We start from the raw sequence: 115,343 nt of genomic DNA, 5'->3' as shown, positions 1-115,343 counted from the left end.
GATCTGCTCTTCACCAACCACGACGAAGCCAACACCATCCTCGGCATCACCGAGCCGGAAAAACGGCTGAAGCCCAAGGATGCCGCCGCAGCACTGCGCGCCGCCGGTGCCGGCGAGGTCATCGTCACCATGGGCGCGCACGGCTATGCCGTCGCGACCGAGGAGGGCGTCGTCACCATGCGCTCGGTGCCGGCGCGGCCGGTCGACATCACCGGCGCGGGCGATGCCATGATTGCCGGCACCATGTATCGTGTGCTTTCGGGTGAGCCGACGCAAAACGCGGCGCGCACCGGCGCGCTGCTCGCCACGCTGACCACCGAAAGCGAATCCAGCGTTCATCCAGATCTGTCGGCGCGTTTCCTTTCCGCCGGTATGTATCGCATCCCCGCCTGACAGGGAGACCAGAATGACCAGAGAACTCATCCATCTCAGCGACGAAGTCGCCGCCGCCCTCAAGGAGGGCAGGCCGGTCGTAGCACTTGAATCGACCATCATCACCCACGGCATGCCCTATCCCGCCAATCTGGAAACGGCCCGCGACGTTGAAGCGGTCGTGCGCGACAGTGGCGCGGTGCCGGCGACCATCGCCGTCATCGACGGCGAACTCCGCGTCGGCCTGACCGACGCCGAACTGGAGAGCCTTGCGCAGGCCAAGGGCGTCGTGAAGGCATCTGGCCGCGACCTCGCCGCCGTCATGGTGCGCAAGGGTTCGGCCGGCACGACGGTTTCGGCCACGATGCGGTTGGCTGACCTTGCCGGCATCTCGATCTTCGCTACTGGCGGCGTCGGCGGCGTGCATCGCGGCGCGGAAGCCACCTTCGACATTTCCGCCGATCTCACCGAACTCGGCCACACCGGTACCACGGTGGTCTGCGCCGGCGTCAAGTCGATCCTCGATATTCCCAAGACGCTGGAGTTCCTCGAGACCCAACGCGTGCCGGTGATCGCCTACGGCACCGACGATTTCCCCGCCTTCTTCACCCGCTCCAGTGGCGAGAAGGCCGACCACCGCCTCGACACGCCCGGCGAGATCGCCGAGGCGATGGTCCTGCATGAGGAAATGGCGTCCGGCACCGGCATCCTCATCGCCAACCCCATTCCGGAAGCCGATGCGCTCGACCCCGCCTTCATCGACGGCACGATCTCTGCTGCCGTCAAGGAAGCCGACGAGAAGGGCATTTCGCGTAAAGAACTGACACCCTTCCTGCTCGCCCGCATCAACGAGCTTTCGCAGGGCCGCAGCCTCAAGGCCAATATCGCGCTGGTGCGCAACAACGCAGCTCTCGCGGCAAGGATCGCCGTCGAGCATGCGCGGCTGAAAAAGTCGGCAAAGTAATTCCGTTCAATCCCGCCGGCGCCGTCCCTGCGGGCGGTCCTGCGAACCGCCTGCCCAGGAGACAGCATGAGCGACCAGACCTTCGAAACCATCCTTTACGAAAAGGATGCCACCGACAAATTCGCGACCATCACCATCAATCGCCCCGACAAGCTCAACGCGATGAACAAGACGGTGATCCGCGAGATCGACAAGGCACTCGCCGCCGCCGTCGCCGACCCGGACGTCAACGCGCTAGTCATCACCGGCGCCGGCCGCGCCTTCTCGTCCGGCTATGACCTGCAGGGCGGCGATTTCGATGTCGATATCGATTTCTGGCGCTCCGACATGGGCGAGAATGCCGAGGCGCTGCTCAACATCTGGAAGGCGCCCATCCCCGTCATCGCCTCCGTCAACGGCTACGCGCTGGCCGGCGCGCTCGAACTGATGATGTGCTGCGATCTGGCGATCGCCGCCGACAACGCCAAGTTCGGTGAGCCGGAAGTGCGCCACAATTCCGGCCCGCCCGCACTGATGATGCCCTGGCTGCTCGCCACCCGCGACGTGCGCTGGTTGATGTATACCGGCGATCTCGTCGACGCCGAGGAAGCGCTGCGCATGCACCTCATCAACAAGATCGTGCCCGCCGACCAGCTCAAGCTGAAGACCGAAAACCTCGCCCGCAAGCTGGCGCGCATGCCTGTGCCGGCGCTGAAATTCACCAAGGCCTCGATCAACAACCAGCAGATGGTGGCCGGGCTTCTGCCGTCCTTCCAGTACAACATCGAGGCGATCGCCGCCCTTCACGTCACCAATCAGGGACGCGAATGGATGGCCAACCTCGCCAAGATGAGCCTGAAGGAATATCTCGCCTTCCGCGACGGGCCGTTCAAGGATCTGGACTGAGTTTGAGCGGGGGTGGTGGGGTCCGGCGCAAGTACCCCCACCCCTAACCCCTTCCCACAAGGGGGAGGGGAATACTGTCGAGCGTTCTTGACCCAGCCTGTCGGAATTTGGCGCAAGCGACACCGAAGTTCCCCTCCCCCTTGTGGGGAGGGGCTAGGGGTGGGGGTGCTTCATATGCGATCGGCGTGCCCTTGTGGGCGCTGAGGTTGGGGGAACCGAAATACGATGGCGATGAAATCACCTGACATGACCGCCGCAATGCAGGCCATGATGAACCCGCGCTCGGTTGCCGTTATCGGCGCGACGGAACGTCCGGACGCTTCTTCGAGCTATGTCATGCGCAACCTGATGGCGTTCGGCTTTTCCGGCACCATCATCCCGGTGCATCCGAAGGCCGATCAGGTCTTCGGCATCCCGGCCATTCCCGCGCTCGACCGGCTCGACACGCCCGCCGATGTCGCCGTCATCGGCATCGGCGCAACGCATGTTCTGGGCGCACTCGAAGCGGCAGGCAAAGCCGGCACGAAGGCCGCCGTCGTGCTGGCCAGTGGCTTTGCCGAGACTGACGACGAAGGCAAGGCGCGCCAGCAGGCGCTGATCGAAATCGCCGAGAAATACGGCATGGCGATCTGCGGGCCGAACTGCCTCGGCCTGTTCAATCTCTCAAGCGGTGCGGCACTCTATTCGTCGACCCTGTCGCCCAATCTTCGCAAGGGCGGCCTCGCGCTGCTTTCCCATTCCGGGGCCAGCGCCATCGCGCTCGCCAATACAGGCCGTTTCGGCCTCAGCCACATCGTCTCGTCCGGCAACAGTGCTGCGACCGACATTCCCGATTATCTCGCCTATCTCGCCTCCGACGAAGCGACCCGCGTCGCAGGCGTCGTGCTCGAAGCGATCCGCGATCCAAAAGCCTTCTCAGCGGCGATGCAGGCCATGCATGCCGCAGGCAAGCCAGTGATCGCGCTGCGCGCCGGGCGCTCGGCTAAAGGCTCGGCTGCGACCGCCGCTCATACCGGCGCGCTCGCTGCCGCCAACGAGGCCTATGAAGCCTTCTTCCGCCGCAGCGGCGTGATCGAAGTTTCCGACATGGACGCCTTCGTCGAGACGGCCTCGCTCTGCCTGTCGCTGAAGGCAAAACCGCGCGCCAGGGGCGTTGCGGTGGTCGGCGTCAGCGGCGGCGGCGTGGCGCATGTCTCCGACATCGCCTCCGAGATCGGCCTGGAACTGCCCGAACTTGCCACTGAGACGAAAGCCGGGTTGAAGGTTTTGCTGCCGGCCTTCGCCACGCCGCAGAACCCGGTCGACACCACCGGCATCGTCTTCGCCGACGGATCGATTTACGCCCGCGTTCTGGAGACATTGGCCAATGACCCGTCGATAGGCCTGATCGTTGCGTCCCAGGACGCGCCTGTCGGCCTCGACGCGGGCGGTGCCGCCGAATATGTCGGCATCGCCGAGGCCGTTGCGGGCTATGCGCGCAACGCCACGGTGCCGGCCGTCTTCATGAGCAATCTGTCGTCTGGTCATCATCCTGCGGTGCGCGCCGTGCTCGACGGCGTCCCCGTGCTCAACGGGACACGCGCGGCCCTGACGGCGATCCGCAACATGGTCGAGCCGCCGGTTCTTCGCGCTGCCATATCGCCCGCCGTCGAACTGGCTCCTGCAGGCGATCCATGGGCGAAGCGTCTCGCTGCCGGCGATAAACTCACCGAGCGCGAGGCCAAGGAATTGCTCGCCTCCTGCGGCCTGCGGGTCACGAAGGAACGGCTTGCAACCACGGCGGACGAAGCTGCCGCCGCCGCGCTGGAAATCGGCTTTCCCGTCGTGCTGAAAATTGAATCGCCGGATATTTTGCACAAGACCGAGGCCGGCGGCGTGCGGCTGAACATCGCTTCTGAAGCCGAAGCAAGGCAGGCGTTCGACGCCATCATGGCGTCTGCACGCGCCTATGCGCCCGCCGCCGAACTGCGCGGCGTCGTCGTGCAGGAAATGGCCGGTCGCGGCGTCGAGGCGCTGATCGGCCTGGTTCGGCATGAGCCGTTCGGGCTCGGCATCGTCGTCGGTGTCGGCGGCGTGCTGGTCGAACTGGTCAAGGACGCCGCCTTCGACCTGCTGCCCATCGATCGGGCTGCCGCCGAAGCGCTGATCGACCGAACCCGCCTCGGCCATATTCTCGCCGGCCATCGCGGCGCGCCGGCAGCCGACCGCGAAGCGCTGGTGGAAGCGATGCTCGCGCTATCACGCTTCGCCGACCACTACGGCCATCTGGTCGAGGCGGTGGATCTCAATCCTGTCGTGGTGTTTGAAAACGGCAAGGGCGCCTGCGCGCTCGATGCGCTGGTGATCGCGGTAGGCAGCGACCTTGGATTTCTGTAGGAAAGAATTTTATCCGATTTCCACCCAACCTATTGATTTTACTTACACCGAATATTTTTTCACGCCCGATTTATCCCCACCCCAAACACCTCCCGCATAATCTCCGCGTCGCCCTCACGGGAACACGGGTCATGAACCGGATGAGCGTGGAGGGGACAGCGTCCGGGCGGTGGCACTGCGGTGGTGCTGCTGGGTGATGAACCCCTAAGCCCGGGTCTTAGCGGCGGCTGGCCACGCGAATGTGGAGGCGACTGAGCGGGACAAGAGCGTCGGCGGGCGCATGGCAAGCGTCACATAAACATAAAAAGACAGGCGCAAGCCATGCGTCCGCTTTCCCACCCTCTCAGAGGGAGTTCTTTGACAATGGCCGGATGCGAAAGCAGGCGCGGCGATGATGAAGTGCGAGCGCAGCGAGCCTCGAAGGGCGCCCCTAAGCGGCAACCTCTCCAACGGAAGGCGAAGCTGAAGCAGCGTCGACTTTCACCATCAGCGCCGCGCGCCTCTTCTCATAACGCTCCACCGCCGCAAGCTTGACATGGCCGAAGCCGCGAACCTCTTCCGGCAGCTTCGCCAGCTCGATCGCAGTCGCGTGATTGTCCGCCGACAGCCGCGCCGACAAATCTTCCATCATGGCAAAATAGTCGGCGATCAGTTGCCGCTCCATGCGGCGTTCCTCGGTGCGGCCGAACGGGTCGAAGCGTGTGCCGCGCAGGCGCTTGAACCGCACCAGAATACCGAAGACCGGCCCCATCCACGCCCCGAAGGCAATCTTGCCGGGATGGCCGGTGCGCGGATCGATGCGCGAGATCATCGGCGGGGCGAGGTGGTATTTCAGCGTAAAATCGCCCTCGAACTGTTCGGCCAGTTTTTGCGCGAAGGAGTGATCGCGGTGGAGGCGGGCGACCTCGTATTCGTCCTTGTAGGCCATCAGCTTGAACGCACCATGCGCGACGGCCAGGCCGAAATCGGCATCAGCCTTGCGGGCCTTTTCGACCAGCGCCCGGTAGCGCCCGGCATAGGCGGCGTCCTGATAGGCGGTCAGGAATTCAGCGCGCCGCGCCACGATTTCATTGAGCGTCTCCGGCTTTGCCGCTTCCGGCCCGACATGAGCCGCCTTGGACACGGTACCCGGATCGACCGCCGCGCGCCGGCCCCAGCCGAAGGCGGCGCGGTTCATGGCGACGCCTGCGCCGTTCATCTCGATCGCCTTGTCGAGCGCATCCAGGCTGATCGGCACTACCCCGCGCTGCCAGGCATTGCCGAGCAGGAACATGTTGGCGGCGATTGCGTCGCCCAGAAGCGCCGTGCCCAGCTTCGTGGCAGAGACCAGCGACAGCGCGTTCTCACCGGCCGCCTGCCGAAGCTGCTTCAGCGTCGCTTCCTGCCGAAAATCGATGGCGGTGTTTTTGACGAAGGAGGCGGTCGGCGCGAAATGGTCGTCCAGCACCAGTTTCGTGCGGCCATTGGCGACGGTGGCGAGCGAACCGGCCGACGCCGCCACGACGATGTCGAAGCCAAGTATCAGGTCGGCTTCGCCGGGGCCGATGCGGATGGTGTTAAGCGACGCGGGGTCGCGCGCCAGCCTTATATGCGAGGTCACCGCGCCGTTCTTCTGCGCTAGCCCGGTTTGATCGAGGGTCAGCAGGCCGAGCCCGTCGAGATGCGCTGCCTGCGAGAGAATGGCGCTGACGGTGATGACACCGGTGCCGCCGATGCCGGCCAGCAACATGTTGTAGGGCCGGTCGATAGCCGGCAAAACAGGCATCAGCAGGTCGGAGAAATCGGCTTCTCTCGCCTTGCCCTTCGGCTTGCGCACCTGCCCGCCCTCGACCGTCACGAAGCTCGGGCAAAAGCCCTTGATGCAGGAGAGGTCGGTGTTGCAGCTCGACTGGTTGATGGCGCGCTTGCGGCCGAATTCGGTTTCTTTCGGCTCGATGGAGATGCAGTTGGAAACGGCGGAACAATCGCCGCAGCCCTCGCAGACCAGTTCGTTGATGAAGGCGCGCTTCGGCGAAACGGGAAACGCGCCGTGCTTGCGCCGGCGGCGCTTTTCCGCCGCGCAAACCTGATCGAAGACCAGCACGGTGACGCCCTCGATCTCGCGCAATTCGCGCTGTGCCGCATCGAGTTCGTCGCGGTGATAGATTGTGACGCCACGCGGCAGCACGCCTTCCCAGGCTTCCGGCTTTTCGGAAACGACGACGACGCGCTTGGCGCCCTCCGCCAGCACCTGATCGACGATGCCGGGCACGGTCACCTCGCCGTCGTGGCGCTGGCCGCCGGTCATGGCGACGGCATCGTTGTAGAGGATCTTGTAGGTGGCATTGACCTTGGCCGCGATCGCCGCGCGGATCGCCAGCAGGCCGGAATGGAAATAGGTGCCGTCGCCCATGTTGACGAAAATGTGCTTCTCGTCGGTGAAGGGCGACAGGCCGATCCAGGCGCCGCCTTCGCCGCCCATCTGGGTGAAAGTGGAGGTGTTTCGATCCTCGACGCCGATTACCATCATGTGGCAGCCGATGCCGGTCGAGGCGCGGCTGCCCTTGGGCACGACGGTGGAGATCGAATGCGGGCAGCCGGAGCAGAAATAAGCCTCGCGCTTCAGCGCGATCGCCTCGGCGGGAACGGCTGCCGCGATCTCTTCGACGCGGCTGGCATTGGCGGCCAGCGCCTTGTCCGGCTTGCCGAGGCGCGACATCACTGCACGGGCGACCACGACGGAATTGATCTCGCCGATCGACGGCAGCAGCGGTGCGCCTTTCTCGTCGGCCTTGCCGGTGACGCGCGGGCGGCGGTCCGCAGGCATGTTGAACAGCAGCGACTTGATCTGCTCTTCGATCACCGGCCGCTTTTCCTCGACCACGAGAATCTCGTCCAGGCCGTTGGCAAAGGCGCGAAGACCTTCCGGCTCCAGCGGCCAGACCAGCCCGACCTTGTAGAGGCGTATGCCGAGCGCGGCGGCTCGCTTTTCGTCGATGCCGAGTGCGGATAGTGCGCCGAGCAGGTCGAGCCACGACTTGCCGGTCGAGACGATGCCTAGCCGCGCCTTGCCGTTGCCTCGGACGCGGTCGATGGCGTTGGCGCGCGCGAAGGCATGAACCGCTTCCAGCTTGTGCTCCAGCCGCCGCTCCATCGCATGCGGGCCGTCGGGCCAGCGCAGCGACAACCCGTCGCCGGGAAGCACGAGATCAGGCATGGCGATCGAAAGCCCATCGGGCGAGACATCGACGGTTGCTGTGCATTCGACGATCTCGGTCTGGCATTTGAAGCCGACCCAGGCGCCGGAATAGCGGCTCATCGCCCAGCCCAGAAGGCCGTAGTCGATATATTCGCCGACGCCGCCCGGCGACAGCATCGGCACCATAGCCGAGATGAGGTTGTGCTCGCTCTGATGCGCCAGTGTCGAGGAAACCGCGCCATGGTCGTCGCCGGCCAGCAGCAGCACGCCGCCATGGCGGTCGGTGCCGACGGCATTGGCGTGGCGGATGACGTCTATCGAGCGGTCGACGCCCGGTCCCTTGCCGTACCACATGGAAAAAACGCCGTCGTAGCGGGAGCCGGGAAACATGCCGGTCTGCTGCGTGCCCCAAACGGCGGTTGCAGCCATGTCCTCGTTCAGGCCGGGATGGAAGACGACGTGATTGGCCTTCAGATATTTGCCGGCACGCGCCATCTCCCGGTCGAAGCCGGCCAGCGGCGAGCCGCGATAGCCGGAGACATAACCGGCGGTGTTGAGGCCGGCGGCAAGGTCGCGCAGGCGCTGCATCATCGGCAGGCGAACCAGCGCCTGCGTGCCCGAAACGAGGATGCGCCCGCGCTCCAGCGCGTAGCGGTCGTCGAGGCTTACCCCGTCCCGCATTGGCGAGGGCGCTTTGTCATGTTGCGTGGCTGAAACGGTGGCTACGGACATGATTTGCTCCGTCAGGCGGAAGGATCGGGTGGCGCGATGTCGAAGACGCGCCCGCGATTGAGGATGTTGTTCGGGTCGAACGCGGTCTTCAGCCGCCGCATCGCTGCAAGCTCGGCGTCGCTGCGAACAAGCGGCAGCCAGCGCTTCTTGTCGAGGCCGATGCCATGCTCGGCCGACACGCCGCCGCCAGCAGCGGCGACGCCGCGATAGATGATGTCGTACGCGGCGGACGGTTCGACCGTGCGCACCTGATAGTGCAGATTGCCGTCGCCCAGATGGCCGAAGACATAGATGTTCGCGCCGGCATCAATAGCGCGGATCGCGGTTTCGGTTTGCGCGAGAAACGCCTGCATCCGCGCCAGCGGCAGGCTGACATCGACGCCGATCAGTCCCTTCATTGCGAACAGGAAGGGATTGACGCTTTCGCGTACGGCCCAAAGCGCATGGAACTCGCGCGGCGATTGCGAAACGACGACGTCGCTGACGATGCCGTCTTCCACGGCCTGCATCAGCACTTCGGCGAAGCGCTCGCCGTCACGATCCGGCTCGTTGCCCTGGATCTCGGTCAGCACATAGACCGGCGAGCCTGCAGGCAATGGCGCGGGTGCTGCCATGCTGGGTATCATGTCGTCATAGAGCGGCGCGAAATTCACCTCATAGGCCGAAAGCAACGGCCCGAGTTTTTGCCGCAGCAGCCCGAGCAGCGCGATTGCGGCTTCGAATGAAGGCAGTGCGCAAAAGGCATTGACCTCCGAAAGCGGCTTGGGATGCAGCCTGAGCGCGGCGCGCGTGACGACGCCGAGTGTGCCTTCGGTGCCGATGAAAAGCTGGTTGAGATCGTAGCCGGAATTGTCTTTCGGCAGGCCTTTCAGCGAGGTCAGCACGCTGCCATCGGCCAGCACTGCCTCCAGCCCCAGAACCTGCGCGCGATACATGCCGTAGCGCAGCACGCGGATGCCGCCGGCATTGGTGGCGATGTTGCCGCCGACGGTAGCCGAGCCGCGCGCGCCGATGTCGACGCCGAACATCAGGCCGGCATTGTCAGCGGCCTCTTGGACGGCCTGCATCGTAGCACCCGCCTGCACGGTGATGGTCGCTGCCTCTCGATCAGGAATGCCAAGCCCTGTCATCCGCTCAAGCGACAGCACAATTTCACCGGGCTGCACGCGTGCCGAACCAGCAAGCCCGGTGCGCCCGCCTTGCACCACGACAGGCTGGCCGAGGCGGTTGCAGGCGGCCATCGCTATCGCTACGCCTTCGGTATCGCGCGGGCGCAGCACAATTTCAGGCAATGCGCCGAGCTTGCCGTCAGGATCGTCGCGGTAACGTTCGTCGACGGCGGGGCCGGCAAGAATGTCGCCCGCGTCGAGCTTGCCGTTGAGTTCGGACAGAAGCCGATCGCCTTCGAGACTCATGAACGTCAGGAACCGCGCTGAAGAGAGAAGGTTTCGGCTCGCGGGCTGGCTCTTTGCGAGCGTCCGTAACCACGCGCCAAAAAGACCCGACGAAATGCCTGACTGGACACGCTTGCCACCTGTTGAAGCCGTTATCGATCAACCATATTCTCGAGCGGCTATTTGTCAAACCTATATTCATTAAAAAGATATGGCTTTCCGCGTCGCTTCGTGGCATCCATCACAAAGCCAAGGGACGGAGCATATGATCCTCAAATACGATGAAGTCGTGCGGTCGGGCGTGGCCAAGCAGGTCGCCGACAACATCCGCTCGGCCATTATGGACGGCAGGCTCAAGATCGACGAGCGCCTGCCGACAGAGGAAGAACTGGCAAAAAGCTTCGGCATTTCCCGGCCGACGGTGCGCGAAGCGCTGAAGCGCCTTGCCGCGGAAAATCTCATTCGCTCAAGGCGTGGCCCGACCGGCGGCAACTTCGTCACGCGGCCCGATCCCGAGGGGCTTTCCGCGGCCATCACCGGGGCTGCCACATTGCTGGTTGGCATCGGCGCCTTCGACATCGACGAGATCATCACCGCGCGCCTCGAAACCGAGACGATCTGCTGCCGGTTGGCTGCGGCCAATCGCACGGATGCCGATATCGAGGCGCTGGAAGCGGAAATCCGCGTCCAGCTCGATGAGACCATTTCGGACGAAGCCTTCTGCGCTTCCGACGTGCGCTTCCATCGCGCGCTGGTGAATTCGGCCGGCAACGGCCCGCTCAATCTGATGATGTACACGGTGGTTGAGGCCTTCATGCCCATCACCAACATGATCGTTTCGCGGGTGCGCGATCGCCGCGCCGTCGCCGGCTTCCACAAGCAGCTGGCATCAGCCATTAAAAACCGCGATGCGGCCAGGGCAACGGAAGCGCTCGCCGCCATGCTCGCCTATCTGCGCGACAACTATTCCACCAGTCTCGAACGGCGCGAGCGCGCACTGGCCGCCCGCGCCTGAGGGCGTCACTGCCCTCGAAACAACCACCGGATAATTTGGAGGTACCATGTCCGATACGTTCACCGCACTCATGATCGAAGACGAAGGCGGCAAGCCCAAGGCTGCGTTCAAGCAGATCACCATTGCCGATCTTCCCGACCATGACGTGCTGGTCGAGGTCGCCTTCTCGACGCTCAACTACAAGGATGGTCTCGCCGTTTCCGGCAAGGGCCGCATCGCCCGCAAACTGCCGATGGTTGCCGGCATCGATATCGCCGGCACGGTGGTCGAATCGCGCTCCGACAAATGGAAGGCGGGCGACAAGGTCGTACTCAATGGCTGGGGCCTGTCGGAGACCGAATGGGGTGGCTACACGCGCTTCCAGCGCGTCAAGCCGGAATGGCTGATCCGCCTGCCCGACGCCTTCAGTCTGCAGGACGCAATGGCCATCGGAACCGCCGGCTATACGGCGGCCCTTTGCGTCGATGCGCTCGAAGCCTGGGGCACGATCGCCGCCGACCAGCGCGAGGTGCTGGTGACGGGTGCTGCCGGCGGCGTCGGCTCGACGGCGATCGCGCTGCTCGCCAAGCGCGGCTACAAGGTGACCGCCGCGACCGGCCGGCCGGAAACGCATGATTATCTGACAAAGCTTGGCGCGACGGCTTTTGTCGATCGCGCCACGCTGTCCGAAAAGGGCGGCCCCTTGCAGAAGGAGCGCTGGGCCGGTGCCGTCGATTCCGTCGGCTCAACCACGCTGGCGAATGTTCTCTCGCAGACCGTCTATGGCGGCGCGGTTGCGGCCTGCGGCCTTGCCGGCGGCGCCGATCTGCCGGCAACCGTGCTGCCGCATATCCTGCGCAGTGTTGCCCTTCTCGGCGTCGATTCCGTCATGGCGCCGATTGCCAAGCGCGAAAAGGCGTGGGAGCGGCTGGCCCGCGATCTCGACCGTGAAGCGCTTTCCAGCATCACCCGTGTCGAGCCAATGTCCAGGCTGCCGGAACTTGCCAACGAGATTCTGGCCGGCCAGGTGCGCGGCCGCGTGGTCATTGAGATCGGCAAGTAAGCTTTTTGCATGCCCACGACCCTTCCGGAGTCGCGGGATTCATTTTCGCTGGTCGCAACGCTGGCGACCCCCTCTCCCCGTTTTTCACGGGGAGAGGGTAAGGGTGAGGGGCAGCGCCAAACCCACGATTAGACGATGCCGCCGCTTCCGCCCGCAACCGCCGGCCGTTCCGCCGCGACTTTCGCGCGGTAGCCGGCTGCCCGGTAGGCGGCAACCGGGTCGATTGCCCCACCTGAATCGAGGCGCGCCATGGCAAGGATCGGCTCGACGTCGGTGCGATAGGCCGTCTTCAGCGTCTGCGTCGCCATCAGCGCATCGTTCGCATCCTGAAAGCCTTCCAGCGCCTTGCGGTCCACCAGCAATGCGGCGGCGTACGCGCGCTGGACCTCGATCGCCGACAGCATCAGGCTTTCGATCGGGTCAGTCACATTGTGGCTCTGGTCGAGCATATGGGCGGGGTCGAATCCCTTGGTGTTGTTCAGCTCGGCATCGACCAGTTCGTTGAAAATCAGGAACAGCCGGTAGGGATCGATCGAGCCGGCATCGAGATCGTCGTCGCCATATTTCGAATCGTTGAAATGAAAACCGCCGAGTTTGCCGAACTGGATCAGGCGGGCGACGATCATCTCGATATTGACGTTGGGCGCATGATGGCCGAGGTCGACGAGGCAGTGGGCCTTCGGCCCGAGTTCCTGCGCGATCAGGTAGTTGGTGCCCCAGTCCTGCACGACGGTGGAATAGAAGGCCGGCTCATACATCTTGTGCTCGGTGAACAGCCGCCAGTCGTCCGGCAGCTCGGCATAGACCGCCTTCATCGCATCGAGATAGCGCTCGAACTGCCTGGTGAAATTCACCTGGCCGGGAAAGTTGGAGCCGTCGCCGATCCACACCGTCAGCGCCTTCGAGCCGATCGTCTTGCCGATCTCGATGCATTCCAGATTATGCTCCACCGCCTGCTGCCGCGTGGCGGCATCGGCATGCGACAGCGAGCCGAATTTGTAGCTGAGCTTTTGGTCCCGCGCGTCCGAAAACGTGTTGGAGTTCATCGCGTCGAAGCCGAGCCCGAAGCGGCTTGCCGCCTGCTTCAGCCGGTTGGCGTCGGCCTTGTCCCACGGAATATGCAGCGAGAACTTTGGGGTCGCCTGCGTCAACTGCTGGATGACGGCGCAATCCTCGATCTTGTCAAAAATGTCGCGCGGCTCGCCGGCGCCCGGAAAGCGCGCAAACCGCGTGCCGCCGGTGCCGACACCCCAGGACGGCACGGCGACCTTGAACGCCGCCACCTTGTCGCGGATCGCGTCGATGGCAATGCCACGCCGGTCCAGCCGCTCGCCGAGTGAGGCGTAGTCGCGGGTCAACTCGGCGCGCCGCTTCTCGTTTTCGCTTTCGACGATATCGGCGGAGATGATAGTTTCCGTCACTTATGCCTCCCAAGTCTTGTCATGCCGGCGCTGCCCCTCACCTGCCTGCCGGCATCCTCTCCCCGTATAGTGACGGGGAGAGGAAGAAGCTCCAGCGCTGACGCCCCCTCTCCCCGTTTTTCACGGGGAGAGGGTAAGGGTGAGGGGCGGCGCAAAGGTCGAAGTCTACCGCAGTTTACCGCGTAAAACTCTGCGCATTCCCAGCATCGACATTGACGATGTTGCCCGTAGACTTCGCCGACATATCCGACACGAAGAAGAACACGGCCTCCGCAATGTCTTCGGGGTAGACGCTGAGCTTCAACATCGAGCGCTTGCGGTAATGCTCCTCCAGTTCGTCCGGGCTCATATTGTAGGCGGCGGCGCGCTGCTCGCGCCACTCGCCGGTCCAGATTTTCGAGCCGCGCAGCACTGCGTCGGGGTTGACCGTGTTGACCCTTATGCCGAACTCCGCACCCTCCAGCGCCAGGCAGCGGGCGAGATGGATTTCGGCGGCCTTGGCGGTGCAATAGGCCGACGCGTTGGGCGAGGCGGCGAGGCCGTTCTTGGAGGCGATGAAGACGATGGCGCCGCCGGTCTTCTGCTTTTTCATCAGGCGGAAGGCCTCGCGGGCAACGAGGAAATAGCCGGTCGACAGGATATCCATGTTGCGGTTCCACATCGACAGTTCCGTCTCATCGATGGGCGCGGAGGATGAGATTCCGGCGTTGGAGATCAGGATATCGATGCCGCCGAACTCTTGCGCGGCGGCGGTGAAGGCGTCGATGACGTCCTGTTCGCGGGTCACATCGAGTCGCACGCTGCGCACGACATCGGCCGTATGCCGGCTGGCGAGATCGTCATTGGCAGCAGTCAGCGCGCTTTCGTCGATATCGGCCAGCACCACGCAGGCGCCGTCACGAAGCAGGCGCTCGGCGGTGGCTTTGCCGATGCCGCCGGCGCCGCCCGTCACAAGTGCGACCTTGCCGGCCAGCGGCTTCGGCCTGGGCAGGCGCTGGAGCTTGGCTTCCTCCAGCACCCAGTATTCGATGTCGAAGGCCTCCTGCTCGGGCAGGCCCATATAGAATGAAACGCTCGACGCGCCGCGCATGACATTGATGGCGTTGACGTAGAATTCCGCCGAAATGCGTGCCGTCGCCTTGTCCTTGGCGAAGGTGATCATGCCGACACCGGGCACTAGGTAGACGACCGCATTCGGGTCGCGCATCGGCGGACTTTCGGGCCGCTTGCAGCGCTCGTAATAGGCTGCATGACCCTTGCGATATTCCTCGATCGCCGTGCCGAGGCCGGCTAGCGTCTTGTCGAGATCGGGCCTTGCCGGGTCGAAATCGACCACCAGCGGGCTGATCTTGGTGCGCAGGAAATGGTCGGGGCAGCTCGTGCCGAGGGCGGCCAGCGGCTGCATGTCGCGCGCGGCGACGAATTCCAAGACAGTGGGCGAATCGTCGAAATGCCCGACCTTGCGCTCGGCAGCCGAGATCATGCCGCGTATCGCCGGCATAAGCTTCGCGGCAATCGCCTTGCGCTCAGCCGCTGGGAGCGTCGGGCGCACTTCACCACCGAAGGCCGCCTTGCCGACGCTCTTCTCCTCGAACCATTCGATCGCCCGGTTGATGATGCGGATCGTCGTCTCGTAGCATTCCTTTGCCGTGTCGCCCCAGGTGAACAGGCCATGGCTCTCCAGCACGACGCCGGTGGCCTTCGGGTTTTCGCGGCAGAATTTTTCCAGCCATAGCCCGAGTTCGAAGCCGGGCCGCTTCCAGGGCAGCCAGCCGATTTCGCCGCCGAAAATCTGCTGCGTCAATTCCTTGCTGTTCTTCGCGGCGGCAATGGCGATCACCGCGTCCGGGTGCATGTGGTCGACATGTTTTTGCGGCACATAGGCATGCAGCGGCGTGTCGATGGAGGCGGCGCGCGGATTGAGATTGAAGGTGCAGTGGGGCAGGTAGCCCACCATCTCGTCCTCGAACGCGACGCCGCGATAGAGGCCTTTCAGCGCCTCGAGCTTGTCCATGTAGAGCGTGGCGAAGCCGTCGAGCTTGATGGTGCCGACATCGCCGCCCGAGCCCTTCACCCACAGGACCTCGACCTCTCCGCCGGTCAGCGGGTCCTTCTCCATCGCCTTGGCCGAAGTGTTGCCGCCGCCGTAATTGGTGATGCGCTTGTCGGAGCCGAGCAAGTTGGAGCGGTAGAGCAGGCGCTGCGCTTCCGACATGGATGCCGCCTTGGCCTCGTCCCAAAGGTTGGCGAGGCGCTTGGCTGTGCGCGTTTCGAGCATTTTCCATCCTCCCAGAGCCGCGCGGCGGCAGCGCGTAATTTGCCCAAGGCTTTCATGATCGGGCCATTACTGTCAATCAAAAACGATCATGTTCGATCATATTGCGCTGCACAATGAAATAAAATGACTGAAGTTGATTGACAGTGACCGGTATGAATGACCTAATGACCAGCAACGGGAGGAACCATGCACGAAAAGGAACGCCATCGGATCATTCTGTCGGCCATCCAGGAAAAGCCTGTGGTGACGGTGCAGGAAATGGTCGATCTGACGGAATCGTCGGAGGCGACGATCCGGCGCGATATTGCGGCACTCCATGTGCAGAAGCGGCTGCGCCGCGTTCGTGGCGGCGCCGAGGCGATCAATCCGCCGCAGTTCATCGGTCTTGCCGGCCGGCCCTTTTCCGTCAATGAAACGCTCAATGCTTCCAAGAAGCGGGCGATCGCCCGCGAGGCGGTCGAGCTTTGCGCCGATGGCGAGCCGATCATCATCAATGGCGGCACCACCACTTTCCAGATGGTGCATTTTCTCACCAACCGGCGCATGCCGATCTTCACCAATTCGTTTCCGATCGCCGAGCACCTGCTCAAGCATTCCAAGAACACGGTGATGCTGTCGGGCGGCACGATCTACCGCGAGCAGAACATCATCCTGTCGCCCTTCGACAATGACGTGACGCGCAATTTCTATGCGCGGCGCATGTTCATGGGCGCGCAGGGGCTGGGGCCGCTCGGTCTGATGGAAGGCGATCCGCTGCTGATCCAGGCCGAGCAGAAGCTGATCGACCAGGCCGACGAACTGGTCGTGCTGGTCGATTCGTCGAAATTCCGGCAACGCTCGAGCCTGATCCTGTGCGGCCTGGCGCGCATCACCACCGTCATCACCGACGACGGCATTGAGGACCGCGAAGCCAAGATGCTGGAGGACGCAGGCGTCAATCTGATCGTGGCGAAAAACACGGCATCGAAAATGGAGGAATCTTCGCTGCAGGCGTGAGGGATTTCCCGGTCGCAGCGCTGATGGAATACAACGTCAAAGGGAGGAACTCGATGAACATCTTGAAGAAACTGATGGTGACCGCAGCACTTTCGGCCGCCATGTTCGCCTCAGCCGCGCATGCCGAAAGCATCAAGATCGCGCTGGTCGTCAAGTCGCTCGGCAACGGCTTCTTCGACGCCGCCCACACCGGCGCGCAGGAAGCCGCCAAGGAACTCGGCGATGTCGAGATCATCTATACCGGTCCGACCAAGGCGACCGCCGAAGCCCAGATCGAGGTGATCAATTCGCTGATCGCCCAGAAGGTCAACGCCATTGCCATCTCGGCCAATGACCCGGACGCGCTCGTGCCGGTGCTGAAGAAGGCGATGGAACGCGGCATCACGGTCATTTCGTGGGATTCGGGCGTCGCCAAGGAAGGCCGGCAGCTTCACCTCAACCCGTCGGCCACCGACCTGATCGGCAAGACGATCATCAAGCTCGCCGCCGACTATCTGCCTGAAGGCGGCGATGTCGCGATCCTGTCGGCATCTTCGACGGCCACCAACCAGAACGCCTGGATCGAAGCGGCCAAGAAGGCGCTGCCGACCGACTTCCCGAAGATCAATCTCGTCGCCACCGTCTATGGCGATGACGACTCGGCCAAGAGCACCGACGAAGCCAAGGGCCTGCTGAAAAGCTATCCCGGCCTGAAGGCGATCATCGCGCCGACGACGGTGGGCGTGGTTGCCGCCGCGCAGGTGGTGACCGACGAGAACCTGATCGGCAAGGTCAATGTCACCGGCCTGGCGCTGCCGTCGGAGTTCAAGAAGTTCATCGACAACGGTGCTTCGCAGGCCGTCGCCTTGTGGAACCCGATCGACCTTGGTTATTCGGCTACCTATCTCGCCTATGACCTCGCGGTGAAGAAGGATGAGGCCAAGCCGGGTGCCGAACTCTCGATCGGCCGCGTCGGCAAGATCACGCTCGACGATGACAATTCCGCGCCGATGGCTGATCCCTTCACCTTCGACAAGTCGAACATCGAGAAGTTCTCGAAGATCTATTGATCTTCGGCACTCCGCTTTACCCTCCCCGCCGTGGGGAGGGTCTGCGAGCTGCTTCGCAAGGCGAAGAAGGCGAGACGGGGTGTATCGAGACCGCATAGCAGGATACCGTAATGCTTGCCGACCCCCACCCCGCTCGCATCGTTCGCGACCCGCCCCGTGAGGGGGAGGGTAAGACGCCGCTTCTGACGCTCTCGGGCATCAGCAAAAGCTTTCCCGGCGTGCGGGCGCTGCACGATGTCGCCCTGTCGCTCTATCCGGGACAGGTGACGGCGCTGATCGGCGAAAACGGTGCCGGCAAATCGACGCTGGTGAAAATCCTCACCGGCATCTATCAGCCCGACGCCGGCGAAATCAACGTTGCCGGCGCGGCAGTAAACTTGCCGACCGCCCACGCCGCCTTTGAGCGCGGCATCACCGCGATCCATCAGGAAACGGTGCTGTTCGACGAACTGTCCGTCGCCGAAAACATCTTTCTCGGCCACGCGCCAAAGACGCGTTTCGGCACCATCGACTGGGGCACAATGCGCAGCCAGGCGCGGGAAGTGCTGGACGCCATGGGTGCTGCCCATATCGATCCCGATACGCGGCTGAAGGATCTCGGCATCGCCAACAAGCATCTGGTCGCCGTCGGGCGCGCAATGTCGATCGACGCGCGCATCGTCATCATGGACGAGCCGACCGCCGCCCTCTCGGCCAAGGAGATCGAAGAGCTTTTCCTGCTCATCGAATTCCTGAAAGGCGACGGCAAGGCGGTGCTGTTCATCAGCCACAAATTCGATGAGATCTACCGCATCGCCGACCGCTACACCGTGTTCCGCGACGGCGAAATGGTGGGCGAGGGGCTGCTGAAAGACACCAGCCAGGGCGACATCGTCAAGCTGATGGTCGGCCGCTCCGTCGACCACATCTTCCCGCAGCGCGAGGCCCATATCGGCGCGCCGGTGCTGAAAATTTCCGGCCTGTCGCACCCGACCGAATTCGACGACATCGGCTTCGAATTGCGCAAGGGCGAAATCCTCGGCTTCTACGGGCTGGTCGGCGCCGGGCGCAGCGAAGTCATGCAGGCAATCGCCGGCATCACCCGCACAAGCCGCGGTTCGATCACGCTGGAAGGCGAAGCGATTGCGCCGAGATCGGCCGCGGATTCCATCGAAAAGGGCATCGTTTACGTGCCGGAAGAGCGCGGCAAGCAGGGTGTGGTCATCGGTATGCCGATCTTCCAGAACGTGTCGCTACCCTCGCTGAAGCGCACCTCCAAATCCGGCCTCCTGCGTCTTGCCGAGGAATTCGCGCTGGCGCGCAAATACACCGAGCGGCTCGACCTGCGCGCCGCCTCGCTCAGCCAGGATGTCGGCACGCTGTCCGGCGGCAACCAGCAGAAGGTGGTCATCGCCAAATGGCTCGCCACAGCGCCCAAGGTCATCATCCTCGACGAGCCGACCAAGGGCATCGACATCGGCTCCAAGGCGGCGGTTCATGGCTTCATGGCCGAGCTCGTCGCGCAAGGGTTGTCGGTCATCATGGTCTCCTCCGAACTGCCGGAAATCCTCGGCATGTCTGACCGCGTCGTCGTCATGCGCGAGGGACGCATCGTGGCGGTTCACGAAAACAAGGGGCTCGACGCCGAGACGCTGGTGCGCACGGCGGCGGGGATTGTCGCCCAATGAACGCCCTTCTGAAAAATCGCGAAATCTGGCTGCTGGCTGCGATCCTGTTGCTCATCGGCCTGATCTCGACCCGCTACGGCGCTTTCGCCAGCCCGCGCAATCTCGCCAATGTCTTCAACGACACGTCGATCCTGATGATCCTCGCACTCGGCCAGATGGTGGTTATCCTCACGCGCTCGATCGATCTTTCCATGGCCTCCAACCTCGCTTTCACCGGCATGGTGGTGGCGATGATCAACGCGGCGTACCCCGCGGTACCGGTGCCGCTGCTCATGCTGATAGCCGCCGGCGTCGGCCTCGCGCTCGGCGTCTTCAACGGGGCGCTCGTCTGGAAGCTCGGCATCCCGTCCATCGTCGTGACGCTCGGCACACTCACGATCTATCGCGGCGCGACCTTCGTGATCTCCGGCGGTGCCTGGGTCAATGCTGACAAGATGAGCCCGGCCTTCATCGGCCTCCAGCGAATGCAGATGCTCGGCATTCCGCTGCTGTCGTGGATCGCGCTCGCCGTCATCGCTTCGTTCTTCGTGCTTCTGACGCGCACCCCGCTCGGTCGCTCGTTCTACGCTATCGGCGTCAACCCGACGGCTTCGGTCTATGCCGGCATCGATGTCGGCCGCACCAAATTCGTCGCCTTCTGCATCTCGGGTCTGGTCGCCGGCATTTGCGGTTATCTCTGGGTGTCGCGTTACGTCATCGCCTCCGTCGAGATCGCCAATGGCTACGAGCTCAACATCATCGCCGCCTGCGTCATCGGCGGCATATCGATTGCCGGCGGCATCGGCTCGGTCGGCGGTGCCGTCCTTGGCGCGTTGTTCCTCGGCATCATCAGCTCGGCCTTGCCGCTGATCAACATATCGCCCTTCTGGCAGATGGCGATTTCCGGCAGCGCCATCATCCTGGCTGTCGTGCTTAACGCGCGCGGCGAGCGCCGTCAGGGCCGCATCATTCTCAAGAAGGCGGAAGCAATATGAGTGCGACCGAAACCCCGCACGGACGCCATATCCCCGACCGGCTCGACAGGCCGCTGCGTTCGGCGGTGTTCAGTTGGGAGGCGCTGCTGATCGCGGTCGCCATTTCAATCTTCGCCGTCAACAGCTTTGCCTCGCCTTATTTTCTCGACGCCTGGTCGCTGTCCGACCTGACCTTCAACTTCACCGAAAAGGCGCTGATCGCGCTGGCAATGGCATTGCTGATCATCTCGGGCGAGATCGACCTGTCGGTCGCCGCCATTATCGCGCTCGCCTCGACCATGATGGGCATGGCCGTGCAATTCGGTGTCGGCACATCGGGTCTCGTCGCCATCGGCATCGGCGTCGGGCTTGCCTGCGGCGCATTCAACGGCCTGCTTGTCACCCGGCTCGGCCTGCCGTCCATCGTCGTCACCATCGGCACGATGAGCCTGTTTCGCGGCGTCGCCTTCATCATTCTCGGCGACCAAGCCTACAAGGGTTATCCCGAAAGCTTTGCTTTTTTCGGCCAGGGCTATGTCTGGTGGGTGGTGTCGTTCGAGCTGGTGCTGTTTCTGGGCGCGGCGGTCATCTATTACGTCATCCTCCATCGAACCAGCTTCGGGCGGCGCGTCTTCGCCATCGGCAACAACCCGGTCGCGGCGCAGTTTTCCGGCGTCAGGGTCGAGCGCATAAAGTTCATCCTGTTCTGCCTCACCGGACTGATGTCAGGCATCGCTGCCGTGCTGATCACCTCGCGGCTTGGCTCCACGCGCCCGTCGATTGCGCAGGGCTACGAACTCGAAGTCATCACCATGGTCGTGCTCGGCGGCGTCAGCATTCTTGGCGGCGCCGGCAGCATTCCGGGCGTGGTTTTGGCCGCCCTCATCATGGGGCTGGTCACCTTCGGCCTCGGCCTGCTCAACGTTCCCGGCATCGTCATGTCGATCTTCATCGGCCTGCTGCTCATTCTGGTCATCGCGCTGCCGATCGTCTGGCGGCGTCTCATGAAGGAGCGCCCTGCCTGATGGCCGAAAAATACGCGTTTCGCATGAAGCTCAATCCCGGTATGAAGGCCGAATACAAAAGGCGGCACGACGTGATCTGGCCAGAACTGACGGCGCTTTTGAAGGACGCCGGCGTTTCCGATTATTCGATCCATCTGGACGAGGAGACCAACATTTTGTTCGGCGTGCTGTGGCGCAGGCAGGATCACGGCATGGCCGACCTGCCGAACCACCCGGTGATGAAACGCTGGTGGGCGCACATGGCCGACATCATGGAAACGAAGCCGGATAACGAACCGGTCGCGGTGCCGCTCGAAACCGTTTTTCGCATGGATTGAGCGATGGCCGAACCGCGCCACGTCGCCGTCATCGATATAGGCAAGACCAACGCCAAGGTGGTGGTTGTTGATCTCGACGCCATGGCCGAGATCGACGTTCGCAAGATGCCAAATCGCGTGTCGAATGACGGACTCTATCCGCATCATGACACGGAGCGGCTCTGGGATTTCATCATAGCCAGCCTCTCCGAGCTTGCGCGCAGGCACGCGATAGACGCCATTTCGGTGACCACGCATGGCGCGACGGCTGCATTGCTCGACGAGCGCGGCGAACTCGCTTTGCCAATCCTCGATTACGAGCATGATGGTCCTGATGACCTCGCCGACGACTACGCCGCCGTCCGCCCGCCTTTTGCGGAAAGCGGCACGCCTCGCCTTCCCGGCGGTCTCAATCTCGGCGCTCAGATTTTTTGGCAGTCGAAGACCTTCCCGAAGCAGTTTTCCGCCGTCCGCGCGATCCTTCCCTATCCGCAATATTGGGCTTTCCGTCTGACAGGTGTTCTTGCGACCGAGGTCACCTCACTGGGTTGCCACACCGATCTCTGGAATCCGGCCAGGCGCGATTTCTCGACAATGGTGGACCGCCTGGGCTGGCGCGACCTCATGCCACCGCTGCGATCCGCAAGCGACCGGCTTGGGTCAATCCTTCCCGAGATCGCGGCGCGAACCGGGCTTTCGCCGCGAACGTCGGTCCATTGCGGCATCCACGATTCCAACGCCTCGCTGCTGCCGCATGTTCTCCACCGCAAGCCACCTTTCGCAGTCGTTTCGACCGGCACATGGGTCGTGGCAATGGCGGTCGGCGGAGCGGTGCGCGACCTTGACCCGGCGCGCGATACGCTGGTCAACGTCAACGCACTTGGCGACCCAGTTCCGTCGGCGCGCTTCATGGGCGGACGCGAATATGAGCTGCTTATCGGAAACGATGTTGCGCCGGTGTCCGACGAGGACATCGCTCGCGTCCTCGCCGAAAAACTCATGCTCCTGCCTTCGGTCCAGCAGGGCTCCGGTCCGTTCCCGCAGCGAGCAGCTGAATGGATCGTGCCGAGCGACCTCAAGGCCGGCGAGCGCTCCGCCATCGTTTCGTTCTATCTTGCCCTGATGACCGCGACCTGCCTCGACCTGATCGGCGCTCTCGGCGAGACGATCGTCGAAGGCGGCTTCGCCGACAATCGGCTTTTTCTCGACATGCTCGGTGCCGCGACCGGACGGCCGGTATTCGTCAGCGCCACCAACGCCACCGGCACCAGCCTTGGTGCCGCCGAGCTGGCCTTTTCAGGACGCGCGTGCAGCAATATCGCTCAACGCCGACCGTCAAATGGCGATCTCTTGGCATCCTATGCCGAGGCTTGGCGCTCACGCATTGCGTGAGAACGCATTCCTTCTCGATTCTTCCATCCCGACATCTCGTCCAGCGAAGGGCCTGCAGTATTTTGTGATTTTCGGTATTGAAATATTTTTCATTGAGAAATAGAAATGTTCAAACGCTTTGACACCTGAATACCAATGCACGGGAGGACCGGACAATGTCTAATCCGCAGTTCGCTGCAGAGCTTCTTGATCGCGCCGAGCGGCAGGGGCCTATCACCATCGGTCTTGCCGGGGCCGGGCAGATGGGCACGGACATCGTCGTGCAGGTAGCGCTCATGCCGGGTCTACGCATTGGCGCGATCTCCGAAGTCAGGCCTCAGTCGGCCATCGATGCCGCACTTCTGGCCGGCCACGACCGCTCCGATATCGTGCAGGCCAGTTCCGCCTCGGATATCGACCGCGTCATCGAGGCCGGTAAGGTGGCGATTACCGAAGATCTCCATGCGCTGGCCGCGGCAGGCCGCATCGACGTCATCATCGACGCCACCGGCAATCCCAACATCGGCACGCTGTTTGCGCTCGAAGTGATGAAGAACGGCAAGCACATCGTCATGCTCAATGTCGAGGCCGACATCACCATCGGCCGCTTCCTCAAGGAAGAGGCCCGCAAGGCCGGCGTCGTTTATACGGGTGCCGCCGGCGACGAGCCTGCCTGCACGCTGGAAATCATCGGCTTCGCCAAGAGCCTCGGCTTCGGCATCGTCGCTGCCGGCAAGGGCAAGAACAACCCCCTCAAGATCGACGCCATGCCGGCCGATTACGAAAAGGAAGCAGCTGAGCGCAAGATGAATGCGCGCATGCTGGTCGAGTTCGTCGATGGTTCCAAGACCGCCATCGAAATGGTCGCCATCGCCAATGCCACCGGCCTCGTGCCCGACGTTCCCGGCATGCATGGCCCGACGGCGACGCTGGAGCAGCTTGCCGACGTGCTCTGCCCGAAGGAAGACGGCGGTTTGCTGAACCGCAAGGGCGTCGTCGATTACTCCATCGGCAAGGGCGTCGCGCCCGGCGTGTTCTGCGTCATCGAGACCAAGCATCCCCGCGTGCTGGAGCGCATGATCGACCTGAAGGTCGGCAAGGGTCCGTATTTCACCATTTTCCGGCCCTATCACCTCACCAGCCTTGAAGTGCCGCTGTCGGCAGCCCGCGCCGTTATCTACAAGCGGGCCGACATGGAGCCGCTGGATCATCCGGTGGCGGAAGCCGTTGCCGTCGCCAAGCGCGACCTCGGCGTCGGCCAGTCGCTCGGCATGATCGGCGAGACGGACTACCGCGGTTTTGCCATGACCTGGGAAGACGCGCGCAAGAAGGGCGCGCTGCCGCTCGGCCTTGCCGAACGCGCCAAGGTGGTCAAGCCGCTCAAGGTCGGCGAGTTCCTGACCTACGACAACTGTGTACCTGACGACTCGATGGTGGTAACCCAGATTCGCCGCCGTCTCGATCAGTCGGACGGTCGGTTTGTGACCAGCGCCGTCGCCTGAGAACCTTATGTCCGATGTCGTAATCGGTATCGATGCGTCGACCACCGCGGTGAAGGCGATTGCCTTCACTCGCGACGGTCGCGAATTGGCGCAGTCGCGCGTTGCCTACCCGCTTTCCAATCCGCTGCCCGGTCATTTCGAGCAGGATCCTGAAGACTGGTGGTCAGCCCTCGTGCAGGCTCTCAAAGAGCTTGCAGGTCGCATCGATCCTTCGCGCTTTGCCGCGTTGTCGATCGCCCATCAGCGTGAAACCTTCACGCTCATCGATGGTGCGGGCAAGGCGCTCAACCCTGCCATTCTCTGGCTGGACGAGCGCGCCCGCCCGCAGGTAGCGCGGCTGTCGAAAGAACTCGGACGCGACACCATCACGGCATGGAGCGGCAAGCCGCCGGATCCGACGCCGGCGTTCTACGCCATCGCATGGCTTTCCGAACACAGGCCGGAAGCGGTGCGCAAGGCGCGTGCGGTCGTCGATGTGAACGGCTTCCTGATGCACCGTCTGACCGGCAGGCTCGCCACCAGCACGCCAAGCGCCGATCCGCTGGGCCTGCTCTCGCTCGAAACATCGACCTGGCACCCGACCTTGGTCGAGGCCGCGGGCTTAAGGCTCGATCAGCTTCCCGAAATCATTGCGCCGGGCGAAGTATGTGGCGGTCTGACAGCCGAAGTCGCCAAACTCACCGGCCTGAAGGCGGGATTGCCAATAGTCGCCGGAGCCGGCGACGGCCAGGCCATGGGCCTCGGCATGGGCGTGGTCGAGGCGGGAAAGACCTACCTTTCGCTGGGTTCCGGCGTCGTCAGCGGCGCCTATTCGCGAGATTATCGGACGTCGGAAGGCTTCCGCACGCTGGCATCGCCAACCGGCTCCGGCTTCATGCTCGAAACTGTGTTGCGCTCTGGAATGCAACTCGTCGACTGGATCGTCAGGACGACCGGCGCGGATTCAGCTCCGGCGCTGGAAGTGCTGGCAAAGGACATTTTGCCTGGCAGCGACGGCCTGCTCGTCATGCCCTATTGGGCGGGCGTCATGAGCCCCTATTGGGATGGCGCGGCGCGCGGTTCCATCGTCGGCCTGTCACTTGATCATAAGCCGGCGCATCTGTTTCGGGCGGTTCTGGAAGGCATCGGCTTCGAGCAGGCGATCGCCACCGAAGCCATGGAAACCAGCATCGGCCACAAGTCGCAATCGATGATCGCGGCCGGCGGCGGCACCAATTCGCGCCTGCTGATGCAGATCATGGCGAGCGTGCTCGAGCGGCCGCTGTCGGTTTCACCGGTCAACGAGGCCGCAGCCCTCGGTGCCGGCATGCTTGCGGCCTATGCGGCGGGCTGGTTTCCCTCTGTTGAGGACGCAAGCAGGGCAATGACTGCCCAACCGGACAATCGCGTCGATCCGGTCGCGGAACTATCGGTGAATTATGCGGTCCGCAAGGAGATCTACCGAGATCTCTATCACGCGACGCGTGACATCCATGCCAGGCTGGATGCCTTAAAGCCCCAGTAGCCCCTTGGCCGCCTCTTCGTCGGTGATCAGCACCGAAACTTTGGTGCGCGCCAGCATCGCATTCATCACCGCGACCTTTTCGCGACCGCCCGAAACCAGGATGGTGTTCGGGATGTCCGCCAGTTCGTCCATCGGGAAGGCGCAGACACGGTGGTTTACGTCGTGGTCGATGGTCTTGCCTGTCGCGTCGACGAAATGGCACAAAATGTCGCCGACTGCTCCCAGCGCCTTCAGCTCTTCCAGTTCGCTCGGCTTGATGAAGCCGTAATTGGCGATCGGGCTGTCCAGCGAGAATGAACCGACGCTGAGCAGCGCGATATTGGCCCGCCGCGCCCGGAAAACCACGTCCTGAACGCTGCGCTGGCTCATGAACGCGTCGCGCTGCTCCGGCTTGTCGGCATAGACGGGAACCGGCAGCAGATAGCATTCCGCGCCGATCTTCTCGGCGAAATCCCAGGCACTTTCGGTCGGGTTCAAAGGCTGCGCATGCGTCAGCCCGCCAAGCATGGAGACGACCGTCGTCCGGCTGATCTGGCGATGCGGCAGCTGGTTGATGGCGAATTTCAGCGTTCGCCCCCAGCCGAGCGCGATGACATCGCCGGCATTCACATTGTCGCCGATATAGGCGGCTGCGGCATGGCCGATCATCATCGGGCTGTTGCGGCTGTCGGCTGCCGCCGGCACCACGATCGCCTGGCCAAGGCCGAAACGCTCTTTCAGCTTCTGCTCCAGAACCACGCAATCGACCACGGTGTCGCTGATGCGGAACTGGACCACGCCTTCCTCACGGGCGGCGGCAAGGATGCGGTGCACCTTGATCCGGCCTATTCCCAGCAGTTCGGATATCTTCTCCTGGGTCAGGCCCTCGACATAGTAATGCCAGGCCGCGCGCGCCTTGAGTTCGGCGTCGGGAAAGCGCGCGGTGCTGTCATTGTCTGCATTGGCCATCGTGCTTCTATTCCTTCCCTGTCGGATACGTCCGAACCCGATACCATTCATAATGCCAGTTTTCGCGTGTCACGAAACCCCATTATCGGAAGCGCTCTGTAAGCCATGTCTTTCATTCGCCGCTTTCCAAGCTACCTCTTGACAATCCGTTCAGTCGGAAGTTACTTTGAACAAAATTACAAAGCAAAGTTAAAATGTTCATCCTAGGGAGGTGTAACTTGGCTTTTGAACGCACGTCGTTGCGGCTGGCGTCCGCGCATTGCGCAGGGACGGTGTGCCGATGAGTTCCAAACCCGGCAGCGCCGATCTTTCCGTCTCGGCTGGAGAGCCGCGTGCAGGTGGCCTGAAGCCGCTGTTTGCTGCGCTTTTCGCCGGTGCCAAGGGTCCGCTTATCGGCCTTATTCTACTGTGCCTGGTGCTGTCGGTTTCCACCGATACCTTCCTGACCGTCCGCAACATCCTGAACGTGCTCGACCAGATCACCGTTCTCGGCATCATGGCGATCGGCATGACGCTGGTGATCCTGATCGGCGGCATTGACCTGTCGGTCGGCTCCATTCTGGCGCTTGGCGCGATGGTCCTCGGCTACGTCGTAAACCCCGACTATCTCGGTCTGCCGATCCCGGCCGGCATCGCCGCGGCCTTGCTCGTCGGCGGCCTCTGCGGGCTGGTGTCCGGCCTGCTGGTGACGGTAGCCAAGCTGCCGCCATTTATCGCCACGCTCGCCATGATGTCGGTGGCGCGCGGCCTCGCCAACATCATCACCGACGGCTCGCAGATCGTCGGGTTCCCTGACTGGTTCACCAACCTGTCCATCGTCCGTCATTTCGGCTTCATCTCGGTGACGGTCGGCGTCATGATCGTGCTTGGCGTGATCTTCGCGATCTTCCTCAATTACCGCGCCACCGGCCGCAATCTCTACGCCATCGGCGGCAGCCCGGAAGTGGCGCGGCTGTCCGGCATTCCGGTCAACCGGCTGACCAACTGGGTCTATGCCGTCTGCGGCGTGCTGGCGGCTCTTGCCGGTGTGGTGCTTGCCGCTCGGCTCGATTCGGTTCAGCCGAGTTCCGGCTTCGGCTATGAACTCGACACCATCGCCGCCGTTGTCATCGGCGGCGCCAGCCTCAGCGGCGGCGTCGGCTCGATCGGCGGAACGGCCATCGGCGTCCTCATCATCGGCGTGCTGCGCAACGGGCTCAACCTGCTCGGCGTGTCGCCCTTCATCCAGCAGATCGTTATCGGCGTCGTCATCGCGCTGGCCGTCGCAGCCGATACGTGGAGGCGCCGGGCCAAATAATTCCAGCCGGGCTCGCCCGTCGGAATCGGACTTTACTGACACTCGAAATCTATCAAGTTCAACGGAGGAGAAATACATGCTGACGAAACGTTCATTCCTGCTCGCTGCCGCGGCCATCGTTCCGCTGCTCGGTCTTGCCCACGGGGCCTCGGCCGCCGAAGCCAAGAAGCTCGGCCTCGCCGTCGCCAACCTGCAGGCCGACTTCTTCAACCAGATCAAGCAGTCGGTCGAAGCCTACGCCAAGGAGAAGGGCCTGGAGGTCGTCACCGTCGACGCCAAGGGCGATTCCGCGACCCAGGTCAGCCAGGTGCAGGACCTGATCACGCAGAACATCGACGCACTGATCTACATCCCCGCCGGCGCCACCGCCGCGACCGTCCCGACCAAGACGGCCAAGGCTGCCGGCATTCCCGTCATCAATGTCGACCGCAACGCCGCAGGCGCGCCGGGCGACACCTTCATCGCCACCAACAGCGTCGCTTCGGCCAAGAACGTGTGCGACTACATCGCCAAGCAGGCCGGCGGCAAGGGCGAGCTGATCATTATCCATGGCCAGAAAGGCACGACGCCTGAAGTCGACCGCTCCAAGGGCTGCGGCGAAGCGCTCGCAGGCTATCCGGATATCAAGGTCGTCGGCGAACTCTGGAGCGAAGGCTGGCATCAGGACGAAGGCTTCAAGCTGACGCAGGACCTGTTGCAGTCCCATCCGAACGTCTCGATCGTCGTCGGCCAGGCCGATGCGCTTGCGCTCGGCGCGGCACAGGCGGTCAAGGTCGCCAATCTCGGTCACAAGGTCTGGATTGCAGGCTTCGACGGCGACGTGGCAGCACTCAAGGCGCTGAAGGACGGCGTGTTCGACGTCACCGCCACGCAGCAGACACAAGGCATGGGCCGCTTGGCTGTCGACTCGGCGATCAAGCTGGTCGCCGGCGAGAAGGTCGAGCCGGAGCAGCTTCAGGACGCGACGTTGACCACCAAGGACAATGTCGCGCAGTTCATCGAGAAGCATCCGTAAGCTGTGACGGACGAAACGATGTCGATGACAACCTTGCCTCAGGAAGGCTCCCATCAGGGGCTTTCCGTGCGCGGCCTGTGCAAGAGTTTCGGGCCGATCCAGGTGCTGACCGAAGCGAGCTTCGATGTCAGGCCGGGCGAGGTCGTGGCGCTGCTCGGTGAGAATGGCGCCGGCAAATCGACCGTTTCCAACATCATCGCCGGATCGCTGCACGCAGACCGCGGCGCGATCACCTGGCAGGGGAAGCCCTATTCCCCTGCCAGCCCGGCACAGGCGATCGATGCCGGCATCGGCATGATCCATCAGGAACTCAAGCTTCTTCCCGATCTTTCGGTTGCCGAAAATGTCTTCGTCGGCCGCATGCTGACGCGCGGCGGCGCCATCGACCGCGCCAGGATGAACGAACGCGCATCTGCTCAGCTCAGGCGGCTCGGCCTCAACGTCTCGCCTGACACCAAGGTTGGTGATCTGCGCGTCGCTGCCCAGCAGCAGGTCGAGATCGCCAAGGCGCTGACGCTGGATGCCAAGCTCCTGATCTTCGATGAGCCGACGGCTGCCCTTGGCGGCGACGAAACGGCGCTTCTGTTCGAACAGATACGCAAGCTCAAGGCCGAAGGCATGGGCTTCATCTATATCAGCCACCGCCTTGAGGAGATCGTGCAGATCGCCGACCGCATCGTCGTGATGCGCGATGGTCGCGTGGTCGCTCGTCATGAGCAGGGCGATATTCCTGTCCGCACGGTCGTCGAGCAGATGGTCGGCCGCAGCGTCGACCGCATGTTCCCCACACTCGACGAGCCGCGTCCCGAAGTGCTGCTCGAGGTCGAGAATCTTTCCTCGCCCGCCCGGACTTTCAACGATGTCAGCTTCTCCGTGCGCGCCGGTGAAATCCTCGGCATTGCCGGCCTGATCGGCGCTGGCCGCACAGAACTCGTTCGCGCCATTGCCGGCGCCGACCCGATCTCCAGCGGCAAGGTGACCGTTGCCGGCAAGCCGGTGCATCTCGATGGCCCGGCAGCCGCGATCAAGGCCGGCGTCGTGCTGGTGCCGGAAGACCGCAAGGGGCAGGGCGTCGTGCTCGACCAGACCATCGGCGAGAACCTGGCGCTCGGCAATTTCGACCATGTCGCACCGGGCGGTTGGGTGTTCCCGAAGGCGGTGCAGAAATTCGCCGAAACCGGCATCCGCAAGCTCGGCGTCAAGGGCCAGCCGAACCAGGCCGTGCGCAAGCTTTCCGGCGGCAACCAGCAGAAGGTGGTGATTGCCAAATGGATCGCGCGGCCGCCGAAGATCTTCATCCTCGACGAGCCGACGCGCGGCATCGACGTCGGCGCGCGCGCTGCCATCTATGACGTCATAGCCGACCTTGCGCGCTCCGGCATGGCAGTTGTGGTGGTCAGCTCGGATCTTGAGGAAGTGCTCGGCCTCTCGCACCGCGTCATGGTGCTGAGCAGGGGCCGCCAGCGTGGTATCCTGCCGAGGGCGGAAGCGAACAATGTCGCGGTGATGGAACTGGCGACGAGCTAACGCATGTCGCCCAAAAGTGTAAAGCGGTTTTGGGATAACGACATGCGTAATCCAAAGACCGAGGCCACACAGACATAGCGCAACAGGGTAAGCCTCCCAAGCACCCGACCGCGCCGGGCGCCAGTTCCGAGAAACTGGCGCCCGCTCATTCGGGCAGGCAGTCTTTCGAGGGATGGAGACATAACCGTGGAACTCTTCGATCTGACCGGCGAAATCGCTTTCGTCACAGGTGCCGGCAGCGGCATCGGCCAGCGCATCGCCATCGGGCTTGCCGAGGCGGGCGCCGATGTCGCCTGTTTCGGCCATGCTTCCAAAGGCGGGCTTGATGAGACGGCGAACAGCATTACGGCACTCGGCCGCAAGGCGCTGGTGCTCAACGGAACCGTGACGTCCGAAGCCGATCTGGCCTCGGCAGTCAGCCAAGTCGAAAAAGAACTCGGAGCACTCACGATCGCCGTCAACAATGCCGGCATCGCCAATGCCGCACCTGCCGAGACGCTGCCGCTCGAGCAGTGGCAGAAGCTCTATGAGGTCAATGTCAACGGCGTGTTCCTGTCCTGCCAGGCGCAGGCGCGCGTGATGCTGCCGCGTCGCAAGGGGTCGATCATCAATATCGCCTCGATGTCGGGCTCCATCGTCAATCGCGGCCTCACCCAGGCGCATTACAACTCGTCCAAGGCCGCCGTCATCCACATGTCGAAGAGCCTTGCCATGGAGTGGTCCGATCGTGGCCTGCGCGTCAATGTCATCAGCCCCGGCTATACGCTGACGCCGATGAACCGTCGGCCGGAAGTGGCCGATCAGGTGAAGATTTTCGAGCGCGACACGCCGATGGGGCGCATGGCCAGCGTCGACGAGATGGTCGGCCCGGCGGTGTTCCTGGCGAGCCGTGCATCCTCGTTTGTCACCGGCATCGACCTCATCGTCGATGGCGGATTCGTATGCTGGTAAGGGAGAAATAAGTGCAGAAACGCTTTGAAGGAAAGACCGTCGTCGTAACAGGCGCGAGCGGCGGCATCGGCGCTGCCATGGCGAAGCGATTCGCCGACGAGGGTGCGGCCATCGTCGTCAGCGCCATCGACGCGCGCGTCGAGCAAGTCGCCGACGCATTGCGCAAGGATGGCGCCAAGGTGGTCTCCCAAATCATGGACGTGACCGACAGCAAGGCGGTTGCAGCACTCTATGATCTCGCCGAGCGCGAATTCGGCCGCGTCGACATCTCGATCCAGAATGCCGGCGTGATCACCATCGCCAAGATCGAGGACATGACCGAAGCCGAGTGGGACAAGGTGCTGGCCGTCAACACCAAGGGCGTGTTCCTGTGCTGCCAGGAAGCCATCGCCCGCATCCGCAAGCATGGCGAAGGCGGTCGGCTGATCAATACGGCCTCCGGCCAGGCGCGCCAGGGTTTTATCTATACGCCGCATTATGCCGCCTCGAAATTCGGCGTCGTCGGCATCACCCAGAGCCTCGCCAAGGAAGTCGCCAAGGAAAACATCACCGTCAATGCGATCTGCCCCGGCATTATCGACACCGACATGTGGGCCTATAACGACAACGCTTGGGGCAAGCTGCTCGGCGACTACAAGCCCGGCGAACTGATGGCCGAGTGGGTGAAAGGCATTCCCATGGGCCGCGCCGGCAGCGGCGCCGATGTTTCGGGGCTTGTCGCCTTCCTCGCCAGCGAGGACGCAGCCTACATCACCGGCCAGACCATCAACGTTGACGGCGGGCTCATCATGTCGTGAGCCAAGTAGCGCCGGCGCTCACTGCGTCAGCGCTATGGCATCTTCCGGGCGCACGATGTCCGACGGGCAGGCCGGTGCGACGGTCACGGCAAACAAGCGCAGGGCTGGCTCGTCAAAGCCGATATAGCGGGCTAGCCGGCGGCGATAGTTCTCGATCCACGTGTTCGTCACCGGCTGCTGATCGTAGAAGCGGCCATCGAAGGCGTAAAGCAGCCGCTCGTTGGTTGCCTGCTGGGCGACGATGGCGCGCGACCAGCCCTCCGGCGCGACCTCGGCGATGCGCACGCGGCAATCGTCGAGGGTTCCCACGATCCAGGCAGGGGCGCCGACAGGATTGAAGGGTTGAACGGCAAGGCCGCGCATGTTCATCAGCGCAACGGCCGCCGCGCCCTCATCGGAAGCGACATCCGGCGTCCGCGCCAGGCTCACCACCTTGCCCGCGACGGTGACGCAGAGCAGCAATCCCAGTGCGAGGCTAGCGACGGACAGGCGCATCGAAACCGATCCTGTTGTAGCCGATGAGTGCGATGACCGCGAATGTGAGCCAGCCTGCCACGCTGGCGCCGATCGGCCCGTGGAGAAGCTCATATTCCCAGGGGTAAAGCCCGATCAGGCTGATGCGCGTGATGTTGATCGCGACGACCGCGACAGCACTCGCAGCCGTCCAGCCGATTGCAGACAATGTCCAGCGTCCGCTGCGCAGATTGACGAAGGCCGCCGCACTGACGAAGACGAGCGAAAGGTTCGCCAGCGAGGAGCAGGCCGGCGCGATGAATAGCGACCCGGAACCGTCGGCAAGCGGCACGACATTGGCGACCGGCACGGTTCCGATCATCCAGCCGACAAGCCTGGCGTCGATATGCAGGATCGTCCCACTGAATGCCGCAAAGGCAAGGCGCGTCCAGAACAGGGGAATGGTCAGCGCAAAGACGATCGCCGCGGCGCGCCTGGTTGTATCGTCGCTGGCCGTGCGTCGAAGATGAACGGCGATCAGGCCGATGCCGAGCCAGCTCAGGGCAGGCACCGGTGCCATGAACGCGAGGCCGGCGAGCAAACTCACCAGCACATCGCCGCGCCGAAAAGCCTGCTCGGCGGATGGCCGCAGAAGCATCGCCAGGGCGGCGAAACAGGCGCCCCAGAGAATGATGCTGATTTCGAATGTGTTGAATATGGCGGCGGCAAACCCGCTGTCGGTCACCGACCGATAGACTTTTTCACTGATGCCGTTCGCGAAGCCGACAACCACCATGCCGGCGAAGAAGGATTGCCGTGTCAGGGTAACGGTCCCGAGCCACGGAAGAGCGGCCGGCCGAAGCAGAGGCGTGGCATGGCCACCTTCGCCTGCTGCCATGCCGGAATCGGATCTTGCCACCTGCCCACCCCGCGTCGACGGCTCGGATTATGCTATTCTTTGTTCTTCTTGCGATTGCGCATTCTCAGCCAGACAAGACAGCCGACAGCCGCAACGATCGGCAATCCTACGCCGGCCAACGGTCCCGGCACCGCATACCCTTTCGAGCCTCCCGGTCCCCAGCCCAGGCCGGGCGTGGGGCCACGATCCGGTGGTTGCTCGGCAAGCGCCGGTGCCACTGTCATAAGGCCGAGTACGGCCGCGAAAAGCACTGATCGGAAGCCTGACATGGCTACCCCCCGTCAAAAAGGAACTGACCAGAAGATTATGCCTTTGCCGGCGGGTAGGTGAGGCATCCGTTCGATGTAACTCGGCCTCACCGGAGTGCCTTGGCGTATCACAAAGACAAGACGGCACCGTGGAAGGTGCACAAGGCCTGAGTGTCGGCCACCGCAGCGATGCTCCCGGATGAAAGCCGAATTATTCCTGGCCCTTGCCGTCTTTGCCGCGACGGTTGCGCTTCCTCAGCCAGATATAGCCGCCATATGCAGCCAAAACCGGGAGGCCGACGCCGGCAAGCGGGCCGGGAACACCATAGCTCGTTCCACCACCGCCGCCGCCACCGCCATAGCCACCACCGCCCAGATCGATCTTGATGATGCCGAGGTCGATCGTCAGAGCGGATGCCGGAGATATTGCCATAAGGCAGAGTGCTGCCGCGCAGACGGTTGATCGAATGCTATGCATGATAAACCCCCATGATGTTCAAGCCACACGGGAAGAATATTCCTTTGCCGGCGGGTAGGTGACGCATCTCTTTGGTGTAGGGGGCTCGTCCGACAATCAGCAGCTTTATCTAGCTCGGTTGAGCGGGAACATTATCGATCAGGCGTACCTCACGGAGAAAGACGGCAGCGAGCAGCCGCGCCGGACGGTCGAGCCTGTCTATCGGCTGCAGATTGTCCTCGGCCCGAAGTTCGAGATACTCGACCTCCCGGAAGCCGGCGTCTTCGAGCGCCTTGACGGCCTCGTCCAGCACGGGCTTGGCAAGCCTGCCGTCACGAAGCTTTTCCGCCGCTGCGAATAGTGCCTGAGCCAGTTTCGGAGCGATTGCGCGATCCTGCGACGACAGCCGCACATTGCGCGAGGAGAGCGCCAGCCCGTCGGCCTCGCGCACGGTCGGGCAAGGCACGATCGTGATCGGAATGTCGAGATCGCGCGCCATGCGCTTCACGACATGCAATTGCTGGAAATCCTTTTCGCCGAAGAAAGCCATGTCCGCCCCGGTCTGCAGGAACAGCTTGGCGACGATGGTGGCGACACCGTCGAAATGTCCGGGCCGATGCGCCCCGCACAATCCCTCGCTGACACCGCTCACCGAGACGGTGGTCGAAAAACCTTCCGGATAGATTTCTTCCGCATCCGGCACGTAGAGCATATGCGCACCGACCGGCGAAAGTTTCTCCGCGTCTTCTTTCTCGGTGCGCGGATAGGCGGCGAGGTCGGCGGGATTGTTGAACTGTTTTGGATTGACGAACAGCGTGACGACAACGCGGTCGGCCTGTTCAAGCGCCGCGCGTACCAGGCTCAGATGCCCCTCATGCAGCGCCCCCATGGTTGGCACTACGCCGACCTTCAAACCTTCGCGCCGCCAACCGGCAACGGTGGAACGGAGTTCGGCAAGCGTTCTGACGATCGGCACGCTCATGCTGCGGCCCCACCCTTGATAGCTTTCGGATTGTCGCCGAAAACATGTTCGCTTGCCGGAAAGCGGTGCTCGCGCACATCGGCGGCATAGGCTGCGATCGCGGTCTCGGCATCGCGGCCAAGTTCGGCATAGCGCTTGACGAATTTCGGCCGGAAATCCGCGAACTGCCCGAGCACGTCGTCCACGACAAGGATCTGCCCGTCGCAGGCGGCGGAAGCGCCGATGCCGATGGTGGGAATGGCGATCGTCTGCGTGATCTTGCGGGCGAGCGGCTCGACGACCTTTTCGAGCACCACCGAAAACGCACCCGCCTCGGCAACGGCAACCGCATCGCGAAGGATGCGCTCGCCGGCTTCGCCCCGGCCTTGCACCTTGTAGCCACCGAATGTGTTGACGGCCTGCGGTGTTAGTCCGACATGGGCCATGACCGGAATGCCGCGGCCGGTGAGGAAGCGGATCGTCTCGGCCATGCTCTCGCCGCCTTCCAGCTTCACCGCCGCGCACCCGGTTTCCGTCATCAGGCGCGCCGCGTTGCGGAACGCCTGCGCCGGGCCTTCCTCGTAGGAGCCGAAGGGCATGTCGACCACCAGAAGCGCGCGCTCGACACCGCGTCGCACGGCCTGTCCGTGCAGGATCATCATTTCCAGCGTCACGCCGAGCGTCGAAGGCAGGCCATGTAGGACCATGCCGACGCTGTCGCCGACGAGAACCACGTCGCAGTGACGGTCGACGATGCGCGCGACCGGTGTCGTATAGGCGGTGAGGCAGACGATGGGCGTCCGGCCTTTCCTGTCCGCGATATCCGGTGGTGTCAGCGCTTTTGTCTCTGCCGTTGCACTCATCGGCCTCTCCTTCCCTAGGGGTACTCTCTCCCACCCCGCGCGCGGTTTTACATGGTTTTGTGCAAATGCGAAGAAAATTGTTGCGATGCGGCGGAACGCTGCCCGTAAGGGAACCGCCTGCCGGAATCTTTTTGCTGGCTAGGAATTTCGATTGTAGCGCCTTGATCCCGCACAGTTTTCGTCGTTGCACTGATCCGACAATGATGGCACCTTGAGTCATCGCTTGGCATCTTCGGATGGAATAGCGTGCACGGCGACAGCATTTGCGAGGGACACTTGCATGGCGCTTCGAGGGGACGATAGCAGCCGCCTCTTTCCGACGGTCGCCTTTGCCGTTGCCCTGATGCTGCTGCAAGGCTGCAGCGAGCAGAAGCAGAGCATTCCTGAAACCATACTCAATGTGAAGGCGATCAAGGCCGAGACGGTCGACTACCGGCCACGCTTTGCGCTGGCGGGCCAGGTCACCGCCCGCAACGAGGCAAGGCTTTCCTTCGAGGTCGGCGGGCAGGTTACGGAAGTCCTTGCCGATGTCGGCGTCCATGTCGAGGCCGGCGCGCTTCTCGCCCGGCTGGATCCCAAGCAGCAGAATTCCGACGTGGCTTCAGCAGAGGCCAGCGTCGACGCCGCGCAGGCACAGCTTGCGCAATCCACTGCCGCCTTCCAGCGGCAGAAATCACTGCTTGCCGGCGGCTTCACCACCAAGAGCACCTATGACAACGCGGCCGAAGCCGTCGATGTTGCAAAGGGCACGCTGGAAACAGCCAACGCGCAGCTCTCGATCGCCCGCAAAAGCGTCGCCGACACGGAGCTGAAAGCCCAGCAAGCCGGCATCGTCAGCACCCGCAATATCGAGGTCGGGCAGGTGGTGCAGGCGACGCAGACCGTTTTCATCGTTGCCATCGATGGTCCGCGCGATGCCGTCTTCCAGGTTCAGGAACAGGTCGTAGCCCATATGCCGGAAGACCCGCTGATCCAGATCGGGCTGCTTTCCGACCCCGAGGTCAAGACGACCGGCCATGTCAGGGAGGTCGCGCCCTCGATCGATCCGACCACCGGCACCGTTCAGGTCAAGGTCGCGCTCGACCAAACCCCGGCGCGCATGACGCTCGGGGAAGTGGTGCTGGGAACCGCCCCGGTGCCGGGCATACGGGCTTTCGTCATCCCCTGGTCGGCCATGATGATCGACAACGGAAAGCCTGCTGTGTGGACCGTCGACGCCGCGTCGAACACCGCCGGCCTCACGCCGATCACCGTCGACCGCTACGAGACCGGCCGGATCATCGTCCGCGATGGATTGAAGGACGGCGATCTCGTCGTGACCGAGGGTGCGCAGCTTCTGCGGGCCGGCGCGAAGGTCAGCATGTCTCTGGAGGACGCCCAATGAGACGGGCCGGCGTCGTTTCCATCCTGCTGCTCGCTGTCCTGTCCGCTGGATGCAAGCCGGCTGAGGAAAAATCCTCCGAGCCTGTGCCAAGAACGGTGCGCTCGGTGCTGGCGGCGGTGCCAGACATAAAGTCGACCGGCTTCACCGGCCTGGTGGAACCGCGCTACGAGGCCGCCCTCGGTTTCCAGACCACCGGCCGCATCGTATCGCGCGATGTCGAGCTCGGCAGCCTCGTTACCAAGGGCGAGCTTCTGGCCACCATCGATGGCGAGCAGATCATGCTTGCTGCGCGTTCCGCCGAATCGCAGGCGACGGTGGCCGCCGCGCAGCTTGCCAATGCGCAGGCAAGCGAAGGGCGGCTGCGAACGCTGCTTGCCGAGAAGAGTATTTCGCAGGCCGATTTCGATTCAGCCACACTGGCGACCGCAACGGCGCAGGCGCAGGTCAGGCAGGCACAAGCGGAGCTCGACAAGGCAAAGGACCGGGTGAGCTATCTCGAGCTTCGCGCCGAAACCGACGGCGTTGTCACCGCGGTCGATTCCGATGTCGGGCAGGTCGTGTCGGCGGGAACGGCGGTCATCACTGTTGCGCGAACCGACGTGCGTGAAGCGGTCGTGGATATTCCCAACGAGATCATGGCTGGCATGCGCCCGGACGCCGAGTTCGATGTCGTGCTGGCCGTCGATCCGCGTACCCGCGCCAATGGCCGCATCCGCGAGATCGCGCCGCAGGCCGATGCCGCCACCCGCACGCGGCACGTCAAGATTCTCCTCGACAATCCGCCGGAAGCCTTCCGCCTCGGCTCGCTCGTTACCGCCTTTCCGAAAGAGGCGCCCTTCACCCGGATCGTGCTGCCGGTTTCGGCAGTGTTCGAAAAGGACGGCAAAGCCTCCGTCTGGGTGGTCGACGCGACAGCGAAAACCGTGTCCGAAAAACCCGTCGAAACGGGCAAGACGCTGTCCGGCTATGGCATCGAGATCAACAGCGGTCTTGCCGTTGGTGACCGCGTGGTGACAGCCGGCGTGCATGAGCTCAACGACGGCCAGCGCGTGAACATCGATGGCGGTATCGAAGAATGAACGGTTTCAACCTGTCCGACTGGGCGCTGCGTCACCGATCGCTGATCTGGTACCTGATGGTCATCGCGCTGGTGGCCGGCGTGCTTTCCTATCTCAATCTCGGGCGCGAGGAAGATCCGGCCTTCGCCATCAAGACGATGACGGTCAGCGCTTCCTGGCCGGGCGCTTCGCTCGACGAGACGCTGTCGCAGGTCACCGAACGCATCGAACGCAAGCTCGAGGAACTCGACACGCTCGACTACACCAAGAGCGTCACGACGCCGGGCCAGACCACCGTTTTCGTCAATCTGGCCGAGACGGTGCGTGGCGTCCGCATCACCGACAGTTGGACCCGCGTCCGCAACATGATGTCGGATATACGCGGCGACTTTCCGCAAGGTTTCGCCGGCTTCGCCTTCAACGACCAGTTCGGCGACGTGTTCGGCAACATCTATGCCTTCACCACTGACGGCCTGACGCCGCGCCAGCTGCGCGATTACGTGGAAGAAGTCCGCCGCCGCGTGCTGGCCATTCCCGAAGCAGGCAAGATCGACATACTCGGCGCGCAGGACGAGGTCGTCTATCTCGAATTCTCGACCCAGCGCATTGCTGCGCTCGGCCTCGACCAGCAGGCGGTGATCGACACGCTGCAGAGCCAGAATGCGATCACGCCTTCCGGCGTCATACAGGCCGGCCCGGAGCGGATTGCCGTCCGCGTCAGCGGGCAGTTCACCTCCGAGGAAAGCCTGCGCAATGTCAATCTGCGCGTCAACGACCGCTTCTTCCGCCTGAGCGATGTCGCCACCATCAGCCGCGGTTATGAAGACCCGCCGCAGTCGCTGTTCCGCTATGGCGGCAAGCCGGCCATCGGCCTGGCGATCGGCATGAAGGACGGTTCCAACATTCTCCATTTTGGCGAGAAGCTGAAGGAGACCATGGCGCGCGTCGAGCAGGAATTGCCGATCGGCGTCAACGTGCATCTGGTGGCCGACCAGCCGGCAGTGGTCGAGGAAGCGGTCGGCGGCTTCACGCGGGCGCTGTTCGAGGCGATCGCCATCGTGCTTGCCGTCAGCTTCATCAGCCTCGGATTTCGCGCCGGCATCGTCGTCTCGCTGTCGATCCCGCTGGTCCTGGCGATGACCTTCGTCTTCATGGAATATCTCGGCATCAATCTTCAGCGCATTTCGCTCGGCGCGCTCATCATCTCGCTCGGGCTTCTGGTCGACGATGCGATGATCGCCATCGAAACCATGGTGACACGTCTGGAGGCCGGCGACACACGCGAGAAGGCCGCCGGCTATGCCTGGACGTCGATCGCCTTCCCGATGCTGACCGGCACATTGGTAACCGTCGCAGGCTTCATCCCGATCGGACTGAACAGCAGCAGTGCCGGCGAATACACCTTCTCGCTGTTCGAGGTGATCGCCATCTCCCTGCTTCTTTCCTGGGTGGTCGCGGTGCTGTTTGCGCCCCTGCTTGGCGCGACCTTCCTGCCAAAGAACATGAAGAAGCATGAGGATCATGTCGGCTGGGTGCGCAAGAAATTCCGCCAGGTGCTGCATGCCGCCATGCGCTATCGCTGGATAACGATCGCCGCCACGCTGGTACTGTTTGTCGGGGCACTTCTCGGCTTCCGTTTCGTGCAGCAGCAGTTCTTCCCGCCCTCGGACCGGCCCGAGCTCATCGTCGACATGACCCTGCGCCAGAATAGCACGATCCGCGAAACGCAGGTGCAGATGGACCGGCTGGAGGCAAGCCTCGTCGGTGACGAGGATATCGTGCGCTGGACATCCTATGTCGGCGCGGGCGCCGCGCGCTTCATCCTGTCTTACGACGTCCAGCCGCCGAACCCCTATTTCGGCCAGGTGGTGATCCTGACCAAGAGTGTCGAGGCGCGTGAGCGCCTTCGGGCCAAGCTTGTGGACAAGGCGCAGAAGGAATTCCAGGGCATCGACGTGCTGGTGAAGGGGCTCGAACTCGGGCCGCCGGTGGGCCGGCCGATCCAGTATCGTCTCAGCGGACCCGACGTCGAAAAGGTACGCGCGTTTTCGCTGCAACTGGCCGACGTGCTGGGCAAGGACACGCGGGTGGGCGCGGTCGTCTATGACTGGAACGAACCGTCGCGGGTGATCAAGGTCGACATATTGCAGGACAAGGCGCGGCAGCTCGGCGTCAGTTCAGAGCAGATCGCGTCGAGCCTCAACAGCATCGTGGCAGGCGCCACCGTCACGCAGATCCGCGACAGTATCTATCTGGTGAATGTCGTCGGTCGCGCGCAGGCCGCGGACCGAAACTCGGTCGAGGCGTTGCAGGGCCTGCAATTGCCAAGCGGCAGTGGAAGCTCAGTTCCGCTCGGCGCCATCGCCACATTCGAATACGGGCTTGAGCAGCCGGTGGTGTGGCGGCGTTCACGTCAGCCAACCATCACCTTGAAGGCGAGCATCGTCGGTCCCGCCCAGCCGGCAACGATCGTGTCGAGCCTCGCACCCTCCGTTGCCGAATTCTCCGGCAAGCTGCCGCTCGACTACAAGGTCGAGGTCGGCGGCACTGTCGAAGACAGTGGCAAGAGCCAGGCGCCGATCGTCGCCGTCGTGCCGCTGATGCTGCTGACGATGCTCACGCTTCTGATGCTTCAGCTCCAGAGCTTCAACAGCATGGTTCTCGTGGTCAGCGTCGCACCACTTGGCCTGATAGGCGTTGTCGCGGCTCTGGTGCCGTCAGGCGCGCCGCTTGGGTTCGTCGCGATATTGGGCGTGCTGGCACTGATAGGCATATTGATCCGCAACTCGGTCATCCTGGTCACGCAGATCGATGCGCTGAAGGCTGAGGGCAAACCGCTATGGGAGGCCGTCTATGAGGCAAGCGACCATCGCGCCCGGCCGATCCTGCTGACGGCTGCCGCCGCCAGCCTCGCGCTCATTCCGATTTCACGCGAGATTTTCTGGGGCCCGATGGCCTATGCGATGATGGGCGGCATCATCGTCGGCACGCTGATCACGCTGATCTTCCTGCCCGCGCTCTACGTCGCCTGGTTCCGCGTTCGCGAACCGGAAGCCGAGCCGGCGGTCGCGGAGGAATAGCCGCTGGCGGCATATTCTTGACGTGATTGCGCGCCACATCCGTTCCGTCGGGTCGCTATGCGTGCAGGCATATCGATTGCCGGAAGCATGACGGAAGACCAGATTGAACATGAAGACGAAGTTTTTCGGGGGCGCAGCCCTGTGTGCCCTGCTGTTTCTTGCGGCCTGCCAGACAGCCCGCGCTCCGGGCGATGGTGCAGGCGCCTCCAGTTCGGCCTATAGCTATCTCGCCGAGATACGCTCGGCAAACGGCCTAGGCACGATGGTGGCAGACTCCCGTCTGGAGAAGGCAGCCCTTCAGCAGGCCGGCTATATGGCGCGTTCGGGCCGCATGTCGCACACGACCGGCTGGGGCAAGGATTTTGCCGCACGCATGAAGGACAATGGCGTCGAGGGCGCAGCGGCGGAAAACGTCGCCCATGGCGGCATGGACATGGCCAAGCTCTTTTCCATGTGGATGAATTCGCAAGGCCACCGCCGCAACATGCTCGACGCGCGTTTCAGCCGCTATGGCCTCGCCTATGTCCGCGACGAAGCCGGCAGCGACCGGAAATACTGGGCGCTCGTGCTCGGCAGGTAAGAGCCCACCGAGCCACTATTCCCAAGCAACCCGCAGTCAGCAGGCGGCATTCGCCAGTGCTGCACTCACCCGGTCCTGCTTGCGTTCCAGAGCCCGGCTGAGCAGGGCAAGCAGAAGACCCGCGACGGTCACCAATGCAGCCACCCATGTCACCGCGCCGAGGCCGGGGCCATGCTCGATCACCACGCCGCCCAGCCACGCACCGATCGCATTGCCGAGATTGAAGGCCGCAATGTTCAGGCTCGAAGCAAGCGTCTGGCCGCCGCCTTCAGCCTTCTGGAGAACGCGAAGTTGCAGCGGCGCAACCGTGGCGAAGGCCGCAGCACCGAGCAGCCCGACGAACAGCACCGCCGCGATCTGGTTGTGTAGGGCGAAGGTCATCAGCCCCATCACCAACGCCAGCGTGGCCAAGGTTCCGAGCAAGGTAGCCATCAGCTTGCGGTCGGCAAGGCGTCCACCGATGAGATTGCCGGCGATCATGCCGCCGCCGAACACCAGCAGGATCGGCGAGACAGCCGTTTCCGGGAAGCCGCTAACCTGCGTCAGCAGCGGCTGGATATAGGTGAAGACGGCAAACACGCCGGCATAGCCAATGACGGTGATGAGCAGGCCGAGCAGCACTTGGGGCCGGGCGACGGCGACAAGCTCATCGCGCAGATGGCTCTGCTCGTCGGAAGCCTTGTCGCCGGGCACCAGGAAAGCAATTGCCGCAAAGCCGATGACGCCGATTGCTGCTACCGCCCAGAAGGTCGAGCGCCAGCCGAAATGCAGGCCGAGCCACGCGCCGAAGGGGACGCCGAGCAGGGTTGCAAGCGTCAGGCCGGTGAACATGATCGATATCGCCGAAGCCTTGCGGTCCTGCGGCACCAGTCCGGTCGCCACGACCGCGCCGACGCCGAAGAAGGTGCCGTGCGTCAGTGCCGTGATGACCCGTGCCACCATCAGCCAGGTGTAGTCGGGCGCCAGCGCGCTCGCCGCATTGCCGATGATGAATATCACCATCAGCGTCAGCAGCACCGCCTTACGCGGCAGGCTACGGGTCAGGATAGTCAGGATCGGCGCGCCGACGAACACGCCGAGCGCATAGCCGCTGATCAGCAGACCGGCAGCAGCAATGGTTACGTTGAGGTCCGCCGCCACTTGCAGCAGCAGTCCCATGATAACGAATTCCGTGGAGCCGATGCCGAAGGCCCCAACGGTTAATGCATAAAGCGCCCTGGGCATGGTCGTACTCCTGGTCAGCGCGGGTGAAAGATCGACCCCTATATGGACCCCGCCCCACCTGTGAGGTAGAATGCCTTCAGGAAAATGATTTATGAATTGAACTCACCATGGCACGACTGGACGTCAACCGCTCAGGCGAGATGGAAGTCTTCGTCAGGGTCGTCGAACTCGGTGGATTTTCAGCAGCTGCCCGCGCCTTTCGCATGACCCCGTCGGCGGTGAGCAAGCTGGTGGCGCGGCTTGAGGCGCGGCTCGGCACAAGGCTGGTCAACCGCTCGACGCGGCGTCTCCAGCTGACGCCGGAAGGCGGCGTTTTCTACGAGCGCAGCGTGCGCCTGCTCGCCGATCTCGACGAGGCCGAGCGCTGCGCCTCGGCAAATGAAATCCCTGCCGGGCGCCTGCGCGTCAACACCAATTTTGCGCTGGGCCGGCACTACCTGCTGCCGCTGGTCCCGGATTTCCTCGCCGAGAACCCCGCCGTCACGCTCGATATCGCTCTCACCGACGCGGTCGTCGACCTCATGGAAGAACGCACCGACGTTGCCATCCGTAGCGGGGAGCTCAAGAACTCGCGGCTGATCGCGCGCAAACTGGGAGGATCGCGCATGGTGATCGTGGCGAGCCCGGATTATCTCGCCCGCCACGGCACGCCGCGCATACCGGCCGATCTGGCTGGGCACAATCTGCTCGGCTTCTCCTTCGCGCGCTATCTCGATGGTTGGCCCCTCATGGAGAATGGCACGGAAATCCGCGTACCGGTTTCCGGCAATCTGCAGATCAGCGACGGCGATGCGCTGATGCAGCTTGCGCTTGAAGGGCTCGGGCTTGCGCGCCTTTCCGATTATCATGCGCGCGCCGAGGTGGCGGCTGGCCGGCTGGTGCCGGTGCTGGAAGACTGCAACCCCGGCGACATCGAGCCGGTGCACGCCGTCTTCCTCGGGCAGGGCGGCCACCTGCCGGCGCGCGTGCGGGCATTTCTCGACTTTCTCGTCCGGCGCCTGAAAATATGAGCGCGCGGCCGTCGCCCGCCGCGCGCCTTGCCTTCACGCGGGGTTTTCCAGCGTGAAAATATCAGCCGCCTCGTCATAGGCGAACAGCTCGGCATAGCGCGCCCAGCTTGTCACCGCCCGCACGGTTTGCTCGGCGTTTTCCTCCGACATATGGTCCTCAAGCTCGTCGCGAAACCGGCGCGCGGGAGCTACATGGCCAGCCCGCTCGTCCAGCACCCGGCGTATATGTGCTGCCAGCGGCACATGGGTGGCCAGCTGCATCGCAAACAACCGCTTGCGCTCGTCCACGTCGCCCTCGGCGAAGCGCTTGCCCGCCGGCTTCAGGCGGATATCGCCTTCGGCCAGCTCGGCGAAATGCAGCAGTTGCAGCGTCTCGGCGATCGGGAACAGATCGTCAATCTCAAGCTGCAGGCTGGCTGCCAGCGGCGGCAGGTCCGCCTGTCCGCGATAGGGTTCGGCGGCGACCGCCTCCATCAGGCCGGCCAGTAGGTTGGTCGAGACGCGCGGCAGCATCATCGCTATCCCGGTGCCGGGAAAGATGCCGCCGCGCGCCGGCTCGGCCACGCCCTTGCGCGCCGTCATGCGGGCGTAGATGTCGTCCACCAGCGCGCGGAACGCCGGATCGAGCCGGTCGCGCGGCTGCGGCAGGTCGATGCGGATTTCCGCTGCCACCCGGCCGGGATTGGACGAGAAGATCAGCACGCGGTCGCACATCAGCACGGCCTCCTCGATGTTGTGCGTCACCATCAGGATCGACTTGATCGGCATCCGCCCTTCCGACCACAGGTCGAGCAGGTCGGTGCGCAGCGTCTCGGCGGTCAGCACGTCGAGCGCCGAAAACGGCTCGTCCATCAGCAGCACTTTCGGGTGCACGACGAGCGCGCGGGCAAGCCCGACACGCTGGCGCATGCCGCCCGAAAGCTCCTTCGGATAGGCGCTTTCGAAGCCGTCGAGACCGATAAGATCGATGGCCTCCAGCGCGCGCTTGCGCCGCTCTGTGGGTGCGATTCCGCGCGCCTCCAGCCCGAGCTCGACATTCTGTAGCACGGTCAGCCAAGGGAAAAGCGCGAAGCTCTGGAACACCATGGCCACGCCATCGGGCGTGCCGGTGACGGGCACGCCCTCAAAGGTGATGGTGCCTCCGGTCGGCTTGATCAGCCCGGCGATGGAACGCAGCAGCGTCGACTTGCCGGAGCCGGAGCGGCCGAGCAGGCCGACGATTTCCGACGGCCGCAAGGTCAGCGCGACATCGTCGAGCACGACGAGGCGTTCCGCCCCGCCATTGTCATAGGTCTGGCACACGCCCTTGACGTCGATGAGGGCGGTTTCGTTGGTGGTGATTGCGAGGTTGTTCATGATCGGTCTCCCGAGATCGGTAAATTGGCTTCAGTCGAGGCGCAGGCGGCGCTCGGCAAAGACGTAGAGCGGGCGCCACAGCAGGCGGTTGAACAGGGTGACGAACAGCGACATCACCGCGATGCCGAGCACGACGCGGGGAAAATCACCCGCTTCCGTCGCCTTGGCGATGTAGGAGCCGAGGCCGTAGGCCTCGATCCTGGTGTTACCCCAGCTCGCCAGCTCGGCGACGATCGAGGCGTTCCACGAGCCGCCAGTGGCGGTCAGCGCGCCGGTGACATAATAGGGAAAAATCCCCGGCAGCATGACGTTTCGCCACCAGCTCCACGAGCGCAGCTTGAACACCGAAGCAACCTCCTTGAGGTCTGACGGAAAGGCGCTGGCGCCGGCAATGACGTTGAACAGAATGTACCATTGCGTGCCCAGGATCATCAGCGGCGACAGCCAGATGTTGGGGCTGGCACCTGTCGCTACGATGGCGAGCACCGCGAAGGGAAACAGCACATTGGCCGGAAACGCAGCGAGAAACTGGGCCAGCGGCTGGACGCGTTCCGCGACCTTCGGCCGAAGCCCGATCCACACGCCGATCGGCACCCAGATCACGCTGGCAATGGCGATCAGCACGATCACCCGCAGCAGCGTGGCAAGCCCACCGCCGAAGGCTTGCGCCACATCGCTCCAGCCCAGCTCGCTATGAATATAGTGCGCGGTGAAGATCGCTCCCGCCCCGGCTAGAATCGCAATGAAGGCAAGCCACAGCCTGTCGCTAAGCCGGCTAAGGTTCTGCTGTTCGGCAGTTTGTACCTTGAGTTGCGGGCGGCCAAGACGCACCAGCATCAGCCGTTGCCAGCCCCATGCCAGGGGTACGCCGATCGTCTTGACGAGGCGTGTCCGGCGCAGAAGGTCGTAGACCCAGGAGCGTGGTTTCTCCTGGCTGGCGGTCTGCTCGGAACGGAACTTGTCGGCCCAGGCGACGATCGGCCGGAACAGCAGCCGGTCGTAGATCAGGATCAGGACGCCCATCGCCAGTACGGCCCAGCCGACGGCGACGAAATCCTTTTTGTCGATGGCCAGCGCCAGCCACGAGCCGATGCCCGGCAGTTCCACCGTGGTGTGGCCGACGGTGATCGCTTCCGAGGCGACGACGAAGAACCAGCCGCCCGACATCGACATCATCGTATTCCAGATCAGGCCGGGGGCGGCGAAGGGTGCTTCCAGCCTCCAGAAGCGCTGCCACGCCGAAAGGCCGAAGCCGCGGCTGACCTCGTCGAGGTCATGCGGCACCGTGCGCAGCGACTGGTAGAAGGAAAAGGTCATGTTCCAGGCCTGGCTGGTGAAAATGGCGAAGATCGCCGCACATTCCGCCCCCATCTGGCTGCCGGGAAACAGGCCCATGAAGAAGGTGACGGTGAAGGTGAGGAAGCCCAGCACCGGCACTGACTGCAATATGTCGAGCGCCGGGATGATCACTTTCTCGGCGCGGCGGCTTTTGGCAGCGAGTGTTGCAACGATGAAGGTGAAGACCAGCGAGGCGATGATGGCCGCGAACATGCGCAGCGTGGTGCGCAGCGCATATTCCGGCAGGTTGGCCGGGTCGAGCGTCACCGGCTGGGAGACGAGCAGTTCGGCCGAGCCGCGCATGGCGGCGGCGCCATGGGCCAAAAGCACGAGCAGTGCCGCCATGATCGACAGCGCGACGATGTCGTGGATGTTGGGCACGATGCGGTTGCGAGCGAGCCTGGTGGCCTCGCTCAGCGAAGCGCGGTTGGGGGGCAGGAAGACCATGATGATCCCTCAAATTCCTGATGCTGCAGGGATACGTTGTAAATGGACGCGCGAAGGCGTCGCCAAAGCCATGTCGGGCGACGGCGGGCGCATCCTCCTTGCGGTCAGGAAGAAGGAATTTCTGGTGCGGTCCGAAAGCTCAGGCGGCGAGAAGCATGCGGATGCTTCGACTGACGCCCTCTTCGGAAACGGTGTTTTTCTCGCGCGTCCAGCGGCATTCGAGATGCCCGTTGGCCGGGTTGCGAAGCCAGCGGCAGGCCAGCACGGTCTGGCCGATGGCTGCATTGGCGGGTGCGGCTACCGGCAGAATGCGCTTGCGGGCGACCGGCTCGGCACTCATGGAAAGGCGCACGGCAGGACGATCGCGGAAAAAGAGGATGATGGTGTTCATGGCTCACCTCCTTGGCCCCACAGGACCCGGAAGCAAGCGGACAGACCTTTAGGCCCTGGCGCTCACCCGGCGGGACATGCCGGACACAATCTTGATTGATGATGTTGTCCGAACCGGGCTGGTGGCCTTGTCCGAACAGCGACTAGGGTAACTGTCCATAACCTGTTCGATCTGTTGTTGACGGCCTCGATCTCTCGAAGCGGGGGTGGCATACGCCCGCGGCATTTGACGTGTCAAGCACGAAAGGGCCAGTCGCCGGAACGTGATCAGGCCGTGCGTTTGAGTGATATGACGAACAGCACGGCGTCGTCGGCCTCGATGAGCAAGTGCCCCGGCGTTTCAGTGAGATGGAGCGTGTCGAGCGCCCCCAAATCCGCTGACTTGCTGCCGGTCACAATCCGAGCCTGTCCCTCATGACAGAACAACAAAACTTCCGAACCATCAGTCGACAACGCGGTTGAACCCGCGGCGACTCTTAGCCGTCTCATGGAATGCGCAAGCTTGCCCCGCCGCGTCATGATGTTGAGGTCGGTCACGGCGCCGCCGATCAGCTCGGCGCTGGTCGGCGCGTCGCCGGGAAAGGCCAGCGGCTCGGAGCGAGAGGTCAGCGCCGCCGGTTCCATGCCCTCGATTGTCAGCAGCAAGCCGTCACCGTCGAGCACGGCCAGCGTCCGGTCGATGCCGGGAAACATCGAAAACGGCCCGCCACTTTCCACCCGCGCCATCGACAGCCGCCAGTCGAAATCGCCGGTCGTTGCACCAGCGGGCGAGATCGCGATCTCCGTCGTCTCGCCGCCGCCATTCTTCCACGGCATGCGGCGGTGTTCAGAGGCGCGGATGACGCGCATCAGCCGAGGATGCCCGGCAGATTGAGGCCATGCTCCTTCGCGCAGTCTATGGCAATATCGTAACCGGCATCGGCGTGGCGCATGACGCCGGTGGCCGGGTCGTTCCACAGCACGCGCTCCAGGCGCCGTGCCGCATCCTGCGTGCCGTCGGCGACGATGACCATGCCCGAATGCTGCGAGAATCCCATGCCGACGCCGCCGCCATGATGCAGCGACACCCAGGTCGCACCCGAAGCGCAGTTGAGCAGCGCGTTGAGCAGCGGCCAATCGGATACGGCGTCCGAGCCGTCCTTCATCGCTTCGGTCTCGCGATTGGGCGAGGCGACCGAGCCCGAGTCGAGATGATCGCGGCCGATCACCACCGGCGCTTTCAGTTCGCCGCTGGCGACCATCTCGTTGAAGGCGAGGCCCAGCCTGTGGCGGTCGCCGAGGCCGACCCAGCAGATGCGCGCCGGCAGGCCCTGGAAGTGGATGCGCTCGCGCGCCATGTCGAGCCAGTTGTGGAGGTGATGATTGCCCGGCGTCAGTTCCTTCACCTTGGCGTCGGTCTTGTAGATATCTTCCGGGTCGCCCGAGAGGGCTGCCCAGCGGAACGGGCCGATACCGCGGCAGAATAGCGGGCGGATATAGGCCGGCACGAAGCCCGGAAAATCGAAGGCGTTTTCCACGCCTTCCTCCAGCGCCATCTGGCGGATGTTGTTGCCATAGTCGACCGTCGGCACGCCCTGCTTGTGGAAGTCGAGCATGGCGCGAACATGCCCGGCCATTGACGCCCGCGCCGCCTTGTTCACCGCCTTCGGGTCGCGCTCGCGCTTTTCTTCCCATTCGGCCACCGTCCAACCCTGCGGCAGGTAGCCATTGATCGGGTCATGCGCCGAGGTCTGGTCGGTCACGGCATCGGGGCGAACGCCGCGTCGCACCAGTTCGGGAAACACGTCGGCTGCGTTGCCGAGCAGCGCGACGGAGATTGCCTTCTTTTCCTTGGTGGCCTTGTCGATGATCGCCAGCGCGTCATCCAAATCTTTCGCCTGCACATCGACATAACCGGTCTTCAGCCGCATCTCGATGCGGCTCGGCTGGCACTCGACGGCAAGGCAGGAGGCGCCGGCCATGGTCGCCGCCAGCGGCTGCGCGCCGCCCATGCCGCCGAGGCCGGCGGTGAGGATCCAGCGGCCGGAAAGATCGCCATTATAGTGCTGGCGGCCGAGCTCAACGAAGGTTTCGTAGGTGCCCTGAACGATGCCCTGTGAGCCGATATAGATCCAGGAACCGGCCGTCATCTGGCCGTACATCATCAGCCCCTTCTTATCGAGGGCGTTGAAATGGTCCCAGTTGGCCCAGTGCGGCACGAGGTTGGAATTGGCGATCAGCACGCGTGGTGCGTCCGCATGGGTGCGGAATACGCCCACCGGCTTGCCCGACTGCACCAGCAGCGTCTCGTCGTTTTCGAGCTGCTTCAGCGCGCCGACGATGCGGTCGAAACTGTCCCAGTCGCGGGCGGCGCGACCGATGCCGCCATAGACCACGAGTTCGCCGGGCTTTTCCGCGACGCCGGGGTCGAGATTGTTCATCAGCATGCGCATGGGCGCTTCGGTGAGCCAGCTCTTGGCCGAAAGCTCGGCGCCGGTCACTGCACGGATGGTGCGTGAATTGTCGATGCGGGTGTGGGTGGTCATGCGGAGGCTCCTTTGAACGTGGGAGCTCGATGTTGCCCCCCTCTGGCCTGCCGGCCATCTCCCCCACAGGTGGGGAGATCAGCAGTTGCTACTTTGATGCTCGTTCTGAATCGCTGATAATTGGCGTAAGCGGACATGAAGGCTGATCTCCCCACCTGTGGGGGAGATGGCCGGCAGGCCAGAGGGGCGCGCGAAGGAACGCGATCCTGAAAATTAACCGGCAGCATCTGCCTCATCCCCCAATCTCCGGCAGCTTCACCGCATTCGCCGCCTCGATCACCGCCCCGCTGCGCACCAGCGCGATCGCCTTTTCCATGTCGGGATGAAAATGCCGGTCCTCGTCGAGATGCGGCACCTTGGCCCGGATCGCCTTGCGCACCGCTTCAAGCGGTTCGCTCGAAGCCAGCGGCGCATGAAAATCGCAGCCCTGCGCTGCCGCCAGAAGCTCGATGCCGATGACCGCGGTGGCGTTTTCCACCATGCCGATCAGCCGGCGCGCGCCGTGCGCTGCCATGGAAACATGGTCTTCCTGATTGGCCGATGTCGGGATCGAATCCACGCTTGCCGGATAGGCCTTTTGTTTGTTCTCTGAAACGAGTGCCGCCGCCGTCACCTGCGGTATCATGAAGCCGGAATTCAACCCCGGCTTCGGCGTCAGGAACGCCGGCATGCCAGACAGTGCCGGGTCGACCAGCATGGCGATGCGGCGCTCCGACAGCGAGCCGATCTCGCATACGGCCAGCGCAATCATGTCGGCGGCGAAGGCTACCGGCTCGGCGTGGAAATTACCGCCGGAAAGTGCTGTGCCATCCTCGGGAAAAATCAGCGGATTGTCGGTGACGCCGTTGGCCTCGGTTCCCAGCGTGTCTGCGGCCTGGCGCAACACGGTCAAGGCCGCGCCCATCACCTGCGGCTGGCAGCGCAGGCAGTAAGGGTCCTGCACGCGCTCGTCGCCGACGCGGTGGCTTTCGCGGATGGCGCTGCCGGCCATCAACGCGCGCAAGGCGTCGGCACTGTCGATCTGGCCCTTGTGCTTCCGCAGCGCGTGGATGCGCGGGTCGAAGGGGGCATCGGAGCCTTTGGCGGCGTCGGTCGAAAGCGCGCCGACAACAAGCGCCGAGTGGTAGAGGACTTCCGCCTCGAACAGCGCTGCCAGTGCATAGGCAGTCGAAAACTGCGTGCCGTTGAGCAGCGCCAGCCCTTCCTTGGCGCCGAGCGTCAGCGGCTCAAGACCATGCGAGACGAAGGCCACCTTGGCCGGCACCCGGCCATGCGGCGTAAAACATTCGCCGACGCCGATCATCGCCGCCGTCATATGCGACAGCGGTGCGAGGTCGCCGGAAGCGCCGACCGAGCCTTGCGCCGGCACCACAGGCACCACGTCGTTCGCCAGCATCGCTTCCAGCAGCGCAACGGTCTTGGGCTGCACGCCCGAAGCCCCCTGCGCCAGGCTGGCCAGCTTCAGCGCCATCATCAGCCGCGTGATGGCAACCGGCATCGGCTCGCCGACGCCGGCGGCATGCGAAAGCACGATGTTACGCTGGAGCGTTTCGAGATCGGCAGCCGGAATGCGCACGCTGGCGAGCTTGCCGAAGCCGGTGTTGATGCCATAGACCGGCTCACCCTTGGCGACGATCTTGGCCACCGTATCGGCGCTGGCTTTGATTTTGGGCCGGCAGCTTTCATGCAATTTCGGCACCGCGCCGCGATAGATGGCGCGCCAGTCGGCGAGTGTTGCCTCTCCCGGTTTCAGAACGAGTTCGGTCATCTGCCCCTCCAGACGCGTTGATGCAGCGGGTTGAACCCCATGCGATAGACAAGCTCGGCCGGGCTCTCGATGTCCCAGATAGCGAGGTCGGCCCATTTGCCGGCTTCCAATGTGCCGGTCTCGGCTTGCAAGCCGAGCGCGCGCGCCGCCTCGCGGGTCACGCCGGCGATGCACTCGTCCACCGTCATGCCGAACAGGGTCGCGGACATGTTCATGGTCAGCAGCAGCGAGGTCAGCGGCGAGGTGCCGGGGTTGCAGTCGGTGGCGACGGCCATCTTCACGCCATGCTCGCGAAACAGCGCCACCGGCGGCTTCTTCGTCTCGCGGATGAAGTAGAATGCACCGGGCAGGATGACTGCGACGGTGCCGGCCTTGGCCATCGCAGCAGCACCTTCCTCGTCGGCATATTCGAGATGATCGGCCGACAGCGCGCCATAGCGTGCGGCAAGCGCTGCGCCATGCAGGTTGGAAAGCTGGTCGGCATGGAGTTTTACCGGCAGGCCGAGCTCTTTCGCCTTGTCGAAGACGCGGGAAATCTGCTCCGGCGAGAAAGCAATGCCCTCGCAGAAACCGTCGACAGCGTCGGCGAGTTTTTCAGCAGCGATTGCCGGCAGCATGTCGTTTACGACGGCGTTGATATAGGCATCCTTGTCGCCTTTCGCTTCCGCGGGCAGCGCATGGGCGCCGAGGAAACTCGTCCGTACCGTCACTGGCCGCTCAACGCCCATGCGTCGTGCAGCCTTCAGCGATTTGCGCTCGTTTTCGAGGTCGAGCCCGTAGCCGGATTTGATTTCGATGGTGGTCACGCCTTCGGCAATCAGGGCGTCGAGTCGGGGCAAGGTCTGCGCCACCAGTTCGTCCTCGCTCGCCGCACGCAAGGACTTCACCGACGAGACGATGCCGCCGCCGGCCTTGGCCACCTCTTCATAGGTCGCGCCTGCCAGTCGCATCTCGAATTCGTTGGCGCGGTTGCCGGCGTGAACCAGATGCGTATGGCAGTCGATCAGGCCGGGGGTGATCCAGTGGCCTTCGCAATCGATGATTTCGGCCTTGTCGCGCAAGGCCACGGGAAGATCGCTCTCAGATCCGGCATAAATGATGCAGCCGCCTTGAGCAGCGATTGCGCCTTGCTCGACAATGCCCAAGCCCGGCGTGCGCTCAGTGAGCGTCACAAGCCGCGCATTCCGCCAGATGCGGACCTCGTTCGACTGGGCTCTCTCCCGATCCGGCATGATCTTTTCCGTTTCCATCCCGCTCTGATATGTATATACATATTAACGATGGACGCAAGCGTCTTGCTGATGGATTATACGCAAAGCGGAGGGCAGGGCTAATGACGGGGATCTTTGCGGAAAATGCCTTGCTGGCAGACGGCTGGCGCAGCGATGTTCGGCTGACCGTCGAAGCAGGGCGCATTGCCGGCGTCGAAACGGATGCCGCGCCACAAGTGGGCGACGAGCATCACGCGATCGTCCTTCCCGGCATGCCGAACCTGCACAGCCACGCCTTTCAGCGCGGCATGGCCGGCCTTGCCGAGACGCGCGGCCCTTCCGCCGACAGCTTCTGGTCGTGGCGCGAGGTCATGTACCGTTTTGCGCTGTCGATGACGCCGGAGCAGGTCGAGGCGGTTGCCGCCCAACTCTATGTCGAGATGCTGGAAGCGGGCTTTTCGCGCGTCGGCGAGTTTCATTATCTGCATCACGATCTCGATGGCGGGCACTATGCCGACATCGCCGAAATGGCGGTGCGGATCGCATCAGCGGCGCAAACCACCGGCATTAATCTCACGTTGCTGCCCGTCTTCTATGCCCATTCGGGCTTCGGTGGCACCGCGCCCAATGAAGGCCAGCGCCGCTTCATCAACGATCTCGACAGTTTTGCCCAATTGCTCGACGGCGCCCGTGCGGCGCTGAAAAACCTGCCCGGCGCAGTCGTCGGCGTTGCCCCTCACAGTTTGCGCGCCGTCACGCCTGAGGAACTGGCCGCCGTCACGGCGCTGACGGACGCCCCCATCCACATCCACATCGCCGAGCAAATAAAGGAGGTCGAGGACTGTATCGCCTGGTCGGGCGCGCGCCCGGTTCAATGGCTGCTCGATCATGCACCGGTCGATGCCCGCTGGTGCCTCATCCACGCCACCCACATGCTCGACGCCGAGACCGTCGCCATGGCGAAAAGCGGCGCGATCGCAGGGCTATGTCCCATAACCGAGGCCAATCTCGGTGACGGCACTTTTTCCGCGCCGCTGTTCATCGAACATGGCGGCCGTTTCGGCATCGGCTCGGATTCGAATGTGCTGATCGGCCTGCCGGACGAACTGCGCCAGCTCGAATATTCGCAGCGGCTTTTCCATCGCCAGCGCAATGTTCTGGCCGCTCCTGGCGGGTCCAACGGGCGCGCTCTGTTCGACGCAGCCTTGACCGGCGGGTCGACTGCCCTCGGCGCGGGTCCGGCGCAGATAGTCGTTGGCGCATCGGCCGATTTCATCTCGCTGGATGCCGATCATCCCTCGCTGGCGGGCAAGACTGGCGATGGCATTCTCGACGCCTGGATATTCGCCAATGGAACGCGTATCGACAGTGTCTGGGTCGGTGGCAGGAAGCTTGTCTCGGGCGGAAGACATTTCCGGCGCGAGGCCATTGCCCAAAACTTCCGAACAGTGATGATGCAGCTCTCCGCCCGGTGAGCGGCGAAGCTGGATAGGGGAAACACGGTGGAAGCGGTAAGGGAACAGGAAGCGACGTCGCTGCATCAGCGCATCCTCGCCGATATCAGCGAGCGCATCCTTTCGGGCGAATGGGCGCCCGGCCACCGCATTCCTTTCGAGCACGAACTGACCGAGCAGTATGGCTGTTCGCGCATGACGGTGAACAAGGCTCTGTCGCAGCTTGCCAAGGCCGGGCTTATCGAGCGCCGGCGCCGGTCCGGCAGTTTCGTTCGCCGGCCGCAGTCGCAGGCTGCGATCCTCGAGATACACGACATCAAGGTCGAGGTTCAGGCGCTTGGCCTGCCCTACCGCTACGAGCCGGGCACGCGCCAGAAGCGCAAGAGCATGGCCCAGGACCGTGCGCTCATGGATCTTCGGCCATCAGGCCTTATCCTCGACCTGACCTGCCGGCATTTCGCCGGGCAGCGCCCCTTCTGCCTGGAAGAGCGGCTGATCAATCTGGCTGCCGTACCGGAAGCGGCGGACGAAATGTTCGACGACACCGCGCCGGGGCCGTGGCTGATCGCCCGCGTGCCATGGAGTGCTGCCGAACACCGCATCAGGGCAAGTGCTGCCAGCGACGACGTCGCGGACGCGCTGGACATCGATGCCGGCTCTCCCTGCCTCGTTGTCGAGCGCCGTACCTGGAGCGCTGAGCATCCCGTCACCCACGTCCGCTTCACCTATGCCGCCGACAGCCACACGCTGGTTGCGCGCTTCACGCCGTCGCAGAACGGGTAGGGCGAGACCGCTATCCTGCTCAAACGTCGTCGTCCTCGGGCTTGTCCCGAGGATCTACGCACGAATGCCGGTGTTTCGATTGTGGGTCTTTCCTCGCCGTGTGATCGAAATTTCGTGAGCGGAAGCAGATCCTCGGGACAGGCCCGAGGATGACGGCGCTGGAAGCGGATTGCCGCGATCGCCCTGCTGTAACGGGGAGAGGGTATGGGTGAGGGCCGTTTCCATCAAGATCTGAAACGATCTACCCGGTGATGATCCTGTCCATTGGTATGTCGTGCGGCTGCGGGTAGATCGTGGCGAGCCGCGCTTGCGCGTAGCCGATGCCGATCACCAGCGGCTTCCTGGGCATCGCCGCCAGCGTGCGGTCGAAGAAGCCGCCGCCATAGCCGAGGCGATAGTTTTCGCCGTCGAAGCCGACAAGCGGCGCGATCACCACGGTTGGAAAAACTGCCGGACCGTTGGACGGCACGAGAATGTTCCAGACGCCACGTTCCAGCGGCTCGCCGGGCGCCCATTGGCGATAGTCGAGCGGCTTGCCGGCCTCGATGACCACGGGCAGGGCGATTTTTGCGCCGGCTGCGATCATCTCGTTCATCCAGCCGCGCAGGTCCGGCTCTGCCCGAAACGGCCAGTAGATGCCGATCAGATGCTTCTCGGGGTTCTCAATCGCGCTGGTCAGTGCCGCCGCGATTGTTTCCGTACGAATGCCACGCTCCTCCGCGGGCACCGCCATGCGCTCGTCGATCAGGCGCTTGCGCTCGGCCTTGCGCCAGCGCGCCACATCGGTCCAGGCGACGAGATCGGCGGGGCGTCCGTCCGGCGTCAGCTCATGCATGAAACACGGCGGGGAAGCATAGCCGCGCCCTTCCGCATCGTCTTCGCTGTCCATGGCAGATCCTCCGAAGGCAGCATTGCGCTGCGATCCGCCCCGAGCAAGCGAATAAGGGCACTGGCCCATAGGTTTGGCCGCCTCAGGTCAGCGACCAATCTCAAGCGTGCAAGGCATCAGAGCCGGTAGAATCTCGCCGCCGTCCCGCCGAAGATCGCGTCGCGCTCGGCCGCGTTCAAGCCCGCGGTCAGCTCATTGGCGATCCGCCACCAATCGTCATAACTGGCGGCCAGCTCGAGAACCGGCCAGTCGCTGCCGAACATGAGCCGCTCCGGCCCGAATGCCGAAAGCAGGGTTTCGACATAGGGTTTCAATGCGGTGGCAGACCGGTCCTCGCCGGCTTCGATCAACAGGCCGGATATTTTTGCAAACACGTTCGGGCGCTGTGCCAGCGCTGCCATATCGCTCGCCCATGGTTCGGTGATGCCCTTGGCAATGAACGGTTTGGCGCCATGATCGACGACGATTTGTAGCTCCGGTAGCCGGTCGGCAAGTGCTGCAACAATCGGCAGATGGCGGGGCTGCACCAGCGCGTCGAATGCCAGGCCGAGCGAAGGCAATGCCGCCAGCACGGCGATCCGATGCTCGGCGAGGATGAAGAACGTATCGTCGATATCCTGCAGCATCGGCCTTATGCCGCGGAATTTCTGGTGGCCGGCCAGCCGTTTCAACACGGCAAGTGCGTCCGGCGCATCGAGGTCGATCCAGCCGACGACACCACCGATCGAGGCTTCCTGCTCGGCGAGTTCCAGCATGAACTCGGTTTCCGCCACCGTCGCCGCTGCCTGCACGACGACGGTTTTCCCGATGCCTGCTGCCTTCAGATGCGGCTGCAAATCGGCTGGCAGATAATCGCGGATGATCGGCGCGACCGCTGGTCCCATCCAGTCATAGTCGCCGCGCGCGATTTTCCAGTAGTGCTGGTGTGCGTCGATCCTCACGATAAAACTCCGCGATTGCGTCTATCGGCCGACGGCGATGACGGCCTTGATCAGGCCGGATTTTTCGTGCGCCCAGCGCGCGAGATCGCCGGGCGCCTCGGCAAGCGTGGTGCGATGCGTGACGATGCGATCGAGCGGCACGAGGCCACGCCTGATGGACTCCGCGACATGGTCGAAATCCTCCCGCGTGGCGTTGCGGCTGCCGATCACCATCATCTCGCGCTTGTGGAATTCGGGGTCCGAAAAACTGATGTCGTCCTTGACGACGCTGACGATGACCAGCACGCCGCCATGCGCGACATGGGCGAAAGAGGATTTGATCGACGCCGTGTTGCCGGTCGCGTCGAACACCACGTCGAAGCCTTCGCCGTCTGACGCTCGGGCAACGCCCTGGGTGGCCGGCTCATCCGGACCGATGGTCGAGGAAAAACCAAGCTCGCGCGCGGCGAAATCCAGCCGCTCCGCACTCATGTCGAGCAGCGTCACCTCATGGCCTGCGATGCGCGAAAAGATGGCTGTGCCAATGCCGATCGGGCCGGCGCCGATGACCAGGGCCCGCGAACCCACCGGCGCCAGCGAGCGGCGCACGGCGTGTGCGCCGATGGCAAGGAATTCCACCGTCGCAGCATCGGTGGCCGAAAGCCCATGAGCCGGGTAGAGATTGCCGGCCGGGACGAAGATTTCCTCGCACATCGCGCCGTCGGTGTGGACGCCGAGCACCTGAATTTTCGTGCAGCAGTTCGGTTTGCCCTTGCGGCAGGCAATGCAGGTGCCGCAGGCGATGTAAGGATTGACGATGACCGTCTCGCCGACCGGCAGAAAAACGCCTTCGCCGGCTTTCAGCACCGTGCCCGAAACCTCGTGTCCCATGACGCGCGGATATTCGAGGAAGGGGTGCTTGCCCTGGAAGATATGATAGTCGGTGCCGCAGATGCCGACGTGGCTGACACCTACCAGCGCCCAGCCGGCGGGCGGCTCGCCGGGGGCAGGGCGCTCTTCCAGCACCAGTTCGCCGGGCGCGCGGCACACCAGGGCCTGCATCGTTTTCACAGCCTTGTTCATACGCTGTCTACTTGCCGCGCCGGCGCAGGCCGTCGAAATAGACGATGACGATGATGAGCGCGCCGGTGATGATGCGTTGCCAGAACGAATTGACGTTCAGCAGGTTCGCGCCGTTGTTGATCGTCGCCAGGATGAAGGCGCCGAGCAGCGGCCCATGCACGGAGCCGATGGCGCCGAACAGGCTGGTGCCGCCGATGACCGACGAGGCGATCGCCTGCAATTCCCAGCCCTCGGCCTGCGTTGGGTTGCCGATGCCGATGCGCGAGGCCAGCAGCACGCCGACGAAAGCCGCGCACAGCGCAGAGAGCGTATAGGCGAGATAGATGGTGCGGTTGACGTTGACGCCGGACAGGCGCGACGCTTCCGCATTCGAGCCAACCGAGAACAAATAGCGCCCCCAGCGGCTGTGATGGAGGAAAATGTAGGCGGGAATCGCCACCAGTATCACCATCCAGAACAGGTTCGGGACTCCGAGGAAGGAGTTGCGCGAGAATTCCGAAAAGGCGTCGTTCTTGATCGAGATGGAATTGCCGTTGGTCATCAGAAGGCCGATGCCGCGCAGCGAGGTCAGCGTCGCCAGCGTGATGATGAAGGGTGGCAGGCCCATTTTGACGATGCCGAAGCCATGGAACAGGCCGATGGCCACACCAAGTGCGAGCGTAGCGAGGACCGCCAGCCACACCGGAAAGCCGGCATTGATGAGCATCGCCACGATAACCGTGCAGAAGCCGACGATCGCGCCGACCGAGAGGTCGATGCCGCCGGTGATGATGACGAAGGTCTGCCCGACCGCGAGGATCGCGATCATCGAGCCCTGGCGCAGCAGGTTTGCGATGTTGATGCCCGACGCGAAGCTCGGCGTGGCGAGCGAAAGGGCGATCCACAGGAGCACCAGCAGCGCCAGCAGGGTCAATCCGAAAAGGATGTTGTAATTCCGCTTCGGCTTCTCGATCGGTGTCGTTTCAGTGCTGGTGGTCATCGGCGTTTCCCGTTGTTTTTCTTGGTCGACGCGGCGTTAGACGCCGATTGCTTCGGTCAGGACTTCTTCGTGGCTGGCCTGCCCATGGGCATGGCTTGCCACCAATCGCCCCCGCCGGAACACATGCAGCGTATCGGCCAGTTCATAGACTTCCGGCAGGTAGGACGAGATCAGGATGATGCCCGCGCCCTTCGAAAGCAGCGTCGAGAACAGGCGGTAGATCTCCGCCTTGGTGCCGACATCGACGCCCACGGTCGGTTCGTCGAAGATGAACAGCTTGGCGCCGTGGTTGAGCCATTTGCCGATCACGATCTTCTGCTGGTTGCCACCCGACAGGCTGGAAGCCAGCGCGTGCCGGCCCGCCGTCTTGATGCGCAGCCCGCCGATCTGGCGCTCGGCATGCGACTTCTCCTGCGCGCCGGAAATCAAAAGCTTGCTGCTGATGCGTTTGTAGATGGGCAGGTTGAGATTGGTGCCGACCGACAGATTGAGGCAAAGGCCCTGGTCGCGGCGACTTTCCGGCGCCAGCGCCATGCCGAGCTTCATCGCGTCGTGCTCGTTGCGGATGTTTGCCGGCTTTCCGTTCCAGAAAATCTCGCCGGCGCTTTTCTTTTCGCGGCCATAGAGCGTCAGCACGAATTCGCTGCGGCCAGCGCCGATAAGCCCGTAGAGCCCGACGATCTCGCCCGCCCGCACGGAAAGCGAGACGTCCTCAAAGCCCTTGCCGGACAGGTTCTTCGCCCCGACGATCGTCTCGCCCGGCTCGAAATGGTCCTTGTGGTAGATCTGCTCGATCGAGCGGTTGATCATCATCCGCACAAGTTCGGCATCGTCGGTCTCGGCGATGTTGCGGGTACCGACCAGCGTGCCGTCGCGCAGTACCGAAACACGGCTCGCCAGCTCGAACACTTCTTCCATGCGGTGGCTGATATAGACGATGGTGACGCCTTCGGCCTCCAGCCGCCGGATCAGCGCGAAAAGCTGCTCGGTCTCCTTGCGGGTCAGGTAGGCGGTCGGCTCGTCGAAAATCAGGAAGCGCGTGCCGCGTATGGTGGCGCGGGCGGCTGCGATGAGCTGCTGCTGGCCGATGGTGAGGTCGCCGAGCATGACATGCGCCGGCAGGTTGAAGCCGAGATCGTCGATGATCTTCTGCGCCCGCTGCACCATGGTGCGGCCCTGCAGCATGCCGAAGCGGGTGTCTTCCTCGCCGAGAAACATGTTGGCGGCAACCGTCAGGTGACGGCACAGCACCACCTCCTGGTGCACGGCATTGATGCCGAGCGCAATCGCCTCGTTGGGTGTTGCCAGCGCGACCGGTTTGCCGTCCCAGAACACCTCGCCCGAGGTGCGCGGGATGACCCCGGTCAGAAGCTTTATCAACGTCGACTTGCCGGCACCGTTCTCGCCGACGATGGCGTGGATCTCCCCGACCTTGAAGGCGAGGTCGACCGGCTTCAGCGCATGGGTGCCGATATATTTCTTTTCCAGCCCCTTCAGTTCCAGGATCGGCTGGCCGGGCACCGCGGCGTCAGGCGCCGGGTGATCGTGACCGTCAAGTGTCGATAATATCATGACAATCCTCCCGATTGGCATGCGCGGCAACGCCGGCGACATGCCTATCCTAGCCCGTTTCCTTTGCAGGTCGAGTCTGCCCCTCATCCGCCTGCCGGCACCTTCTCCCCGCAGGCGGGAGAAGAACGAAGCTCTATCTATGACGACCCCCTCTCCCCGTTCTTCACGGGGAGAGGGTAAGGGTGAGGGGCAGCGCGACCTAACCTTGGGTCAGTCCAGCTTCGGGTTCAGCAGGGCGTTGATCTTCTCGTCGGCCATGTTGGCCTTCGTCACCAGATTGGCGCCGGTGTCGACATTGGCCTCGACCTTTTCGCCCTTGGATGCAGCAAGTGCGGTCTTGATGCCGTCATAGCCCATCCGGTAGGGGTCCTGCACGACGAGGCCGGAAATGACGCCGTCATTGAGGAACTTGATCAGCTTGTCGTCGCTGTCGAAGCCGATCAGCGACACCTTGCCTGCAAGGTTGTTTTCCGCGATCGCCTGCCCGACGCCCTGCGCCATGATCAGGTTGGAAGCGAAGATGCCTTTCAGGTCAGGATTGGCAGTGATCAGGTCGGTGGCGATGTTCAGGCCGGTCGTGGCCTGGCCGTCGGCATATTTGTCGGCAACCAGTTCCAGGCCCGGATACTTGGCCTTGAGCTGTTCCTTGAAACCCTCGGCGCGCTGTTCGAGCGAACCGGCGCCCGGCAGTGCGGTGATGAGAGCGACCTTGCCCTCGACCTTGCCGCCATTGGCTTCGCCGATCGCTGCTGCGAGACCGTCGGCTGCGACGCGTCCGCCCTGGACGTTGTCGGTGGTCAGGAACGAGGTGAAGGCCTTGGAGTCGGCGCCGGAATCGATGCCGATGATCTTCACCTTGCTTGCTGCTTCGTCGATCGGCTTGCCGAGCGCCTTGGCTTCGGTGGGCGAGATGACGATGGCCGCCGGATTGCCGGCAACCGCGTTTTCGAGGATCGAGATCTGGCCGTTGACGTCGGTTTCAGCCTGCGCGCCGAGTTCCGGCACCTTCACGCCAAGATCCTTGCCTGCCTTGCGGGCGCCGGCCAACACGATCTGCCAGTAGAACGAGGTCGTGTCCTTGACGATGATCGGAATGGTCACGTCGGCAGCCGAAGCCGGCAGCGTCGGCGCAAGGCCGAGCATGGCGGTGGCTGTTGCGAGCGCGACGAAGCTGCGGCGGTTGATCAGTGCATTGACGAATTTCATTAGGTTCCTCCCTAAATCGCCTGTTGCAGTGCTGTTCGTGACGGTTCGGTTAGGCGTCTCCAAACCGGACTTTATAGATAAAAAACAGATGCACGTTTTTGTTAGTCCATTCCTGAAGGCGTTGCAAGCGGCGTTTCGTGCCCGTCTTCGGCGCAGATGACGACGCTCCGCCTCAGCCTGCAATCGTCTGTTGAGGCACTGGCCTCGTCCTGTTCCAGCGATGAAATATTAATTCCATCGTTAGGTCAAGATGGAATTTATGTTCCCTTGCCGCGCGTTTCATCCGAACTGCGCCAGCTCCTCCTTTCGCACCACGCCTTTCTTCAGGATGACATTTGCGTAGAGCTGCAGTTCGCCGGTGGCGACCACATAGGCGGCCTTGCGCGAGCGCTCGTAAAAGGCGAAGCGCTCGAGCGGCTCGACCGGGAAATCGCCGGCAAGACGGGTGATGATCTTCTGGAACGAGACGCAGACCGGCGGCACCACATCCGGGGTATCCACCATCGCCATCCGAAAGGCTGAAGCCGGCGCGAACGTGTCGAGCGGAAAATGCGTCAGGATCGCTTCCAGCAGCGGTTCGGCAAGCACGCCGTCGGCGCGGACGACCGGGCAGCCGAGCGTGCTGGCCGGGAAATTCGCATCGGCAATCACGATCTCGTCGCCGTGCCCCATGGTGCGCAGCGCATGCAGCAGTTCGGGTCCGAGCAAGGGGTGAATTCCACGCAGCATCAGACAAGCTCCAGGGTTAGGGCAGACAGAGCGGCGCGAGCGCCGCTTAATGAGAATTGGCGTTGTTTCATTCGCGCACCGCTCCCGTCAGCGGCGCCTGCACAGTCGTATGCGGCGCGTATTTCTCGTAATCGTCTTCGGGAACATGGGCCTTTGGCAGTTCCATGTTGCGCAGCAGGCTGGATGTCTTGGCGGTTCCGATGAGCACCGTCGCGACAGCCGGCTCATGCAGGGGAAACTGCATCGCGGCGGCTGCCAGCGGATAGCCGCCGTGAGAAGCAATCGCTTCCATGGCCGCGACTTTGGCAAGGATATCCGGCGACGCCGGGCCATAGTCGAAATGCGCGCCCGGTTTCGCCCCTGTCGCCAGGATACCCGAATTGAACGCACCGCCGATGACAAGCGAGGTCTTCTTCTGCCGGCACAGCGGAATGAGTTCCGCTTCGGCCGACCTGTCGAGCAGCGAATAGCGCCCGGCGAGAAGGATGCAGTCGAGCGGCGCGCGCTGCATCACTTCCAGGCAGATTTCCACCTCGTTGACGCCGAGGCCATAGGCGGAGATCACGCCGCCCGCCTTCAGTTCCTCGAGCGCCTTCATGCCGCCGTCGAGAAACTGGCGCAGATGCGCCTTGGTCGTCTCAACGCCATGGGTATAGACGCCGATATCGTGGACATAGAGGATGTCGATGCGGTTCAGGCCGAGCCGCGCATAGCTGAAATCGACCGACCGCATGATGCCGTCATAGCTGTAGTCGTATTCCAGCTTGAAGGGCAGCGGGTCGACGAAACCGAGGTTCGGCACCTGATCGGCGGGCGCAGGGGTCAGCAGGCGGCCGACTTTGGTCGATAGCACATACTGGTCGCGCGGCTTGTGACGCAGGTAGTCGCCGAAGCGGCGCTCCGAAAGGCCGAACCCGTAATGCGGCGCAGTGTCGAAATAGCGTATGCCCGACGTCCAGGCTGCATCGAGTACGGCGGCTGCATCGGCCTCCGATACCGCCTGGTAGAGGTTGCCCAGAGAGGCCCCACCGAAACTGAATTCGGTGACCTCAAGGGCTGTTTCGCCGATGCGGCGCTTCTTCATGCATGTCCTCCCGAAGTCGCGGCCGTTGCCCGGCCTTGTCGATGCTGGCGTAATCTCTAAAGCGTCGCGCCAAGGTGCCACGGCACGAATTCGTTGTCGCCATAGCCGAAGAGTTCGCTCTTGGTCTTGCGGCCGGAAGCCGTCTCCACGATCAGGTCGAAGATTTCGCGGCCGAGTTCGGCAACGCCGATCTCCCCGGAGGCGATGCGCCCGCAGTCGACGTCCATGTCCTCCTCCATGGAGCGGAACAGCGCCGAGTTGCTGGCAAGCTTGATCGAGGGCGTCGGCCTACAGCCGAAGCATGAGCCGCGCCCGGTGGTAAACGCGATGATATTGGCTCCGCCGGCCACCTGGCCCGTCGCCGAAACCGGATCGTAGCCCGGCGTATCCATGAAGACGAGGCCGTGCTCGGTCACCTTTTCGGCGTAGCCATAGACGCCGTTGAGCGTCGTCTGCCCGCCCTTGGCGACGGCGCCGAGCGATTTTTCGAGAATGGTGGTCAGCCCGCCCTTCTTGTTGCCGGGCGAGGGATTGTTGTCGAGCGACGCGCCGTGCAGGGCGACATAGTCCTCCCACCACCTCACATAGCCGTCGAGCTTTTCGGCGATTTCGGGCGTCGCCGCGCGCGAACCGAGCAGATGCTCGGCGCCGTAGATTTCGGAGGTTTCCGAGAGGATGCCCGTGCCGCCGGCGTCGGCAAGAATGTCGACCGCAGCACCAAGTGCCGGATTGGCAGTGATGCCCGACATGCCGTCCGAGCCGCCGCATTGAAGGCCGACGACGATCTCGCTCACCGGTATCGGTTCGCGCTGCAACTGCCCCACCTCCTCGGCGATCTCGGCAAGCACACCAAGCGCCTTTTCGACCGATTTGCGCGAGCCGCCGGCCTCCTGGATGTTGAAATGCCGCTTGCCCGCCGCCACGCCCTTCTGGCCGTAGAGTGTCAGCTGGTTGACCTCGCAGCCGAGCCCGACCATCAGCACGCCGCCGAAATTCGGGTGTCGTGCATAGCCGGCTAACGTCCGGTGCAGCACGCGCATGCCGTCGCCCGTGCCGCTCATGCCACAGCCCTGGTCGTGCACGATCGGCACGAAACCGTCGATCCCGGGATAGTTCGGCAGAAGCTTCTGGTTGGCCTGTTCGGCGATCGCCCGGCACACCGTGGTCGAGCAGTTCACGCTGGCGATGATGCCGATGAAATTACGCGTGCCGGCGCGTCCGTCGGCGCGGCGATAGCCCATGAAGGTACGGGCGCGGTCGTCGTCAGTCGCGTGCGCAGCTTCGGATGGTGGCACGACGGGAAGCCGCCCGGATTCGAAGACCAGATTGTGCGAATGCACATGCTCTCCCGGTGCGATGTCCTGTGTCGCCCGGCCGATCGCCTGGGCATATTTCACCACCGCCGATCCTGCCGGAATGGCCTTCACGGCGACCTTGTGACCGCCGTCGATGGCGGCCATGGCAATGGCGCCGCCGGGCAGGGCAGTGCCGGCCTCAAGGCGGCCATTGGCAACCGCGACATTGTCGGAGGGCGAGAGAAGAATTGCCTGGGCGAGGTTCACGCTGCGATTTCCTTGGCATATTTGGCGGCGATGGCCGCGAGCCTGGGTGATTTCCGGTTGGTATCGGCGGTGGCTGCCCACTCGATAAAGCCGCCTATGCGGCGTGCGACCTTGGTCTTGTGGCCGCTGGCTATGTCGGCGAGGCGATGGTCGAGGAAGGGGTTTTCAAAGCGCTCCATCGTCGTCGCCGCATAGGCGCTCGCCGCCTCGCCCATGCCGTGCACGGCAAAGCCGGGGATGACTTCGTCGCGATAAAGCGACAGCAGGTCGTTGCGGATTTCCGCCCTGGTCAGCATGCCGCGCACCGTCTCGTCGGCGTCCATGCGCCCGGTCAGCCAGGTCTCGGCCAAAAAACTGTGGCCGAGATTGAGGATATGGATCTTCAGCCGCTCGACCGGTTCGAGATCGTCGACGATGCGGATCGCTGGATGCGCGCATGGCAGCTTCAGGCCGGGCTGGTTCTCCACCGCCCACAATGCGTAGGGCTCGGCAATCGCGCCCGCCGGGTCCAAAGGTGCCGAAACGATGCGGTCGACAAGCGAATTGGCGAACACGCATTGCTCTTCGATCCAGGTGAGCAGTGCATCGGAGGCGCGGCTGCGCCGTGCAAGATCGAGCACCGTCCGCTTCAGCACATCGCCATTGCGGCCGACGAGTTCGGTCGGGAGGATCGTAAGCCTCGATCGGCCGGCGGCGAAGCGGGCCACAAGCAACGCCAGCAATTTTGCCGGATAGGAAGGCGGTGCAGACGCCGTCATCCCGGTCAGGTCGAGCGTCAGCCCCGCCGGCACGGCAAAGCCTGATTCCGTCGTGTTGGAGAGAATGAATTCCGCCTCCTCGACGACGATACGCATCAGCTCCGCCCAATCCGCCTCGGCGTCGAGGCCACGCCCTACGCTCTTCACCTGGATTGTACGGTCGACGGTCTGCCCCGCCTCCAGCCCGCGGATGATCACCGGAAACCCTGCCGGATCGGAGAAAGCCTGCAGCCGCGCCCGTCCGGCCGCGGAACCGCTTGCCGCAACGATGGTCACAGTGCCTTCCATGCCCGCCTCGTGCAGGAACAGGTCGGCATACGCCTGAAGAAACCGGCTGGTGCCGAATTGGACGACAGGCGTTTGAACCGAAGACACTTGCAACTCCCTTGATAATGTCTTTTATCGTCAAAAGACATTTTGTCGTCAATAGATTTTCCTTGTAAGGGACGACCGGGGCGCAGACGCGACGGGCAAAAGGCAGGCGATGGCGAAGCAGAACAATGTCTACAAGGACGCATATAACCGCTGCCTGGCGCTGCTCGGAGCCGGCGAAAGCCTGCCTTCGGAGCCTGAGCTCGGCACGACGCTGGGTGTCAGTCGCACGACGGTCCGCTCGATCCTGTCGCGGATGGAAGAACGCGGCCTGATCGAATGGAACAAGCGCAGCAAGCTGGTTCTGCGCGCACCGGCGCCCGACGATTTCTTTCCCGACGACGAGACCGATTCCCTGTCGCAGATCATCGAGCGGTCCTTCATGCGCCGCCTGCTTGCCGGCGGCGCCCAGGCCGGCATGCAGATCAACGAACTGGAGCTTGCCCGCGAGATCGGCGTCGGCACCACCAGCGTGCGCGAGTTCCTGATCCGCTTCAGCCGCTTCGGCCTGATCGAGAAGCGCCGCAACAGCCATTGGGTGCTGAAGGGTTTTACCAAATCCTTCGCGCTGGAGCTGACCGAGATCCGCGAGATGTTCGAGCTGCGCTCGGCCGCCGCCTTTGCCGCGCTGGCAAAGGACAATCCCGTCTGGACCGATCTCGATGCGATGGAACAGGAACACCACGAGCTGATTGCCGCGATAGGCACCCGCTACGGCGAATTTTCAGAGCTGGACGAACGTTTCCACAGGCTTATCCACAGCGCTTCGCACAACCGCTTCATCGTCGATTTCTACGACGTCATCGCGATGATTTTTCACTACCACTACCAGTGGAACAAGACGAATGAGCCCGGACGCAACAAGATAGCGCTGCAGGAGCATCTGCAATACATCGCCGCGCTGAAATCCGGAAAACTCGACCAGGTCGAAAAGGCCTGCCGCCGGCATCTCAAATCGGCGCGTGAGACGCTTCTCCAGTCGATTCCCGAAAGCTGGCAGTAGCGCAAACGATTATCTTGCCATAAGCTTCCTTCGATGCGCTTTTGAGAAGACGGCAAAACAGTCGCTGGGGCGCATTTTTCATATGTACTGACCTTGAGAACCGGGCTTTGTTTGACGGCCCCGATACTTGCAGTATCTCTAAAACAGTGCATGCTGAAATATGTTTTGAGGGGCTAAGGAAAATGAAGAAAAAACTGCGCGTCACCGTTTCGGTGACAGTGTCGGATGACGACGAGTTTTCAACAGAAGAACAGGCTCTTGCCGTATGCGACGGGTTGCAGCGCATCCTCTGCTATGACGAGGTGGCCTTGCAGAGCGTCGAGTCTTTCACCGACGGCGTAAGCTTTGAGGATACTCGCAGTTCTGTCCGCTTCGAAAGCGAGCACGGCTGAAGATTGATCCCGCCGCTCAATGGCGTATCCTGAGTCCGGGGTCTGACCCCGGCTTTGGGTATGCCTGTCTGCCGGGCACGCCCGAGGCAAAAACCACCGGAGGAAGCTCATGAACACGCCGCCGCTTGCCGCAAGGGCCGAAGAAGAACAGATCGACGGCGCCCCGGAGCGTGTCGGCGCCGTCATTGGAGCGCTGATCACGATCGGCAGCTTCGCCCTGGTGCTCTGGCCGGTGGCGCGGATTTGGCTGTGACGCGGTAAGACATTGACCTCGCGTGCCTGCGCACGCTCAGCCGCCTGAAATCCATTTGAGATCGACTTGAACCGGCAGCAAGCGCTCGCCGGCATGTTCCCCTGCACCACCCAAATGGGCGGTGACGGTTGCCGGTTCCACGCCTAGACATTGGCAAGGGTAGGCAATCTTGGGGAAATATCATGGCAACGTTTTCATCAACAAGCGCGATCAACAATTCCTTGCTGGTCTTCGAAAGCCTTCTGCCAGATTCGTTTTATTACGAGTGGTATAGCGAGCGCTCTATGGATACCGCCTACGGGCAAATATCCTACATGTACGGAAACACGGAAGAAGGTATTGATTCAAATTACTACGGGAATTTCGAATATCTCTACGAAGGCGATGGGAGTGTTTTCCATATATCTGGATATGTAACAAGCATAGTCAGCGAAACTCATTATCAAGACTACAGTTTCTATCCACCTATAACCAATGGAACGAGGTGGATAATCAACGACATAAACATATATGTCGGGAAATTCCAGACGCCGAATGACCTCCCTGGTCTCATCTTCGCTGGCGATGACCGAATTTACGGTTCCCCTGAGAATGACGAACTTTACGGCTTTTCCGGTTCCGATGTCATCGAAGGAAAAGGCGGCAACGACATAATCAATGGCGGAACCGGTGCCGACATCATGCTCGGCGGCCTTGGTAATGATCTGTACTTCGTCGACAATGCGCGCGATGTCGTCTTCGAATTTGTTAACGAGGGAACCGATACGGTTCGCAGCACCATCAGCCTGACACTAACATCCAATGTCGAGCGGCTGGAGCTGCTCGGAACAGGCCATCTCAGCGGTGTCGGCAACGATCTCAACAACGATCTCATTGGCAACAGTGGCAACAACACCCTGTATGGCCGCGCCGGCAACGATCTTCTGGACGGTCGCGCCGGCAGCGATACGATGTATGGCGGCGCCGGCAACGACATTTATGTCGTATCTTCGGCCGGTGACCGCGCGATCGAACTTGCCGGTGAAGGCACGGACACGGTCCGCTCCTATATCGACTGGTCGCTCGGCGCCAATCTCGAACGGCTGGAACTGCAGGGCTCGGCCAATCTGACCGGCAACGGCAACGGGCTCAACAATACGCTAATCGGCAATTCCGGTAGCAACATTCTGCGTGGCGGGGCAGGCAATGACACGCTGATCGGCGGTGCCGGCAAGGATACGCTCAACGGCGGCGACGGGAAGGACACTTTCGTCTTCAACGCGGCTCTCGGGTCGACCAACATCGACAAGATCAACGACTACAACGTCGCGCAGGACACAATGCAGCTGGACTCGAAATATTTTGCCGGTCTGGCAAAGGGCTGGCTGGCTGCCGGCGCCTTCCACACGGGAACCGCCGCCCATGATGCGACCGACCGCATCATCTACAACAAATCGACCGGTGCCTTGTGGTTCGACAAGGATGGCATAGGCGGGGCCACAGCCGTGCAATTCGCCACGCTGTCACCCGGCCTTGCCATGACGGCGAACGAGTTCTTCATCGTCTAGATTGCCATGGTCTTCGGATTCTCTCCGATGGCCGCGGAGCAGAGTTCGGCGAACAATTCGCGTGCTCACTGTGCGTTGCAGAGTGGGCACCCGAATGCATGCTGGACGATGCCGTGCACCGAACAGCGTTCGAACTCAAATTGTGAGGATGGTGCCAGCCCAATTATGGACGCGCTGGCGCTGATATCGTCAGGCCGGAACTCTGCGAGCAGCACCCGGAATTCATCCAGGCACGGCATAAGCCAGGCCTCGTTGGGTTCATAGCCGAGTCTATCCCAATCGACTTTCGATTTGGCCGCGGCGATCGACCGGATCAGGAAGGCTTGATCGTCAGTAAAGTTTTCAGCTTCCCACGGTATATCCGCGATATCGAAGCCGACAGTTCCCGGGCCATAGACCCCCTGGTCTTTCGAAGCGATCCACGCCGCAATCTGACACTCGCGAGCGGTGGAAGCCAGGGAGGAGGCAGCGAGAGCAAGCACATCTATGAAAACGGATGTCAGCCCGTTCGACATCCTGATATCCGGCAGGTCCGGTCGAGCGTCATAGGTTATCCGGTTCGCCATGGCTCGGCTCGGAAAGGTTAGAGCTGAAAGCTCAGATGCTTTGGATGTTTGCGAGAAAACGTGTCGAAAACGACTGGTGCCATCGAAGCCGATGGTGCCCAGGAGAGGACTCGAACCTCCACGCCTCGCGGCACACGGACCTGAACCGTGCGCGTCTACCAATTCCGCCACCTGGGCAAGGTGCGCCGCTGATGTAAGCGGGCAGCGGCGCGGTGTCAACGCGCTTTCGGCAAAAAATCACGTTCAAACAAAAAGATAGTTCAGGTCGGCATTCTTGCCACGAATGCGCGGCCGGCCGGCAATGAATCCGCCGGCAAAGCCTGCGGCAAAGACGCAAAAAGCCGACGCAAATGCATTGCGCCGGCTCATCACGAATCACATCGGGTAGGTTCTCGGCAGGACAGGCCTACGCCGAAAGCACTTCTTTCGAGGCCACGGTCGAATCGGCGTTGAGCCTGTAGACGACCGGCACGCCGGTGCCGAGTTCCAGCTTGACGATGTCGGGGCCGGAAATCCCCTCCAGCGCCATGATCAGCGCCCGCAGCGAATTGCCGTGGGCGGCCACCAGCACCGTTTCGCCGCGCAGCACATGCGGCTGCATCTCGTGCATATAATAGGGCCATACGCGGGCGCCGGTATCCTTCAGGCTCTCACCGCCGGGCGGCGGGGTATCATAGGACCGGCGCCAGATATGCACCTGCTCCTCGCCCCATTTGGCGCGGGCATCGTCCTTGTTGAGGCCGTTGAGGTCGCCATAGTCGCGCTCGTTCAACGCCGCGTCACGCACGGTCTTCAGATCGTTCTGGCCGGTGGCGTCGAGGATGAACTGGCAGGTCCGCTGCGCGCGCTTCAGCACTGAAGTGTAGGCGATGTCGAATTTCATTCCGCGCACGGCAAGCTTCTGGCCGGCCGCCTTGGCCTCGCTCACACCCTGCTCGGTGAGGTCGACGTCGCGCCAGCCGGTGAAGAGGTTCTTGAGGTTCCATTCGCTCTGGCCGTGGCGGACAAGCACGAGAGTTCCGGTCATTTCAATCCTCATGATTGATGTGTGGACGCCGCTTTAGCTCAGGCCCAGCACATCGCGCATCGAATACAATCCGGGCTTCTTGCCGTGCGCCCAAAGTGCAGCCTTCACCGCGCCGCGCGCGAAAATGGAGCGGTCCTCTGCATTGTGGGAAAGCGTGATGCGCTCGCCGGTGCCGGCCAGGATGACCGAATGGTCGCCCACCACCGAGCCGCCGCGCAGCGTGGCAAAGCCGATGGAGCCGGCCTCGCGCGCGCCGGTATGGCCGTCGCGCACCCGCACGCTGTGTTCGGCAAGATCGATACCGCGTCCCTTGGCAGCCGCCTGGCCAAGCAGCAATGCCGTGCCCGACGGCGCGTCGACCTTGTGCCGGTGATGCATTTCCAGCACCTCGATGTCGAAATCGTCAGGCCCCAGTGCCTTGGCAGCCTGTTCGACCAGCACTGCCAGAAGATTGACGCCGAGGCTCATATTGCCGGACTTGACGATCGTCGCGTGGCGCGCGGCGGCTGCAATCGCCGCGTCGTCCTCAAGCGAACAGCCCGTCGTGCCGATGACATGGACGATGCGCGCCTGCGCGGCATAGCCGGAGAATTCGACGCTGGCGGCCGGCGTGCTGAAATCCAGCACGCCATCGGCCTTGGCGAAGGCCGTCAACGGGTCGTCGGTGATCGGCACGTTGATGATGCCGATGCCTGCAAGCTCGCCTGCGTCGCGGCCGATATGCGGCGAGCCGGCGCGCTCGATGGCTGCCGACACTTTCGCGCCCGGCACGGAATGGATGGTGCGGATCAGCGTCTGACCCATGCGTCCGGCTGCCCCGACGACGACGAGACCCATATCGCTCATGCGCTTTTCTTCCTTGCGACCTTCGCCGGCTTGGCTGGCTTTAGTGGCATTTCGACGGTTTTCGTGTCGTCGACCAGTCCCAGCCCCTTCTGGCTCTGAAGGCGGTGGAAGCGGGCGTAGACGCCATGCGGATTGGCCAGCAACGACTCGTGCGTGCCTTCCTCGACCAGCCGGCCATCCTCCAGCACGATGATGCGGTCGGCATTGACCACGGTCGACAGGCGATGGGCGATGACGATGGTGGTCTTGCCCCTCATCACCGTCGCCAGCGCTTCCTGCACGCGCGCTTCGGACTCGTTGTCGAGCGCTGAAGTCGCCTCGTCGAGAAGCAGGATCGGCGCATTGCGCACGATGGCGCGCGCGATCGAGATGCGCTGGCGCTGGCCGCCCGAAAGTGTCACGCCGTTCTCGCCCACCGGCGTGTCGTAGCCGTTGGGCTGCTGGCGGATGAAGCTGTCGGCCGCGGCCTGGTCGGCGGCGCGGTGGATTTCTTCGTCGGTCGCGTTCTCGCGGCCGTAGCGAATGTTGTCGGCAATCGTACCTTCGAACAGATAGGGCTGCTGCGAGACGAAGGCGATCGAATTGCGCAGCGACTGCTTGGTCACCTTGGCGATGTCCTGGCCGTCGATCGTGATGGCGCCGGAATCGAGATCGTAGAAACGCTCCAGCAGCGCCGTCAGCGTCGTCTTGCCGGCGCCCGAAGCGCCGACGATCGCCGTCGTCTTTCCGGCTTCCGCAACGAAGCTCACGCCGTGCAGCACCGGAATGTGTTCCGCATAGGAGAAGGCGACGTTTTCGAAGCGCACTTCACCCTTGGCCACCTTCAACGGGGTCGCATTCGGCGCATCGTCCTGCTGCGGCTCGAGATCGAGGATCTCGTAGATCATGCGCGCATTGACCAGCGAACGCTCGAGCCCGACCTGCAACCGCGCCAGGCGGCGCACCGGGTCATATGCGAGCATAAGTGCCGTGATGAATGACATGATCGCGCCCGGCAGTTCGCCGCCATGGGTGGCGCGGTAGCCGGCATAGGCAATCACGCCGGCAACCGCGATGCCTGCCAGCATTTCGGTGATCGGTGTCAGCCGCTCCGAAACCCTTGCGATCTTGTTCGACCGTTCTTCGGCGCGCTCGATCATCTCGCCCATGCGGCGGGAAAGCTGGTCTTCCATGGTGAAGGCCTTCACCACGGCGACGCCTTGCGTCGCCTCCTGCATCGAGCCGATCAATCGCGAATTGATCTCGACGGACTGGCGCGTCACGCGGCGCAGGCGGCGCATGAGATAGTTGACGGCATAGACCAGTGGCGGCCCGATAACGAAGGCTATCGCCGACAGAAACCAATCCTGCACGAACATCACCGTCACCAGCGCAACCAGCGACACGACATCGCGCGCCACGGCCGTCAAGGTCATCGACAGCAGGTCGCGTATGCCGCCGACATTCTGGTTGATCTGGGCGGCGAGGTGGCCCGAGCGCGTTTCGGTGAAGAAACTGACGCCGAGCTTCATCAGATGGTCGAACAGCCGGCGCTGATAGCGCGCCACCAGGTTGTTGCCGACCTTGGCGAGGATCACCGCCTGCGCATAGCCGGCAACCCCGCGTATGAAGAAGGCGCCGAAGATCGAGGCACTGAGCCACAGGATCAGGTCGCTGCGCTGGTGATAGAAGATATCGTTGATGACACTGCTGATGATCCACGCCGGATAGGCCGTGGTCAGCGCCACAGCGATCATGCAGAGTGCTGCGATCGCATACGACCAGACATATTCGCGGCCGTTCTCGGCCAGAACGCGCCGGATGACGGCGATGATCTCGCCGCTGTCGGCTTTCTTCTTCTTTTGGGTCTGAAGGCTCAAAGTCCGGTCTGCCCGTCCGTTTCAGCAATAGTGCGGCACGTGCTGCCGCGTTTCCGCGCCCCTAATAGCGCCATCATGCCGGCTTGCCTATGGCCGGAGTGCGAAACATTGCCGCTGTGGCTGCAATGCCGCGAAATGCCTCTACGCCTGCCAGCGCCGGCCCGCCGTCTCGACGCCGAAGCGCGACGGCGTGCGGGCAAAGGCTGCAAGCCCGTTCAGCGCCGCCAGCGGATGGGTGATGACATAGACCGGCATGTCGCGCATCAGGGCGCTGTGCGGCGCCTTGTCCTCGAATGCGGCGCGGAAATTTCCGGCCTTCAGCGCCGGCACGATCTTCTGGGCGATGCCGCCGGTGAGATAGACGCCGCCGCGGCTCATGAACACCAGCGCCAGGTCGCCGGCGGTGCGACCGAGGCATGTGACGAAGAATTCCAGCGCCTCGACGGCAATCGCGTCGGATTTGTCGAGCGCGGCGGCGGTGATCTCGGCAGGCGTCGAGAAGCGCGGCTCCTTGCCGTCGGCCTTGGCGACGGCGCGGTAGGCGTTCACCAGCCCGCGTCCACACAGGATCTGCTCGCCGGAGATGCGGCCTTCGATCGCTTCAAGATGCGGGAAGATTTCGCGGTCGCGCGCCGTGCGCGGGCCGATATCCATGTGCCCGCCTTCGCCGGGCACCGGTATCCATTTGTGGCTGGCATGGATCAGCCCGGCGACGCCAAGCCCGGTGCCGGGGCCAAGCACGACACGGCCGGCATTTTCCTCCGGCTCGCCGGGGCCGATCTTTTCCATATGCTCTTCGCCGAGCGCCACGACGGCCAGCGCCTGCGCCTCGAAATCGTTGAGCACGACCACGTCATGCAGGCCGAGTGTGTCGAACATCGCCTTTGGCCGCACCACCCACGGGCAGTTGGTAAGCCTGATCTCGTCGCCGTCGACCGGGCCGGCAACGGCAAGCACGGCCGAGCGCGGTCGCAGCGATGTGTGGTCGAGCACGGCCTGCTGTATCGCCTCGTCGATCGAGGCAAAGCTCGCGGTCTGCACGATCCGCGTTTCGCCGGGCTCGGAATTGGCATCGACGACGATGGCGAAACGGGCATTGGTGCCGCCGATGTCGCCGATCAGGATCGGAAACTGCAGGACGGCTTCGTCGTCGCTGGAAACAGGCATCTATCTGGCATCCCTGGTCTGCGACGGCTGCCCGCCGTTCTCGTTCAGCATTATCTCGGCAGTGGCGTGGTTCAGCGCCAGCGGAATGTCATAGACGATCGCCAGTCGCATCAGCGCTTTCACATCCACGTCATGCGGCATTGGCGTCAGCGGATCAACGAAGAAAATCACGCCGTCAATCCTGCCTTCGGCAATCAGCGCGCCGATCTGCTGGTCGCCGCCCAGTGGGCCGCTCTTCAGCCGCGTTATCTTGAGGTCCGGGCAGGCGTCCAGAACGCGCTGGCCGGTCGTGCCGGTGGCGACGATGTCGCAGCTTGCGAGGAAATCGGCATGCTCACGCGCGAAGGCGACCATGTCGTCCTTCTTCTCGTCATGCGCGATCAGTGCCAGGCGGTAGGGAGATGCCACAGAAAAGCCGATGGAATTAAACTAAATCGGTTGAAACCTATAGAGAAGGAAACGCGGCGAGGAAAGGGGCGGCAAGATCCGCCCCCGCCCATTCCTATCGGTTCTGGCTCGAGGGCTTGGCCACCGGCAAAGGCGGACGCTTGATCGGTGTCGGCGCAAAGGCGCTGGCCGGGACCGGAGGCGCGCCGACATCGACCGTATCCGTCTCGGGCGCCGCCGGTGCAGGTGCGGTGGCAACCGCCGAGCCCATCCCACCAACCGTAACGGCGGCTTCCGAAACCGGATTGGGAGCGCTCAGCACAGCCCTGCATGCCGCCGGCAGGCTCGCCATCGTCATCTTGTCGCGTGCCTTCGGCGCGTCCGGGTTCTTGTTGGGGCGCCACGGCTCCTCGGTGAACCACCATGCCAGCGACTTGTCGCAGCCGTCGCCGGCAGCCGTCGCCTCCTGCCGCTTGCAGCCGGGCGAGCCTGGCTGGCAGCCGATGCGGACATGGAAGTGATAGTCATGGCCCCAGAACGGCCGGATCTTGCGCAGCCATGTGCGGTCGCCCGTCACCGTGTCGCACAGCTTCTTCTTGATGCCCGGATTGACCAGGATGCGTTCGACTTCCGGATAGCTGGCGGCGCGTTGCAACAGCCGTGTATGGGCAGGCGTCCATAGCCTGTCCTTCACCAGATGTGTCTTCTCGTTGACCATGGAGACCGCGCTCATATTCTCGCGCTCGGTCGGCGAAAGGCGGCGGTCCGGCATCGGCGTGAACCAGATGTCGGCATCAAGTCCGATCTGGTGCGAGGCATGCCCCGTCAGCATCGGCCCGCCGCGCGGCTGCGAGATGTCGCCAATAAGCAGGCCCGGCCAGCCGTCGGCTGTCGCATCGCGCGAAAACTTCTCGATCAGGTTGATCATCGTCGGATGGCCCCAGCGACGGTTGCGCGAAAGCCGCATCGCCTGCCATGTTGGGCCGTCTGTGGCGATAGCCACGCCGCCGGCAAAACAGCCCTTGGAGTAGAAGCCGATCGATTGCGGGGCGGCCATTGCCGGCAGTTTCTCGCTGCCGAACAGGTTCTTCGCCAGCTCATCCGCGCTCGCGCCGCTCGGCTCGAGCCCGGAGAAAGCCAGTGCTGCAATGGCGATGCCGGTCAGCCTTGCGGCTGCCTGAAGGATGGATTTCATGCGCATTTCCCGGTCATGCCCCTCTACGACAAGGGTGAGACGCCCTGGTTACCGAAGCGTAAACGAGTGGCTCGATTTCGAATCATACCACGCTTCGCATCGGTCTTCGATCATCTGGGCTTCATCGGGCTGCGTGCCTCGCCGTCCTTCCAGTTCCGCGCTGCCCACATCGCATCGAATGCGGCGCGATAGTCCGGATAGCGGAAGCGGTAGCCCGCAGCCTTGATCGCCGCGTTGGAAACGCGCTTGTTCTCGCCATAGAAAGACCGTGCCATGGGCGAAAGTTGGGCGGTCTCGAAGGGAATTTCGGCCGGCGGCTCCACATTCATCAAACCGGCGGCATAGGTCACCACATCCTGTGGTGGAGCCGGCATGTCGTCGGTGACATTGAAGACGCCGCCGAGGTTTCGCTCCGCCAGATGCCAGACGGCACCGGCGATGTCCTCGCCATGAATGCGGTTGAACACCTGGTCCGGCTTGATCAGGCGCTTGGCCGTGCCGTTCTCCAGATTGACGAAGGCGTTGCGTCCCGGCCCGTAAATGCCGGAAAGGCGCAGGATCGCCACCGGCAGGCCGGTCTCGCGGCCAAGTTCCAGCCATTCCTGCTCGGCCTTCAGCCGCATCACCGAACGGCGCGAGACAGGCTTGCATTCACCTGTCTCATCCACCCACGCGCCGCCATGGTCGCCATAGACGCCGACGGTGGAGAGGTAGCCGATCCAGCGGAGGTTGGGCATGGCTTTGGTGATTACCTCCCGCGTCGCGTTCAGCACGGGATCGCCCGCTTCATCCGGCGCGATGGAGATCAGCAGATGTGTGGTTTCGGCAAGCTCTTTCGCGACCTCTTCGGTCAACGCGCCATCGAACGCAAAAGGCTCGATCCCGGCCTGCCGCAATGCGTGGAATTTTTCCGCCGAGCGCGTCGTGCCCGCGACGCTTGCGCCCTCAGGCTTGGCTCGACCGACCGCCTTGCCGGAATAGCCGGCGCCGAAGATGAATAGTTTTGTCACGGTCATGCATGTGTCCTGATTTCTGGGTGGTTGCCGGTGGCCATAAGCCACTCCCGGCGCACATCTGCATCGTCGTCCTGTCGGGCGCTGGTTGCCAGCGCGGAAAATGCCGTAGGCTCCATCAGCCGCGACAGCGCCCACACCGCAGCCCCGCGCACCAGCGGCGAGGCGTCGGCCGCCAAGCTCTCGCAGGCAGCGGCAAGCGACGCATCCCCCGAATTCCCCGCCGCGATCAGCACGTTGCGCAAGAAACGATCCCGGCCGATGCGCTTGACCGGCGAGCCGGAAAAGAAGTCGCGGAAGCCGGTATCGTCCATGGCCAGAAAATCGGCCAGTGCCGGCGCCCGCAGGTCGTCGCGTGCGACAAGCTTGGCCTCGGAGGCAGCGCGGGCGAATTTGTTCCACGGGCAGGCGGCGAGGCAATCGTCGCAGCCATAGATGCGGTTGCCGATCGCCGCGCGGAATTCCTGCGGGATCGGCCCCTTGTTCTCGATGGTGAGATAGGAGATGCAGCGCCGCGCATCGAGTCGGTAGGGCGCGGGGAAGGCGTCGGTCGGGCAGGCGTCGAGGCAGGCGCGGCAGGAGCCGCAATGGTCCTCCTCCGCCTTGTCGGGCGTCAGCTCTGCGGTGCAAAAGATCGTGCCGAGAAACAGCCACGAGCCGAATTCGCGGCTGACCAGATTGGTGTGCTTGCCCTGCCAGCCAATGCCGGCGCTTTGCGCCAGCGGCTTTTCCATCACCGGCGCGGTATCGACGAAAACCTTTACGTCGCCGCCGGCCCTGGCGACGATCTTGCCGGCGATCTCCTTCAGCCGGCCCTTCATCACGTCGTGATAGTCGCGGTTCTGGGCGTAGACCGAAATCGCGCCGCGATCGCGCTTTTCCTGCAAGGCGCGCGGGTCGCTTTCCGGCCCGTAATTCATCGCCAGAACGATGATCGAGCGCACCTCCGGCCACAGCGTGCTCGGGTCGGCGCGGCGTTGCAGCGTCTCCGATATCCAGGCCATCGAGCCATGAAAACCGTCGGCGACGAATTCGGCCAGCCGCATCGGCGCCTGCGGGATTGCGTCGGGCGTGGTCACGGCAACCGCGGCGAAGCCGGCGCGAGCCGCTTCGCGGTCGATCAGCTGCCGCAGGCGATCGGCCCGGACAGGTTGGCTAGAAATCGAGGTCCGCATAATGCGACACCGGCGAAAGGCCGCGCACCCGGTCGCCCAGCAGCGGGCGGAAGGACGGCCGCGATTTGACGCGCGTATACCAGTCGCGCGCCGCGTTGTGGTCGCGCCAGTCGACCTCGCCGAGATAGTCGAGCACGGAGATGGCGGCGGCTGCCGCAAGATCGGCATAGGTGATGCGCGGGCCGGCGAGCCAATGGCGGGTGCCGGCGAGCCAGTTGGTGTATTTCATGTGCTGGCGGATATTGGCGCGCGCGGCGCGGATCGCACCCGAATCGGGCGAGCCGCCGCCCATCTCGCTCGGCATCAAAGGCTTCAGCACGCGTTCGCGCACCAGATGGCGCGTCACTTCGCTGTCCATCTTGGCGAGATACCAGTCGACCAGCCGGCGGATTTCGGCCCGCTCCATCGGGTTTTCTGCAAACAGCCGCTTGTCGCGCTTCAGCACGCCGCGCGTCTCGTCGAGATATTCGGCGATCACGCCGGCGCCGACGATCGGCACGTCGCCTTCGGCCAGCAGCACCGGCAGCGTGCCGGCGGCGTTCAGCGCCAGGAACTCCTTGCGGCGCGTCCACGGCTTTTCCTCGATCAGCGCCAGCTCCTCGCCATACTCGCCGAAAGCCAGGCGAACGAAGCGACAGGAGGCGAACATGGAGTGATGGAAAAGCGTCAGCATGGTCCTGCGATGAAAAAGTGCGCTGGTCTTTATTTGGCCGCGCCGGTAGTTCTATCTCTGCCCGATTCACCGGGCGGTCAAGCGCCCCGACCTATAGGCATAGTTCCGCGCTGTGACAAGCAAGCGCCCATCATTCCAACGCTCCTCCTCAACTGCCCATTCTAATAAAAAGTCACCGAGAGACCCATGGAACACCAGACGATCGTCGAAGCCCTTTTGCTCGGCCTGCTCGAAGGGCTGACCGAATTCATCCCCGTCTCCTCCACCGGACACATCCTTTTGGCGGGGCATTTCCTCGGCTTCCAGTCGACGGGAAAGTCCTTCGAGGTGCTGATCCAGCTCGGCGCGATCCTGGCGATCCTGTCGGTCTATTTCGGCCGGCTATGGAAGATGGCGACCGATCTGCCTAGCGACCCAAGGACGCAGCGTTTCGTGCTCGGCATTCTCGTCGCCTTCCTGCCGGCGGCCGTCATCGGCGCGCTGGCGCATGATTTCATCAAGACGGTGCTGTTCGAATCGCCGCGGCTCATCTGCATCATGCTGATCATCGGCGGTTTTGTTCTTCTGGCCCTCGACCGGATGGCGCTGAAGCCGAAATATCACGACGTCATGGATTTCCCGCTGTCGCTGTGCCTGAAGATCGGCTTCTTCCAGTGTCTGGCGATGATCCCCGGCACCTCGCGCTCCGGTGCTACGATCGTTGGCGCATTGCTGATGGGCACCGACAAGCGCTCGGCGGCGGAATTTTCCTTCTTCCTCGCCATGCCGACCATGGCCGGAGCCTTTGCCTATGACCTCTACAAGAACCGCGACATTCTTTCTGCGGCCGACCTGCCGATCATTTCAGTTGGCTTTGTTGCCGCCTTCATCACGGCGGTCATCGTCGTGCGCTATCTGCTCAACTACGTCTCGCGCCACGGTTTTGCGCTGTTCGCCTGGTGGCGGCTGATCGTCGGCGCGGTCGGTTTGGCTGCGCTGATGGTCTGGGGGTGATCTGAACCGCCTTTATTCAAGCGGCTAGAAGACCCCTCTCCGTCGCGCTTCGCGCGCCACCTCTCCCCATTTTATGGGGCGAGGAACGCAAGTCCTGAAGCGTCTCGGCCTTGCAGAATCAAGGTTCCTCGCCCCCGCAAAGCGGGGGCGAGGTGGCTCGGCGAAGCCGAGACGGAGAGGGGGATCTTCCCTACGCTTGCCCCAATCTCACCCGCAGCACGACCCCGCCATCATCGCCTTCAGCTGCGGATCGTCCTCATATTCATCGTGGCGCTTGACCCAGTCCATGGTGCCCTTTTCGTTGCGGCCCTTGGGCATGATATCGAGGATCATGTAGGCGCCGATGCCTTCCTCGCCGCCGCGCGCATATTGCGAGAAGGTGCGGTAGATGTCGCCCTTCTCGTCCTTGTAGAAGGCGGTCATGCCGGGCAGCTCGTCCATTTCGAAATCGAGCGGGCGGAAATTGTAGATCGCCTTGCCGGCCTTGATGTCTTCCTTGTTGAACGACACGTCGAAATCGAAATTGAAGTCGCTGCCATTGGAAGACACCCACGGAAACTGCCAGCCCATGCGCTTCTTGTAGGCTTCGATCTTGGCCAGCGGTGCCCGCGCAACGGCCACCAGCGTCACGTCATGGTGCTGCAGATGCAGGTTGGCGCCGTCGAAATGGTCGCAGCCGAAGGAACAGCCGGTGCAGCCTTCCTCCCAGTCAGGCCCGAGCATGAAGTGGTATAGCGCCAGCTGGCTGCGGCCGTCGAACAGTTCGGAAAGCGTCTTCCTGCCGTCGGGCGTGTCGAAGACATACTCCTTCTCGACCTTGACCCACGGCAGTTCGAGCCGCTCGGCACGCAGCTTGTCGCGCATCCTGGTGTATTCCTTTTCCTTCACCAGATGCGCTGTCTGCGCTTTCATCCATTCCTGCTGCGATACGACTTTATGCGGTTCCATGGTCTTGCTCCTCATTGCCAGGAAATGCCGTTTCGATTTTCTCGACTGCCCGCTCGCCGATGTATTTAACCTATGAGTTAAGTATGGCGTGCGGCCCTGTTCTTGTCAACCCGCCGGCGAAGTCCGGCCATCAATGATGGATGTCAGTCGATGTCCTTGACCCAGCCATGCCGGGATTCGGAATGGACCGCCTGGGTCGGCGCCGGAAAATCCGGGTCGGCGAAGGATCCGACACCCACCGCAACAAACTCGGGCCGGCGCTGCGGTTCCCAGAACACGGTCGAACCGCAGTCGGGGCAGAAATGAAACGTCACGGGAAAGCCGCTGTCGGACGGGCGCGTATAGGATTTGTGCGGTCCCTCGATCCGAACAGCATCACGGCGAAAGAAGGCCGCGATGCCATAGGTGCTCCCGGTGCGCTTCTGGCAAGCCAGGCAATGGCACAGCGAGACCTTCGCCGGCTCGCCCGTGCAGACGATGCGGAGGTTTTCGCAGGAGCAGGTCGCTGTTCTTTCCATGAAAGCTCTCCGTGCAGCGCCGCTCAGCCGCCTGCGTTCAGAACATGGGCCAGCACAGGCAGCGCAATGCCTTTCAGCGTCAACGCCCGCGTTGCTGTGCCAGCCAGCAGGCCCGCGGCCTGCACTGCGGCCTCGGGGGAGACAAGAATCTCGCCGGCCGCCGCCTGGGCTTCGAGCCTCGCCGTCAGGTTGACGACGCCGCCGATGGCCGTGAAATCGCTGCGCAGCGTCGAGAATTCCCCGATCTCGACCTGACCGGTGTGAACGCCGACACCGATGCCCAGCGCGCCGGCTGAAGTCTCGCCGTGACGCGATGCCAGCGCGGAAAGTGCCGACGTGCAGCGCCGCTGTATGTCGATGGCCGCCGTCACCGCAGCGTCGGCGTGGCGCTCGGTCTTGATCGGAAAGTTGAAGATCGCCATCAGGCCGTCGCCCATCTGCTTGTTGACGATGCCGTCATGCGCCCAGATGGCTTGGGCGCATTGATCCTGGAAGACGCTGACGATTTCGCCCAGCACGACAGGGTCCATACGCTCCGACAGGTCGGTGTAGCCGCGTATGTCGGCAAACAGGATGGTGGCCGGCACCGAGATCTGCCGCTGTTTCTTGACATAGCGGAACGAGCGCTCGCAGATCGTGCAGATGTTCGGGTTCATCTTGCTCTGCGTGATGCCGCAGATGCGGAACGGAAGCGCCAGCGGACCCCTGATAGGGATCGGCATATGCATCTGATCCCAGCAGCCCCGGCAAATCCGCGCGGTCGATCCCATCTGAAGCTACATTCCCGGCCGGCATCCATCCGTCAGCCGCCTCGCCGAAGCCAGATTGTCGCTTTCGGCGGGTTTTGGCAACTCGAAGTCGAGCCTAGCCGAGGACAGAATTCAGCACGGGCGATTCCGCTCAATGCAGCGGGACATCCTCGGGCATGTCGCGTTCCGCCCTGATCTGCGCCAGCGCGCTGGCGATCGTCGCCTTGTAGCGGACATGCGGCGGCTTCACGCCATGCGCCATCAGGGTGCGCCGGGTCTGCCGGTTGGCGCCGGTGATGAAAAAGCGCACGCCGGCGCGATTTGCCTTGCGCACCGCGCCTTCGATGACATTGGCCGCCGTCGAATCGAGGAACGGCACCGCCGCGCAGTCGAGCACGAAGCTGTTGCGCTGGTCGGCGATGCGGTCGAGCACGGTCCCGACGGTCGAGGCCGCACCGAAGAAGAACGCGCCGGAGATGCGGTAGACCACCGTGTCCGGGTCGCTGGCAGAGGCCGCGTCATAGGCATTGCGGCCGCCATTGGTGGCATCGGCAACATCGTCGACGGCCAGCGGCGCGTGCGCTTCCACCGCGATCGCCTTGGACATGCGGTTGATGAACAATACCGAGCCGAGCGCGAAGCCGACGACGATTCCGGTCGTCAGGTCGCGGAAGATAACCAGGCCGAATGTCGCCAGAAGCACCAGCGCATCGCCGGGTGAGGAGCGCAGCAGGGCGGCGAAGGCGGGCTTCTCCACCATGTTCCAGGCGACGACGGCCAGCAGTCCGGCAAGGGCGGCAAGCGGGATATAGGCGGCCAATGGCGCAGCCACGAGCATGAAGAGCAGCTGGAACACCGCGTGCAGAAGTCCCGACACCGGCCCATGCGCGCCGGACCGGACATTGGTTGCCGTGCGCGCGATCGTTCCGGTCACGCAGATGCCGCCGAAAAGCGCCGAGCCGATATTGGCGAAGCCCTGCGCCACCAGTTCGCAGTTGGAACGGTGCCGGCGCCCGGTCATGCCGTCTGCGACGACAGCCGAAAGCAGCGATTCGATCGCGCCGAGCAGCGCGAAGGCGATCGCATCGGGCAGCACGGCGTAGGCCTTGTCGAGGCTGAACATCGGCAACGCCGGCTCCGGCAGCATGCGCGGAATGCCGCCGAAACGCGTGCCGATCGTCTCGACCGGCAGGTTGAGCACGACGGCCGCCAGCGACGCGACCGCGATGGCGATCAGGAAACCGGGCCAGGACGGCCGCCAGCGCTTCAGGGCAATAATGATGGCGATCGTCAGTACGGCGACGGCAAGTGCTGAGCCATTCGTCGTGCTTGCGGCCTCGCCAAGCGCGATCAGCCGGGGCACCAGTTCGCCGGGCTCCTTGCCGGCAAGCGTCAGGCCGAACAGATCGTGCAACTGGCTGGAAAAGATGATGACGGCGATGCCGGCGGTGAAGCCGACGGTCACCGGGTAGGGGATGAATTTTATGTAAGTGCCGAGCCTCAGATAGCCGGTGGCGATGAGGAAGACGCCCGACATCAGCGTGGCGAGGATCAGCCCGTCTATGCCGTGACGGTCGGCGGTCGCGGCCACCAGCACGATGAAGGCACCCGCCGGGCCGCCGATCTGGAACCGGCTGCCGCCAAGCAGCGAAACGATGAAGCCGCCGACGATTGCCGTGAACAGCCCGCGTTCCGGCCCGACGCCCGAGGCAATCGCGATCGCCATCGACAGCGGCAATGCGACGATCGCGACGGTCAGCCCGGCAATCACGTCGGCCTTGAATTGCGGGAGATGATAGCCTTCGCGAAAGACCGTGATCAGCTTCGGCGTAAACAGTTCCGCGAAGCTGGGCTCTGCTTTCTGGGATGCCTGATGCCGTGATTGACGAAGCGTATCCATGAACTGCCTTCCGCATATGAAGGCGGCGGGATCGTCGGCTGGATCAGCGGTGCCGGCAGGCCGGTCACTCTCGCATCATGTCGGCGGTCGCCGTCGCGACTCTTTGCGGATCAGCCGTTGGAACCATTTCGGTCGGGCGCCGGCTGCCTGAGGCGCACGCCCCTGCCGCTGCCTTCGCTCGGCTGGTTTTCCCCGATCAGTTCGACGCCCGATTTCTCAAGTGCCTGAATGACCTTGACCAGCGTGTCGACCACGCCCCGCACCACGCCGTCACTCGCTTCCATGCGCTGTATGGTCGGAAGCGAAACGCCGGCGCGTTCGGCGAGCGTCTTCTGGTCTATCCCGGCCAGCGCCCGGGCGGCGCGCATTTGCGCAGCTGTGATCACTGGTCAGAACTCCCGTCTGAGTCCGCAATATGAATGTATGGTACAGTTATCATGATGTTTCAAGCATGAATACGAGGTGTAAATCCATCAAGCAGGTCCCGATGCCGCGTCTTCCGGAGTGCCTTGCCGCAGGAACCAGCGCCCGACCAGCCAGCACAGCATCGCCCAGGCCGACCCGGCGCACCAGCCGGCCAGCACATCCGAAGGCCAGTGAACACCGAGATAGATGCGGCTGAGCCCCACCAGGAAAGTCAGCAGGACGGCGACGAACAGCACATAGATCTTGGTCGCGCGCCCGGTCATCCGCCGCGCCAGCAGCGTGCCCAGCGTCAGGAAGGTCACCGCCGACATCATCGCATGGCTGCTCGGAAAGCTCAGCGTGTGCACATTGACCAGATGCGACACCAGTTCCGGGCGCGGGCGGTCGATGCCAAGCTTCAGCAGGCCGTTCAGCGCCTGGCCGCCGGTGATCGCAACGAAGACGAACAATGCCGTCGCAATGCGGCGCGTGATCAGGAGGTAGATGATCGTGACGGTGACGATGGCCACGAGAATGGCCCCGCCGCCGAGGCTGGTGATGTCGCGCATCACGTCCTCCATCCAGAACGGCCCGATCGGCGTACTTGGGTCGCCCGGCGTGCGGAAGGCCAGGAGGATCTGCGTGTCGAAGCCGTGAGGGGCCGCGTCGCGCGCTACTTCCATCAGCTCGACGAAGCCCCATAGCCCGCCGGCGATGATGATCGCCGCAAGCAGCACGGTGAACTCCACCTTGCCGCGCAGATTTGCCAGAAATGTCGGCATGAAAACCCCAGGCTGTTTCGTCGGCACAATAGATGCGGTGCCTTCAATAGGCGGGCAAGCCGGCCGGCGCAAATGCCGCGAATTTTTTCATGCCCGGTTTTCGGAAATTCCGATGGTCCGTCAAGCAGATGAGGCCGTGCGCATTGTTATTTGAACCTGCGGCGCGATAGCGTCATCTTCCTGTTACGCAGCCGCTTTAGCCGTCGGTTTCATCCCCAAGCCACCGATCAAGCCAGAGGACACGCTGATGAACGATCATTTTCCCCCGGAAGCCGTTTTCCGCACCAGCCAGCTCGAGGAGAATGACGGCCCCGGCCACAATCCGACGGAAAACCCGACCATGGGCGAAATCATCGCCTCGCGCTTCTCGCGCCGCGGTTTCCTGAAAGGTTCGCTCGCCGTTTCGGCCATCGCCGCCACCGTCAGCCCGCTGGCGCTGATCACCGCCGACAACGCGCGCGCAGCAAGCGGCTCCGCCTTCAACTTCGACGAGATCGAGGCCGGCATCGACGAAAAGCATCACGTTGCCGCCGGCTACGACGCCGATGTGCTGCTGCGCTGGGGCGATCCGCTGTTTGCCGATGCGCCGGAATTCGACCCGAACAACCAGTCGGCCGAAGCCCAGGCGAAACAGTTCGGCTACAACAACGACTATGTCGGCTTCATCCCGCTCGAAGGCTCGTCCGAGCATGGCCTGCTCGTGGTCAACCACGAATACACCAACGAGCATCTGATGTTCCCCGGCATCGTCACTGTGGCCGAAGGCAAGATCAAGGTCAGTGATGCCGACCAGAAGCGCGTCGACATCGAAATGGCGGCCCATGGCGGCACCATCGTCGAGATCAAAAAGGAAGGCGGCAAGTGGCAGGTCGTGCGTGACGGCAAGCTCAACCGCCGCATCACCTCCACCACCGAAATGCAGCTTTCCGGCCCGGTCGCCGGCCACGATCGCGTCAAGACCAATGCCGACGCTGCCGGCACCAAGGTCTTCGGCACCTTCAACAACTGCGCCGGCGGTGTGACGCCCTGGGGCACCTATGTCATGGCCGAGGAGAACATCCACGGCTATTTCGCCGGCGAACTGCCTGCCGACCACAAGGAAGCCGCCAACTACAAGCGCATGGGCATTCCCGAAGGCACCTATCAGTGGGCCAGTTTCTACGACCGCTTCGACGTCGCCAAGGAGCCGAACGAAGCCAATCGCTTCGGCTGGATCGTCGAGGTAGACGTCAACGACCCGAACTCGGTGCCGAAGAAGCGCACCGCCATGGGCCGCTTCAAGCATGAGGGTGCCGAATCGATCGTCGCCAAAGACGGCCAGGTCGTCTTCTATCTCGGCGACGACGAGCGCTTCGACTACGTCTACAAATTCGTCACCGCCGGCAAGTTCAACCCGGACGATCGCGCTGCCAATCTCGACCTGCTCGACGAAGGCACGCTTTACGTGGCCAAGTTCGCCGATGACGGTTCGTTCGAATGGCTGCCGGTCGTGTTCGGCCAGGGCCCGCTGACCGCCGAGAACGGCTTTGCCAGCCAGGCCGACGTGCTGATCGAAACCCGCCGCGCCGGCGACCTGCTCGGCGCGACCAAGATGGACCGGCCGGAAGACATTCAGCCCAATGCCGTCAACGGCAAGGTCTATGTCATGCTGACCAACAACACCAAGCGCAAGGCCGATCAGGTCGACGCCGCCAACCCGCGCGCCGAAAACGCCTTCGGCCATCTCATCGAACTGGTGGAAGAGGGCGGCGATTTCGCTGCGACCAAGGGCAAGTGGGAAGTGCTGCTGAAATGCGGCGATCCTTCGGTTGCCGAGGTCGGCGCATCCTTCTCGACCGCCACGACGGCTAATGGCTGGTTCGGCATGCCCGACAACTGCGCCGTCGATGCCGATGGCCGCCTCTGGGTCGCCACCGACGGCAATTCGCCCAAGGCCACCGGCCGCACCGACGGCATCTGGGCGGTCGATACCGAGGGCGAGGCGAGGGCGACCTCAAAGCTGTTCTTCCGCGTGCCGGTGGGTGCCGAAATGTGCGGCCCGCTGCTCGCCCCCGACATGCAGTCGATGTTCGTCGCCGTCCAGCATCCGGGCGATGGCGGCGAGGACTGGGAAGGCTTCGGCCGCCCCTCTTACTACGAGGACCTGTCGACCCGCTGGCCCGACTTCAAGGACGACATGCCGGTACGCCCGGCCGTCGTCGCCATCACCAGGCAGGGCGGCGGCAAGATCGCGGTTTGATCTAGTCGACCAAGGCCTAGCTGCCCCTCATCCGCCTGCCGGCACCTTCTCCCCGTATAGTGACGGGGAGAAGGATGAAACTCCAACGCTGACGCCTCCCTCTCCCGTTCTTTACGGGGGTCCGAAGGACGGGCGAGACCCGTGGCTCGCCCCGGAATGGGTAAGGGTGAGGGGCAGCGCCTGCCTCGAAGATTCTACTGCCCGCCCGCTGCCGGCCCAAGCGTGATCAGCCCGACAGCCACGATCGCAAGCACGATCCCGCCGCTCTGAACAAGGCTCAGTTTCTCGCCGAAAAAGGCGAGCGCGATCACATTGACCGCGACAAGCTGGATGACGGCCGACAGGCTGAAGGCCGAGGCCATGCCGAATTCGCGCACCAGCCGCAGCATGATGAGATTGCCCAGCGAATAGAGCGCCAGCGTCAGCAGCAGCTTGGGAATGCTCGGTGCGAGCGCCCAGGATTTGGCGCCCGTTGCAGCGAGCAGGAATATCACCGTCGAAGCGATGAGTTGGGCGAAGCCGGATAGGGACAAATTGTTCTCCGCGGGCAGGGCCGTGCATGGCATCCAGCCCCTTTTCGCGATCTCTCGGGCAAAGCTGGAGCGGCGTCAAGATGCTGGCTTGCCCGCGGCCATGGGCCAGCGTCGTTCGCCATCTGTTGGACCAGCGTCTTGCCCTGCCGGGGCGTCACCGATACCTCTTGAGCGATGCATTTTGGTTGCGGCGGATTTTCATCCGCGCACGGGCAGCCAAGTCACGAAAAGGAGAAAAAGAATGTCGGAACTGAAGACGGCGATCGTCACCGCGGGTGGCAGCGGCATGGGTGCGGATGCGGCGCGCAAGCTTGCCGAAGACGGTTTTCAGGTCGCGATTCTCTCCTCGTCCGGCAAGGGCGAGGCGCTGGCCGAAAAGCTCGGCGGCATCGGCGTCACCGGCTCCAACCGCTCCAACGACGACCTCAAGCGGCTGGTCGATGCGACGGTCGAAAAGTGGGGCCGCATCGACGCGGTGGTCAACAGCGCCGGCCACGGCCCGCGCGCGCCGATCCTTGAGATCACCGACGAGGACTGGCATCTCGGCATGGAGACCTATCTGCTCAACGCCGTGCGTATCGCCCGTCTGGTCACGCCGGTGATGCAGGCGCAGAAGTCCGGCTCCATCGTCAACATCTCGACCTACGCCGCCTTCGAGCCGGAAGCGCTGTTCCCGACTTCGGGCGTATTCCGCGCCGGGCTTGCGTCCTTCACCAAGCTCTTCGCAGACAAATACGCCGCCGAGAACATCCGCATGAACAACGTCCTGCCCGGCTTCATCGACAGCCTCCCCGAAGCCGGCGAACGGCGCGAGCGCATCCCCATGGGCCGCTACGGCCGCGTCGAGGAGGTATCTGAACTCATCGCCTTCCTGGCCAGCGACCGCTCCAGCTACATCACCGGCCAGAACATCCGCGTCGACGGCGGGATAACGAAGTCGGTGTGAGGTTGGCAGGGGTCGTTGGTCTGTGACTGAAAGAACCGGATGATTAAGTAGGTCGTCGCGAATACCCCCTCTCCGTCTCGGCTTCGCCGAGCCACCTCTCCCCCACGTTGCGGGGGCGAGGAACCTAGGTCCTGCAAGGCCGCGGCGTTTCAAGGCTTGGGTTCCTCGCCCCATGAAATGGGGAGAGGTGGCTCGGCGAAGCCGAGACGGAGAGGGGAGCCCTTAGTGCTGCCGCGCCTTCACAACCACCTTCGCAATCCCTTCGCCCTGCACCACCGCGTTGCGGAAGCAGCCGCGCAGGCTCGGTCGCATGCCGGTGAACCACAGCCCCGGCCAGCCGGGAGCCGCCTGCGGGCCGTTGAACAGTGGGGTGCCGTTGCGGTCGAGCACGCCGAGCTTGCCGACCATGTCGTCCAGCCCGGTGCGATAGCCGGTGGCGGCGATCACCACGTCGGGGTGGATCGTTCGCCCATCGGCAAGCACCACGCCGTCCGCAGCGAACTCACGCACGCCGGGCACGATCGTTATGCGGCCTTTCTTGATCGCCGCCATGGCGCCGTCGTCGGCGGCAATCGCCGTGTAGTCTGAACCGAGCCGGCTCGCGCCGCCACCGGCCGCTTTCGGCAGGCCGTATTTGGTCATGTCGCCAAACACCAGCCGCTGCGTCGCAGCGATTACCATGTCGGCCAGCTTCACCGGCAGCGCCGCTGTCAGGGGCGAGACCTTGTGCACCGCGACGCTGGCGATGCGCTTGGGCAGCACGGTCGGGCCACTGCGTGCCGACAGCCATAGCGGCCCGGTCTCGGCGCGAATCAAATGGTTGAGCGCGTCGAAACCGGAGTTGCCGGCACCGATCACCAGCACGCTCTTGCCGGTGTAGTCGGAAGCCTCGCCGAAATCGGCCGAATGGATCAGCCTGCCGCCGTAATCCGCCAGTCCCTGCCACGAGGGGATGAATGGTTTCCGGTCGCGCCCGGTGGCAACCACCACGTCGCGCGCGTGGCGGACACCCTTGTCGGTCTTCACCGCCCAGGCGTCGCCGTCGCGAAAAATCTCCTCGACCGAAATGCCGAATTCGATGGCAAGCTTTTGCTGCTCGTTGAAGGCCGTCAGATGGTCGATCACCTCGACCCGGGAGGGAAAGGCGGGCGTGCCGCGTGGAAACCTTATGCCGGGAAGATGGGACAGGTCGCGGTGCGTGTTGAGCCGCAGGTTCTTGTGACGTCGCCGCCAGGGCTCGCCGATTCGGTCTTCCTGCTCCAGAATCACCGGAGAAAGCCCGGCCCTGGCCAGCGCATGTGCTGCAGCCAGCCCGGCGGCTCCGGAGCCGATTACGATCACGTCCTCGATTTTTGTTGCAGTCATTCCTAAATCACCGGAAATCTGGTGCTCGTGGCGGGTGCAATCTGGAAGCCTTGTGGCGCAGCCGCGCAATTTGAGCAAGAGTGCGGTGGAACAAGCGGCTCGCATGTGGGTTTGAGATGCGGTAGGGGCACGCAGTTACGCTTATCGATCAAGGACTGACGAATGCCCTCCCTGCGCAACAGGTTCGACGTTTTCATGGAGGGCAGGGCCGCCAGGGTGCCGACCCTCGATCTTGCGCTGGAAGATCGGCTGAAGCTGCTGCGCCGCCACGGCGATTTCTCACTTGCCTACTCCACTGCGGTCCAGAACGGGCTTTCCTATTTCGGCGACGACAATGGCTATGTCGCCTTTGCCTCCAAGATGGGCGGGCATTTTGCGCTGGGCGATCCGGTGGCCGCACCCGATGAGCGCGGTGACTATATCCGGCGGTTCGTCGAGGCCGCCGGCACGCCTTGGTTCGTCCAGATCGGCGAGGACACCGCCCGCACGCTTTCCGGCCTTGGCTACCGCATAAATCGCATGGGCATCGACACCAGGCTCGACCTTGCCAGGCATGATTTTTCCGGCTCGCGCAACGAAACGGTGCGCTATTCCGAACGCTGGCTGTTCAAAAAGGGCTATTCGATCATCGAGGATGATGGCGGCGTCGCCTCGCTTGAGCATGTCAAGAAACTGTCGGCGGAATGGCTGTCCGAGCGCATCGTCAAGCGCTGGGAAATGCGCTTTCTCAACCGTCCATTCGATGCCGCTGCCGGCGAGGGCATGCGCCGCTTCACGCTCGTCGATCCCGAGGGGCAATCGGTGGCGCTGCTGGACTTCGACCCGCTGCATCGCGACGGCGAAGTCATCGGCTACACCACCTCCTTCAAGCGCAAGCTGGTCGGCACCACGCCGCACGCCGAAGTCGGCCTGACCAAATTCGCGGTCGACCGCTTCCGTAGGGAAGGCCGCAGCGTCGTCACCCTCGGCCTCTCGCCGCTCGCCGACATCAAGGCCAGCGGTTTTTCCGAAAGCGGCTTCTGGCGAACGATGTTCGCCCGCGCCTACGATTCCAAGAGCGTCAACAGCCGCATCTTCAACCTGCAGGGCCAGGCCGCCTTCAAACGCCGCTTCCACGGCGAGGAAGAGCCGACATACATCGCCTTCAAGAAAGGCTCGGTGATGGAAATGACCGGCCTGTTGCGGTTGTGCAAGGCGGTGTGATCGCTACTGCGGCGGCAGTGCCGCCCCTCACCCTTACCCTCTCCCCGTGAAAAACGGGGAGAGGGAGGCTTCAGCGTTGGAGCTTCGCCCTTCTCCCCGTCACTATACGGGGAGAAGGTGCCGGCAGGCGGATGAGGGGCAGCGCTGTCGGAAATCTATCTCACTCATACTAACTAATATGATGATCCATCAAGCCGCCAAAAACCCATGAGATTTTGATTTGCCATATCCCCTACCGGGGGATATGGATATGGCATGAGCCATGTCAACGATCCCGAAATCCACAAGCGCCTGCGCCGCGCCGAAGGCCATCTTGCCACTGTCGTGAAGATGGTTGCCGAAGGTCGCGACGGCCTCGTCATCGCCCAGCAGATGCAGGCGGTGATCAAGGCGCTGGAAAAGACCAAGCAGCTCCTCATCATCGATCATATCGATCATCATCTCGGCGCCGGCGATTCCGAGCTTCCCGCCGAGATGAAGGACAAGCTGTCGGTCTTCCGCGAGATCACCAAATATCTGTGAGGATATGCCGATGAGCACCGCCTCGATCGAACGCTTCAAGCATGAGCACGTCTTCCTCGGCGAAGCTCACGACCGTAACGCCCGGCGGACTTTTGCAGTCATTGCGCTGACGGCTGCGATGATGGTCGGCGAGATCGTTGCCGGCTATTTGTTCGGTTCGATGGCGCTGTTGGCCGACGGTTTTCATATGGCGACCCATGCCGGCGCGCTGACCATTGCCGCCGTCGCCTATGCCTATGCCCGCCGCCATGCCCGCGACGAGCGCTTTGCTTTCGGCACCGGCAAGATGGGCGAACTCGCCGGCTATACCAGCGCTGTCGTGCTGGCCGTCGTCGCGCTGATGATCGGCTTTGAGTCCGCGCTGCGGCTGACCGCGCCGGTGCCCATCCGCTTCGACGAGGCGATCGCGGTGGCAGCCCTTGGCCTGCTCGTCAACATCGCCAGCGCATGGCTGCTGCACGACGGCGGTCACCACGATCACGGCCGCGACCACAATGACGCCCATGCGCACAGCCATGACGATGGCCATCACCACCACCACGGCCACGACGATCACAATCTGCGCGCTGCCTACTTCCATGTTTTGGCCGACGCGCTGACCTCGGTTCTGGCCATCGCCGGCCTGCTCGCCGGGCGCTTCTATGGCTGGCTGTGGATGGATGCGCTGATGGGCATCGTTGGCGCCATCGTCATCGCCCGCTGGTCCTGGAGCCTTCTGCGTGGCTCCGGCGCGGTGCTGCTCGACGCCCGCGCCGATGCATCGCTCGCCGGCAAGGTCCGCTCGATTCTGGAACGCGACGGCGACCGCGTTGCCGATCTGCATCTGTGGCGGGTCGGGCCGGGTCACATGGCATTGATCGTCTCGCTGGTCTCGCCCGCGCCGCAGGCACCGGAACGCTACAAGGCAAAGCTCGCCACCCTGCAGGGCCTGTCGCATGTCACCGTTGAAGTTCACGCGGAATCATTTGCCGGCTAAGCCTTTTTCCGATCCAGCACCGGTCTCCTGCGACACTGCGCCTCTGCGCCATGCGGCCGCTTTGACGGTCTGCGCCGACAGGCCTATTCTCGGTTGCATAAGAAACAGCAGGAGCTTCCTTCATGGACCCGCTCATCCTGTCGCGCATACAGTTTGCTGCGAACATCTCGTTCCACATCCTGTTTCCGACAATCACCATCGCGCTCGGCTGGGTGCTGCTTTTCTTCAAGCTCCGCTACAACGCTACCTCCGACGCGGCCTGGATGCGTGCCTATTTCACCTGGGTGAAGGTTTTCGCGCTGTCCTTCGCGATCGGTGTTGTCTCCGGCGTCACCATGAGCTTCCAGTTCGGCACCAACTGGCCGGGCTACATGGAAAAGGTCGGCAACATCGCTGGCCCGCTGCTCGCCTATGAGGTGCTGACCGCCTTCTTCCTCGAGGCGGTGTTCCTTGGCATCATGCTGTTCGGCTTCCGCCGCGTTTCCAACAAGGTCCACACGGCGGCCACCTTCCTCGTCGCCTTTGGCACGACAATGTCGGCCTTCTGGATACTGGCGCTGAATTCCTGGATGCAGACGCCCGCCGGTTTCGAGATCCGCGACGGCGTCGCCTACGCCACCGACTGGTGGGCGATCGTCTTCAACCCGTCCTTCCCCTACCGCCTCATCCACATGCTGCTGGCTTCGGGGCTGACGGTTTCCTTCTTCATCGCCGGCCTGTCGGCGCTGCGCTATCTCGCCGGCGACCGCTCGGATTCGATGATGAAGGCGCTGCGCACCGGCGTCTACACCGCCGCGATCCTCATCCCGATCCAGATTTTTGCCGGTGACCAGCACGGCCTCAACACGCTGGAGCACCAGCCGCAGAAGGTCGCGGCCATGGAAGCCAACTGGAACACCGGCCCCAATGTGCCGCTGGTTCTGTTCGCCATTCCCGACGAGGCGGCGAAGGAAAACAAATACGAGATCACCATTCCCAATGGCGCCAGCCTCATCCTGCGCCACAGCGCCGATGGCGTCGTGCCGGGCCTGAACGATTATGTCGGCAACCACCCGCCGGTGCTGCCGGTGTTCTGGGGTTTTCGCATCATGGTCGGTACGGGCTTGGCCATGCTTGCCGTGTCGTGGGCCGCCTCATGGTATCTCCTGCGCCGCCGCGCACTGCCTAGGCCGCTCGCTTATCTCATGGTGCCGATGACGCTGTCGGGCTGGCTGGCCACGCTCGCCGGCTGGTACACCACCGAGATCGGCCGCCAGCCATGGCTCGTCACCGGCATATTGCGCACCGAAGATGCGCTGGGCGCGGTGCCCGGCAGCCATGTCGCTTTCACGCTTGCCATCTATCTGGCGCTCTACGCGGTGCTGATTGTCGTCTATCTCGGCACGCTGGTGCATCTGGCGCTGAAGGCTGCCAAGGACGGCGATGAATCGCCGCTTCCCGGCGTGCTGAACAGGCCGCTGTCGCAGCCCGTGCACGGAACGGAGTGAGATCATGTCTAGCTTGGACTGGCCGGTAATCCTCCCTCTCATCTTCGCCGGGCTGATGGGGCTGTCGATCCTCATCTATGTCGTGCTCGACGGTTTCGACCTCGGCATCGGCATCCTCTTCGCCACCGCCGACGATCACGAGAAGGACACGATGATCGCCGCCATCGGCCCGTTCTGGGACGCCAACGAGACATGGCTGGTGCTGGCCGTCGGCCTGCTGCTGGTCGCTTTCCCGATGGCGCATGGCACCATACTGACGGCGCTCTACATCCCCGTCTTCATCCTGCTGTTCGGCCTCATTCTGCGCGGCGTCGCCTTCGATTTCCGCGCCAAGGTGCCGGTCCATCGCAAGGCGCGCTGGAACCGCATCTTCTTTGCCGGCTCGCTCATCGCCTCGCTGGCGCAGGGCTACATGCTCGGCGTCTACGTGCTTGGCCTCGACACCGGCCTTGCAGCCTTCACCTTCGGCGCGCTGGTCGCCGCTTGTCTCGCGGCATCCTATGCGGCAATGGGCGCTGCCTGGCTGATCTACAAGACCGAGGGCGAGCTGCAGGAGAAGGCCGTGCGCTGGCTGCGTTCGGCGCTCGTCTTCACCGCGCTCGGCATGGTCGCGGTTTCGCTGGCCACGCCCTTTGCCAGCCCGCGCATCTTCGAGCGCTGGTTCGTGCTGCCCGACATGATCTATCTTGCGCCGCTGCCCATCCTGTCGGCCGTGCTGTTCATCTGGCTATGGTGGCAGACGTTTCATCTGCCGAAGGAAGGAGACCGCCACGCCATCCTGCCCTTCCTCACTTTGGCCGCCATCTTCACGCTCGGTTTCGTCGGGCTGGCCTATTCCTTCTATCCCTACGTCGTGCCCGACAAGCTTACCATCTGGCAGGCGGCCTCCGCCACCGAAAGCCTTGCCATCATCCTCGCCGGCACGCTGGTCGTGCTGCCGGTCATCATCGGCTATTCCTTCTATGCCTACCGGGTTTTCGGCGGCAAGGCGTCGGATTTGACCTACGATTGAGCGGGTAGGTTGCCGCTTACGCGGCCCGGCGCGCGGCAAACCGGCCGTCGGGCAGGGCGCTCACATGCCCATAGCGCGCCAGCGAAGTCAGCAACTGCTCGACCCTCTTTTCGATGCGCGCGCCGCCGCGCTTGAAGCCGCGCGCTATCTCGGCGGCACTCATCACGCTACCGCGCTTCATCAGCACCGCTTCCACCGCCAGCACCTGCTCGTCGCGATCTGATGGGAAGGCAGGCAGGCGCATGTCGATGGAGATGACCTTCTCCTCCAGCGCAAGCTCGTCGGTCTTTGCCGAAGCACCCTTGTCAAAGCGGGGAATCTGATAAGCCGGCCGCAGCCAGCGCACATGGCCGGCCGCCTCTTCCCTTGCTCGCTCCGCATTGAGCGCGACCAGGCGTTCCAGGATTTGTCCTTCCGGAAGATCCACCGGCCAGCCATAGGCTTCGGCGGTCAGCCGGTCGATCGTCTCATGCAGTTCCCTGATGATCAGCACCAGTCCGCGCGTTTTGACGTCTTCCTCTTTTTCCGTCAGCGGCGCGTTCGCTTTCAGCTTCTCCAGCACATTGTAGAGCCCGGTCAGGGTAAGGTCGGGATGCTCTTCCAGCACCCGCTTGCGTGTCGCGTCGAGTTCTTCGCCCGCCTTCCGCAGTCTTTCCATCATCACCTCGGACGAGGCGGGAAAAGGGAAGGGATCGAAGCAACGCGATTTGGAATAGCGAGGATCGTTTCCATAGCCGAGCCAGCCGCCGACGACCGGCGCCCAGACCGTATGAATCCGGCTCGAGAGGATGGCGAGCGTTGCGGCGTCATCCGATCCTATATTCACCAGCATATTGTCCGCTCTGATACTGGCCGGCAGGAATGAGAAGATGCGGTGCTTTGCGGTTTCAGGCGTTGTTATGAAGCGCTCGATATCGCGGGTGAAACTCCTGTACATTTCGTGGGTCGCGCCGAACCACCACCAGTTGAGCCGCCGGAATTCCATGTTGTTGTGGTCCCGTTCGGGTTTCACGCGCTCCAGGACATGCTGATAGACCTCGGGAAATCGGCGCCTGACTTCGTCCGATTGCAATGGATACAGATCTATCACCATGACGTTTCGCGCGGTCTGTGCGATGTCCCGGCCATGGCGATAGGGGCGAATGAACTCTTCAAGACCCTCTCTTCGCCCCAGCCCGAGCAGTTCGGCCTCTGCGCGCGTGACGATGAACCCCGCGCCGTGCAGGACGACGCCTCTTGAAGCCAGCCCGGCATTCGCGGTCAGTTTGGTCGCTTTGGAGACATCGACGCCAACGGTCAGGTTGGAATTCAGGTATCCGGAATTCTTCAGATAGACGATCTCCGGTTCGTCCGTATCAAGCCCGCCTTCGCAAGTCACCTCCCACAGCGTCCCGTCTTGCTTCCCGGTTTCGCAGACCGTCATGGCAATCCGCACGGCCGCGCTGTCTTTGGTGGCTTTCGTCCAGGGATGATCGGGAATGGCGAAGACCACGCTGACTGGCGCCTTGGCGTTCAGGTGCCGCTCCATCACGCGCCGCTGAAACACCTGGCTGATCGAATTGGTCGTGACCAGCCCGAAGCGGCGCAGCGGCGTTTCCTTGGCCGCGAGCAGTTCGGCTGCTCGGTCCCACCAATACATGACGAAGTCGGCACTCTCGTTCATGCCGGGATGCGTCGCCCGCAGCGCCTCGGCATAGGCATCGCCAAGCCGCGAACGCAAATTCTTGCCGCCGATGAATGGAGGATTGCCGACGATGAATTCCGCTGCGGGCCATTCGGGACGGCGCGCATTCGGGCAGGTCTCGATGCAGGCTCCATCCTTCATGAGGACACGGGGCATGGGATAGCCGTCCCATGTCAGCACGGCGTCGTAACCGTCCTTGCGGCCAAAGTTGATGTTCCTGAACGCCTTCAGGATCGGCTCGCCGGGGTGCCCGCTGTTTGTCTTGTAGTGCTGCTGGAGATAGCCGATCCACACCACCAGTTCGGCGATCGCGGCCGCGCGCGGATTGAGTTCCAGCCCGAGAAACTGGTGCGGGTCGACGCGCTCGTCCTCCAGCCCCAGGCTCTCCGGCACGCCGAGCCGTGCCAGCATTTCCAGCACTTCGCCTTCCAGTCTCTTCATCAATTCCAGGCTGACATAGAGAAAATTCCCGGTTCCGCAGGCAGGATCCAGCACCCGCGTCTGCCGAAGCTGGCGATGAAACGCTTCTACGATCCTGATCGCCCTCTTGTCGTTTCCCGTATCCTTCTCCGCCTCCGCCTGTTTCAGTGCGGCCTGCCAGTCGGCGCGCAGCGGCTCCATCACCGTCATTTCCACCAGCCGCTGCACATAGGCGCGCGGCGTGTAATGCGCGCCGAGCCGCTTGCGCTCCGTCTTGTCGAGCGCCTGTTCCAGCAGCGTGCCGAAGATCGCCGGATCAACCTCTGTCCATTTGTGTTTCGAGGCGGCCAGCAACTCTCCAACCTCCTCGCGATCGAGCGGGAAGGCGCGGGCGTTGCGATAGAGATTGCCGTTGAAATGCTTCAGGTGGGTGAGGAAATAGGAGAAGTAGCGCTTGTCCTTGTCCGGCTCGTCCATCTTCGACCACAGCTCCTCCAGCAGTGGAACGAGCGAACGCGGCGACTTCAGGCCGTCTTCCAGAAGTCGCGTGAACTCGCCCTTCGGCAGCAGGTCCACATCCTCGGCAAACATGCAGAAGATGCAGCGCATGAGGAAATGCGCAACCTCCTCCGGCGCATGGCTCGCTTCCAGAGAGCGGCTGACTGCGGCCAATCGCTTGGCGATCTCACGCGTCACGCGCGCCGACTCTTTTGCCGGGTCGAGGCTGGCCGGATCGGTCCAGATCTTTGCCAGAAGCTCCCGTGTCTCGGGTTTGCGCAGATCCTCGAGATAGATGCGGAATCCCTTCCGGTCGGGGAACTGGCTGTAGGCGCGGCCCGTGCCGGTGAAGTCGGCGAACACTTCGAAGGCATGTCCGACATCGCAGGTGACGATGAAGGGCGGTGCGGGATGGCTCGCATCCAGCAGGAACACATAGTCTTCGGCCTGCCGCCGCGCATTCTGCATCAGCACGTCCCAGTTGCGCGCTGCACCGCGCCGGCCGAGCCGCTCCTGTTCTTCGATCGGCAGCAACAACTGGTCCGGAAGCGCCTTCTTGCCGCCGGGCAGGCGCGACTGCTTGGCCTCGAGAATGAAGCAGCCCTTCTTGTAGAGGTCGATGCGCCTGGTGGCCGCGATGGCATCGCTTTCGCGCCGGCGCACCGCCCGCTCGAAGACGTAGTCGTTGAAGTCCCGCTCAGTGCCCGCCGGGTCCGGTCGCGTGACGCCGATGACGTCGCAAAGCTCGGCGAGGAACATCTGGTAGTTGGCGCGCTCCGCGCCGCCCTCGCGGGCCGTCCATCGTGCGATGAAAGCTTCGATATCCACGCTGCCCCCAGCCCGCGGGAAGACGCGCAAGAAATCGCCCACGCCGCGCTGCCCGCGCGTCGTCCAGGTCTTGCCCCCGCTCTTGTCAAATGTATTGCTGCTCAGTTAAAGTTGTATTTTGCAGATTTGCAACTAAAAATTGCAATTGGTGGTGAGATTTGCAAAGCCGCTTCGGCACCGCCTGTCGCAATCCGCCACGCTTGTTAACCCCCGCTGCCCCTGCTAAATGCGCGGCCATGACCACACCTTTGTCCCACATCCGCAATTTCTCCATCGTCGCCCATATCGACCATGGCAAATCCACGCTGGCCGACCGGCTGATCCAGTCCACCGGCGGGCTGGAGCTGCGCGACATGAAGGAGCAGGTGCTGGACTCGATGGATATCGAGCGCGAGCGCGGCATCACCATCAAGGCCCAGACCGTGCGCCTCAACTACCGCGCCAACAATGGCGAGGATTACATCCTCAACCTCATCGACACGCCCGGCCATGTCGACTTCGCCTATGAAGTCTCGCGCTCGCTGTCGGCCTGCGAGGGTTCACTGCTGGTGGTCGACGCCTCCCAGGGCGTCGAGGCGCAGACGCTGGCTAACGTCTACCAGGCCATCGACAACAACCACGAGATCGTCGTGGTGCTGAACAAGATCGACCTGCCCGCCGCCGAGCCCGAGCGCATCAAGGAGCAGGTCGAGGAGGTCATCGGCATCGATGCCAGCCAGGCCGTCTACATCTCGGCCAAGACCGGCCTCGGCATTCCTGATGTGCTGGAGGCCATCGTCAACCAGCTGCCGCCGCCGCGCGAGGGCGACATCGACGCGCCGCTGAAGGCGATGCTGGTCGACAGCTGGTACGACACCTATCTCGGCGTCATCGTGCTGGTGCGCATCATCGACGGCAAGCTCAAGAAGGGCCAGACCATCCGCATGATGGAGACCGGCGCAAAATATCTGGTCGAGCGCACCGGCGTCTTCACGCCCAAGATGATCCAGGTCGACGAGCTCGGCCCCGGCGAGTTCGGCTTCATCACCGGCTCGATCAAGGAAGTGGCCGACACCCGCGTCGGCGACACCATCACCGAGGATCGCCGCCCGACCGCGCAGGCGCTGCCCGGCTTCAAGCCGGCCCAGCCGGTGGTGTTCTGCGGCCTGTTCCCGGTCGACGCCGCCGACTTCGAGGATCTGCGCGCCGCCATGGGCAAGCTGCGCCTCAACGACGCCTCCTTCTCTTTCGAGATGGAAACCAGCGCTGCCCTCGGTTTCGGCTTCCGCTGCGGCTTCCTCGGCCTGCTCCACCTCGAAATCATCCAGGAGCGGCTGGAGCGCGAGTTCAACCTCGATCTCATCGCCACCGCCCCCAGCGTCGTCTACCGCCTCAACATGCTCGACGGTTCGCAGAAGGAACTGCACAACCCGGCCGACATGCCCGACCCGATCAAGATCGTGTCGATCGAGGAGCCGTGGATACGCGCCACCATCCTCACCCCCGACGATTATCTCGGCAGCATCCTGAAGCTGTGCCAGGACAGGCGCGGCATCCAGGCCGACCTGAGCTATGTCGGCAAGCGCGCCATGCTGGTCTACGACCTGCCGCTCAACGAGGTGGTGTTCGATTTCTACGACCGGCTCAAGTCGATCTCCAAGGGCTATGCCTCCTTCGACTATCACCTCTCCGACTACCGCGAGGGCGACCTCGTCAAGATGTCGATCCTGGTCAATGAGGAGCCGGTGGACGCGCTGTCGATGCTGGTCCACCGCACGGCAGCCGAAAAGCGCGGCCGCGTCATGGTCGAGAAGCTGAAGGAGCTGATCCCGCAGCACATGTTCAAGATCCCGATCCAGGCGGCCATCGGTGGCAAGGTCATCGCCCGCGAAACGCTCTCGGCGCTGCGCAAGGACGTGACCGCCAAATGCTACGGCGGCGACGTCACCCGCAAACGCAAGCTGCTCGAAAAGCAGAAAGAGGGCAAGAAGCGCATGCGCCAGTTCGGCAAGGTCGATATCCCGCAGGAAGCGTTTATTCAGGCCTTGAAGATGGGTGATAATTAAGCGGTTATATGATTGGCAACCTACACTTGGGTTGATGAAAGAGGGGAACTTGTGCCTGAAAAGCAAAGCGCAAAAGGCGTTCAGATCCCCGGCGTCAGTTTTGTTGTTTCATTGGAGTCGTTCCAGCGAGAAGCCGTGAAGACGGCAATATCGACCACCAAGGTCGTTGATAATCACGATGCGGATACCCGCATCCGGGAAGCGACTGCAGACGTGAAAGCAACTGCAGATGCCCAAAGCGTACAAGCGTTGGAAGTGTTGAGCCAGATTTCAGGATACCACTTTAAGGCCAGCGATCGTATTGAGCCTTTCGGTCCCTTGGCTGTGATGGACGGTCGTAGGTCACCCATTCCAACGGACCTTTTATCCGATCAGGTTGAGATAATCGCACAACTTGTACCGGAAGTCGGACATCTCTCGTTTCGTGCTAGGCTCGCCGATGTCTGCTGGTTGCTGAACAAGAAGGACTCGGAATCGGGTTTCCGGGCGGTGGCGAGCTACGTTGAATGCGTCAGGTCGGTCCTGAATGCGGAAGCCCAATTCGACTTCGATGAGGCCAGTCCAGCAAGCGTGCCCGCAGCAGAGTATCTCTCGCGGGCGGCTATTATTGCGCGAGCGATGGGGTGGAAACGCGACGAATTTGACCCATTGCGCCAGATTATTGCGGACGTTTCACAACGGGCCTTGGAATGTGATGACGGATGGGGGTTCATCCACATTGGTTCAATAAATCTAGCCAACCAGATCTGGGACTACGTCAAAACGGGACAAGCGGCTGAAGCTCTTGCATTAAGTGAAAAACTGGCGAACGACCCTTCAGGGCGAAGAGAGCTTTGGGAACTTGCCGGACGTGCCTACCTAAGAACTAAGGACTCGGACAACAGTAATCGGTGTTTGAAAGAAGCTGCCGAAACATACGTTGCGGATGCGGATGCGCGACCTGACTCAGCTGCCGTTCAAGTTCACTTCCTGAATGACGCAATACAAGCGCTAAGGCCTATTCCAGGAACCGTCGATAGACGAAAGGAGCTACAAGGTCGGCTTAGCGCCATCCAGCCTCGAATTATGGATGAAATGTCCAGTTTCTCGCACGAAACCGACATTACTGCACTTGTCGACGCCGTTGAAGCGGCAGTGCGGGGCAGAACGCTCGCTCATACCCTCCGCACACTATTCATGTGTGAGAAATCGCCCGACCCTGACAAACTGCGCGACGAGGTCCTAAAAGCAAGCTACGAGAGCATATCAGCGCTGTTCTCAACAACCGTAAGCGACAGTCAAGGCCGAACCCGCTTCGTAGCCCCCGGCCTTGCCCTTAATGGACCACCTGACGAGAATCAGGTCCGGTTTCTCATCAATCAGCAAGATCGTATTCGGCGCAATCTTGTCGTATCGAATAGGATCAACCCAATTCGGCGCATTCTTTGGGAAGAGCACTCCGTTTCCGTAGATGCACTATTGCCGATTATGCAGGCGAGCCCCTTCGTGCCGCCTGATCACGAATATACGTTTGCCATCGGAGCGGCCAAACTCATTGGCGGCAATGAGCTTGAAGCCGCGCATCTAATATTGCCTCAATTAGAGAATTCCCTTCGGTACATGCTCAGCTTGGCAGGAGTCGAAACCAATCGTATCAATCAGGACGGAACTCAGGAAGAAGCGATGCTAAGCCGTCTGTTGGGGGATTTTCAGGAACCGCTCCGGCGAATCATGCCAGCCGCCCTGATTCAGGAAATAGATCTTCTATTTAATTTTCGCGGCGGTCCCGCAATACGTAATGAGCTTGCGCACGGTAAAATGTCAGACGGCGAATTCGGGAGCACAGATGTCACGTATTCGATTTGGCTAGTCCTCCATATCGCCGTCATCCCAACGCTGCAGCATTGGGATGACGTTGCGGTTCAGATAGGTCGGCGCTCGTAACTTTCTATCGTCTAACCGGCACTTCCGTTCTTGCGTAGTCATCCTCATTCCGCCACACCTCCCACCTACCGCCACCTCATGAACCGCCTCCCCATCCTGCTCACTCTCGCCATCCTCACCGCCTGCGCCTCACCTCGCCCGGCACCTCCGGCCGAGGTGCAGCCGACGGTCGAGCCTCTGCCGCCGGAGATAAAGCCTCTGACACAGGAGCAGGAGGAAGAGATCGGGCAGTAGCCCGAAGCTTGCGACGGCGGGGATAAAAATCCCCTGATTTGCGATTTCCGGCACCCGGCCCGCGCCTCGCTCCCGGCCAAGCCCTTGAAATCCCTTGCTCTCCCTCACGGCGAGAGAAAAAACACCGCATTTTTCAAAAATCTTTTCCCCACCCCAAACACCGCTCGCATAATGGCGGCTGCTCCTCCTGCGGGAAGGCCGGTCGCGACGGCGGTCTGTGGGGAGGGGCCGGCGCTTCCGGTTCTCCGCAAACGTAGCGGCGGGCCCGGGGAGGTTCCGTCCAAGGGTTCCCCTGCGGGTATTACGGCCCGCGCGTGCTGGACGAGCACATAGACCCCGTTGGCCGAAAGGTTTGCGGGGGGCAGCGGAACGGACGGGAACAGAAATCGCCGGACGGGCGGTCGCGAGATCGCACTAAAACATTCAGATGAGCGATCCCGCGACCGCCCGTCTTCCCGACCTTCTTTTCAAAACTCGGCCGTGCGGCGCGAGAGCGCCTTCGCTCGGCTGCACCCTGCTTTCACCGAGACGGAGACAAAAGACATGGCAGACGAGAGGGAAGAACCGCGCACGCTCCAGGGCCAGCCCACACCGCCGATCGACCGCTATGCGATCAAGCATGAATATGTGCCGCGTGACTGGAGCCGCTACGACGTCACCGACGTCTACGAATATTTTCCGATCCCGCCGGACGAAGTCGGCCCGCGTTTCAGGATACCGCACCATAAGCGCGATCCGGACCAGACGGACAAGCAGTATGAGGCCTCGCGCCGCTCGACCGAGCGGCATTTTCGTGCGCTCGGCGTCTATCTCTACATGTCGCAGAAAGCTGCGACGTATCGCGGCCATTTTCGCGATTGCAAGGTCCGCGCCTGCCGGCGCGCCGGCAAATGCATCTCGCGGCGGCTGGAGGATGACTGGACGATCTTTCCCGGCCCGATGATGCCGCCCTGCTGCGACCGCAGGGACCGCACCGAGCCAGTGCGCGAGATGATCCGGGAAATCACCCCGAAGATCCTGGCCCTGCAGCGGCGCGAGGCGGAGGAGAAGGCGAAGGCCGGCGGGGAGGCGGCAGGCAAGGCGAAGGGCTGAGGCCGGCGTCGTGGCGTAAGAGGAGGTCGCGCCAGCGGCTTTCGCGGGCGGGGTCGATGGGCTAAAGGGCGGTGAAAGCCACCTGCCGGATAGCCCGCTCCATGAACGCCACGCCTGCGCCGTCTCCTTTGTTTCTCGGTATCGACACCGGCGGCACCTACACCGACGCCGTGTTGTGGTCCGAAACGGCGGGTGTCGCCGCCAAGGCCAAGTCGCTGACCACGCGGCACGATCTGGCGGTCGGCATTTCCGGCGCGGTGGATGCGGTGCTGGCACAGGCGAGCGCCGACCCGGTCGCGATAAAGCTGGTGTCGATGTCGACCACGCTCGCCACCAACGCGCTGGTCGAGGGGCAGGGCGGGCGCGTGGCGCTGGTCATGATCGGCTTTTCCGAGGCCGATCTCGCCCGCGATGGCCTGAAGACCGCGCTCGGCACCGACCCGGTCGTCTTCTGCGGCGGTGGCCACGACGTCCACGGCAACGCCAGGCCGCTGGAGCTCGGCGCGCTGGAGGAGGCGCTGCCGGAACTGGCGAAATCGATGTCAGGCTTTGCCGTCTGCGCCTATTTCGCCACCCGCAACCCCGCCCACGAGATCGCCGCGCGCGACCTCATCCGCGAAAGAACCGGCCTGCCCGTCACCGCCAGCCACGAGCTTTCGGCAAAACTCGGCGGCCCGCGCCGGGCGCTGACCACGCTGCTCAACGCGCGCCTGATCTCGATGATCGACCGCCTTGTCGCCGCCACCGAAGGCTTTCTCGCCGCGCGCGGGATCAAGGCCCCCCTGATGGTCGTGCGCGGCGACGGCGCCCTGGTCTCGGCCGCCTTCGCCCGCGCCCGTCCGATCGAGACGATCCTGTCGGGGCCTGCTGCCTCGCTCGTCGGCGCCCGCCACATGACTGGTCTCGACAATGCGGTCGTGTCGGACATCGGCGGCACCACGACGGACGTCGCCGTGCTCGACAATGGCCGCCCCAGGCTCGATCCCGAGGGCGCCACCGTCGGCGGCTTCCGCACCATGGTCGAGGCAGTCGCCATGCGGACTTTCGGTCTCGGCGGCGATTCCGAGGTCGCGCTGGAAGACGGCGCGCTCAACCCGCGCATATTGCTCGGCCCCCGCCGCGTCGTGCCGCTGGCGCTCGCCGGCATGGCGCATGGCGAGGCGGTTCTCGGCCAGCTCGAACGCCAGTTGCGCGCTGCCAATCCGGGCCGCATGGATGGGCGTTTTGCGGTTCGCACGGGTGTGCCGGAGCGCCTCGCAGCTGGCCTGACGCCACCCGAAGCGAAGCTTTACGAGGGCATAGGTGCCGTGCCCCTGCCGCTGGATGGCCTGCTGACCTCGAACGCCCAGAACGCCACCTTGAACCGGCTGGTATCGCGCGGGCTCGTTCACATTGTCGGCTTTACCCCTTCCGATGCCGCCCATGTGCTCGGCCGCCAGGCCAATTGGGACGCAAAGGCTGCGCGGCTGGGCGCAGAACTTTTCGCCCGCAAGCGGGATGGTCGCGGCCAGTCGATCGCCAGCTCTCCAGAAGCGATTGCCGAGCGCGTGCTTCTGACGCTCACCCGCAACTCCGCCGAGGTGATCCTCGAGACCGCCTTCACTGAGGACGGGCTCGATGGTGCCGCCACCGTGGCACACGCGCTGGTGCAGCGCGCCGTCGATGCGCATCCCGGCATCGCCCGCTTCACAGTGGCGCTCGACCGTCCGGTGATCGGTTTGGGCGCCTCCGCGCCGCTGCATTATGCCGGCCTGCCGCCGCTCGTCGGCAATGAATGCGTCGTGCCGGAGGATACGGATGTCGCCAATGCGCTTGGCGCGGTTGTCGGGCAGGTCCGCGTTTCGGTCGAGGCGCGGGTCAGCCAGCCGAAGGAAGGGCTTTTCCGGGTGACGTCAGGCGACCAGGTGCGCGATTTCCTGAATGAGGACGATGCCGTTCTGGCCGCCGAAACCGACATCAGGGCAATCGCCGCCGGCAGGGCGAAAGACGCAGGGACCGACGCCGCCGAAATCGAGATTATCCGCGAGTTCCGCACCTCCACGGTGGAAGGCCAGCGCATGTTCATCGAGGCGCAGATTCTGGCGGTCGCCACGGGGCGGCCGCGCATTGCGGTGTAAGCGAAAAACTTATTCACACCTACGGTTGCTGCCATATTCTGCAGTGAAGTCGGTTTGTGAAACTTAGGGTGAATTGACCCTGCCATCCCGACATGGTCAAAGGCCGGAAATTGTCGTCCCGGGGCTGGGTGTCAGGAGAACAAATATGAGCGATAGGATCGAGGTATCGGGGCTGCGCATTGCCGGCAAGCTTCATGATTTCGTGGAGCAGGAAGCAATCGCCGGCACCGGTGTCGATCCTGTGGCTTTCTGGTCCGGTTTTTCGGCGATAGTCCATGATCTCGCGCCGAAGAACAGGGCGCTCCTGACCAAGCGCGACGACATTCAGGAAAAGATCGACGCCTGGTATCGCGACAATGGCGCGCCTGTCGATATGGCGACCTATCAGGCTTTCCTGAAGGAAATCGGCTATATTGTGCCGGAAGGCCCGGCCTTTCAGGTGTCGACGGAAAATGTCGATCCCGAGATCGCGGTGGTCGCGGGGCCGCAGCTGGTCGTGCCGGTCATGAATGCGCGCTATGCGCTCAACGCCGCCAATGCGCGCTGGGGTTCGCTCTACGATGCGCTCTACGGCACCGACGCCATCCCCGAGACGGACGGAGCGGAGAAGGGCAAGGGCTACAATCCGGTTCGTGGCGCAAAGGTCATTGCCTGGGGCAGGTCGTTCCTCGACGCTTCCGTGCCATTGAAATCCGGATCATGGACGGATGCCGGCGCTCTCGCCGTCAAGGACGGGAAACTCGCCGTCGGAACGGGCGAACTTGCCGATCCGTCGCAGTTTGCCGGCTATCGTGGTGAGGCCAGTGCACCGGCGGCTGTCCTGCTGCGGCAGAATGGGCTCCATATCGAGATCGTCATCGACCGCAGCCACCAGATCGGCAAGACCGATGCCGCGGGAATCGCCGACATCGTTCTGGAATCGGCGCTGACGACGATCCAGGATTGCGAAGATTCCGTTGCCGCCGTCGATGCCGAGGACAAGGTTGTCATCTACCGCAACTGGCTTGGCCTGATGAAGGGCGACCTCGCCGAGGAGATCGAAAAGGGCGGCAAGACCTTTACCCGCACGCTCAGCCCGGACCGCACCTACACCGCGCCTGATGGCGGCGAAGTCACGCTTCCCGGTCGTTCGCTGATGCTCGTGCGCAATGTCGGGCACCTCATGACCAACCCGGCCATTCTCGATCGTGATGGCAACGAGGTGCCGGAAGGCATCATGGATGCGGCGATCTCGGCTCTGATCGCGTTGCACGATGTCGGCCCGAACGGCGTGCGGAAAAATTCACGCGCTGGCTCGATGTATGTCGTCAAGCCCAAGATGCACGGGCCGGAAGAGGTTGCCTTCGCCGTTGAGCTTTTCGACCGTGTCGAGGCGTTGCTCGGCATGAAGAAGAATACGATCAAGATGGGCATCATGGACGAGGAGCGGCGCACCACCGTCAACCTCAAGGAATGCATCCGCGCCGCCCGCGAACGCGTCGTCTTCATCAACACCGGTTTCCTCGATCGCACCGGTGACGAGATTCACACCTCGATGGAAGCCGGCCCGATGATCCGCAAGGGCGACATGAAGCAGGCGCCGTGGATTTCCGCCTATGAGGCGTGGAACGTCGACACCGGGCTTGAATGCGGCCTTTCCGGCCATGCCCAGATCGGCAAGGGCATGTGGGCCATGCCCGATCTGATGGCGGCGATGCTGGAGCAGAAGATCGCCCACCCCAAGGCCGGCGCCAACACCGCCTGGGTGCCATCGCCGACCGCTGCCACGCTGCACGCCACGCATTATCACAAGGTCAATGTGCAGGAAGTACAAGCCGGCCTGAAGAACCGCGCCAAGGCCAGGCTGGACGATATCCTGTCGGTGCCGGTCGCAGTGCGCCCGAACTGGACGCCGGAAGAAATCCAGCACGAACTCGACAACAATGCTCAGGGCATTCTCGGCTATGTCGTGCGCTGGATCGACCAGGGCGTAGGCTGTTCGAAAGTGCCGGATATCAACGATGTCGGGCTGATGGAAGACCGCGCCACGCTGCGCATCTCTTCGCAGCACATCGCCAACTGGCTGCATCACGGCGTCTGCACCGACACGCAGGTGATGGAAACCATGAAGCGTATGGCCGGCATCGTCGACCGCCAGAATGCGGGCGACCCGCTCTATCGCCCGATGGCACCGGACTTCGAAAATTCCATCGCCTTCCTCGCCGCCTGCGACCTGGTGTTCAAGGGCCGCGCCCAGCCCAACGGCTACACCGAACCGGTGCTGCATGCACGTCGGCTCGAGCTGAAGGCGCGGGACCGGGCGACGGCGAAGCACTGATGCTGGGTGTCAGTCCGACGAATGGAAGCAGGAAGGTCGCGTTTCTTCGCGCCCCCCTCTGTCCTGCCGGACATTTCCCCCACTGGTGGGGAGATCACGCCTTCATCGACGTTTTCACCAATCTCCTGACTTGCAGAAAGGGAACCGGCATCGCCATTGCTAATCTCCCCACCTGCGGGGGAGATGTCCGGCAGGACAGAGGGGGGCAACGTCGAGCACCAACGACCACACTTGCTCGTCGAGCCAAAACGATTCGGCTTTCCCCATGAACCTCCTCGCCATCGACTGCTCCGCCAGCCTGTGCGCCGCCTGCGTCTACGATGCCACTGCGGGCAGGGAACTTGGCCGCAAGGTGCTCGATCTAGGCAAGGGACATGCCGAGCATCTCATGGCGGTGATCGATGAGGCGCTGAATGCTGGCGGCCTATCGTTTTCCGACCTTGGCCGCATTGCCGTTTCCATCGGGCCGGGCTCGTTCACTGGGGTGCGCGTCGGCGTTTCGACCGCTCGCGGGCTTGCACTGGCACTGGAAGTCCCTGCGGTCGGCGTGACGACCTTGGAGGCCCTTGCCGTCGAGACACGTGACCAGCTCGGTCCCCGCAACGTGCTTGCCGCTCTTGATGGCGGACGTGGCGAAATCCAGGCGGCGGTCTATGACGCCGCCGGTGCTGTGCTCTTTGCGCCTGCCGTCATCGATTTGAACCGTGCGACGAAACTGGCGGCGCAGTTTTCGCCGGCACTCGCCGGCACGGCGGCGCAGATGATTGCCGCGGCAATGCCCTCGCAAGAATTCGGCCTTGGCCCGCAGGTGAAAACAGCCGATATCGGCACCTATGCTAGGCTCGCCGCGGTCAAGGAACCGGGCGAAAAGCCAAAGCCGCTTTATCTGCGCGAGCCGGACGCCAAGCCACAGGCGGGTTTTATTCTCCCGAGGAGCAGTTGATGCGCATACCTTTCCTGCATTCGCGGCCGCGTGACTATTCGCTGGAGCCGCTTGCGGGCAAGGATGCCGACGCCGTTGCCCTTATTCATCACGAGGATTTCGTCCGTCCCTGGAGCGGCGGGGAGTTCTCCGATCTTCTCTCGCAAAATACGGTCTTCGGCTATGCCGCGCGCGAAGTCGGCCGGGGCAAGGCGCCGCCCGTCGGCTTCGTGCTGGCGCGGCTCGTCGCGGGCGAGGGCGAAATCCTGACCGTGGCCGTCGCCCGCACGCACCGCCGGCAGGGACTGGGCTGGCGGCTGATGGACGCGGTGCTGCGTGAACTCCACGGCCAGCGTGCGGATGCGCTTTTCCTCGAAGTCGATGAGATGAATGTCGCGGCGATCGCGCTCTATCGGCGGCTCGGCTTCATCCAGGTCGGCAAGCGCCCGGGCTATTACAAAACCGGCGATGCCGGCACGTCCAGCGCGCTCGTCATGCGCCGCGACCTTCGTTAGCTGCCAGATGCAGGCTGATGAAGGAAGATTTGAAGCGGTGATCGGCTGGGTCCGCACAGGCCTTGCGCTTCTCCTTGTCGCTGCCGCCACGGCTATTCTCGTGCCGTTGCAGCTATTCGCGGTTAAGACCGGGCTTTGGCGCGAGCATGTCATGCTGCGCCTGTGGCACAAGGTCGTCCTGCGCGCGCTCGGCATTCGCGTTCATGCGCATGGCGCAATGTCGCAAAAGCGTCCTCTGCTCGTTGCATCGAACCACATTTCATGGACCGATATCATGGCGCTGGGATCGTTCAACGATCTTGCTTTCATCGCCAAGTCGGACATGGCCGGCTGGCCATTGATCGGCGGGCTGTCGCGCCTGCAACGCACGGTCTTCATCGAGCGTGAACGGCGCGGCAAGTCCGGCGAACAGGCGAGCGAAATCGCCAGCCGTATGGCCGCCGGCGACGCCATGGTGCTGTTTGCCGAGGGAAGTACCGGCGACGGCAATCTGCTGTTGCCATTCAAGAGCACGCTGTTCGGCGCCGCCGAGATGGCGCTTCGCGAAGGTGGCGTCGAGACGGTTTTCATCCAGCCGGTTGCGATCGCCTATACGCGTCTTCATGGCCTGCCGATGGGGCGCCAGCACCGCACGATCGCGGCATGGATCGGCGACATGGATCTGGTGCCGCACATGAAGGAATTGCTGGCCGAAGGCGGTATCGATGTCGAGATTCATTTCGGCGAGCCGCTGGAGTTTTCGGCTGGCACCAGCCGCAAGGAGACGGCCCGAAAGGTGGAGAAGGAGGTGCGGGCGATGATGCAGGCGGCGCTGCGCAATCCGCGCGGCGGATCGTGAACAAGAATCGTCTGTTTTTTGACACCGAAAAGCGCTAGAAGCCGCCCGATGGAACTGAACGAGATTTCTAAGGACACGGCAGAAATTGCCGTCGCGTCGACCGGTCCGGCCAAGAAGGTCTTCCTCAAGACCTATGGCTGCCAGATGAACGTCTACGATTCGCAGCGCATGTCCGATGCGCTTGCCGCCGACGGCTATGTCGCGACCGACGCCATCGATGATGCCGATCTGGTGCTGCTCAACACCTGCCACATCCGCGAAAAGGCTGCCGAGAAGGTCTATTCCGAGCTCGGCCGCATGCGCGACATGAAGGCGGAGCGGGCAAAGGTTGGCCGTGAAATGGTCATCGGCGTTGCGGGTTGCGTTGCGCAGGCCGAGGGCCGCGAGATCATCCGCCGCTCGCCGGCCGTCGATCTGGTCATCGGCCCGCAGACCTATCATCGCCTGCCCGAAGCGCTGAGAAAAGTTCGCGGCGGCGAGAAGGTCGTCGAGACCGACTATGCGCTGGAAGACAAGTTCGATCACCTGCCGCAGCCAAAGCGCGCCGACGTCATCAGCCGAGGCGTCACCGCGTTCCTGACGGTGCAGGAAGGCTGCGACAAGTTCTGCACCTTCTGCGTGGTGCCCTATACGCGCGGCTCGGAAGTGTCGCGCTCGGTCGCGCAGATCATTGCCGAGGCCGAAAAGCTGGCCGAGGCCGGCGTGCGCGAGGTGACGCTGCTCGGCCAGAATGTGAATGCGTGGCACGGTATCGGGCCTGACGGCAGCGAATGGGGCCTTGGCCGGCTTTTGTTCCGGCTGGCCGAAATTCCGGGGTTGGCGCGACTGCGCTACACCACCAGCCACCCGCGCGACATGGATGACGAGCTGATCGCCGCTCACCGCGATCTGCCGTCGCTGATGCCCTATTTGCATCTGCCGGTGCAGTCCGGCTCGGACCGCATCCTCAAGGCGATGAACCGCAAGCATACGGCGGCGGATTATCTGCGCCTTATCGAGCGCATCAGGAACGTGCGGCCGGACATCGCCATGTCGGGCGACTTCATCGTCGGCTTCCCCGGCGAAACCGACGCCGACTTCGAGGCGACGATGGAGCTGGTGCGCGCAGTCGATTATGCGCTGGCCTTTTCATTCAAATATTCGCCGCGTCCCGGTACACCGGGCGCCGACATGAAGAACCATGTCGCTGAAAACGTTAAGGACGAACGGCTCCAGCGCCTTCAGGCGCTTCTGCTCGATCAGCAGCGCGCATTCGGAACCAGCCTCGTCGGCAAGACCGTCGAAGTGCTGATCGAGAAGCCCGGCAGACAGGCCGGACAGATCGTCGGTCGATCACCTTGGCTGCAGCCAGTTATTCTTGATGAAACTGCCGGCGAAATCGGTGACATTATCAGGGCACGAATCACTGGAACGGGCCATGCCAGCCTGTTCGCCGAACGAGCCTGACGGCTTCGGCAGATGAGGAGAGACGTTTGAACGCCACGACTGACCTGAAGAACGTGCCCTCCGGGGCCTCGGACATGGCGCACATCGTACTGACCTTCGACAACAACAAGCTGGCCAGCGCGCTGTACGGGCAATTCGACGAGAATCTGGCCCGGCTGGAGCAGAAGCTCGGCGTCGACATCAATTCGCGCGGCAACCAGCTGCAGATCAAGGGAAGTGCGACCGCAGCCGAGCAGGCCCGCCGGGCGCTCGACCATTTGTACGGCATTCTGCAGAAGGGTGGCGAGATCGCCCAATCGGATGTCGATGGCGCGGTCAGGATGGCGATCGCCGCCGACGACCAGCTGACGCTGCCGACGCTGGAGCGCAAGGGCAAGGTCGCCGCTGCGCAGATCTCCACGCGCAAGCGCACCATTTATGCCCGCACGCTCAACCAGGACGCCTATATGCGGGCGCTGGAGCGCTCGGAACTCGTTTTCGGCATCGGCCCTGCCGGCACCGGCAAGACCTATCTGGCCGTTGCGCACGCCGCCATGATGCTTGAACGCGGCATGGTCGAGCGCATCATCCTGTCGCGGCCGGCGGTCGAAGCCGGCGAGCGGCTCGGCTTCCTGCCGGGCGACATGAAGGAAAAGGTCGATCCCTATCTGCGCCCGCTCTATGACGCGCTCTACGATATGATGCCGGCCGACAAGGTCGAGCGCGCCATCGCCGCCGAGGTCATCGAGATCGCGCCGCTGGCCTTCATGCGTGGCCGCACGCTGGCGCATGCCGCCGTGATCCTCGACGAGGCCCAGAACACGACGTCGATGCAGATGAAGATGTTCCTGACGCGTCTTGGCGAGAATTCGCGCATGATCATTACCGGCGACCCGACGCAGATCGATCTGCCGCCGAACACCAAATCCGGTCTGGTCGAGGCGCTTCGCATTCTCGACGGGGTTCCGGGTGCGGTCACGGTGCGTTTCAACGACGCCGACGTGGTCAGGCATCCGCTGGTCGCCGAAATCGTCCGCGCCTATGATCGCGACGGCAAGATCGCGCAGGGTCTGGGCTCTTCGGAAAGCTGATTGGCCAAGATTTCGTGATGAAAAAAGCTGCCGCGCGCGGCTCTGGGCCGCTTCCCGTCGAGATCGATGTCATGGTCGAGGCAGGCGACTGGCCGGATCAAGGACAGCTGGAGGCGCTGGCCCACGATGCCGTGGCCGCAGCCCTTGCCGAGACGGGCGATACCGCACCCGACGGTACCGAACTCAGCCTGGTCTTTTCCAACGATGCCCAGATACGGACCTTGAATGCGCAATGGCGCGACAAGGACAAGCCGACCAATGTCCTGTCGTTTCCGGCGTTCCCCTTCGCGCGCGGTGCGCCGCTTCCGCCCTTGCTTGGCGACATAATCCTTGCTGCCGAGACGGTTGCGCGGGAAGCAGAACTGGAAGCCAAGCCGCTCGATCATCATATTACCCATCTCGTTATCCATGGCTTCCTGCACCTGCTGGGTTATGATCACGAGACCGACGCGGAGGCTGAAGAAATGGAGGCCGTGGAGCGCCGTGCGCTTGCAA

The 115,343-nt window shown here is 63.1% G+C and carries 99 protein-coding genes and 1 tRNA gene (2 of these 100 only partly in view); 51 read left to right on the top strand and 49 right to left on the bottom strand.

Annotated features, from left to right (window positions below; translation table 11 throughout):
• The 4 genes from G6N74_RS16370 to G6N74_RS16355 all read left to right on the top strand — a co-directional run.
• A protein-coding gene (locus G6N74_RS16370; RefSeq protein WP_165119016.1) for a carbohydrate kinase crosses the window boundary here: on the top strand, window positions 1-393 show its end. Its footprint begins 717 nt before the window's first position; 393 of the gene's 1,110 nt are visible here — the last part of the coding sequence; its start codon lies beyond the left edge, outside the window; its stop codon occupies window positions 391-393.
• Window positions 394-406: 13 nt separating this feature from the next.
• Window positions 407-1,336, top strand: coding sequence for a pseudouridine-5'-phosphate glycosidase (locus tag G6N74_RS16365; RefSeq protein WP_165119015.1), 930 nt, complete (start codon window positions 407-409; stop codon window positions 1,334-1,336).
• Window positions 1,337-1,402: 66 nt separating this feature from the next.
• The gene (locus G6N74_RS16360; protein WP_165119014.1) at window positions 1,403-2,221 is read left to right on the top strand and encodes an enoyl-CoA hydratase/isomerase family protein; all 819 of its coding nucleotides are present in this window, start codon (window positions 1,403-1,405) and stop codon (window positions 2,219-2,221) included.
• Window positions 2,222-2,467: 246 nt separating this feature from the next.
• On the top strand, window positions 2,468-4,597 hold the full coding sequence (locus G6N74_RS16355; protein ID WP_246245778.1) for an acetate--CoA ligase family protein: 2,130 nt from the start codon (window positions 2,468-2,470) through the stop codon (window positions 4,595-4,597).
• Window positions 4,598-5,027: 430 nt separating this feature from the next.
• Here G6N74_RS16355 and G6N74_RS16350 read toward each other — a convergent pair whose 3' ends face one another.
• Window positions 5,028-8,507, bottom strand: a complete 3,480-nt coding sequence (locus G6N74_RS16350; RefSeq protein WP_165119012.1) for an indolepyruvate ferredoxin oxidoreductase family protein — start codon at window positions 8,505-8,507, stop codon at window positions 5,028-5,030.
• An 11-nt stretch (window positions 8,508-8,518) separates the two neighbouring features.
• Entirely contained in the window at window positions 8,519-9,922 is a 1,404-nt protein-coding gene (locus G6N74_RS16345; RefSeq protein WP_165119011.1) for an FAD-binding oxidoreductase, read from the bottom strand.
• Window positions 9,923-10,166: 244 nt separating this feature from the next.
• Between G6N74_RS16345 and G6N74_RS16340 the strand changes: the two genes are divergently transcribed.
• Both G6N74_RS16340 and acuI read left to right on the top strand, forming a co-directional pair.
• Window positions 10,167-10,916 (top strand): FadR/GntR family transcriptional regulator, encoded by a 750-nt coding sequence (locus tag G6N74_RS16340; protein WP_165119010.1) that lies wholly within the window; start codon window positions 10,167-10,169, stop codon window positions 10,914-10,916.
• Window positions 10,917-10,962: 46 nt separating this feature from the next.
• The gene (acuI, locus tag G6N74_RS16335) at window positions 10,963-11,958 is read left to right on the top strand and encodes an acrylyl-CoA reductase (NADPH) (RefSeq protein ID WP_165119009.1); all 996 of its coding nucleotides are present in this window, start codon (window positions 10,963-10,965) and stop codon (window positions 11,956-11,958) included.
• A 128-nt stretch (window positions 11,959-12,086) separates the two neighbouring features.
• Here acuI and rhaI read toward each other — a convergent pair whose 3' ends face one another.
• A complete protein-coding gene (rhaI, locus tag G6N74_RS16330) occupies window positions 12,087-13,379 on the bottom strand; it encodes an L-rhamnose catabolism isomerase (RefSeq protein ID WP_165119008.1) in 1,293 nt (430 codons plus the stop codon).
• A gap of 175 nt (window positions 13,380-13,554) precedes the next feature.
• Window positions 13,555-15,657, bottom strand: a complete 2,103-nt coding sequence (locus G6N74_RS16325; RefSeq protein ID WP_165119007.1) for a bifunctional rhamnulose-1-phosphate aldolase/short-chain dehydrogenase — start codon at window positions 15,655-15,657, stop codon at window positions 13,555-13,557.
• 186 nt (window positions 15,658-15,843) lie between these two features.
• Here G6N74_RS16325 and G6N74_RS16320 point away from each other — a divergent pair, with 186 nt between their 5' ends.
• From G6N74_RS16320 to G6N74_RS16280, 9 genes are all read left to right on the top strand, one after another.
• Window positions 15,844-16,653, top strand: a complete 810-nt coding sequence (locus tag G6N74_RS16320; protein WP_165119006.1) for a DeoR/GlpR family DNA-binding transcription regulator — start codon at window positions 15,844-15,846, stop codon at window positions 16,651-16,653.
• 53 nt (window positions 16,654-16,706) lie between these two features.
• Window positions 16,707-17,702, top strand: a complete 996-nt coding sequence (rhaS, locus tag G6N74_RS16315) for a rhamnose ABC transporter substrate-binding protein (protein ID WP_165119005.1) — start codon at window positions 16,707-16,709, stop codon at window positions 17,700-17,702.
• Window positions 17,703-17,812: 110 nt separating this feature from the next.
• Window positions 17,813-19,369, top strand: coding sequence for a sugar ABC transporter ATP-binding protein (locus G6N74_RS16310; RefSeq protein WP_165119004.1), 1,557 nt, complete (start codon window positions 17,813-17,815; stop codon window positions 19,367-19,369).
• Window positions 19,366-20,343: an ABC transporter permease gene (locus G6N74_RS16305; RefSeq protein ID WP_165119003.1), complete on the top strand. Its 978-nt coding sequence runs from the start codon at window positions 19,366-19,368 to the stop codon at window positions 20,341-20,343. The genes G6N74_RS16310 and G6N74_RS16305 overlap by 4 nt, the downstream gene beginning before the upstream one ends.
• Entirely contained in the window at window positions 20,340-21,347 is a 1,008-nt protein-coding gene (locus tag G6N74_RS16300) for an ABC transporter permease (protein ID WP_165119002.1), read from the top strand. The genes G6N74_RS16305 and G6N74_RS16300 overlap by 4 nt, the downstream gene beginning before the upstream one ends.
• Entirely contained in the window at window positions 21,347-21,664 is a 318-nt protein-coding gene (rhaM, locus tag G6N74_RS16295; RefSeq protein ID WP_165119001.1) for an L-rhamnose mutarotase, read from the top strand. The genes G6N74_RS16300 and rhaM overlap by 1 nt, the downstream gene beginning before the upstream one ends.
• 3 nt (window positions 21,665-21,667) lie before the next feature.
• Window positions 21,668-23,035, top strand: a complete 1,368-nt coding sequence (locus tag G6N74_RS16290; protein WP_165119000.1) for an FGGY-family carbohydrate kinase — start codon at window positions 21,668-21,670, stop codon at window positions 23,033-23,035.
• A gap of 155 nt (window positions 23,036-23,190) precedes the next feature.
• Entirely contained in the window at window positions 23,191-24,516 is a 1,326-nt protein-coding gene (locus G6N74_RS16285; RefSeq protein ID WP_165118999.1) for an NAD(P)H-dependent oxidoreductase, read from the top strand.
• Between the two features lie 7 nt (window positions 24,517-24,523).
• Complete coding sequence (locus G6N74_RS16280) at window positions 24,524-26,020, top strand: xylulokinase (RefSeq protein WP_165118998.1); 1,497 nt, start codon at window positions 24,524-24,526, stop codon at window positions 26,018-26,020.
• Here G6N74_RS16280 and G6N74_RS16275 read toward each other — a convergent pair.
• A complete protein-coding gene (locus G6N74_RS16275; RefSeq protein WP_165118997.1) occupies window positions 26,006-26,968 on the bottom strand; it encodes a sugar-binding transcriptional regulator in 963 nt (320 codons plus the stop codon). The two genes, G6N74_RS16280 and G6N74_RS16275, sit on opposite strands and share 15 nt — an antisense overlap.
• Window positions 26,969-27,248: 280 nt before the next feature.
• Here G6N74_RS16275 and G6N74_RS16270 point away from each other — a divergent pair, with 280 nt between their 5' ends.
• The 5 genes from G6N74_RS16270 (at window position 27,249) to G6N74_RS16250 (ending at window position 32,555) form a co-directional block, all read left to right on the top strand.
• The gene (locus tag G6N74_RS16270; RefSeq protein WP_165118996.1) at window positions 27,249-28,265 is read left to right on the top strand and encodes an ABC transporter permease; all 1,017 of its coding nucleotides are present in this window, start codon (window positions 27,249-27,251) and stop codon (window positions 28,263-28,265) included.
• A gap of 76 nt (window positions 28,266-28,341) precedes the next feature.
• Window positions 28,342-29,280, top strand: a complete 939-nt coding sequence (locus tag G6N74_RS16265) for a sugar ABC transporter substrate-binding protein (RefSeq protein WP_165118995.1) — start codon at window positions 28,342-28,344, stop codon at window positions 29,278-29,280.
• A 24-nt stretch (window positions 29,281-29,304) separates the two neighbouring features.
• The gene (locus G6N74_RS16260; RefSeq protein ID WP_205826709.1) at window positions 29,305-30,807 is read left to right on the top strand and encodes a sugar ABC transporter ATP-binding protein; all 1,503 of its coding nucleotides are present in this window, start codon (window positions 29,305-29,307) and stop codon (window positions 30,805-30,807) included.
• A gap of 186 nt (window positions 30,808-30,993) precedes the next feature.
• Window positions 30,994-31,758 carry an SDR family oxidoreductase gene (locus G6N74_RS16255; RefSeq protein ID WP_165118993.1) on the top strand — a complete coding sequence of 255 codons (765 nt, stop codon included), beginning with the start codon at window positions 30,994-30,996 and terminating at the stop codon, window positions 31,756-31,758.
• 11 nt (window positions 31,759-31,769) lie between these two features.
• A complete protein-coding gene (locus tag G6N74_RS16250; protein WP_165118992.1) occupies window positions 31,770-32,555 on the top strand; it encodes an SDR family oxidoreductase in 786 nt (261 codons plus the stop codon).
• Window positions 32,556-32,573: 18 nt separating this feature from the next.
• Here the strand turns inward: G6N74_RS16250 and G6N74_RS16245 are convergent, their stop codons facing one another.
• The 6 genes from G6N74_RS16245 to panB all read right to left on the bottom strand — a co-directional run bounded on the left by G6N74_RS16245 (window position 32,574) and on the right by panB (window position 36,456).
• On the bottom strand, window positions 32,574-33,050 hold the full coding sequence (locus tag G6N74_RS16245; RefSeq protein WP_165118991.1) for a hypothetical protein: 477 nt from the start codon (window positions 33,048-33,050) through the stop codon (window positions 32,574-32,576).
• Window positions 33,031-33,927, bottom strand: coding sequence for a hypothetical protein (locus G6N74_RS31380; protein ID WP_312857883.1), 897 nt, complete (start codon window positions 33,925-33,927; stop codon window positions 33,031-33,033). The genes G6N74_RS16245 and G6N74_RS31380 overlap by 20 nt, the downstream gene beginning before the upstream one ends.
• Window positions 33,928-33,959: 32 nt before the next feature.
• The gene (locus tag G6N74_RS16235) at window positions 33,960-34,196 is read right to left on the bottom strand and encodes a hypothetical protein (protein ID WP_165118990.1); all 237 of its coding nucleotides are present in this window, start codon (window positions 34,194-34,196) and stop codon (window positions 33,960-33,962) included.
• A gap of 190 nt (window positions 34,197-34,386) precedes the next feature.
• On the bottom strand, window positions 34,387-34,653 hold the full coding sequence (locus G6N74_RS16230) for a hypothetical protein (RefSeq protein ID WP_165118989.1): 267 nt from the start codon (window positions 34,651-34,653) through the stop codon (window positions 34,387-34,389).
• A 109-nt stretch (window positions 34,654-34,762) separates the two neighbouring features.
• Complete coding sequence (gene panC, locus G6N74_RS16225) at window positions 34,763-35,614, bottom strand: pantoate--beta-alanine ligase (protein WP_165118988.1); 852 nt, start codon at window positions 35,612-35,614, stop codon at window positions 34,763-34,765.
• Window positions 35,611-36,456, bottom strand: coding sequence for a 3-methyl-2-oxobutanoate hydroxymethyltransferase (panB, locus tag G6N74_RS16220; RefSeq protein ID WP_165118987.1), 846 nt, complete (start codon window positions 36,454-36,456; stop codon window positions 35,611-35,613). The genes panC and panB overlap by 4 nt, the downstream gene beginning before the upstream one ends.
• A 280-nt stretch (window positions 36,457-36,736) precedes the next feature.
• Between panB and G6N74_RS16215 the strand changes: the two genes are divergently transcribed.
• The 4 genes from G6N74_RS16215 (at window position 36,737) to G6N74_RS16200 (ending at window position 42,558) form a co-directional block, all read left to right on the top strand.
• The gene (locus tag G6N74_RS16215; RefSeq protein ID WP_165118986.1) at window positions 36,737-37,840 is read left to right on the top strand and encodes an efflux RND transporter periplasmic adaptor subunit; all 1,104 of its coding nucleotides are present in this window, start codon (window positions 36,737-36,739) and stop codon (window positions 37,838-37,840) included.
• Complete coding sequence (locus G6N74_RS16210; protein WP_165118985.1) at window positions 37,837-38,919, top strand: efflux RND transporter periplasmic adaptor subunit; 1,083 nt, start codon at window positions 37,837-37,839, stop codon at window positions 38,917-38,919. Before G6N74_RS16215 ends, G6N74_RS16210 begins: the two co-directional genes overlap by 4 nt.
• A complete protein-coding gene (locus G6N74_RS16205; RefSeq protein WP_165118984.1) occupies window positions 38,916-41,978 on the top strand; it encodes an efflux RND transporter permease subunit in 3,063 nt (1,020 codons plus the stop codon). The genes G6N74_RS16210 and G6N74_RS16205 overlap by 4 nt, the downstream gene beginning before the upstream one ends.
• A gap of 109 nt (window positions 41,979-42,087) precedes the next feature.
• Window positions 42,088-42,558, top strand: coding sequence for a CAP domain-containing protein (locus G6N74_RS16200; protein ID WP_165118983.1), 471 nt, complete (start codon window positions 42,088-42,090; stop codon window positions 42,556-42,558).
• A gap of 36 nt (window positions 42,559-42,594) precedes the next feature.
• Here the strand turns inward: G6N74_RS16200 and G6N74_RS16195 are convergent, their stop codons facing one another.
• A complete protein-coding gene (locus G6N74_RS16195; RefSeq protein WP_165118982.1) occupies window positions 42,595-43,782 on the bottom strand; it encodes an MFS transporter in 1,188 nt (395 codons plus the stop codon).
• Window positions 43,783-43,889: 107 nt separating this feature from the next.
• On the opposite strand from G6N74_RS16195, the gene G6N74_RS16190 reads away from it, so the two are divergent.
• Entirely contained in the window at window positions 43,890-44,792 is a 903-nt protein-coding gene (locus G6N74_RS16190; RefSeq protein WP_165118981.1) for a LysR family transcriptional regulator, read from the top strand.
• 33 nt (window positions 44,793-44,825) lie between these two features.
• On the opposite strand, the gene G6N74_RS16185 is transcribed toward G6N74_RS16190, so the two are convergent.
• The 7 genes from G6N74_RS16185 to hutI form a co-directional block, all read right to left on the bottom strand.
• On the bottom strand, window positions 44,826-46,148 hold the full coding sequence (locus tag G6N74_RS16185; protein ID WP_165118980.1) for an ABC transporter ATP-binding protein: 1,323 nt from the start codon (window positions 46,146-46,148) through the stop codon (window positions 44,826-44,828).
• 30 nt (window positions 46,149-46,178) lie between these two features.
• Window positions 46,179-47,933: an ABC transporter permease gene (locus G6N74_RS16180; RefSeq protein ID WP_165118979.1), complete on the bottom strand. Its 1,755-nt coding sequence runs from the start codon at window positions 47,931-47,933 to the stop codon at window positions 46,179-46,181.
• A gap of 139 nt (window positions 47,934-48,072) precedes the next feature.
• A complete protein-coding gene (locus G6N74_RS16175) occupies window positions 48,073-48,324 on the bottom strand; it encodes a hypothetical protein (RefSeq protein ID WP_165118978.1) in 252 nt (83 codons plus the stop codon).
• 266 nt (window positions 48,325-48,590) lie between these two features.
• Window positions 48,591-49,172, bottom strand: coding sequence for a HutD/Ves family protein (locus G6N74_RS16170; protein ID WP_165118977.1), 582 nt, complete (start codon window positions 49,170-49,172; stop codon window positions 48,591-48,593).
• A complete protein-coding gene (hutU, locus tag G6N74_RS16165; RefSeq protein ID WP_165118976.1) occupies window positions 49,172-50,848 on the bottom strand; it encodes a urocanate hydratase in 1,677 nt (558 codons plus the stop codon). The genes G6N74_RS16170 and hutU overlap by 1 nt, the downstream gene beginning before the upstream one ends.
• Window positions 50,849-51,080: 232 nt before the next feature.
• Window positions 51,081-52,616, bottom strand: a complete 1,536-nt coding sequence (hutH, locus tag G6N74_RS16160) for a histidine ammonia-lyase (RefSeq protein WP_165118975.1) — start codon at window positions 52,614-52,616, stop codon at window positions 51,081-51,083.
• Window positions 52,613-53,848, bottom strand: a complete 1,236-nt coding sequence (gene hutI / locus G6N74_RS16155) for an imidazolonepropionase (protein WP_165118974.1) — start codon at window positions 53,846-53,848, stop codon at window positions 52,613-52,615. Before hutI ends, hutH begins: the two co-directional genes overlap by 4 nt.
• Before the next feature lie 101 nt (window positions 53,849-53,949).
• Here hutI and G6N74_RS16150 point away from each other — a divergent pair, with 101 nt between their 5' ends.
• Together G6N74_RS16150 and hutC are read left to right on the top strand one after the other, a co-directional pair.
• On the top strand, window positions 53,950-55,302 hold the full coding sequence (locus G6N74_RS16150; protein ID WP_165118973.1) for a formimidoylglutamate deiminase: 1,353 nt from the start codon (window positions 53,950-53,952) through the stop codon (window positions 55,300-55,302).
• A gap of 27 nt (window positions 55,303-55,329) precedes the next feature.
• Complete coding sequence (hutC, locus tag G6N74_RS16145) at window positions 55,330-56,064, top strand: histidine utilization transcriptional repressor HutC (protein WP_165118972.1); 735 nt, start codon at window positions 55,330-55,332, stop codon at window positions 56,062-56,064.
• A gap of 241 nt (window positions 56,065-56,305) precedes the next feature.
• On the opposite strand, the gene G6N74_RS16140 is transcribed toward hutC, so the two are convergent.
• The 10 genes from G6N74_RS16140 to G6N74_RS16095 all read right to left on the bottom strand — a co-directional run bounded on the left by G6N74_RS16140 (window position 56,306) and on the right by G6N74_RS16095 (window position 67,221).
• Window positions 56,306-56,953: a 5-formyltetrahydrofolate cyclo-ligase gene (locus G6N74_RS16140; protein ID WP_165118971.1), complete on the bottom strand. Its 648-nt coding sequence runs from the start codon at window positions 56,951-56,953 to the stop codon at window positions 56,306-56,308.
• A gap of 116 nt (window positions 56,954-57,069) precedes the next feature.
• Entirely contained in the window at window positions 57,070-57,894 is an 825-nt protein-coding gene (locus tag G6N74_RS16135; protein WP_312857882.1) for an amidohydrolase family protein, read from the bottom strand.
• A 21-nt stretch (window positions 57,895-57,915) separates the two neighbouring features.
• On the bottom strand, window positions 57,916-58,935 hold the full coding sequence (locus tag G6N74_RS16130) for a zinc-binding alcohol dehydrogenase family protein (RefSeq protein WP_165119216.1): 1,020 nt from the start codon (window positions 58,933-58,935) through the stop codon (window positions 57,916-57,918).
• Window positions 58,936-58,963: 28 nt separating this feature from the next.
• Window positions 58,964-59,935 carry an ABC transporter permease gene (locus G6N74_RS16125; RefSeq protein WP_165118970.1) on the bottom strand — a complete coding sequence of 324 codons (972 nt, stop codon included), beginning with the start codon at window positions 59,933-59,935 and terminating at the stop codon, window positions 58,964-58,966.
• Between the two features lie 36 nt (window positions 59,936-59,971).
• On the bottom strand, window positions 59,972-61,507 hold the full coding sequence (locus tag G6N74_RS16120; protein WP_165118969.1) for a sugar ABC transporter ATP-binding protein: 1,536 nt from the start codon (window positions 61,505-61,507) through the stop codon (window positions 59,972-59,974).
• A gap of 210 nt (window positions 61,508-61,717) precedes the next feature.
• On the bottom strand, window positions 61,718-62,713 hold the full coding sequence (locus G6N74_RS16115) for an ABC transporter substrate-binding protein (RefSeq protein WP_165118968.1): 996 nt from the start codon (window positions 62,711-62,713) through the stop codon (window positions 61,718-61,720).
• 279 nt (window positions 62,714-62,992) lie between these two features.
• Window positions 62,993-63,442: an RbsD/FucU family protein gene (locus G6N74_RS16110; RefSeq protein WP_165118967.1), complete on the bottom strand. Its 450-nt coding sequence runs from the start codon at window positions 63,440-63,442 to the stop codon at window positions 62,993-62,995.
• 67 nt (window positions 63,443-63,509) lie between these two features.
• Window positions 63,510-64,526 (bottom strand): aldo/keto reductase, encoded by a 1,017-nt coding sequence (locus G6N74_RS16105; RefSeq protein ID WP_165118966.1) that lies wholly within the window; start codon window positions 64,524-64,526, stop codon window positions 63,510-63,512.
• Window positions 64,527-64,582: 56 nt separating this feature from the next.
• On the bottom strand, window positions 64,583-66,088 hold the full coding sequence (locus tag G6N74_RS16100; protein WP_165118965.1) for a UxaA family hydrolase: 1,506 nt from the start codon (window positions 66,086-66,088) through the stop codon (window positions 64,583-64,585).
• Window positions 66,085-67,221 carry a mannitol dehydrogenase family protein gene (locus G6N74_RS16095; RefSeq protein WP_312857881.1) on the bottom strand — a complete coding sequence of 379 codons (1,137 nt, stop codon included), beginning with the start codon at window positions 67,219-67,221 and terminating at the stop codon, window positions 66,085-66,087. The genes G6N74_RS16100 and G6N74_RS16095 overlap by 4 nt, the downstream gene beginning before the upstream one ends.
• 109 nt (window positions 67,222-67,330) lie before the next feature.
• Between G6N74_RS16095 and G6N74_RS16090 the strand changes: the two genes are divergently transcribed.
• The 4 genes from G6N74_RS16090 to G6N74_RS16075 all read left to right on the top strand — a co-directional run bounded on the left by G6N74_RS16090 (window position 67,331) and on the right by G6N74_RS16075 (window position 70,413).
• Window positions 67,331-68,221 (top strand): GntR family transcriptional regulator, encoded by an 891-nt coding sequence (locus G6N74_RS16090; protein WP_165118964.1) that lies wholly within the window; start codon window positions 67,331-67,333, stop codon window positions 68,219-68,221.
• A gap of 182 nt (window positions 68,222-68,403) precedes the next feature.
• Window positions 68,404-68,613 carry a hypothetical protein gene (locus G6N74_RS16085; RefSeq protein ID WP_165118963.1) on the top strand — a complete coding sequence of 70 codons (210 nt, stop codon included), beginning with the start codon at window positions 68,404-68,406 and terminating at the stop codon, window positions 68,611-68,613.
• Window positions 68,614-68,722: 109 nt separating this feature from the next.
• Complete coding sequence (locus G6N74_RS16080; protein WP_162931530.1) at window positions 68,723-68,866, top strand: hypothetical protein; 144 nt, start codon at window positions 68,723-68,725, stop codon at window positions 68,864-68,866.
• A 182-nt stretch (window positions 68,867-69,048) separates the two neighbouring features.
• Window positions 69,049-70,413 (top strand): calcium-binding protein, encoded by a 1,365-nt coding sequence (locus tag G6N74_RS16075; RefSeq protein ID WP_165118962.1) that lies wholly within the window; start codon window positions 69,049-69,051, stop codon window positions 70,411-70,413.
• A 65-nt stretch (window positions 70,414-70,478) separates the two neighbouring features.
• On the opposite strand, the gene G6N74_RS16070 is transcribed toward G6N74_RS16075, so the two are convergent.
• From G6N74_RS16070 to G6N74_RS16020, 11 genes are all read right to left on the bottom strand, one after another.
• Complete coding sequence (locus G6N74_RS16070) at window positions 70,479-70,979, bottom strand: hypothetical protein (RefSeq protein ID WP_165118961.1); 501 nt, start codon at window positions 70,977-70,979, stop codon at window positions 70,479-70,481.
• 92 nt (window positions 70,980-71,071) lie between these two features.
• Window positions 71,072-71,156 (bottom strand) — tRNA-Leu (locus G6N74_RS16065).
• Window positions 71,157-71,385: 229 nt separating this feature from the next.
• On the bottom strand, window positions 71,386-72,006 hold the full coding sequence (locus G6N74_RS16060; RefSeq protein WP_165118960.1) for a 2,3-bisphosphoglycerate-dependent phosphoglycerate mutase: 621 nt from the start codon (window positions 72,004-72,006) through the stop codon (window positions 71,386-71,388).
• Between the two features lie 33 nt (window positions 72,007-72,039).
• A complete protein-coding gene (gene dapB / locus G6N74_RS16055) occupies window positions 72,040-72,852 on the bottom strand; it encodes a 4-hydroxy-tetrahydrodipicolinate reductase (protein ID WP_165118959.1) in 813 nt (270 codons plus the stop codon).
• The gene (locus G6N74_RS16050; protein ID WP_165118958.1) at window positions 72,849-74,711 is read right to left on the bottom strand and encodes an ABC transporter ATP-binding protein; all 1,863 of its coding nucleotides are present in this window, start codon (window positions 74,709-74,711) and stop codon (window positions 72,849-72,851) included. The genes dapB and G6N74_RS16050 overlap by 4 nt, the downstream gene beginning before the upstream one ends.
• Window positions 74,712-74,852: 141 nt before the next feature.
• Complete coding sequence (locus G6N74_RS16045) at window positions 74,853-75,878, bottom strand: glucokinase (RefSeq protein WP_165118957.1); 1,026 nt, start codon at window positions 75,876-75,878, stop codon at window positions 74,853-74,855.
• On the bottom strand, window positions 75,879-76,286 hold the full coding sequence (locus G6N74_RS16040; protein WP_165118956.1) for a methylglyoxal synthase: 408 nt from the start codon (window positions 76,284-76,286) through the stop codon (window positions 75,879-75,881). It abuts the gene before it with no gap.
• Between the two features lie 94 nt (window positions 76,287-76,380).
• The gene (mepA, locus tag G6N74_RS16035; protein WP_165118955.1) at window positions 76,381-77,460 is read right to left on the bottom strand and encodes a penicillin-insensitive murein endopeptidase; all 1,080 of its coding nucleotides are present in this window, start codon (window positions 77,458-77,460) and stop codon (window positions 76,381-76,383) included.
• Between the two features lie 110 nt (window positions 77,461-77,570).
• Window positions 77,571-78,476 (bottom strand): SDR family oxidoreductase, encoded by a 906-nt coding sequence (locus G6N74_RS16030; RefSeq protein ID WP_165118954.1) that lies wholly within the window; start codon window positions 78,474-78,476, stop codon window positions 77,571-77,573.
• The gene (gene queG, locus G6N74_RS16025; protein ID WP_165118953.1) at window positions 78,473-79,648 is read right to left on the bottom strand and encodes a tRNA epoxyqueuosine(34) reductase QueG; all 1,176 of its coding nucleotides are present in this window, start codon (window positions 79,646-79,648) and stop codon (window positions 78,473-78,475) included. The genes G6N74_RS16030 and queG overlap by 4 nt, the downstream gene beginning before the upstream one ends.
• Complete coding sequence (locus tag G6N74_RS16020) at window positions 79,629-80,321, bottom strand: glutathione S-transferase family protein (protein ID WP_091911294.1); 693 nt, start codon at window positions 80,319-80,321, stop codon at window positions 79,629-79,631. Before G6N74_RS16020 ends, queG begins: the two co-directional genes overlap by 20 nt.
• Window positions 80,322-80,507: 186 nt before the next feature.
• On the opposite strand from G6N74_RS16020, the gene G6N74_RS16015 reads away from it, so the two are divergent.
• Complete coding sequence (locus G6N74_RS16015) at window positions 80,508-81,314, top strand: undecaprenyl-diphosphate phosphatase (RefSeq protein WP_165118952.1); 807 nt, start codon at window positions 80,508-80,510, stop codon at window positions 81,312-81,314.
• Between the two features lie 207 nt (window positions 81,315-81,521).
• Here the strand turns inward: G6N74_RS16015 and G6N74_RS16010 are convergent, their stop codons facing one another.
• The 6 genes from G6N74_RS16010 to G6N74_RS15985 form a co-directional block, all read right to left on the bottom strand.
• Entirely contained in the window at window positions 81,522-82,262 is a 741-nt protein-coding gene (locus tag G6N74_RS16010; RefSeq protein ID WP_165118951.1) for a DUF899 domain-containing protein, read from the bottom strand.
• Between the two features lie 143 nt (window positions 82,263-82,405).
• Window positions 82,406-82,780, bottom strand: a complete 375-nt coding sequence (locus tag G6N74_RS16005; protein ID WP_165118950.1) for a GFA family protein — start codon at window positions 82,778-82,780, stop codon at window positions 82,406-82,408.
• Between the two features lie 23 nt (window positions 82,781-82,803).
• On the bottom strand, window positions 82,804-83,550 hold the full coding sequence (locus G6N74_RS16000; RefSeq protein WP_165118949.1) for an adenylate/guanylate cyclase domain-containing protein: 747 nt from the start codon (window positions 83,548-83,550) through the stop codon (window positions 82,804-82,806).
• Window positions 83,551-83,680: 130 nt separating this feature from the next.
• Complete coding sequence (locus tag G6N74_RS15995; RefSeq protein WP_165118948.1) at window positions 83,681-85,429, bottom strand: SulP family inorganic anion transporter; 1,749 nt, start codon at window positions 85,427-85,429, stop codon at window positions 83,681-83,683.
• Between the two features lie 110 nt (window positions 85,430-85,539).
• Entirely contained in the window at window positions 85,540-85,815 is a 276-nt protein-coding gene (locus G6N74_RS15990) for a helix-turn-helix domain-containing protein (RefSeq protein ID WP_091911282.1), read from the bottom strand.
• Between the two features lie 87 nt (window positions 85,816-85,902).
• Window positions 85,903-86,616, bottom strand: a complete 714-nt coding sequence (locus G6N74_RS15985; protein WP_165118947.1) for a phosphatase PAP2 family protein — start codon at window positions 86,614-86,616, stop codon at window positions 85,903-85,905.
• A 247-nt stretch (window positions 86,617-86,863) separates the two neighbouring features.
• Between G6N74_RS15985 and G6N74_RS15980 the strand changes: the two genes are divergently transcribed.
• Window positions 86,864-88,855, top strand: a complete 1,992-nt coding sequence (locus G6N74_RS15980) for a PhoX family protein (protein WP_165118946.1) — start codon at window positions 86,864-86,866, stop codon at window positions 88,853-88,855.
• A gap of 194 nt (window positions 88,856-89,049) precedes the next feature.
• On the opposite strand, the gene G6N74_RS15975 is transcribed toward G6N74_RS15980, so the two are convergent.
• Window positions 89,050-89,388, bottom strand: a complete 339-nt coding sequence (locus G6N74_RS15975) for a hypothetical protein (RefSeq protein WP_091911726.1) — start codon at window positions 89,386-89,388, stop codon at window positions 89,050-89,052.
• 241 nt (window positions 89,389-89,629) lie between these two features.
• Here G6N74_RS15975 and G6N74_RS15970 point away from each other — a divergent pair, with 241 nt between their 5' ends.
• Window positions 89,630-90,334: an SDR family oxidoreductase gene (locus G6N74_RS15970; protein ID WP_165118945.1), complete on the top strand. Its 705-nt coding sequence runs from the start codon at window positions 89,630-89,632 to the stop codon at window positions 90,332-90,334.
• Between the two features lie 222 nt (window positions 90,335-90,556).
• Here G6N74_RS15970 and G6N74_RS15965 read toward each other — a convergent pair whose 3' ends face one another.
• A complete protein-coding gene (locus G6N74_RS15965; protein ID WP_165118944.1) occupies window positions 90,557-91,699 on the bottom strand; it encodes a flavin-containing monooxygenase in 1,143 nt (380 codons plus the stop codon).
• Window positions 91,700-91,861: 162 nt separating this feature from the next.
• On the opposite strand from G6N74_RS15965, the gene G6N74_RS15960 reads away from it, so the two are divergent.
• The 5 genes from G6N74_RS15960 (at window position 91,862) to G6N74_RS15940 (ending at window position 96,899) form a co-directional block, all read left to right on the top strand.
• Window positions 91,862-92,902, top strand: a complete 1,041-nt coding sequence (locus G6N74_RS15960; RefSeq protein WP_165118943.1) for a phosphatidylglycerol lysyltransferase domain-containing protein — start codon at window positions 91,862-91,864, stop codon at window positions 92,900-92,902.
• A 255-nt stretch (window positions 92,903-93,157) separates the two neighbouring features.
• The gene (locus G6N74_RS15955) at window positions 93,158-93,424 is read left to right on the top strand and encodes a metal-sensing transcriptional repressor (protein ID WP_165118942.1); all 267 of its coding nucleotides are present in this window, start codon (window positions 93,158-93,160) and stop codon (window positions 93,422-93,424) included.
• A gap of 10 nt (window positions 93,425-93,434) precedes the next feature.
• Complete coding sequence (gene dmeF, locus G6N74_RS15950; RefSeq protein ID WP_165118941.1) at window positions 93,435-94,400, top strand: CDF family Co(II)/Ni(II) efflux transporter DmeF; 966 nt, start codon at window positions 93,435-93,437, stop codon at window positions 94,398-94,400.
• A 122-nt stretch (window positions 94,401-94,522) separates the two neighbouring features.
• On the top strand, window positions 94,523-95,887 hold the full coding sequence (locus G6N74_RS15945) for a cytochrome ubiquinol oxidase subunit I (RefSeq protein ID WP_165118940.1): 1,365 nt from the start codon (window positions 94,523-94,525) through the stop codon (window positions 95,885-95,887).
• 4 nt (window positions 95,888-95,891) lie between these two features.
• Window positions 95,892-96,899, top strand: coding sequence for a cytochrome d ubiquinol oxidase subunit II (locus tag G6N74_RS15940; protein ID WP_165118939.1), 1,008 nt, complete (start codon window positions 95,892-95,894; stop codon window positions 96,897-96,899).
• Between the two features lie 16 nt (window positions 96,900-96,915).
• On the opposite strand, the gene G6N74_RS15935 is transcribed toward G6N74_RS15940, so the two are convergent.
• Window positions 96,916-100,329 (bottom strand): class I SAM-dependent DNA methyltransferase, encoded by a 3,414-nt coding sequence (locus G6N74_RS15935; RefSeq protein WP_165118938.1) that lies wholly within the window; start codon window positions 100,327-100,329, stop codon window positions 96,916-96,918.
• A 236-nt stretch (window positions 100,330-100,565) separates the two neighbouring features.
• On the opposite strand from G6N74_RS15935, the gene lepA reads away from it, so the two are divergent.
• From lepA to ybeY, 12 genes are all read left to right on the top strand, one after another.
• Entirely contained in the window at window positions 100,566-102,374 is a 1,809-nt protein-coding gene (gene lepA, locus G6N74_RS15930) for a translation elongation factor 4 (RefSeq protein WP_165118937.1), read from the top strand.
• A gap of 12 nt (window positions 102,375-102,386) precedes the next feature.
• Window positions 102,387-104,297, top strand: coding sequence for a DUF7380 domain-containing protein (locus G6N74_RS15925; protein WP_165118936.1), 1,911 nt, complete (start codon window positions 102,387-102,389; stop codon window positions 104,295-104,297).
• Window positions 104,298-104,375: 78 nt separating this feature from the next.
• The gene (locus G6N74_RS15920) at window positions 104,376-104,531 is read left to right on the top strand and encodes a hypothetical protein (RefSeq protein WP_165118935.1); all 156 of its coding nucleotides are present in this window, start codon (window positions 104,376-104,378) and stop codon (window positions 104,529-104,531) included.
• A gap of 543 nt (window positions 104,532-105,074) precedes the next feature.
• A complete protein-coding gene (locus G6N74_RS15915) occupies window positions 105,075-105,623 on the top strand; it encodes a hypothetical protein (RefSeq protein WP_165118934.1) in 549 nt (182 codons plus the stop codon).
• 101 nt (window positions 105,624-105,724) lie between these two features.
• The gene (locus G6N74_RS15910) at window positions 105,725-107,740 is read left to right on the top strand and encodes a hydantoinase/oxoprolinase N-terminal domain-containing protein (protein WP_165118933.1); all 2,016 of its coding nucleotides are present in this window, start codon (window positions 105,725-105,727) and stop codon (window positions 107,738-107,740) included.
• Window positions 107,741-107,885: 145 nt separating this feature from the next.
• The gene (locus G6N74_RS15905; protein ID WP_165118932.1) at window positions 107,886-110,057 is read left to right on the top strand and encodes a malate synthase G; all 2,172 of its coding nucleotides are present in this window, start codon (window positions 107,886-107,888) and stop codon (window positions 110,055-110,057) included.
• Window positions 110,058-110,322: 265 nt separating this feature from the next.
• Entirely contained in the window at window positions 110,323-111,000 is a 678-nt protein-coding gene (gene tsaB, locus G6N74_RS15895; RefSeq protein ID WP_165118931.1) for a tRNA (adenosine(37)-N6)-threonylcarbamoyltransferase complex dimerization subunit type 1 TsaB, read from the top strand.
• Entirely contained in the window at window positions 111,000-111,494 is a 495-nt protein-coding gene (locus tag G6N74_RS15890) for a GNAT family N-acetyltransferase (protein ID WP_165118930.1), read from the top strand. The genes tsaB and G6N74_RS15890 overlap by 1 nt, the downstream gene beginning before the upstream one ends.
• A 37-nt stretch (window positions 111,495-111,531) precedes the next feature.
• Window positions 111,532-112,332, top strand: coding sequence for a lyso-ornithine lipid O-acyltransferase (gene olsA / locus G6N74_RS15885; RefSeq protein ID WP_312857880.1), 801 nt, complete (start codon window positions 111,532-111,534; stop codon window positions 112,330-112,332).
• Between the two features lie 63 nt (window positions 112,333-112,395).
• The gene (gene miaB / locus G6N74_RS15880; protein WP_376767722.1) at window positions 112,396-113,778 is read left to right on the top strand and encodes a tRNA (N6-isopentenyl adenosine(37)-C2)-methylthiotransferase MiaB; all 1,383 of its coding nucleotides are present in this window, start codon (window positions 112,396-112,398) and stop codon (window positions 113,776-113,778) included.
• A 74-nt stretch (window positions 113,779-113,852) separates the two neighbouring features.
• The gene (locus G6N74_RS15875; protein ID WP_165119214.1) at window positions 113,853-114,848 is read left to right on the top strand and encodes a PhoH family protein; all 996 of its coding nucleotides are present in this window, start codon (window positions 113,853-113,855) and stop codon (window positions 114,846-114,848) included.
• 17 nt (window positions 114,849-114,865) lie between these two features.
• Window positions 114,866-115,343, top strand: partial view of an rRNA maturation RNase YbeY gene (gene ybeY, locus G6N74_RS15870; RefSeq protein WP_165118927.1) — the 5' portion only. The gene runs 29 nt beyond the window's last position; 478 of the gene's 507 nt are visible here — the first part of the coding sequence; it begins with the start codon at window positions 114,866-114,868; the stop codon falls past the right edge of the window.

The organism is Mesorhizobium zhangyense, assembly GCF_011045115.1.
GTDB lineage: Bacteria > Pseudomonadota > Alphaproteobacteria > Rhizobiales > Rhizobiaceae > Mesorhizobium_M > Mesorhizobium_M zhangyense.
The sequence above is the reverse complement of the archived record's forward strand: the minus strand, read 5'-3'. Positions and strand labels throughout refer to the sequence as shown.

Bases quoted from the DNA above. Each gene is read 5' to 3' on its own strand.
- G6N74_RS16195 (WP_165118982.1), bottom strand. From the start codon at position 43,782: ATGCCCAGGGCGCTTTATGCATTAACCGTTGGGGCCTTCGGCATCGGC.
- G6N74_RS15955 (WP_165118942.1), top strand. From the start codon at position 93,158: ATGAGCCATGTCAACGATCCCGAAATCCACAAGCGCCTGCGCCGCGCC.
- rhaS (WP_165119005.1), top strand. From the start codon at position 16,707: ATGAACATCTTGAAGAAACTGATGGTGACCGCAGCACTTTCGGCCGCC.
- G6N74_RS15890 (WP_165118930.1), top strand. From the start codon at position 111,000: ATGCGCATACCTTTCCTGCATTCGCGGCCGCGTGACTATTCGCTGGAG.
- G6N74_RS16265 (WP_165118995.1), top strand. From the start codon at position 28,342: ATGCTGACGAAACGTTCATTCCTGCTCGCTGCCGCGGCCATCGTTCCG.
- queG (WP_165118953.1), bottom strand. From the start codon at position 79,648: ATGCGGACCTCGATTTCTAGCCAACCTGTCCGGGCCGATCGCCTGCGG.
- dapB (WP_165118959.1), bottom strand. From the start codon at position 72,852: ATGAGCGATATGGGTCTCGTCGTCGTCGGGGCAGCCGGACGCATGGGT.
- G6N74_RS16010 (WP_165118951.1), bottom strand. From the start codon at position 82,262: ATGGAACCGCATAAAGTCGTATCGCAGCAGGAATGGATGAAAGCGCAG.
- acuI (WP_165119009.1), top strand. From the start codon at position 10,963: ATGTCCGATACGTTCACCGCACTCATGATCGAAGACGAAGGCGGCAAG.
- G6N74_RS16030 (WP_165118954.1), bottom strand. From the start codon at position 78,476: ATGACCGTGACAAAACTATTCATCTTCGGCGCCGGCTATTCCGGCAAG.
- G6N74_RS16365 (WP_165119015.1), top strand. From the start codon at position 407: ATGACCAGAGAACTCATCCATCTCAGCGACGAAGTCGCCGCCGCCCTC.
- G6N74_RS16270 (WP_165118996.1), top strand. From the start codon at position 27,249: ATGAGTTCCAAACCCGGCAGCGCCGATCTTTCCGTCTCGGCTGGAGAG.
- mepA (WP_165118955.1), bottom strand. From the start codon at position 77,460: ATGAAATCCATCCTTCAGGCAGCCGCAAGGCTGACCGGCATCGCCATT.
- G6N74_RS16360 (WP_165119014.1), top strand. From the start codon at position 1,403: ATGAGCGACCAGACCTTCGAAACCATCCTTTACGAAAAGGATGCCACC.
- G6N74_RS16105 (WP_165118966.1), bottom strand. From the start codon at position 64,526: ATGAAGAAGCGCCGCATCGGCGAAACAGCCCTTGAGGTCACCGAATTC.
- G6N74_RS16125 (WP_165118970.1), bottom strand. From the start codon at position 59,935: ATGACCACCAGCACTGAAACGACACCGATCGAGAAGCCGAAGCGGAAT.
- G6N74_RS16150 (WP_165118973.1), top strand. From the start codon at position 53,950: ATGACGGGGATCTTTGCGGAAAATGCCTTGCTGGCAGACGGCTGGCGC.
- G6N74_RS16200 (WP_165118983.1), top strand. From the start codon at position 42,088: ATGAAGACGAAGTTTTTCGGGGGCGCAGCCCTGTGTGCCCTGCTGTTT.
- G6N74_RS15940 (WP_165118939.1), top strand. From the start codon at position 95,892: ATGTCTAGCTTGGACTGGCCGGTAATCCTCCCTCTCATCTTCGCCGGG.
- G6N74_RS16005 (WP_165118950.1), bottom strand. From the start codon at position 82,780: ATGGAAAGAACAGCGACCTGCTCCTGCGAAAACCTCCGCATCGTCTGC.
- G6N74_RS15910 (WP_165118933.1), top strand. From the start codon at position 105,725: ATGAACGCCACGCCTGCGCCGTCTCCTTTGTTTCTCGGTATCGACACC.
- G6N74_RS16140 (WP_165118971.1), bottom strand. From the start codon at position 56,953: ATGGACAGCGAAGACGATGCGGAAGGGCGCGGCTATGCTTCCCCGCCG.
- G6N74_RS16290 (WP_165119000.1), top strand. From the start codon at position 21,668: ATGGCCGAACCGCGCCACGTCGCCGTCATCGATATAGGCAAGACCAAC.
- G6N74_RS16230 (WP_165118989.1), bottom strand. From the start codon at position 34,653: ATGCATAGCATTCGATCAACCGTCTGCGCGGCAGCACTCTGCCTTATG.
- G6N74_RS16235 (WP_165118990.1), bottom strand. From the start codon at position 34,196: ATGTCAGGCTTCCGATCAGTGCTTTTCGCGGCCGTACTCGGCCTTATG.
- G6N74_RS16310 (WP_165119004.1), top strand. From the start codon at position 17,813: ATGCTTGCCGACCCCCACCCCGCTCGCATCGTTCGCGACCCGCCCCGT.
- G6N74_RS16075 (WP_165118962.1), top strand. From the start codon at position 69,049: ATGGCAACGTTTTCATCAACAAGCGCGATCAACAATTCCTTGCTGGTC.
- G6N74_RS15920 (WP_165118935.1), top strand. From the start codon at position 104,376: ATGAACCGCCTCCCCATCCTGCTCACTCTCGCCATCCTCACCGCCTGC.
- G6N74_RS16080 (WP_162931530.1), top strand. From the start codon at position 68,723: ATGAACACGCCGCCGCTTGCCGCAAGGGCCGAAGAAGAACAGATCGAC.
- G6N74_RS16090 (WP_165118964.1), top strand. From the start codon at position 67,331: ATGGCGAAGCAGAACAATGTCTACAAGGACGCATATAACCGCTGCCTG.
- G6N74_RS16060 (WP_165118960.1), bottom strand. From the start codon at position 72,006: ATGACCGGAACTCTCGTGCTTGTCCGCCACGGCCAGAGCGAATGGAAC.
- hutU (WP_165118976.1), bottom strand. From the start codon at position 50,848: ATGACCACCCACACCCGCATCGACAATTCACGCACCATCCGTGCAGTG.
- G6N74_RS15985 (WP_165118947.1), bottom strand. From the start codon at position 86,616: ATGCCGACATTTCTGGCAAATCTGCGCGGCAAGGTGGAGTTCACCGTG.
- G6N74_RS16245 (WP_165118991.1), bottom strand. From the start codon at position 33,050: ATGCGCCTGTCCGTCGCTAGCCTCGCACTGGGATTGCTGCTCTGCGTC.
- G6N74_RS16110 (WP_165118967.1), bottom strand. From the start codon at position 63,442: ATGCTGCGTGGAATTCACCCCTTGCTCGGACCCGAACTGCTGCATGCG.
- G6N74_RS16280 (WP_165118998.1), top strand. From the start codon at position 24,524: ATGTCCGATGTCGTAATCGGTATCGATGCGTCGACCACCGCGGTGAAG.
- panB (WP_165118987.1), bottom strand. From the start codon at position 36,456: ATGAGTGCAACGGCAGAGACAAAAGCGCTGACACCACCGGATATCGCG.
- G6N74_RS16170 (WP_165118977.1), bottom strand. From the start codon at position 49,172: ATGCGCGTCATCCGCGCCTCTGAACACCGCCGCATGCCGTGGAAGAAT.
- G6N74_RS16205 (WP_165118984.1), top strand. From the start codon at position 38,916: ATGAACGGTTTCAACCTGTCCGACTGGGCGCTGCGTCACCGATCGCTG.
- G6N74_RS16320 (WP_165119006.1), top strand. From the start codon at position 15,844: ATGCACGAAAAGGAACGCCATCGGATCATTCTGTCGGCCATCCAGGAA.
- G6N74_RS16300 (WP_165119002.1), top strand. From the start codon at position 20,340: ATGAGTGCGACCGAAACCCCGCACGGACGCCATATCCCCGACCGGCTC.
- hutI (WP_165118974.1), bottom strand. From the start codon at position 53,848: ATGCCGGATCGGGAGAGAGCCCAGTCGAACGAGGTCCGCATCTGGCGG.
- G6N74_RS15970 (WP_165118945.1), top strand. From the start codon at position 89,630: ATGTCGGAACTGAAGACGGCGATCGTCACCGCGGGTGGCAGCGGCATG.
- G6N74_RS16015 (WP_165118952.1), top strand. From the start codon at position 80,508: ATGGAACACCAGACGATCGTCGAAGCCCTTTTGCTCGGCCTGCTCGAA.
- G6N74_RS16325 (WP_165119007.1), bottom strand. From the start codon at position 15,657: ATGCTCGAAACGCGCACAGCCAAGCGCCTCGCCAACCTTTGGGACGAG.
- G6N74_RS16045 (WP_165118957.1), bottom strand. From the start codon at position 75,878: ATGCCTGTTTCCAGCGACGACGAAGCCGTCCTGCAGTTTCCGATCCTG.
- G6N74_RS16180 (WP_165118979.1), bottom strand. From the start codon at position 47,933: ATGGTCTTCCTGCCCCCCAACCGCGCTTCGCTGAGCGAGGCCACCAGG.
- G6N74_RS16190 (WP_165118981.1), top strand. From the start codon at position 43,890: ATGGCACGACTGGACGTCAACCGCTCAGGCGAGATGGAAGTCTTCGTC.
- G6N74_RS16070 (WP_165118961.1), bottom strand. From the start codon at position 70,979: ATGGCGAACCGGATAACCTATGACGCTCGACCGGACCTGCCGGATATC.
- G6N74_RS16275 (WP_165118997.1), bottom strand. From the start codon at position 26,968: ATGGCCAATGCAGACAATGACAGCACCGCGCGCTTTCCCGACGCCGAA.
- G6N74_RS16355 (WP_246245778.1), top strand. From the start codon at position 2,468: ATGACCGCCGCAATGCAGGCCATGATGAACCCGCGCTCGGTTGCCGTT.
- G6N74_RS15875 (WP_165119214.1), top strand. From the start codon at position 113,853: ATGGCGCACATCGTACTGACCTTCGACAACAACAAGCTGGCCAGCGCG.
- G6N74_RS16285 (WP_165118999.1), top strand. From the start codon at position 23,191: ATGTCTAATCCGCAGTTCGCTGCAGAGCTTCTTGATCGCGCCGAGCGG.
- G6N74_RS16345 (WP_165119011.1), bottom strand. From the start codon at position 9,922: ATGAGTCTCGAAGGCGATCGGCTTCTGTCCGAACTCAACGGCAAGCTC.
- G6N74_RS16130 (WP_165119216.1), bottom strand. From the start codon at position 58,935: ATGCAGGCCCTGGTGTGCCGCGCGCCCGGCGAACTGGTGCTGGAAGAG.
- G6N74_RS16260 (WP_205826709.1), top strand. From the start codon at position 29,305: ATGACAACCTTGCCTCAGGAAGGCTCCCATCAGGGGCTTTCCGTGCGC.
- G6N74_RS16020 (WP_091911294.1), bottom strand. From the start codon at position 80,321: ATGCTGACGCTTTTCCATCACTCCATGTTCGCCTCCTGTCGCTTCGTT.
- G6N74_RS15960 (WP_165118943.1), top strand. From the start codon at position 91,862: ATGCCCTCCCTGCGCAACAGGTTCGACGTTTTCATGGAGGGCAGGGCC.
- G6N74_RS15915 (WP_165118934.1), top strand. From the start codon at position 105,075: ATGGCAGACGAGAGGGAAGAACCGCGCACGCTCCAGGGCCAGCCCACA.
- G6N74_RS16115 (WP_165118968.1), bottom strand. From the start codon at position 62,713: ATGAAATTCGTCAATGCACTGATCAACCGCCGCAGCTTCGTCGCGCTC.
- G6N74_RS16350 (WP_165119012.1), bottom strand. From the start codon at position 8,507: ATGTCCGTAGCCACCGTTTCAGCCACGCAACATGACAAAGCGCCCTCG.
- G6N74_RS16175 (WP_165118978.1), bottom strand. From the start codon at position 48,324: ATGAACACCATCATCCTCTTTTTCCGCGATCGTCCTGCCGTGCGCCTT.
- G6N74_RS15980 (WP_165118946.1), top strand. From the start codon at position 86,864: ATGAACGATCATTTTCCCCCGGAAGCCGTTTTCCGCACCAGCCAGCTC.
- G6N74_RS16215 (WP_165118986.1), top strand. From the start codon at position 36,737: ATGGCGCTTCGAGGGGACGATAGCAGCCGCCTCTTTCCGACGGTCGCC.
- G6N74_RS15945 (WP_165118940.1), top strand. From the start codon at position 94,523: ATGGACCCGCTCATCCTGTCGCGCATACAGTTTGCTGCGAACATCTCG.
- lepA (WP_165118937.1), top strand. From the start codon at position 100,566: ATGACCACACCTTTGTCCCACATCCGCAATTTCTCCATCGTCGCCCAT.
- G6N74_RS16340 (WP_165119010.1), top strand. From the start codon at position 10,167: ATGATCCTCAAATACGATGAAGTCGTGCGGTCGGGCGTGGCCAAGCAG.
- G6N74_RS16185 (WP_165118980.1), bottom strand. From the start codon at position 46,148: ATGAACAACCTCGCAATCACCACCAACGAAACCGCCCTCATCGACGTC.
- rhaM (WP_165119001.1), top strand. From the start codon at position 21,347: ATGGCCGAAAAATACGCGTTTCGCATGAAGCTCAATCCCGGTATGAAG.
- G6N74_RS16210 (WP_165118985.1), top strand. From the start codon at position 37,837: ATGAGACGGGCCGGCGTCGTTTCCATCCTGCTGCTCGCTGTCCTGTCC.
- G6N74_RS16120 (WP_165118969.1), bottom strand. From the start codon at position 61,507: ATGATATTATCGACACTTGACGGTCACGATCACCCGGCGCCTGACGCC.
- G6N74_RS16000 (WP_165118949.1), bottom strand. From the start codon at position 83,550: ATGGGATCGACCGCGCGGATTTGCCGGGGCTGCTGGGATCAGATGCAT.
- G6N74_RS15995 (WP_165118948.1), bottom strand. From the start codon at position 85,429: ATGGATACGCTTCGTCAATCACGGCATCAGGCATCCCAGAAAGCAGAG.
- hutH (WP_165118975.1), bottom strand. From the start codon at position 52,616: ATGACCGAACTCGTTCTGAAACCGGGAGAGGCAACACTCGCCGACTGG.
- dmeF (WP_165118941.1), top strand. From the start codon at position 93,435: ATGAGCACCGCCTCGATCGAACGCTTCAAGCATGAGCACGTCTTCCTC.
- G6N74_RS16085 (WP_165118963.1), top strand. From the start codon at position 68,404: ATGAAGAAAAAACTGCGCGTCACCGTTTCGGTGACAGTGTCGGATGAC.
- G6N74_RS16305 (WP_165119003.1), top strand. From the start codon at position 19,366: ATGAACGCCCTTCTGAAAAATCGCGAAATCTGGCTGCTGGCTGCGATC.
- panC (WP_165118988.1), bottom strand. From the start codon at position 35,614: ATGAGCGTGCCGATCGTCAGAACGCTTGCCGAACTCCGTTCCACCGTT.
- tsaB (WP_165118931.1), top strand. From the start codon at position 110,323: ATGAACCTCCTCGCCATCGACTGCTCCGCCAGCCTGTGCGCCGCCTGC.
- G6N74_RS15905 (WP_165118932.1), top strand. From the start codon at position 107,886: ATGAGCGATAGGATCGAGGTATCGGGGCTGCGCATTGCCGGCAAGCTT.
- G6N74_RS15965 (WP_165118944.1), bottom strand. From the start codon at position 91,699: ATGACTGCAACAAAAATCGAGGACGTGATCGTAATCGGCTCCGGAGCC.